Origin of the sequence: Actinomadura violacea, assembly GCF_017573465.1 — a bacterium.
GTDB classification, from domain to species: Bacteria; Actinomycetota; Actinomycetes; order Streptosporangiales; family Streptosporangiaceae; genus Spirillospora; species Spirillospora violacea.
In genome coordinates, this window is the sequence record NZ_JAGEPF010000034.1 from 1 (window position 1) to 112,151 (window position 112,151).

Genomic DNA, 112,151 nt, shown 5'->3' on the forward strand with positions numbered 1-112,151 from the left:
TCCAGAGAGGGAAGCGGATCTGACCGCTCATCAACGACCGCTGCCTCCAGACGGCCCGGTCCTCGACGGGCGTCCCGGGCTCCGTCCGAGGCAGGACCAAGCTCAACATGCTGACTTGACAGGGAAGAAGACCGCCGCGCGGACGCGGTCGCGGGCCTCGCTCAGCGCGGTGTCGGGCAGGCCGACCAGATGCAGGCCGGGGACCCCGCTGGTGAGGGCGGCCTCGACGTCCACGACGAAGCCGTCCACCCCCACCAGGGACACCGAGCGGGTCTTGGCGAGCGTCATTCAGCACACCTCCTTCAGATGATCGATCGAGAAGCCGTCGCCCCTGACGACCAGGCCGAGCACGTCCACCCGGACCTGCGCGCCGCCGACGCCGTGCGCGGCGGCCCACCGCCAGGCCAGCCGCCGTAACCGCGTGGACTTGGCCGCCGTGATCGCCTCGAGCGGATCGCCGTACAGGGCGGACCTGCGGGTCTTCACCTCGCAGACGACGTGCGCGCGGCCGTCGTGCGCGACGATGTCGAGCTCGCCCTCGGGGCAGCGCCAGTTGCGGTCGAGGACCCTCCAGCCGAGCCCGGTCAGATAGGCGGCCGCCGCGTCCTCGCCGCGCCGGCCCAGTTCGATGTGGGCGGTCATGTGCCTCACCTCCGGCCATCGACGCTGCCGGACCCCGGAACCGCCGAACAGGTGAACCGCGTTCTGTGGAAAACCGGCTGCGATTTGGGGTGATTCGGCGAAAACGGCGTCCGGTGCTTGCCTGGCCGCGGCGTCTGGCGCAGCGTGGCCCATGTGGATCTGAACGAGGCCGTGGACGAGTTCGGGCGGCACCTGCACGCCGAACGCGGCGTCTCACCGCACACGCTGCGCGCCTACCTCGGCGACCTGGCGGACCTGTGCGCGTACGCGTCCGACGTCGGGGTCACCGATCCGGCGAGCCTGGACGTGTCGCTCCTGCGCGCCTGGCTGGCCCGCCAGCACGCGCTCGGACGCGCGCGCGCCACCCTCGCCCGCCGGACGGCGGCCGTCCGGGCCTTCACCCATCACCTCCACCGGCGCGGGCTCCTGGACAGCGACCCCGGTCTGCTGCTGGGCACGCCGAAGAAGCGCCGCGACCTGCCCAGCGTGCTCACCCAGGACGACGCGGCGCGCCTGCTCGACACGTTGGACGTGGAAGGGCCGATGGGGCTGCGCGACCTGGCCGTACTAGAGGTCCTCTATGGGACGGGCGTACGCGTCAGCGAACTCTGCGGCCTCGACGTCGACGACCTGGACACCGGCCGCCGGACCATACGCGTCCTGGGCAAGGGGAACCGGGAGCGGACCGTCCCGGTGGGCGAGCCGGCCGTCCGGGCCGTGGAGGACTGGCTCAGGGCGGGCCGCCCGGCCGTGGTGACCGAGGACAGCGGCCCCGCCCTGTTCCTCGGCGCCCGCGGGGGACGCCTGCATCCGACCAGCGCCCGCCGGATCGTCCATTCCCGGATCTCCGGTGCGGGCGCGATGCCCGATCTCAGCCCCCACGGGCTCCGCCACACCGCCGCGACCCACCTGCTGGAGGGCGGCGCCGACCTCCGCAGCGTCCAGGAGATCCTCGGCCACGCGTCCCTGCAGACCACGCAGCTCTACACGCACGTATCGGCAGAACGGCTCAAGCAGGTCCACCGCCGGGCCCACCCCCGCGCCGCCAGAGACGACTAGGTGCGTTCCTGACGGCGCTGAGGGACGCGGCGCAGGCGGCGCTCATGGGCGAGGTCGATCACGCCGGGCGGAGGACGGCGAGAACGCCCGCGCGCACGAGTGCGGCGCCAGGCGAAGGACAGGGAGTAGGCCAGGACGAGCCCGGTGACAGCCCCGCCGGTGGCCGTCGTCGCGTCGCGGAGCGTCATGCTCGGAGCCGGCGGCTCGTCGGACGGGGGATGCCGTTCGTGCGCCTTCGACGATGCCTTCTGCGGTGGTGCGGCACGCGGCCACTGGGGGAGGAGCCGCACTTCCCGCCTGACCAGGCTCAGCGGGTCCAGGTAAATGTTGCCTTTGCGCAGGCCCCAGTGCAGGCATGGCGTCGAACAGTGGAGATGGCCGTCCTCAAGGACGCCGATACGGGCGCCTAAGGTCACCTGGCGTCCGGTCTTGACGCTGGGACGGACGGGCAGGTACGTCGTGCGCAGCGGCCCGTGGTCGACGGCGACGACGCCGCGTCCGGCCAGGTGCCCGGCGTAGGAGACCCGTCCGGCCCCGGCGGCGTACACCGGTTCGCCCGGCCGCGCCGCGAGATCGACACCGCGGTGGCCGGGGCCCCACGGGACGGCCGGCGGGGAGAAGGCGCGCAGGACCCGCGGGGCGGGCGGCCCGAGCGGCCACCGCCAGGCGCCGGCTCCGGGGGAGCCGACGGTGATCGCGCAGGTGAGGAGCAGTGTGAGCAAGGTCATGCCAGGAGCCTGCCGCCCGGTCGGCGGGAACGTCAGGAGGTGCGCGAACTGTGGATAACCGCTCGGGCCGTTGATTCCCGGGGGCGTCCGCGCCCTGATAATCTGTATGCGTGCCCGGAAGGACACCGGCCAGGGCCAGGCCGTCGCCGATCCGCCGTCCGGCGGGGAGGCGGGAAGCCGCTCCCGGTGAGCGGAGAGGTCACGGATCCGGGGAACGTTCCGGATCACAGCCGCCAGGGGCTGTCCCGGCGGCTGATTTCACGCGTCCGCATGCCACCGAAGACATGGTGGGGCGACGCCCCTCGGTCCGTCGCCGCGGCGACGGTGGGGCGATGCCCGGGCGCAGGACGACAACCAAATGCGGCCCGGAAGGGCCAGAGAAGGAGAACACGGGCAATGGCACCCGTCGTCACCATGCGGCAGCTCCTTGAGAGCGGCGTCCACTTCGGCCACCAGACCCGCCGGTGGAACCCGAAGATGAAGCGCTTCATCCTCACCGAGCGCAACGGCATCTACATCATCGACCTGCAGCAGTCGCTGTCCTACATCGACCGCGCCTTCGAGTTCGTCAAGGCCACGGTCGCGCACGGCGGCACGATCCTGTTCGTCGGCACCAAGAAGCAGGCGCAGGAGTCCATCGCCGAGCAGGCGACCCGCGTCGGCATGCCCTACGTCAACCAGCGCTGGCTGGGCGGCATGCTGACCAACTTCTCCACCGTCCACAAGCGGCTCACCCGGCTCAAGGAGCTGGAGGAGATCAACTACGACGACGTGGCCGGCTCCGGCATGACCAAGAAGGAGCTGCTCGGCCTGCGCCGCGAGAAGGACAAGCTGGAGCGCACCCTCGGCGGTATCCGCGACATGGCGAAGGTCCCGAGCGCCATCTGGATCGTGGACACCAAGAAGGAGCACATCGCGGTCAACGAGGCCAAGAAGCTCGGCATCCCGGTCGTGGCCATCCTCGACACCAACTGCGACCCCGACGAGGTCGACTACCCGGTCCCGGGCAACGACGACGCCATCCGCAGCGTCAGCCTGCTGACCCGCGTCGTCGCCGACTCGGTGGCCGACGGCCTCCTCGCCCGCGCGGGCGCCGCGTCCGGCGGCGACGAGAAGCCCGCCGAGGGCGCCGCCACGGGTGCCGCCGAGCCGCTGGCCGAGTGGGAGCGGGACCTGCTGGAGAACAAGCAGGCCGAGGGCGAGTCCGCCGAGGCTCCGGCCGAGGCGCCCGCCGAGGCCGCGCCGGCCGCCGAGGCCGAAGCGCCCGCCGAGGCTCCGGCCGAAGCGCCCGCCGAGGCCGAGGCCCCGGCCGAGACGCCCGCGGAGGCTCCGGCCGACGCTCCGGCGGAGACCCCTGCCGAGGGCCAGCAGGCTTGATCCCGCGGTCCCGGCGGCGTCACGTGCGACGCCGCCGGGACCGTCGCGGGTCCCACGACCAACGACGAGAGAACGAAGAGAGCGATGGCTAACTTCACCGCCGCTGACGTCAAGCGGCTTCGCGAGCTGACCGGCTCCGGCATGATGGCCGTCAAGAACGCCCTGACCGAGGCGGACGGCGACTTCGAGAAGGCCACGGAGCTGCTGCGCCTCAAGGGCGCCAAGGACGTCGGCAAGCGCGCCGAGCGCACCGCCGCCAACGGCCTGGTCGCCGAGCACTTCAACGGCACGGGCGACGGCGCGCTGCTGGAGCTGAACTGCGAGACCGACTTCGTCGCCAAGAACGCGCAGTTCATCGAGCTGGCGGACCGGCTGGTCGCGTTCGCGGCGGGCAGCGGCGCCACCGACGCGGCGGCCCTGCTGGGCGCCGAGATCGAGCCCGGCACCACCGTCCAGGCGCTGATCGAGGAGAACAGCGCCAAGATCGGCGAGAAGCTGGAGCTGCGCCGCTTCGCCCACTTCCAGGGCGGCTACGTGGCCAGCTACCTGCACAAGTCCGACCCGTCGCTGCCGCCGACCACCGGCGTGCTGGTCGAGCTGGACAAGGAGAACGCCGAGGTCGCCAAGGACGTCGCGCAGCAGATCGCGGCGATGGCGCCCAAGTACCTGAACCGCGAGGAGATCCCCGCGGAGGCGATCGAGAAGGAGCGGGCGCTCGCCGAGCAGCTCACCCGCGACGAGGGCAAGCCCGAGCAGGCCATCCCGAAGATCGTCGAGGGCCGGGTGAACGCCTACTTCCGCGACTTCGTGCTGCTCGAGCAGGCGTTCGTGAAGGACGGCAAGAAGACCATCGCCAAGGTCCTGGACGAGGCCGGCGTGAAGGTCGTGCGCTTCGCCCGGTTCAAGGTCGGGCAGGCGTAAGGGCACTCTGGAGACAGGGACCCGAGATTCAGCGACGCAACGAGGAGGCCGCCGACGTGCCGGACAAGACGACCACAAGTGCGACGGCGGCCCCGTCGTCCGGGCAGCACGCGCCGCGCGCGGGCTGGAAGCGGGTGCTGCTGAAGCTCTCGGGCGAGGCGTTCGCCGGACGCGACCCCCTCGGCATCGACCCCGAGGTCGTGCAGCATGTGGCGGAGGCCATCTCCGAGGCCGTGCGCGACGGCGTGCAGGTCGCGGTGGTGTGCGGCGGCGGGAACATGTTCCGCGGCGCCGTCATGGCCGAGCGCGGCATGGACCGCGGCCGCGCCGACTACATGGGGATGATCGGCACGGTCATCAACTGCCTCGCGCTGCAGGACTTCCTGGAGAAGCTCGGGCTCGACACCCGGGTGCAGACCGCCATCACCATGAGCCAGGTGGCCGAGCCCTACATCCCGCGGCGCGCCATCCGGCACCTGGAGAAGGGCCGCGTGGTCATCTTCGGCGCGGGGCTCGGGCAGCCGTTCTTCTCCACCGACACGACCGCGGCCCAGCGCGCGCTGGAGATCGGCGCCGAGGCCGTCCTGAAGGCGACTCAGGTCGACGGCGTGTACGACGCCGATCCTCGTAAGAGTCCAGAGGCGGTCAAGTTCGACCGTTTGGATTACGGTGAGGTTCTACAGCGGGGCCTGAAGGTCATGGACGCCACGGCCATCAGTCTCTGCATGGACAACGCGCTCCCCATCGTGGTCTTCGACCTCATGGGGCAGGGCAACATCGTCCGGGCCGTCCGGGGTGAGAAGATCGGCACGCTGGTCAGCCCGGCGCAGGGCTGACCGCGGCCCGGAACGCGGTGCCAGGGCCGACCAGATGACATGGGAGTCACAGTGATCGACGAGACCCTCCTCGAAGCCGAGGAGAAGATGGAGAAGGCGGTCGCGGTCGCCAAGGAGGACTTCCAGGCCATCCGCACCGGCCGGGTCACCCCCGCCATGTTCAACAAGATCACCGCGGAGTACTACGGCACACCGACGCCGGTCAACCAGCTGGCGTCGTTCACGCTGCCCGAGCCGCGGATGGTCATCGTGCAGGTGTTCGACAAGTCGTCCATGCAGGCGGTGGAGAAGGCGATCCGGGACAGCGACCTCGGCGTGAACCCCACCAACGACGGCAACGTCATCCGGGTGGTCTTCCCCGAGCTGTCGGAGGAGCGCCGCAGGGACTTCATCAAGGTCGCCGGCACCAAGGCCGAGGACAGCAAGATCTCCATCCGCAACATCCGGCGGCGCGCCAAGGACACCCTCGACAAGCTCGCCAAGGACGGCGAGGTCGGCGAGGACGAGGTGCGGCGTGCGGAGAAGGAGCTCGACGACACCACGCACAGGTACGTGGCGCAGATCGACGAGCTGCTCGAGCACAAGAAGGCCGAACTGCTCGAAGTTTGATGGGACTCGACGACGCCGGGGAGCCCGCGGGCTCCCCGGATGAGCCGGAGGTCGACATGCCCGGCCCACCCCCGGGAGAAGCTCTGGACTCGCCCTCCGGCGAGGCGCCGGACACCCCCGCAGGCACCTCCGCAGACGACGCGGCGCCCTCCGGCGCGACGCCGGCCACGGGCGCGCGCGCTGAATCCGGTGAGGAGCAGGCCCCGGACCCCTCCGGTGGCGGGCGCCAGAGCAAGACCGGCAGGAACCTTCCGATCGCCATCGGCGTGGGCGTCGCCCTAGGGGCGCTCGTACTGCTGTCGCTGTACACGGTCAAGTGGATCTTCCTTGCCGTGATGGTGGTCTTCCTCTTCCTCGGCATGCGGGAGCTGACGGACGCCTTCAAGTCCCGCGGCATCAGGGTGCCCTTCATCCCGGTCGCGACGGGGATGGTGGCCACTCCGGTCGTCTCCTATGTGTGGGGGCCCACCGCGGTGGTGGCGGCGGTGTCGCTCACCGTGCTCAGCATGATGCTGATCCGGATGATGGAGGGCGCGGACGGCTACGTCCGGGACGTCAGCGCGGGCGCGTTCGTCGCGGGTTACCTGGTGCTGATGGGCGGGATCGTCGCGCTCCTCATGGCCCCGGGCGACGGCGACGACCGCACGGTCATCTTCATCGCGACGACGGTCGCCAGCGACATCGGCGGCTATTTCGCCGGCACGTTCCTCGGCAAGCACAAGCTCGCCCCCACGATCAGCCCGAAGAAGACGTGGGAGGGCGTCACCGGCTCCGCGATCACCTGCATGATCGTCGGCGGGTGGCTGGTGTCGTGGCTGCTGGACGGCGGGCACGCCTGGCAGGGCGCGCTGGTCGGCCTCGCCGCCGTGGTCACCGCGACGGGCGGCGACCTGATCGAGTCGATGATCAAGCGCGATCTCGGCATCAAGGACATGGGAACGCTCCTGCCGGGCCACGGCGGGGTCATGGACCGCCTCGACTCGCTGGTCGCGACGGCCCCCGTGGTGTGGCTGCTGCTGGAACTGTTCGTCCCGAGCTAAGCCGCCGCCGGGGGGCCGTTCCGGGCCGGGGGCTAGGAGACGATCCAGGAGCGCCCCTGCTGCGCCATGCGCCGGATGAGCGCGTCCGAGCCTTCGCTCTTGGCGTAGCGGTGCTCCTCCCCGGTGATGGGGACGAGCCACAGCCAGCGCACGGGATCGCCCTGCACGGTCAGTCCGGTGAGGGCCGGGGCCTCCGGGCCTGCCAGCCGGCTGGGATCGTCCAGGAGGAGTACGCCTTCCCATGCGCTGTCGCCGCTGCCCAGGGGGAACGTACGGGACTCGTGGTACCACTTGACCACGTCGCCTGGGGCGAACCATGTCACCGACCGCCACGGGTATTGGGCGAGCCACGGGAAGATGCTTCCCGCACGCTGGCTCGGGAGGGTGCTCGCCACGGCCAGCTCTATGCGGGCGTACGGGGCGACGTCGTCCTCGTACAGCTCCACGGTGGGCATCCGCTGGCGGCTCATCCCGACGGAACTGAGCACGGTGAATTCACGGTCGCCACGTGCGGGCCGTTCCGTCACGCCCACCGTGGGCGGCGTGGACGCGTTGCGTCCCGCCAGCTGGCGCCCTACGTCGTGCCAGTAGTGGCCACCCGGGCCGAGCCGCTGCAGCAGATGGCCTAGGACGGACTGCTGGAACTCCGCCCACGAGCCGTCCGCGCGGCACATCTTCCAGTGCTCGCGTGCGCGCTCGATGCGCGGGCCGAACTCCGCGATCTCCTCTTCCATGGGGAACGCGAACGGGCTCTGCTCCTTGGCGTCGCGCGCGTAGCCGGGGATGCCGCGGCCCATGTCCGACCATCCCGGGATCACGAACAGCGGGTCGCCCGCCTCCAGCACGGCGACGCCGTCGCCCTCCTCGAACCACACGACCTCAAGGGCGGAGACGTCGACGGCCTCGCGTCCCTGTGGGTGGGCGACATGGGACTCCGGCAGGAGCGGCGCGCCCCCCGCGTCCAGCCGCGGCCGGTCCAGCGACGACGGGGCCTTGCGGTGGTTGGCGACCCAGACGGCGCCGATCACCGAGTCCCGCGCGTCCCGCAGGTAGGCGGCGGTCACGTCGCCGTCGGACTCGACGACGAGCCGGCGGCTGCCGTACGGGCTGGCCTCGGCGTGGACGACCGTGGCGGCGGGGCTCCTGGGCGAGGCGGCGGCCCTGCGCAATACCGACATGATCGAGACCTTAGCCGCAGACAAGGTCATGTGCAGCGATGTCGTAGCGCTCGCGGGAGCGGTGTTCGCGCGCGCGGACGAGGCATCGGCAGGTGTTTGCGACACTGGAAGCACCATGTCTGCCACCACCGAGCCCACCACCGCGGGCGCCGCGCCCAAGAAGACCCCGGCGAAGCTCGTCTTCGCCGCGCCGCGGCGGGGCAAGCCGCCCCGGCACCTGGCCGACCTCACGCAGGCCGAGCGCCGCGAGGCGGTCGCCGAGCTGGGCGAGAAGCCGTTCCGGGCCGACCAGCTGTCGCGGCACTACTTCGCCCGGCTCGTCGACGACCCGGCGAAGATGACCGACCTGCCGGCCGCCGTCCGCGACCGGCTGGTGTCCGAGCTGCTGCCCTCGCTGCTCACCCCGGTGCGCGAACTGGACTGCGACGGCGGCAGGACGCTGAAGACGGTCTGGAAGGCGTTCGACGGCGTCCTGTTCGAGTCGGTGCTGATGCGCTACCCGGACCGGGCGACGATGTGCGTCTCGTCTCAGGCGGGCTGCGGCATGAACTGCCCGTTCTGCGCCACGGGCCAGGCGGGCCTCACCCGCAACCTCTCCACGGCCGAGATAGTGGAGCAGGTCGCGGCCGGCGCGCGCGCGATGGCGCGCGGGCGGATCCCCGGCGGCCCCGGCCGCGTCTCCAACATCGTCTTCATGGGCATGGGGGAGCCGCTCGCGAACTACAAGGCCGTCATAGGCGCGGTGCGCCGCATCACCGACCCGGCCCCGGCCGGACTCGGCATCTCCCAGCGCTCGGTGACGGTGTCCACGGTCGGCCTCGTCCCGGCGATCGAGAAGCTGGCCGCCGAGGACATGTCGGTGCGGCTGGCGCTGTCCCTGCACGCGCCCGACGACGAGCTCCGCGACGACCTCGTCCCGATCAACAACCGGTGGAAGGTCGCCGAGGTCCTGGACGCCGCGTGGGCCTACGCAGACCGCAGCGGGCGCCGCGTGTCGATCGAGTACGCCCTCATCAAGGACGTCAACGACCAGGCCTGGCGGGCCGATCTTCTCGGCAGGCTCTTGCGCGGCCACCTCGTACACGTCAATCTGATCCCGTTGAATCCGACGCCGGGCTCCAAGTGGACCGCCTCGCGGCCGGAGGACGAGCGCGAGTTCGTCCGCCGCCTGGAGGCCCACGGGGTCCCGGTCACGGTGCGCGACACTCGGGGCAGGGAGATCGACGGGGCCTGCGGACAGCTGGCCGCGGCGACCAAGGACTGACGCGCCGGCGGCGCCCCCGGGCCCGCGGGCGCGGGGACGAGGGCTGAGGAGCACGGTGGCGCTGATGAGCACGCGGCTGCCGGTGGCGTTGCGGGGGTACGACCGGACGCAGGTGGACGGCCTGCTCGAACGGATCTCGGGCGCGCTGAACGGCGGGCCGCCGATGTCGGCCGACGAGGTGCGCACGGCGCGCTTCGACGTCGTCCTGCGCGGCTACGACCGCCGCGCGGTGGACGACCTGGTGCGCGAGTGCATCCGGGAGCTGGAGACGAAGGCGCCGATCGCCGAGCGCCCCGGCCGTCCCCGGGCGAACCCCGCCTGGCTGATCAACTGGATCCAGAACGCCCGGTTCTCCGGCTCGGGCATGCACAGCGGCTACGACGTCCGGGACGTCGACGCGTTCCTGGACCGGGTCGTCGCCGGGCTGCGCGGCTCCGCCCCGCCGGTGTCGGCGCGGGACGTCCGGGAGAGCGCGTTCCGCGTCGTCCGGCTCGGACCCGGCTACGACGAGCAGGAGGTCGACCGGTTCCTCACCCAGCTCGCCGGGGCCATCGAGGGCCGCTGACGATCACGGCCGCGAAGTTATCCACATTTTCCCCGCGGGGTGGTGACCGGCGCCGGGGCCCAGCAGGCTTCGGGGCATGGACGACTTCGACGCGCAGCGCCGGCGGCTGGGCTCCTTCCTCGGCCTGCTGTTCACCCGCGAGATCATCTCGGTCCTGCTGTCCCTGGCCCGGCCCGCGGTGCGGCTCGGTGCCGGCGGCGGGGCGCCGGTCAGGCTCGGCGGCGCCCCGCTGCTGCCCGCCGCCGCGGCGTGGCCGGTCTGGAGAGGCCGCCCGCTGGACTTCCTCGGCGCCGTCGACTTCGCCGGGCTCGCCGTCTTCGGGACGATCCCCGGCCTGCCCCGCACGGGCCGCGCGGCCTTCTACTACGCGAGCGAGACCCCGCGGCCGTGGGGCGACGCGTCCGGGCAGCGGGACGGCTGGCGCGTGTTCACAGGCGACCTGCGGCCTGTCGAGCCGCCGCCTGGAGCCCTGTCCTATCCGCCGACGGAGCTGAGCGCCGCCCCGTTCCTGTCCCTGCCGTCGCCGCAGGAGCCGGTCATGCAGCGGCTGGAGCGCCTCAACCGCGGCATTCTCGCCGAGTACGAGCAGCTGCACGCGGTCTGGTCACGGCACGTCACGCCCGACGTGCCCGCGCATCAGCTGGGAGGCTGGCCCGACCTCGTCCAGCGGCCGATCGGTCCCGACTGCCTGTACGCCTCCACGGGACGGCCGCTGGAGACCCTCGACGCGCCCGACCTGTCACCCGACGACACGGCGGCCGCCGCCGACTGGCGCCTGCTGCTCCAGCTCGACTCCGATCAGCGTCTCGGCTGGTACTGGGGCGATCCAGGACGCGTCTACTTCTGCTCCCGCCGGAGCGACCCCTTGGAACGGGCATGGCTGACCGTCCAAGCGACATGACATCCGGAGGAACCATGCGGCTCTTGCAGACTCGGCACCCTGGTTCGGTCAGTGACGCAGCCGGGCCACGAACATGTAGGCCGCGCCGACGACGGCCGACCATAGCCCCAGGTGCAGCATCAGGCCGGGGAAGTCCGCGAGGAAACGGTCCGGGCCGTCGTGCGCCGCCCGCAGCCACTCGATCATCGGCACGGAGAGCCAGGACAGCCGTCCCAGGCCCAGCAAGAGGACGACCGTAGCGCCGCCCAGCAGCGCCAGGAGCGACACCCCGGAGTCGGGGATGACGGCCCGGCTCGTCCAGGCGCCGAGCAGCGTGCCGGCGAACGCCACCGGCGCGCTCAGCGCGCACCCCGCGAGGATCGCCCGACCCGGCGCACCCACCTGCAGCGCCTGCACGAGAGGAATGGCCAGCACAATGACGCCCAGGCCCAGGTTCACGGCGTATGCGGCGATCAACCCCGCCCAGGTGGGCGTCCAACGGTGCCGCGCCGCCGTTGCCGACAACGCCCGCTGCTCGTCGGGCTGCGTGTCCAGCAGGGCCCGCGCCGTCCACGCCCAGATCGGGAACATGAACGCCGCCACATCGCCGAAGGTGCCGACGGAGAGCTGGACCCGCTCCGGCCCACCCGGCCCCTGCACGAGCACGAGCACCATCACCAGCGCGACGACGATCACCGGATGCAGAACGCGCAGCGACCGCACGTACCCCTCGACCTGGAACCGCGCGAGCGCGATCACCGCCCCCACCCCGCAACCCCACCCCGCCCCGACCTCACACGGCCGTCACGCCCCCGCCCTGGGCGCATGCGATCGTTGCCCTCGAACTCAAGCCGACGGTCCAGTACCAAGGCTCCGAGGTCCTGGCGTCTGCATCCCGAGTGGTCCTCATGCCCAGGGCTCACGTGGCCGCCCCGTCCCGCCCGGTCATCCCGTCCCAGGCTCATGCCGGCGCCACGTCTCGGCCTCGGATGGTGGTCCGCGGCCGGGCTCATGCGGGCGTCGCGTCTCGGCCTCGGACGCTCGTCCGCTGCCGGGCTCGTGGGGGCGCAGCGTTTCGGCATCGGTTGGTGGTCCTCTGCCGGGCTCGTGGGGGTGTCGCGCTTCGGTCTCGGACGCTCGTCCGCCGCCGGGCTCATGCGGGCGTCGCGTCTCCGGCTTGGACGGTCATCCCGTTCTGACCTCGCATGCTCGTCGCTGCCCGAGCCTGCCGACCATTGCCAACGTGGGCGCTTGGCCTCATCGCGAACAGTGCCCGGGTCCTCCGAGACGGCATGCCGGCCGCTGCCCGGGCATGCCTCGGACGTTGCGGGGGACGTGGTGATCATCGGTCGGGCCTCCGCACGGTGTAGCCGTCCGCGCGGAGCTTGGTCTCCACGGTGTCGGCGTCGGCTTCGGGCACCACAACCTCGAGCACCGTCAGGTTCGGGACGTCCGCCTCCTCGCCCGTGTCCAGGCGGGTCACCGTCCCGTCGGCGACCTGGACCCGGTCGATGCCCGGAAGCGACTCGATGCAGCGCTGGTGGTCGCTGATGACCACGGTGGCGCCGCTGGCGGCGAGCCCGGCGATCAGGCCAGGCAGGGCGTCGCGGGTTGCCGCGTCCAGACCGGCGAAGGGCTCGTCGAGGATGAGGAGACCCGGATCGTCCATGAGCGCCTGCGTGAGCCCGACCTTCTGCGCACTGCCTTTGGACAGCTCTGGCAACCGCACATCGAGGAGATGCTCGAAACTCAGGCGTTCGGCCCACGTCCCGATCACGTCCTTGGGCACCTGCCTGACCGCGGCCATGTGGGCGAGGTACGAGCGGACGGTGAACGGCTGGTCCACGGGAAAGCGCTCGGGCGCGTACCCGACCCGGCGCGGCCTGTCTCGCACCGAACCCCGCCGGGGAGCGCGAAGACCAGCGATGAGGCGCAGAAGCGTCGACTTTCCCGCACCGTTCCGGCCGGTCACCTCGGTGACGCTGCCCGGCGGGAGGGAGAGCGTGACGTCACTCAACACCCAGGGTCCCCTCCGGTGATAGCGGAAGGCGACATCGTCGAGCCGCATAGGACACGAAGGGTAGCGATGGAAACCTAAGGACGCCGTTAGGGCGGAGGCAGCACACGGGGAAGGGAGGTGTCCCGCATGCGCGGGTAGTGAGGTTGTCCCGCACGCACGGGTAGGGAGGTGTCCCGCATGCGCGGGTAGTGGGGTTGTCCCGCATGCACGGGTAGCGGGGTTGTCCGGCATGCACAGGTAATGGGGGTGTCCCGCATGCGCGGGTCGCGGGGACACTGCGCCGCCGCGGGTAGCGAGAGGCTGCGCGCGGGGGCGGGGGGCGGCAGAATGCCGCGCATGGCTGACTCCGCGTCCGGCAAGTCCTGCGTTTTCTGCGAGATCGTGAAGGGCGAGCGCCCCGCCCATATCGTCCTCGACACCCCGGACGTGCTCGCGTTCCTTGACGCGCGGCCGCTCTTCAAGGGGCACACGCTGCTGGTACCGCGGACGCACTACGAGACGTTGCCGGATCTGCCCGCCGAACTGCTCGGCCCGTACTTCGGGCATGCGCAGCGGCTCGCCGCGGCCATGGAGTCGGTGCTCGGCGCGGCCGGCTCCTTCGTGGCCATGAACAACCGCATCAGCCAGAGCGTCCCCCACCTGCACGTCCATGTCGTTCCGCGCAACCGCAAGGACGGCCTGCGCGGGTTCTTCTGGCCCCGCCAGAAGTACGACTCCGACGCCGAAGCCGCCGACTACGCCGCCCGCCTGGCCACCGCCCTCGCCAACACCTCCTGACTCACGTGGTCCCGCACCCCTCCGGGCCGGCGGCCGCCGCCCTGAACCCGGCGCCCCCGCGCCGAAGCCTGCCGGTCACCTTCGCGAACCTGGTGAGGGCCGCCGGCGGACCGAGCGCGGACAGCTCCGCCGAGTTCGCGGGAGACGGTGACCGAATCCGATGGCCTCTGCCATCGGATCTGGCTGTCCTCGCCACCGAACTTGGCGGCCGGATCTGATGGCGGGCTTCGCTGAGCGCGGCGGGGAGCGTCTCCGAGTCTGATGGGGATCGCTATCGATTCTGGTGGGACCGCCGTCGGGTCAGGTGGACTGCTCCGTCGAGCCCGTCGGGGTCGTTGCCGGGCCACGGGGAGATTGCCACCGGACCTGGCGGGGACCGCCGGGGGATCTGGCGGACTGCTGCGCTGAATGCGGCAGGGGCCGTCGACGGGCTTGGTGGGGGGCGGTCTTGGGACTCGTGGATCGCTTCGCTGAGTCCGGCGGAAACCGCCACTGACCCTGGCGGGGGCCTGGGGCGGAGCCGGTGGATCGCTCCGTCACGCCCGTCGGGGGTCGCTTTGAGCCGCAGCAGAGACCGCCACCTGGGTGTTCCCGGGGCGGGTGTCGGGTCTGGCGGGTGGTTTGCCGAGCCTGGCGGGGCCGTCGCCGGGCTCGGCGGAGGGGGTGTGGGTGGGTTAGGGGAGGGCTAGGAGGAGGGCTATGTAGGGTTCGGTCGCTTTGGGGTCGGGGGGTGGGTCCTGGCAGGTGGCGCGTTGGGCGGCGGCGTGTTCGTAGAGGTCGCGTTCGGCGCGGTCCAAGGCGGCGGAGAGGACGAAGTCGGAGACGGTCCAGCCGATCAGTTCGGCGGCCTTGCGGAGGACGAGGAGTTGCTCGGCGGAGGTGCTGAGGGCGATGCGGTCGTCGGTTCCGGGAGCGGGAAGGTCCGGGCGGACCGACTCAGACATGGCCGGTCTCCTTCCTTGCGGCATCTCAACGTACGCCGCGAGGGGGCGCCGGGACATCCTCATTCGGGACGAGAAACGGCGGTGGGAGAGCGGCCGCGGAAGGCGGCGCGCCGGCTCAGCGGGTGCCCCAGGAGTAGGTCTGTTTCCGCAGCTTGAGGTAGACGAAGCTTTCGGTGGAGACGACCCCCGGGACGGCGCGGATCCGGCCGAGGAGCTCCAGCAGGCCCTCGTCGTCCTCGCAGACGAGCTCGACGAGGATGTCGAACGAGCCGGCGGTGATGACGACGTAGTCGATCTCGTCGAGGGCGGAGAGCTCGTCGGCGATCGTCTCCAGGTCGCCCTCGCACTTCACGCCGATCATCATCTGCCGGGAGAAGCCGAGCATCAACGGGTCGGTGACGCCGACGATCTGCATCACGCCGGCGTCGAGGAGCTTCTGCACGCGCTGCCGGACGGCGGCCTCGGAGAGGCCGACGGCCTTGCCGATGGCGGCGTAGGAGCGGCGGCCGTCCTGCTGGAGCTGCTCGATGATCCGCTTGGCGGTCTCGTCGAGCTGCACGGCAGGCCGGGCGGACCCCCGGCGCGCGGGAGGGCGCTCCTCCGTCATCGTTGGTACTCCTAGCTGCGGCATCGAGGGTGAGAGGCGGTCGGTCCAAGTGAATTAGTCGTGAAACTGGATCGTAACAACGGAATCACTTGTATTGGGCGAGAACGTCTGTCAGGGTCGGGCCAACGGACGGTTCGGGCGGCGGCGCCCAGGAAGGATCGAGATGAGCGGCGAACGGCTGCGCAACTTTATCGGTGGCGAGTACGTGGACGCCAAGGACGGGCGGACGCTGGAGGTGGTCGACCCCAGTACCGGCGAGGCGTACGCGCAGGCGCCCGTGTCCGGCGCCGAGGACGTCGACGCCGCGTTCCGCGCCGCCGCGGAGGCGTTCCCCGCGTGGCGGGACGCGACGCCCGGCGAGCGCAGCCTCGCGATGCTGCGGTTCGCCGACGCCGTCGAGGCGCGGGGCCGCGAGCTGGTCGAGGCGGAGAGCCGCGACACCGGCAAGCCCGTGCAGCTCACCATGGAGGAGGAGCTGCCGCCGATGGTGGACAACCTCCGCTTCTTCGCGGGGGCGTCGCGGGTGCTGGAGGGCAAGGCCACCGGCGAGTACCTGGCGGACCACACCTCCTCGATCCGGCGCGAGCCCATCGGGGTGTGCGCGCAGGTCACGCCGTGGAACTACCCGATGATGATGGCGGTCTGGAAGTTCGGGCCGGCGCTCGCGACGGGAAACACCGTCGTGCTCAAGCCGTCGGAGACGACCCCGGTCAGCACGCTGATGCTGGCGGAGATCGCCGCGGAGCACCTGCCGCCCGGCGTGTTCAACGTGATCTGCGGCGACCGCGACACCGGCCGCGCGCTGGTGGAGCACCCGACGCCGCAGATGGTGTCGATCACCGGCAGCGTGCGGGCGGGCATGGAGGTCGCCGCGTCCGCCGCGAAGGACCTGAAGAAGGTGCACCTGGAGCTCGGCGGGAAGGCGCCCGTCGTGGTGTTCGACGACGCCGACGTGGCGTCGGCGGCGCAGGGCATCGCCGAGGCCGGCTACTTCAACGCCGGGCAGGACTGCACCGCCGCGACGCGGGTGCTGGTCGCCGACCGGCTGCACGACGAGTTCACCGAGGCGCTCGCCGAGGCGGCGCGCGGTACGGTCGTCGGCCCGCCGAGCAACACCGACGCCTTCTACGGCCCGGTGAACAGCGCCGCGCAGCTGGAGCGCGTGCAGGGCTTCATCGACCGGGTGCCGGGGCACGCGCGCGTGCTGGCCGGCGGGTCGCGGTCCGGCGACACCGGCTACTTCTTCGAGCCGACCGTCGTCGGCGGGCTCCGCCAGGACGACGAGATCGTGCAGAACGAGGTGTTCGGCCCGGTCATCACCGTCCAGCGCTTCTCCGACGAGGCGCAGGCGGTCGAGTGGGCGAACGGCGTCCGGTACGGGCTGGCGGCCAGCGTGTGGACGCAGAACCACGGGCGCGCGATGCGCATGAGCAAGGCACTGGACTTCGGGGCGGTGTGGGTGAACACCCACATCCCGTTCGTCTCGGAGATGCCGCACGGGGGCTTCAAGCACTCCGGCTACGGCAAGGACATGTCGATGTACGGAATCGAGGACTACACCCGCGTCAAGCACGTCATGCACTACATCGGCGCCTGAGGGGCCCGTCGCGGCGGTGCGCGGGCCGGTGCCCCGTCCACGGACGGGCGCCGGCCGGCGCGGGGGCGCCGCCGCGGTGGCCGGGCGCCACGAGCTCGTGAAGGAAACCCCTGCCCATGACCGAAACCCAGCCCGCCCCGGCGCGCGACGACCCGGGTCGCGCAGTTCCCGCCATCGAGCTCACGGGAGTCGAGAAGACCTTCCACGCCTACGGCGAGGCCGTCGCGGCCGTCGGCGGCGTGGACCTGGCGATCGGGCAGGGGGAGTTCTTCTCCCTGCTCGGCCCGTCCGGCTGCGGCAAGACCACCACGATGCGCATGATCGCCGGCTTCGAGGAGCCGACGGCCGGCGAGGTCTACCTGCACGGACGCAGCGTCACCGGCGTGCCCGCCAACCGCCGTGACGTCAACATGGTGTTCCAGTCCTACGCGCTGTTCCCGCACATGAACGTCTTCGACAACGTGGCGTTCGGGCTGCGGCGACGCGGCGTCGCCAAGGCCGAGACCAAGGCGCGGGTCGGCGAGATGCTGGAGATCGTCGACCTGACGGGGCGGGAGCGGCGCCGTCCCGCGGAGCTGTCGGGCGGCCAGCAGCAGCGGGTCGCGCTGGCCCGCGCGCTGGTGAACCGGCCGCGCGCGCTGCTGCTGGACGAACCGCTCGGCGCGCTGGACCTGAAGCTGCGGCAGGCGATGCAGGTCGAGCTGAAGCGGATCCAGCGGGAGGTCGGCATCACGTTCGTGTACGTGACGCACGACCAGGGCGAGGCGCTGACGATGTCGGACCGGATCGCGGTGATGAACGACGGGCTGATCGAGCAGCTCGGCACGCCGCGGGAGATCTACGAGCATCCGGCGACGCGGTTCGTCGCGGGGTTCATCGGGACGTCCAACCTGCTCGGCGGGGAGGTCACCGAGGTGTCCGGGGGCGGCGCGGTGATCTCCTACGGTCCGGACGGGCGGATCGAGGTGCCGGTGCGGGACGGACTGAAGGTCGCGGGGGGGGAGCGGCTAGAGCTGACGGTCCGCCCGGAGAAGATCGGCATCGGGACGGACAAGCCGGCGGGCGACCTGTGCGGCGTCCGCGGCACGGTCACCGAGGTCGTATACCTCGGGACCTCGACGAGCTACAACATCACCACCTCCACCGGCGCCGACGTGGTCGTGTTCATGCAGAACGCCACGAACGCCGACGACATCGCCGTTCGCGGGGACGGCGTCTGGCTGTCGTGGGACCCGCGCCACTCGTACGCCATAGGAGCCCCCCAGTGACGAACCTCGACCCCGCGTTCCTGCGCGGACTGACCCGCCCCCGCCTGGCACGGTCCACCGCGTCCCGCCGGGACGTCCTGCGGATGATGGGCGCGGCGGGCGCCGGCCTGGCCCTGTCGGCCTGCGGTGTGAAGGGGCAGGGCGGCAAGGAGAAGGTCACGCGGACCGACGTGGAGAAGTACTGGTCGGGCAAGTCCAAGACCGGGAAGCTCGCGTGGGCGAACTGGCCGGGCTACATGGAGGACGACCACTCGACCATCAAGGCCTTCGAGAAGGCCACCGGCATCAAGGTGGACTACAAAGAGGTCATCCAGGAGATGGGGCCCTGGTTCGGGAAGATCCAGGCGCCGCTGGCGGCAGGCCAGTCCATCGGCTTCGACCTGATGGTGATGACGAACGGGATCCAGCTGGAGCAGGCGCGGCAGCTCGGCTACCTGGCGCCGCTGGACCAGTCCCGGCTGAAGAACTTCCAGGCCAACGCCGGTGCGTCGTTCAAGAACCCGTCGTACGACCCGGGCAACGCGTTCACGATCCCGTACGAGTCGGGCATCACCGGGATCGCGTACAACACCAAGTACGTCAAGGAGGAGATCACCAGCATCGCGCAGCTGTTCGACCCGAAGTACAAGGGGCGGGTCGGCATGATGGGCGACTCGCAGGAGCTCGGGAACTTCGGGCTGTTCCTGCTGGGCATCGACCCGGAGAAGTCGACGCAGGCCGACTGGGAGAAGGCGGCGGCGAAGCTGCGCGAGCAGCGCGACAAGGGGATCGTCCGCAAGTACTACAACCAGGACTACGTCGACGCCGTCAGCAAGGGCGACGTGTGGATGACGATGGCCTGGTCGGGTGATGTGTACAGCATGACGAGTCCGGACGTGCGGTTCGCCATCCCGAAGGAGGGCGGCACCATCTGGACGGACAACATGTGCATCCCGAAGACCGCGGGCGCCCCGGTCGACGCGATCACGCTGATGGACTGGCTGTACGTGCCGGAGAACAACGCGCCGCTGACCGAGTTCGTCAACTACATCACGCCCGTGCCGGGGGTGAAGCAGGTCGTGGCGGCGGACGCGGCGAAGGCGACGGGACAGGAGAAGAAGGACCTGACCCGGCTCAGCACGAGCCCGCTGGTGTTCCCGTCGGACGCGGACATGCAGCGGCTGCGGCACTACCGGCGGCTCACGCAGGCGGAGGAGACGCAGTACCAGAAGATCTTCGAGCCGATCGCCAAGGGGTCGTGATGGCCCGCCGGCCGCGGGGCGGCGCGTTCGCGCCGTACCTGATGATCCTGCCGAGCGGGCTGTGGATGCTGGCGTTCTTCATCGTCCCGATCGTGCTGATGGTGTCGCTGTCGCTGCAGACGGGCAACCTCATCGACGGCTTCCGGCAGACGTTCCACTGGCAGAACTACACCGACAGCCTCAACACCTACGGCGACAAGGTGGTGCGGTCGCTCTGGTACGGGCTGATCGCGACCGTCCTGTGCATCGCGCTCGCCTATCCGGCGGCGTACTGGATCGCCTTCCGGGGCGGCCGGCACAAGTCGACGTACCTGTTCATGCTGCTGCTTCCGTACTTCGTGTCGTTCGTGCTGCGGACGGTGTCGTGGAAGCTGGTGCTGACCGACAACGGGCCGATCCTCGGGCCGCTGCGCAACCACGGCCTGCTGCCGAACGGTTTCCACGTGCTGGACACCGGTGTCGCGGTGGTGTCGGGGCTGACGTACAACTTCCTGCCGTTCATGGTGCTGCCGATCTACGTGGCGCTGGAGCGGATCGACGAGCGGGTCGTGGAGGCGGCGTACGACCTGTACGCGAGCCGGGCGCAGGCGTTCGCGCGGGTCGTGCTGCCGCTGTCGCTGCCGGGCGTGTTCGCGGGCGTCATCATGACGTTCGTGCCGGTGTCGTCGGACTACGTGAACGCCGAGGTGCTGGGCGGCCCGCAGAACACGATGATCGGCAACGTGATCCAGACGGAGTACTTCGACAACAGCGCCTACCCGGTCGCGTCGGCGCTGTCGTTCGCGCTGATGGCGATCCTGCTGGTCGGCATCTTCGTGTACGCGCGGTCGCTCGGCACGCAGGACGTTCTGGAGGCGGCGGGACGATGACGACGATCGCACCCACCGCGGCGCCGCGCCCGGCGCCGCCGCGCAGGCGCCGCCGGATCTCCGGCCTGCACCTGTACACGCTGCTGGTGATCGCGTGGCTGATCCTGCCGATCGCCATCATGATCCTGTTCGGGTTCAACGACACGCACAGCAAGCAGAACTTCCAGTGGCAGGGCTTCACGTTCAAGTGGTACGTCCACCTGTTCGACAAGGAGGACCTGACCACCGCGGTCGTCAACTCGCTGATGATCGCGCTGCTAAGCACCGCGATCACCACGGTCATCGGGACGTTCGCCGGGATCGCGCTCGGCCGGCACCGGTTCCGCGGCAAGGGCGCGACGAACCTGGTGCTGTTCATGGCGATCTCCTGCCCGGAGATCGTGATGGGCGCGTCGCTGCTGTCGATGTTCGTCACGTTCAACCTGCCGCGCGGCTACCTAACGATCCTGCTCGCGCACGTGATGTTCTCGATCGCGTTCGTGGCGGTGACGGTGCGCGCGCGGGTGGTCGGCCTGGACCCGGCGGTGGAGGAGGCGGCGCAGGACCTCGGGGCCGGGCCGTGGACCCGGTTCCGGCTGGTCACGCTGCCGATGATCATGCCGGGGGTGGTGGCGGGCGCGCTGCTGGCGTTCGTGCTGTCCATCGACGACTTCGTGATCACCAACTTCACCAGCGGCTCCACCATCACGTTCCCGCTGTGGATCTACGGTTCGACCAGGACCGGGACGCCGCCGCAGGTCAACGTGATGGGGACGATCATCTTCGCGGTCGGCGTGGTGATCGCGGTGGTGTCGGCGCGGCGCAGCAGCCGCGCGGCGCGCTGAGGGCGGGGACGTGCCGCAGGAGGTGTCCAAGGCGCTCGCCGACGCCGAGCCCGTGCCGTTCTGGCTCGCCGGCGCGGCACGTCCCGAGCCCGAACCGCCGCTGGCGGGCGAGCGGTCGTGCGACCTCGCCGTGGTCGGCGGCGGCTACGGCGGCCTGTGGACGGCCCTGCTCGCCAAGGAGCGCGACCCGTCCCTGGACGTGGTGGTGCTGGAGGCGGGGCGGGTGGGGTCCGCCGCGTCCGGGCGCAACGGCGGGTTCTGCTCGGCGAGCCTCACCCACGGCCTGGAGAACGGCGCGGGCCGCTGGCCGGACGAGATGCACGAGCTCGAACGGCTCGGCTGGGACAACCTGCGCGCCATCGGGACGACCCTCACCAGGTACGGGATCGACGCCGAGTGGGAGCCGACCGGCGAGATGACGGTCGCGACGCGGGAGTGGCAGGTTCCGGCGCTGGAGCGGGAGGCGGAGAAGGCGTACGAGCTGGGCTGGGAGCCGATCCTGCTCGGCCCGGACGCGGTCCGCGCGCAGGTCGCCTCGCCCACCTACCTCGCCGGCCTGTGGGACCGCGACTCCGTCGCCATGGTGCATCCCGCCAAGCTCGCCTTCGGGCTGGCCGCGGCGTGCCGGGCCCTCGGCGTCCGCATCCACGAGAACACGCGGGTGACGGGGCTGCGCGCGGACGCCCGCAGGCTCCGGCTGAGCGGCGCGCACGGGTCGGTGACGGCCCGTCGCGTCGCGCTCGCGACCGGCGCGTTCCCGCCATTGCTGCGGCGCATGCGGAATTTCCTCGTGCCCGTGTACGACTACGCGCTGGTGACCGAGCCGCTTTCCCCTGCGCAGCGCGAGGCGATCGGCTGGAAGCACCGGCAGGGGCTCGGCGACGCCGGCAATCAGTTCCACTACTACCGGCTCACCGCGGACGATCGGATCCTCTGGGGCGGATACGACGCCGTCTACCACTACGGCAATGGCATGCGCCGTGACCTGGAGAACCGTCCCGCGACCTTCGCCGCATTGGCGCGGCACTTCTTTGACACCTTCCCTCAGCTGGAAGGAGTCCGTTTCACGCATGCGTGGGGCGGCGTCATCGACACGTGCAGCCGTTTCTGCGCGTTCTATGGCACGGCGTACGACCACAGGCTCGCCTATGCGGCCGGCTACACCGGCCTTGGGGTGGGAGCCACGCGTTTCGGCGCGGACGTCGTGCTCGACCTGCTCCGCGTGGGCCTGGCACCCGGCGAGGAGACCGAGCGGACCCGGCTCGCGATGGTGCGCTCCAAGCCCGTCCCGTTCCCGCCCGAGCCGCTCAGGTACGGCGTCATCGAACTGACGCGGCGCGAGTTGGCCCGCGCTGACCGCAACGACGGCCGCCGCGGCCTGTGGCTCCGCTCCCTGGACCGCCTCGGCCTCGGCTTCGACTCCTGACGGGACCGCGGCGGGCGGGGGATCAGTCCGGGGACGAGTCGATGGTGCCGAACACGAAGGAGGAGACCTCGAGGTACAGCTGCTCGGGGTAGGGCACGAAGCGGATCCTGCGGAGCCCCTGCTTCTGCCCGGCCGACTCGATGATGAACTCGCCGTAGCCGAGCGCCCGGCCCGTGTAGGACCGCTTCAGCTCGATGTTGTCGACCTTCGCCATCGGCATCATCGCGATGTCGCGGTTGAGCACGCCGCGGATCACCATGATCCGGTGCTCGGTGACCAGGAAGAACTGCAGCGACCACGCGGCGAGGTTCCACACGAGGTAGCCCACGGTGACCAGCCACAGCAGCCAGATCCAGGCGAAGCCGACGGTCAGCTGGACGGCCGCGCACAGGATGAGGCCGGCGACCACGGAGACGATCGGCATCAGCAGGAGGGCGGGGTGCCGGCGCACGGCGATGACCCGCCCCTCGTAGGTCATCAAGTACCTGTCGACCATCCGCGTCGTCGTGTCGTCGCGGTGGACCACCATGTCCTGCAGATTCACTGCGGTTCCCCATCGTGTCCGGTGCGTCCAACGGTAGCCCAACGCGCGCCGCGGATGCAGGGAGCGCGGCGGTGAGACGGGCGCGCCCGCGCGGCGCACCGCGGCGTGCCCGCGAGGCTCGCGGGCCGAACGGCGCAACGGCCTTGTGCGGGCCGGGCGGGCGGCTGATGATGTTGGGCATGGACGGCGTTGGGGAGGCCGGGCAGCGGCCGTACGAGGGCGCCGCGGGCGCCCGGGGACCGCAGGAGGGCTTCGCCGGCGACGTCACGGGCCGTCCGATCTGGCGGCTGCTGCTGCGCGGCCTCGGCGTGTACCTGCCGGGCTGGCGGACGCCCGAGACCGTGCTGCGGGTGCCGGGCGGCGCGACCGGGTTCGGGCCGCCCGCGTTCCTCGACGGCGACGCCGGGTTCGGCCTGCAGCTCCCGGACCGGCGCAAGGGCCTGGAGCCCGACCGCGAGATCTACGTGCGGGGCCGCGAGAACCCGAGCTTCGGCATCGTCGTGGCGGGCCCGGCGGAGGCGATCGGCAGCCGCGTCGTGGACGCGGAGGTGCTGATGCGGTTCGCGCGGCGGCTCACCTTCGAGGAGCTGTTCGACACCAGCGACGCCGACTCGGTGCCGTATGCGGTGCGCGGCGCGCGCGCGGTGGAGAACGTGGTGTTCCTTGACCGCGCCGCAGGAGTCGGGCTGTGCGCGGAGGTCGAGCCGGTGACACGCGCCTTGCACTGCCCACTGTACGTGCGCATCGGCGGCCCGGCGGAACGGACGGTCCGCGCCTACGCCATGAACACCGTCCCGGACGCGGACACCTCGCAAAACGACGCGGCCTACGGCATGGACCCGTCCTACGGCGTGGACGCCCAGGCGGTGAGGTCCCACAGCTGATGGGACGGCAGGCGCCGCAGCCGCTCGGTGGCGGACGACGGGTCCCAGAACACCTCGTCGCTCTCCAGTTCCAGCGACTGCCCGGCGGTCAGCACCGCGCACAGCAGCTCGTCGCGGGTGCGGACGGCCATCAGCGGCCCGATCTGCGCCACCGCGCCAGAGCACTCCGAGAGCGTGCGCAGCAGCGCCTTGAGCGACTCCTCGTCCTCCGGCGCGCGCGCGGGCTCCACCCCGGGCGGCAGGCCCGCCTCGACGCGGGCCAGCCCGGCGCGGCGGTCGCCGCCGTTGGAGGTGAGGCCGTTCTTCGGCGCCTCGGCGCCGGCCGAGATGAGCAGCGCACTGAACGCCCCCGCGAGGTCCTCGGCGGCCTGCCCGCCGAGGAAGTAGCGGCGCCGCTCCGGCGAGTCCGGCGCCGTCCCGTCGGTGCCCTCCGCGGTGCGGAACCGGACGTGCAGCCGGCTCGCCCGCACGCACCGCTCGTACATCTCGCTGAGGATGTCCTCGAGCTGCCCGTCGCGCGTCCACAGCCGCCCCGTGGCGGTGACGGACGTCCCGCCGGGATGGTCGCGGGGGCGGCCGGTCAGCGCGGCCGTGACGGTGTCGTCCAGCTCGCCCTCGGTGTACTGGAGCAGCTCGGTGACGACGTCCTCGACGTCCTCCAGCGTGCGCGTGAGGGTGCGCTGCAGCTCGAGGATCTCCTCGCCGCCGCGCTCCAGCTCGGCGAGCCGGTCCAGCGCGCCCTCGACCTTGCCCTCGACGGCCGCGGCGCCGGCGCCGGTCACCGAGCGGACCGACGACTCGATCTCGCCGAGCTTGCGGCGCAGCGCGGCGAGGGTGATCCGCTGCTGCTCCAGGTCGTGCAGGCGGCCCGCCTGCACGCGCAGGTGCTCGTCCGCCTGGTGGACGCGCCCGGCCAGCTCCTCGACCTGCTCGTGGTTGTGCCGCAGCCTGCCGTCCAGCGCGGGCAGCACGTCCTGCTTGACCCGCGCCAGCTCGGCGGTGAGCTGCTCGCCGACCGTGACCAGCACGTTGTTCTGCTTGGTGACCTGCTCGTTCAGCTCGTCGACGCGGCGGCCGAAGGCGGTGGCCTGGTTGCGGGACTGCCGCCCCGCATAGAGCTCCAGCGCCCCGACCACGACGCACAGCACCACCAGGACGACCGTCGTCATGGCACTCCTCGGGCGGGGCGGTTCCTATCGGAATGGGTTTTGATCGCGACCATAACTTACGATCACGCGCGCCGACCGGAACTTACGTAACCGACTGATCTCAGTGACCGTCCGGTCTCATCCGCCCTTCACGCCCCGCCATTCATGCCATTGCGCATCCGCAAGGTCACGCTTCGTCACAACCCTCGAATTGGGGCACGGTGGTGGTGACTTTCAGACCCGCGGGATCGAACCATTTGTGGAGCAGCCGCGGCATGGTCCCGTCCTGGTACATCCCGGTGAGCGCCTTGTTCACCTTCTCGCAGCCGTCGATGTCGTCCTTGCGCAGGCCGATGCCGTACGGCTCGTCGGAGAACGGCGCGTTGACGATCGCCACCTTGTGGCCCTCCCGGACGGCCTTCGCCGCGAGCCCCGCCAGGATCAGGTCGTCGGTCGAGACGGCGTCGAGGCGGTTCGCGGTCAGGCCGTCCAGGCAGGCGGCGTAGCCCTCGCGCTCCCCGACGTCCGCGGGCAGCGCCGCCACGCCGATCTCGTCGTGGACGCGCGGGTACGACACCGACCCCGCGACCCGGCACAGCCGCTTCCCGGCGAGGTCGTGCACGTTCTTCACGGTGGCCGCGTCGGACCCGCGGACGAGGATGTCCTGGTGCGCGACGTAGTACGGCCCGGCGAACGCGACGTCCAGCTTGCGCTCGGGCGTGATCGAGTAGCTGGCGACCACGAGGTCGACCTTGCCCTTCTCGATCAGGCTCTCGCGGGTCTTGGACGTCACCGGCGCGAAGCGGACGTGCGAGCCGGTGACGTGGAGCCGCGCGGCGACCTCCCTGGCGACGTCGATGTCGAAGCCCGCGTAGGTGCCGCCCGTGCGCGACCCGACGCCGGGCTGGTCGGTGTTGACGCCGATCGTGAGCTCGCTCTTGTGCGCGACGGACGACTCGCCCGCGTCGGCGATCCCGCAGGCCGCCGCCGCCAGCGCCGTCGTCCCGGCGGCCAGCAGCGCCGCCGCCGCGCGCAGGGCGCTCCCGTTCCGTCGGATCCCCATGGTCCCCATCCCGCGCCTTCTCAACTCTGCCACCGGTACTCCGCCAGGCGGGGCCGCACGCCGGCGAGCGCCAGCACGATGATGACCAGGCCCGCGACGGGCAGGACCGCGTACCAGCCGCCCGTGCCGTGCTCGCCGTCCTTGACGGCCTTCTCGAACGCGCCCCAGTGCAGGCCGATCAGGGACTGCATGTCCTTGTCGTACCGGGTGAAGTCGGCGGTGGAGGCGCTGCGCGCCGCGGCGGCCTGCGCCGGCTGCCCGCCGTCGGTGAGCGTGCGCATCCGGTGGTCGTTCTGCTGGACCTTCTGGTAGTCGGCCAGCACGCGCCGCAGCGCGTCGTCGGTGTCCGCGGGCCTGTCCGGGTCCGCGGCCCGGCCGGCCTCCGTGCCGAGGAAGCCGAGGAACGGCGCGCGCCCGCCGCCGAAGGACAGGCCCTTCTGCACGGCGGTGTTGTACTCGTCGAGGTTCCCGGCCTTCAGGTAGAGGACGGTCTGCGACTTCTTCAGGTACACCTGCTCGTAGGCGTCGGAGCGGGCCGGGTCGAGCAGGAAGCGCGTCTCGTCGGCGTTCGCGCTGTTGCTGATGGCGCGCGCCCGCGACAGCGACAGGATCGGGTCGAAGCCCTGCTCCTTCGCCCTGCGCAGGTGGTCGGCCTGCCCGCCGAGCATCGCGGCGCAGCCGGCGACGAGGACGAGCGCGCCGAGCGTGGCGACCGCCAGCGCCGGGTTCAGCAGCCGCCGGAACCGGCGCGCCAGGTACGCCTGGAGCCCCAGCAGGACGGCCAGCAGCACGACCCCGGTGACGACGACCCACAGGGCGCCGGACCGGACGTCGGAGCGCTTGTCCTCGTAGGTGTGCCGGACGAGGGTGCCGTTGTCGAGCGTGAGGTTGTACGCCTTCGGCAGCAGGTCGAGCTTCATCATGTCGGTCGCCTGCCGGTACACGTCCAGGACCTGCTTCGGCGGCCGCCCGGACGTGCGCCCGGCCTGCTGGTCGAGCAGCAGCGCCTGCGCGGCGAGCCGCTCGTACCGGCCGAGGCCGTCGAGCAGCTCGCGGGCGGTGTCGTCCTCGGTGGTGCCGCGGGCCAGCTTCGCCGCCTTCAGCAGCGCCTTGCCGGCCAGCTGCCGGTCCTGGTCGTAGCGGGCGAGGGACTGGTCGCGGCCCCCGCCGGGTGCGGCGCCCGCGAGCAGCGCGTTGGCCAGCTGCGCGTCCATGTCCGACAGCTGGAAGTACATGTCGCTGGTCGCGACGACCTGCGGGCCCGCGTCCTTGCCGATCACCTTCACGCCGTGGCGGGCGTCGCCGATCGCGATCCACGCGACCACGAGCAGCGCCACGAGCACCACGGCGACCGCCCCGGTCAGCGCCCGGATCCGGCCCGCGACGGTGCGGGGGAGGGCGCGCGCGATCCCGGCGGGCTCGGCGCCGGCGGCGCGCCGCAGCCGCCCGGCCGGCGGCCGTTCGGGCGGCGCCGCGCCGGCGGCGGGGACGGCGGGCCCGGCGGCCGTCCCGGACGGTGCGCCCGGCGGTCCCGCCGGTGCCTGCTGGACGGCCGTCATGGCGCCTCGTCTCTGGTCAGCGTGATGGTGGTCCAGGCGCCGACGTGGATGCGGTCGCCGGCCGACACCGGGACCTCCTCGTTCAGCGGGATCGGCTCGGTCGAGCCGTTCAGGCAGGTCCGGTTCCGGGACCCGGGGTCGACGAGCGTCCAGGAGCCGTCCGGCTTGGCCAGCAGTACCGCGTGGACGTGCGAGACGCCCGGGTCCTCCGGCGGTTCGCGCAGGTCGATCTCCGGCGGGGACGGCTGCGCGGAGCTGCGCCGCCCGATCCGGATCTGCTGCCCGGCGAGCGGGATCCGCCGCTCCGGCGCGTACGGCGGGAACGCCAGCGTCGAGGAGTCCGGGCCCTCCTCGGCGATGACCGCGTTGTAGTACGCGCGGTCGGCGGCGACCACGGCCGTCCAGCCCGTCGCGCCCGGGAGGGGGCGTTCCGGGGGGCCCGGGTCCGGCCCGGGCGGCGGCGGGACGCTCCGGTCGGGCGTGGGCTTCCCGCCGCCGGTCGCGAAGTCGTAGCCGCAGATCTCGCAGAACCGGTCGGTGCCGGGCTCGCCGCAGTCGGGGCAGGTCCGCGTCCCGGACCCGCCGGCCGCCGCCCCCGCCGCCGCACCGGGAGAGGGCGCGGGGGCCGGCGCGGCGCCGCCGATGAGCTCGCCGCATTCGTCGCAGTAGTCCGCGGCCTGGGAGGTGTGTCCGTTGGGGCAGATCGCCATGCTCAGCCCTCGCCCCGACGCGTCGGCACGGTCTCGTCCTTGCGGGTCGGCGGCGTCCCGCCCCCGCGCGTCCGGACGGTCTTGGTGGACCGGGTGTCGAGCGTCATCTCGTCGGCCTTGTCCACGTCCCGCTTCAGCCGGACGGTCCCGGTCGCCGGGTCGACGACGTCCACCACGCGGCGCAGCAGCGCGGTGATCTCCTCGTTGCCGGCCTGGTCGGCCAGCACGACCGCCCGGCCGAGCCGCGCGGTGGCGGTGTCGACGTCGCCCTTGCCGCGCGCCTCCAGTCCCTCCTGGATCGCCTGCGCCAGCTCCGCCTGCCCGGTGTAGTCGGCGACCCGCGGGTTGATCTTGGTGGAGAGGGCCTCGTCGTCGGTCCACTGCGCGAGCACGTTCCCGGTCGCGAGCACCTGCGCCTCCTCGCCGGGGGCGCCCGGCACGACCAGCTTCACCCAGGCGGCGCGGACCTCCTTGCCGATCTCGCCCGGCGGCACCTCGACGCACACGTGGTAGTCGCGGCTCTCCGCGCCCCACGCGCCGAGCGGGTAGTCGCCCGCCTGCGGCGCCGACTCCACCCGCTTGCCGCTGAGGTCGTCCACGGACGGCATGACCTGCTTGACGAACTTCAGCGTCGCGGTCTTCGGCGTCCACACCCGCAGCGCCACGTCCGCGACGGCCTTGCCCATCGCCGCCTCGGTCATCGCCTGGAAGTCGGCCGCGAGGTCGGCGGTGTCGCGGATGAACTCGACGCTGCCGAGCAGCGCGGAGGCGATCCGGCGCAGCTCGGCGACCTCCCAGTCGGTGCCGATGCCGCGGCAGTCGCAGACGAACCGGCCCTCGCAGTGCGCGAGCGCGGCGTTCAGCTGCTCGGGCGTCTCGTGCTGGTTCTTGCCGTCGGTCAGCAGGATCGCCTGCCGGATCGCGCCGGGGCGGGCGTCGAAGATCTGGGCCGCGAGCCGCAGCCACGACCCGATCGCGGTGCCGCCGGACGCCTTCAGCCGCTTCAGCTCGTCCTTGGCCCGCCGCCTGCTGCCGTCACCGGCCCTGACCAGGCCGGGCTGCTGCGGGAAGACCATCGACGCGGTGTTGGAGCCGGAGACGATCGCGAACTCGACGCCGTCGCGCAGCGTGTCCACCGCGGTCTGCGCGGCGGCGACCGCGGCGCGCAGCTTGCTGTCCGGGTACGACATCGAGCCGGAGGTGTCGATGATGATCACCACGGCGGCGTCCACCGCGGACGGCGCGGGCAGCGCCGGGCCGGTCGCCTCGACGGACACGACGGCGTGCACCTCGCGGCCGCCCGCGGGCAGGAACTTGTTCTGGTCGACCTTGATCGTGAATTGCGGCTGCTCGCTCATCGGTGCTGCTCCGTGCTCTCGGTATGCGTGCGCGGGGGGACTGGGGGCGAGGGGAAGGGGATGACCGCGACGGTGATGTTGTCGCGCCCGCCGGCGTCGAGGGCGTGCCGGACCAGCGCCCGCGCGGCGCCGAGCGGGTCGGCGGCCGGGTCGGGCCGCTCGCCGGCGGCCGGTGCGCCCTCCGCCTCAGGGGTCTCGTTCGCGGGTGCCCCTGCGGGCCCGCCGAGGAGGGACGCCAGGTCGGCGGGGGCCGGGAAGTAGTTCCACAGGCCGTCGCTGCACACCAGCAGCGTGCCGGGGCCGGTCGGGCGGAACGTCGCGACGTGCGGCCTGACCTCGCCCGCGTCGGCGCCCAGCCAGGCGGTGATGACGTGCGCGTTCGGGTGCGCCTCCGCCTCGGCCTCGGTCAGCGCGCCCTGCGCCACCATGATCGCGGCCCACGAGTCGTCCTCGGTGAGCTGCCGGGACGCGCCCAGCTCGGCCATGTCGCCCGTGTTCGGCTCGGTGTCGCCGGTGTTCGGCTCGGTGTCGTCCGGCCCGGCGCCGTCCGGCCGCGTCGCGTCCGGCCGGGTCTCCTCGCCGCCGGTGTCGGCCGTGTCGCCCCGCTCGGCGGCCAGCCAGTAGGCCCGGCTGTCGCCGATCCAGCCGACGGTCAGCGCCCCGCCCCGCGTCACCGCCGACACGTACGTGCACGACGGCGCCTCCGCCGGGGACGCGGCGAGCGCCGCGACCGCGGCGGCCGCCTTCAGCGCCGCGGCGCGGGTCGCCTCCTCGGGGTCGCGGCCCCCGTCCAGCAGCTCCGCCAGCTCCGCGGCCGCGGTGTCGGCGGCCGCGCGGGACGCCTCGTCCGGACGCTGCGAGGAGCCGACCCCGTCCGACACGACCGCCACGACGCCGGCGGCGTGCGCGGTGAGGGCCAGCGCGTCCTCGTTGCGGCTGTAGCGCTTGCCGCGGTCGCTGGCCCCGGCGGCGAGGAGGACGCCGGGGCCGTTCGCGTCCGGGCCGTCCGGCGCGCCGGCCGCCGGGAGCCCGATCTCGACGTGGTCGCGTTCGGCGGGCTGGCGCATGCCGCACCGCTCGCAGTAGCCGTCCGCGTCGATCTCCGCGCCGCCGCACTCCGGGCACGGGCGCTCCGCGCCGGCCGCCCGCCGCCGGGCGAGCGAGGCCGAGCTCTGCCGGATGGTCGCGCCCTCCCGGGGCGCCGCGCCGGCGTCGTCCGGGCCCGCGGGCGGCGGATCGCCGAGCTTGTGCCCGCAGTTCTCGCAGAACACGTAGCCCGGGTAGACGACCTCCTTGCACACGGGGCAGGTCGGCTCGGCGGGCTTGGCCGCGGTCGTGCCGCCGGCGGTGCCGCCGGCGGTCTCGGCGGCGCGGTCGGCGGTCGGGTCGTCGGTCACAGCAGCGTCCTCGGGCGTACGGCGTTGGCGGAGTCGATCAGCAGCCGGGCCTCGCCCCGGCTGCGGGCGCGGCGCGCCATCTCCCGGTAGGTGCGCTCCAGCCGGCGCCGCAGCGGGGCCTCGGCGAGCGGCGCGCCCATGAGCGCACCGCCCCGCGCACCGTTCCCGGACCCGGACGGCAGCCAGTCGAGCGCGGCCTCCAGGATCTCGGCGGCGAGCCGGTCGTGCCGCTCGTCGTCCAGGTCCAGGGCCTCCAGCCGCTCGCCCGCCGCGACCAGGTCGGCCGCCGACAGCTCCGCGGGCGCGCGGCCGCGCACCGCCGTCGCCACGGCCGCGACCTGCGCGGGCACGTACCGGATGGAGATCTTCGGAACCGCGTCCAGCGCCTTCACCGCGGCGGCGCGGCGGCCCGCGGCCAGATGCACCCGGCCCAGGCCGAACGCCGCCGTGAGGTAGCCCTGGTCGGTCCGCCACACCAGCTCGAACAGCCGGACGGCCTCGTCCGGCGCCGACGCCTCGCGGCAGTAGGCGAGCGCCAGCTTCGGCGCGGCCTCGCCGGGCAGCAGCCCGTACAGCCGGTCGAAGCGCGGCTCGGCCTCGGCGAGCCTTCCCTCGGCGAGGAGCGCCACGGCGCGGAACCAGTCCACCCGCCAGTCGCCGGGGAGGCTCTGCTCAAGCCCGTCGAGCAGCGCCGACGCCTCGTCCGAACGGCCCGTCTCGATCTTGACGCGGGCGAGCGCGAGCAGCACCTCGGGCGTGCGCTCCGGCGCGTTCTCCAGCACCGGGCCGAGCTGCTCGTCGTCCAGCGCGGTCAGCCCCGCGAGGAACGCGGCGGCCGGGTCGGCGCCGTCCACCAGCGGCACCGGCAGCGTCGCCGCCGCGGTCGCCGCCGGGACGGGCGGCAGCGCGGACGCGGCCGCGAGGTCGCCCGCCATCCACGGGGCGAAGCGCTCCGGCCCGAACAGCGCGGACGGCGCGGGGCACGGCGCGCCCTCCTCGGCGGCCAGCACCTCCCGCAGCACGCCGGTGAGCTGCTCGGCCATCTCCGCCGCGTCCTGGAACCGCTCCGCGGGCTCCTTGTGCGCCGCCCGGCGCAGGAACCGGTCGTAGGACTCGAACTCGCGGAGCAGCGGCACCTCCTCGCGCGGCGGGATGGCCTCCGCGTACTCCCGGGTGTAGCCCCGGAACGGGAAGCTCAGCACCGCCAGCGCGCGCCCCACCGTGTAGAGGTCGGAGCCGACGGACGGGCCGACGTCGGCGATCTCCGGCGCCTGGTAGCCGATCGTGCCGTAGATGGCGCCGTCGGGGTCGTCCAGCCGCCGCACGCCGCCGAGGTCGATGAGCTTCAGCTCCTCCTCGGACTGGATGACGTTGTCCGGCTTGAAGTCGCAGTAGACCAGGCCGTTGGCGTGCAGGTAGTCGAACGCGCGCAGCACCTCGAGGCCGTAGGCGATGGCCCGGGTGAGCGGCAGGTGCTTCTCGCCGGCCGGCTGCGGCTGCTCGAGCAGGATGTCCTTGAGGGACTGGCCGCCGACGTACTGCATGACGATGTAGTCGTCGCCCTGGTGCTCGACGAAGTTGTAGATCTTGACGATGTTGGGGTGGTCGACCGCCGCGAGGTAGGCGCGCTCGGCCTCCGCCGCGATCCTCGCGTCGGCGTCGCCGGTGTCCAGCAGGCCCTTGAGCACCACCCACCGGTTGCTGACCCGCTCGTCCTGCGCCAGGTAGATCCAGCCGAGGCCGCCGTGCGCGATGCAGCCGAGCACCCGGTACTGGTTGGCGACGAGGTCGCCGGACGCGAGCTTGGGGGTGAAGGAGAACCCGGTGCCGCACTTCGGGCAGAACCCCTCGGTGCGGCCCGGACGGTCCGGGCGGCCCCGCCCGACCGGCTCGCCGCAGTTGGAGCAGTACCGCTTGCTCTCGGCGACCTGCGGGTCGCTCATCACCGCCGACGACGGGTCCCGGTACGGGACGCGCGGCACCTCGACGAGCCCGGCGCCGAGCATCCCGCGCCGTCCGGACGAGCGCGACGAGCCGGTGCGGGTGCTGCCCGTCCGGGTCGTCCCGGTGGTGCCGGTGCTGCCGGTCGCGGCGGACGGCTGGTCGGGCGGCGAGCCGCATTCGTCGCAGTATCCGTCGACGATCGTGCCGGAGCAGCCCGGCTGGCGGCACTTGCCGTCCGGCGGCGCGGAGCCGGCGGACGGGCCTGGCGGCGCCTGCGCGGCCGGCGCGGCCGGCGCGGCGGCCGCGGAGCCGCATTCGTCGCAGTATCCGTCCACGATCGTCCCGGCGCAGCCGGGCTGGGCGCAGGCGTCCGGTGCGCCCGAACCGGGCGCGGGCGAACCGGACGTGGGGGACGGGTTCGGCGCGGCGGGCGGCATGCCGCATATGACGCAGTAACCGTCCTCGATGGTTCCGCCGCAGCCCGCCACTGTGCACTGGCTCAACGTTCCGCTCCCTTCGCCCGCGAGGTGATGGCCTGCTGGTATCCCGCCAGCGTCGCGGTCGCCTCGCGCAGGTCGCACGGCGATGTCCAGAGCAGCTCGCGGGCCCGCTCGTAGATCGCGGTGAGTTCGGCGTCCTCGGACCCGCCGAGCCGGGCGGCCTTGGCCCGGTACGCCTGCAGCCGCCCGCGCAGTTCCTCGCGCCGGTCCAGCAGGCCCCGGACGACCTCGACGTCCCCGCGGGCCTGGTCCAGCGCGGTGCGCATCGCCCGTTCCAGGTCGGCGACCCGGTCGGCCAGGTCGTTCCAGCCGCCTGCACGCGCGGCCGTGCCGTGCGGGGGCCGGCCGGCGGCCGAGAGCCGGTCGGCGAGGGTCGCGGACATGTCCGGCGGGTCCGGCAGCACCGGCGAGGCGATCTTCGCGCGCACCTCGTCGCGGACGCGCCGCGCCTCCGCCTCGGTCGCGCGCAGCTCGTCGAGCACGGCTCCGAGCCCGGCGATCCGGTCGGCGAAGCCGTCGCGGAGCCGCTGCGCCTCCTCCAGGCCGCGCCGCACGTCCGCCAGCGCGGTCCGCAGCGCGTCCAGCCGGCCGGTGTCGGCGCGGCCGCCGCTCGCCAGCGCCAGCGGGTCGCCGCGCACGACCGCGGCCACGGTTCCCAGTTCGGTGGTCAGCCGTTCCAGGTCGGGGTCCGTGCCGCCGAGCGAGGCCAGCAGGACGGCGGCGGCGCGCTGCTCGGCCTCGACGTCGGCGAGCCGGGACAGCAGCGCCGACCAGACGGCGTCGAGCCCGGCGACGGTCTTCGCGACGTCCTCGTACAGCGGCGTCATGCGCGCCACGACCGCCTGCAGCGTCAGCCGCTCGCCGGACGGGACGGCCAGCAGCGTCCGGCGTTCGAGCGGGACCTCCGCGGCCGGCAGCTCGACCGACGGGCCCGCCAGCAGCCGGGTCAGCTCGGCGAGCCGCTCCCGGTCCGGCCGCGAGTGCCGGGCGCGCAGCTGCTCGGCCTCACCGAGGACGCGCCCGTAGTGGTCGAACAGCGCCCACAGCTCCGCCATGCGCGCGCGCACCTCGGCCTGTAGGCGCCGGGTCTTGCCGTCCAGCGCTGCACCGTCGAGCAGCTGGTACCCCTGGTGCCCCTCCAGTTCGAGCAGAGCGGTGCTGATGCGCTCCTTCTCGTCGCGCAGATGCGCCAGCGCCCGGTCCGCCCCGTCGCGGTCCAACGGAGGCCGGGCCGCCCATGCGTCGTTCACCGCCCGTCCACGATCATGTGTTCGCCCCCGATTCCCCCGAATAGAGCACGTTTTGGGGCACAGTGTTCCCCATGCACCGTGGGCATCTCAAGCAGGTGCGCGTTCGGAGCGCCCCGGGTCGCCCGCCGTGCGTCAGGTGACGCTTTCCGGGCGTCCCGGCCACTGCGAAATGTCAGTGTTCGAACGTATGATCGAACCATGGCGAACGTTGCGACGCACCTTCGGACCACCCCCGCGCACGGCGCGGCCGGCACCGTCCTCGACCACACCGTGCTCACCGCCGCCGAGATCGCGGCCCTCGCGCTCTCCCTCGCGCACCTCGGCGCCGGCCCGCAGGCCGCCACCGCCCGCCGCGCCCTGCGCACCCTCCTCGACCCGGCCGGCGGCGACGACGTGGTCGCCGCCACCCTGGCCACCCTCACCGCGCCCCTGGACGCCTCCACCGCCGACCGCGCGCGCGTCATCGCCGCGGCCATCACCGAGCACCGGGTCGTCCGGCTCTGCTACGGCGACGCCGGCGCGAACGTGACGATCCGCGAGGTGGAGCCCGTCACCTGCCTCGTCCACCGCGACCACTGGTACCTCGTCGGCTGGTGCCGCATGCGGCGCGGCGTGCGGGCCTTCCGGTTCGACCGCGTCCTCGCGGTCGAGTCCACCGGCCTGCCCTCGCGGCCCCGCCGCGCCGACCGCTACCTGCCCTTCCAGCGCCGCGCCGCGCACGCGGCCTGACGCGGATCCGGGCCGGCGCCTACCGCAGGACCAGGCGCCGGCCCCGGACGGCCCGGCTCAGCAGCCGCCCGGCCGAGCGGGCGACCCGGCCCGCCGGGGTGCGGGACGGGTCGTCGCGCTGCTCGGCGCGCAGCCCGTGGATGATCTCCTCGACGGACTTGCGGGCCAGGTCGCGCACCTCGGTGACCGCCCGGTCGTCGTCGGCGCGGCCGGCCCACAGGGAGGTGTCGATCGGCTCGCCGAAGCCGAAGTAGAGCCGCTGCGGGCGCGGGATCGGCGTCGGCCCGACGCCGCGCGACACCGGCATCAGCACGTCGTCGCGCCGGCCGCGCTCGCCGAGGACGGCGCGGCCGAGCAGCCGGGCCGGGGCGAGCAGCGGGCTGCCCGGGTCCAGCACGGTGGTGAACATCTCCTCCACCCCGACCGACCCGAACGGGATGATCGGGCAGCCCGCTTCCACGGCGAGGCGGGCGAAGCCCAGCCGGCCCTCCCACTGCAGCCGGTACCGGTCGGCACGGTCGCGGGTGGCCTCCCGCGCGCCCCCTGGGAACACCACGACCATCTGCCCGTCCCGCAGCAGGGCGCGGCAGTTGTCGCGCGTCCCGTCGACGGAGCCGCCCATGTCCATCACCGTGCGCCAGCCCGGGATCCGCCAGTGCGCGTGGTCGGCCAGCGACCGCACCCACACCCCGCGCCGCCGGTGGATCTCGAAGAAGATCAGCGGCGCGTCGACGACCCCGTACACCGTGTGGTTGCCGACCAGCAGCGCCGGGCCTTCCCGCGGCACGTTCTCCAGACCGTGGAAGACGGGCGAGGTGTACGCGCGCCACGGCTCCAGCGCCAGGCTCGCGGTGCGGATCAGCGCGTCGGACGGCGGGGTCCAGTCGAGAGGGGAGGCCATGGCGCCGATCGTAAGGGAGGCCGACCGGCGCTCCTGACACGAGGGTCAGCGAACGCTTACTGGGTCGGGCTCGTAGAACGAGTCGACCGCGGCCTGCCCCGTGTAGTTGGGCCCGGCCCGGTCGTCGGCGCCCAGGTAGCGGTAGGGGAGCCGCACCTCGCGCGGCCCGCGCAGCGAGATCCGGCGGCGCCGCCCGTCGTAGCGGAACCCCGCCTCGCGCAGCGCCGCCGCGACCCTCCGGCCGCCCGGCGCCCCGCCGGCGAGCCGGACGCTCGCCACCTCGAAGTTCGCCACGAGGAGGCCGTCCGGGCCGAGCCACGACGCGGCGCGGGCGAGCACGCCCAGCTTGTCGCCGACGTAGTGCAGCCCGTGCACGCAGGTGATCAGGTCGTACGACGCGTCCGGCGACCACTCCGCGACCGACGCCGTGACCAGGTGCACGGCGCTCGCCGCCGGGAGGAAGTGCCCCGCAAGGTCGACACCCGTGATCCGCGCCCCGGGCCGCCGAGCCGCGGCCTCGGCTAGCGCGCGCCCCGCGCCGCAGCACAGGTCCAGCCAGCCGCCGCCGATCTCCGCGAGCACGTCGAGCCCTAGTTCCCGCCCGTACGACGCGAGCGTCCGCTCCCGGTTCATGGCGCAGTTGGCCACCACCGGGGACATCTCCAGCGCCGCGTCGTCCAACCGCCGCTCCATCCCCGGATTCTGGCACCCATGGTCCGGCGACGGGGGACGGCCGAAGAACTAGCATTGCGGCGGTGAGCGCGCGGGACGTCCTTGAGCATCTGCAGCGGCTCGGCATGTCCGGATACGAGGCCAAGGCGTACGTGGCGCTCGTCGGGGCGGGCAGGCCGGTCAACGGGTACGAGGTGGCGAAGCGGTCCGGGGTGCCGCGCAGCACGGTGTACGAGACGCTCGGGAAGCTGGTCGCGCGGGGCGCCGCCTACGAGCTGCGGGGATCGTCCGACGCGACCGAGTACCTGCCGCTGCCGCCCGAGGCGCTGCTCGACCGGATGCGGCGCGAGTTCGACGGGTCGGTGACGGTGCTGCGGTCGGCGCTGCCCGCGGTGGCGGCGGCGCCGGAGGGCCATCTGATCCACGGCCTGAAGGACGCCGAGGCCATGCTCGACCGGGCGGAGGACGTGATCGCCGGTGCCCGGCGCGGCCTGGTCATGTCGGTGTGGCCGGAGGAGATGCGGCGGCTGCGGGAGGCCGTCGTGGACGCCGCCGAGCGGGACGTCGAGGTGTCGGTGGTCTCGTTCGGCGAGGACGCCGACCCGTTCGGCGGCGCCGGTCCGGGGGCCGTCTACCAGCACAGATACTCCGCGCCTGAGGCGGTCCTGGAGGATCTCGGCTACCGGCTCCTGGTGGTCGTCGGCGACCGGCGGGAGGCCGTCGTCGGCGGGTTCGGCGAGGGCGCGGCGTGGGGGATCTACACCGCCGACCCGGCGGTCGCGCTGATGGCGGCCGAGTACGTCCGGCAGGACATCGCCCTGCAGATCCTCGCGGACCGGGTCGGCGCCGGGGAGATCGACCGGCTGTTCGCCACCGACCCGGGCCTGCTGCGCCTGCTCGGCCGCGCCCGCTCCTGAGCGTTCAGGCGGTGGTGCGGCCGACGGCGTCGGCGACGACGGCGGTCACGTCGCGGGTGCGGGCGTAGACGGCGCGCTGCAGCTGGGCGCCGTTGCCGTGCTCCAGGAGGCCGTGCAGCAGCCGGGTGGCGGTCTCCAGGTCGCCGGCGCGGTCGAGCGCGGGGCCGAGGTGGTCCAGCAGCGCGCGGACGACGTCCTCGACGGGCGCGGCCCGGCGTGTCGCCGGGTGCACGAGGTCCTCGCGCAGCCCGGACCGTCCGGCCCGCCACATCGCCAGCCGCATCAGGTCGGCGCGGACGGGGTCGGGCGGCTCGCCGTTGTGCCACGACTCGGCGGCGGTGTCGACCATCGCGCGGACCAGGGCGGCGATCAGCACGGCGTCGTCGGCCCGCATGCACACGTCGGGGACGCGGATCTCCACGGTGGGGTAGCGGCGGGAGAGGCGCGCGTCGAAGTAGATCATCCCTTCGTCGACTAGCGCGCCGGTGGCCAGCAGGGCCTCGACGGTCGCCCGGTAGGCCTTGGCGGAGCCGAAGAGCTCGGTGGGGCCGCTGGACGGCCAGCGCCCCCACACCTGGTGCCGCCAGCTGTCGTAGCCGGTGTCGACGCCCTGCCAGAACGGGGAGTTCGCGCTGAGCGCCAGCAGCGCCGGCAGCCAGGGCCGGATCCGGTCGAGGACGGCGACGCCCTCGTCCGGGGACTCCACGCCCACGTGGACGTGGCAGCCGCAGGTGAGCTGCTCGTCCATGGTGGTCCCGTAGGTGTCGGACATGCGCCGGTAGCGGTGCGACGGGGACAGCGACGGGCGGACGGTGACGGGGGAGGTGGCGAGGGCGGCGACGGTGGTCCCGACGCCCGCCGCGGCCTGCGCCGCGGCCTGCCGGGCCGACCGGACGTGCGCGGACACCTCGTCGAGGGTGCGGCAGACCGGCGTGCAGATCTCCAGCTGCTCGCGCTGCAGCTCGCACTCCAGCGGCTGGGAGTGCCTGCCGCCGTTGAACAGCACCTCGGCGTGCCGCCGCGCGTACTGGACGACGGAGCCGGAGACGGCCTGCGGCACGCCGCTGGCGGGGTCGACGAGCAGCAGCTCCTCTTCCACCCCGAACGTGCGCATACCCGCCCAACTGCGAAGTGTCACTAGATGGTTGTGCCCTCAGTGCACTGAACTACATCCCCCGGGTGACAGCCGGGTGGCCGGAGGCGGCGCGAAGAAGGCGCCCCGGCGGGCTAGCGGTCCGCCGCGGATTCTGCTCGGGCGACGACGATGATGAACGAGGCCGTCACCATGACCGGGCCGTGCTCCAGATGATCCAGCAGCCGCCGGGCGGCGTCCCGGTCGAGGCGGCCCGCCTCGACGGCGCGGCCGGTGTTGCGGCGGATACCGAACACCTGTTCGGCCTTGGCCGGGTCGCGGAAGACCGGCGCGGCGTTCAGCACCGACAGCACCGTGAACCCCGCCGCCTCCGCCAGCCTCGGCACCTGCCGCCCCATCGCCTGGTTGCGGTTGGCGTTCTCGGCGACGAACCGGGTGAGCGCCAGGCTCGCCCCGAGATCGGGGTGGTCGATCGCGAGGGTGTGCCAGTCGGGCTCGGCGAGCGCCAGCAGCCCGCCCGGCCGCAGGACGCGGCGCAGCTCGCCGAGGGCGCGGGACGGGTCGTCCAGGTGCATCATCACCCGGTCCATCCGGGCCCGGTCCACGCTCCCGGCCTCCAGCGGGAGGGCGTGCGCGTCGGCCTGCTCCACCCGGACGCCCGGCAGGTCCGCGGTGCGGCGGCGCGCCGCGTCCGCCATGGCAGGGTCGTGGTCAACGCCGATCACCGTGCCGGACGGTCCCGCGGCCGCCGCGAGGGCGGCCAGGTCGGTGCCGGGCCCACAGCCGGCGTCGAGCACCGTGTGGCCGGGCTCCACGGCGAGGGACTCCAGCATGTGGCGCTTGTAGGCGTGCGCCTCGTCCGTCCCGGCGACCCTGTCGAGGTAGTCGATGCTCGCTGCCATGCGGCGATCAAAGCAGCCGGATGTGGAGGAAGTGTGCGCTCACGGTGCCAGCCATGTGCGCAGCAGCGCGCCCGTCTCCTCAAGCCGGTCGATGTAGAGCATGTGGCCGCATTCGATCTCGCTGATCGTCAGCGCGGGGCCGAGGGCGGCGCGGCAGTCCACCACGAACTCCGGCCGGACCAGGTCGGCGAGCGTCGCGATCACCAGGTGGGTCGGCAGGCCGGCGGGCGGCGGGACGTGCGGGCGCGCCATCTCCGAGTACGCCGCCACGATCGCGGCCCGCTCGTACCGCCAGCGGGTCCGCCCGTCCTGGCCGTGCTCCAGGTGCGCGGCGACCTCGTCGTTCACGGACTCCTCGGAGGCCCCGGCCCAGCGCGCCACCAGCGACGCCCGCGCCTCGACGGCGTCCGCGAACGACACCTCCGCCATGTACCCGCGCGCGGTCTCGGCCGCCCCGGCCGGGTCGAGCCCGATCGCCGGGTCCAGCAGGACGAGCCGCCGCACCCGGTGCGGCGCCGTCCGCGCGAGATGCACCGCGATCATCCCGCCGTAGGAGTGCCCGACGAGGTCGGCCTTCTCCAGGCCCTCGGCGTCCATGACGGCGAGGACGTCCTCGACGTGCTGCTCCACGCCCCACGGCGGCTCGTGCGGGGAGCGGCCGTGCCCGCGCAGGTCGGGCGCGAGGGTGTACCGGTCCGCGAGGTGCCGCTCGGCCGTCCGCCTCCACCGGGCCCCGTGGCCCGTGACCCCGTGCAGGGCGACCAGCGGCGCCTCCGAGGGATCTCCGTACCGATGAACATGCAACGCCGCGTCCGTCATGCTGGAAAGCGTAAACGCGGAGTAAGCCCCGGTGCCGCCGTTCGCCGATCGCCTTGCGCCGATCTCCGGCCCGCCGCGCCGGTCAGGAGCGTTCCCAGCGGACGGAGCTGAGCGCGAGCAGCGCGACGTGGAGGGACACGCACGACTCGACGTCGTCGAGGTCGGCGTCGAGGACCCGCTCGATGCGCCGCAGCCGCTCGTAGAAGGCCGGGCGCGACAGGTGGGCCTGCTGGGCCGCGACGGCCTTGTTCCGCCCGGACTCCAGGTACAGCTCCAGGATGCGGGTCAGGTCGCTGCCGCGCTGCGCGTCGTACTCCAGCAGCGGCCCGAGCTCGCGCTCCACGAACGTCTGGACGCGGGCGTCGTCGCGCAGCAGGTGCAGCAGGCCGCGCAGCCGCAGGTCGGGCAGCCGGTAGAACAGCCGGCTCCCCGCGCCGCGGGCGGCGACGTCGGCGACCTGCTCGGCCTCCAGGAACGAGCGGCGGACGTCGCGGATCGTCTCCACGACCGATCCGGCGGCCATCACGGTGTCGCCGCCGGACTGCTTGCGGATCCGGGTGGCGACCTCGGTGAGCGCGGTCTCGGCGTCGGCGCGGGCGGGCAGCGAGGCGAGCACGCCGACGCGGGCCTGCGGTCCGCCCTCGTCCAGCACGCCGACGAGGGCGGCGAGGCGGGCGTCCCGGCAGGCGGCGGCGGCCGTCTCGGCGAGCGCCGACAACTCGCCGACGGGCGGCGCGGCCCCGCGCGCGGTGTGCGCGGGGCCGCGGTGGCGCAGCACGGCGCCGAGGAGCCGCCGCCCGGACAGCGGCACGCCGAGCGCGCGGGCGCGGGCGGCGGCCTCCTGCGGGTCGGAGTAGGCGTGCGCGAGGATCCGGGCGATGATCGTGCCGTGCGCCTGCCGCTCGACGCTCTCGGCGTGCCGGTCCAGCAGCCGGCCGAGCGCGAGGGTGGTCGCGGCCCGCTCGACCAGCACGGTCTCGCGCGGCGACGGCGGCGAGCCGAGCACGATGATCAGCCGGCCCCAGTCCTCGCCGCGGGCGCCGACCGTGGTGACGAGCCAGCCGGACGCGGCGTCGTAGCCGGTGCGGGTGCGGAGCCGGACGGCGCGCGAGCGGGTCTCCCACGCCGACAGCAGCTCGGCGGGGTCGCGGCCGTCGGCGTCGGCGGCCAGCACCCGGTGCGAGAGGTTCTCCAGCACGACCGGGTGCCCGCCGATCGCGGCGACCTGCCGGACGACCTCGTCGGTGGAGGCGCCCTCCACCGACAGCTGGGTGAAGATCTCGTGCAGCTGCTCGGAGGCGCGCAGCTCAGCGAACTGCTCCTGGACGATCCGGGCGTGCACGGACTCGGTGATGTCCACGAACGCCGGCTCGTGCGCCAGCACGATGACGGGGAGGCCGAGGTCCTCGGCGGCGGCGACCAGCGCGGCGGGCGGCCGGCTGGCGTAGCGCCGGCCCAGCTCGATCATCAGGCCGCTGACGCCGACGTCGGCGAGCTCGGCGATGTAGGCGCGCAGCCGCTCCGGCTCGTCGGGCAGCGCGATGCCGGTGGTGAGGACGAGCTCGCCGCCATGCAGCAGGTGCGCGATGTCGGTGACCTCGGCGACGTGGACCCAGCGGACGAGGTTGCCGGTGCGGTCGGCGCCCGCGACGACGTGCGGCTGCCCGCGGCGGACCGCGTCGAGCTGGAGGACGTCGTCGAGTGTGGGCAGCATCGCCCGCGATGATATCCGACAGGCTGTCAACGGGAGCGCCCGTCCGGTTTACAGGATGTCGGCGCCGGGGGAGGGGTGCGGGTGCCGCGCGTTCCACTCCGTCAACCGGCGGCCCGCTGTCGTGACACTCTGCCGCTGGCCCCGCGGTCCCGCCGGAACGAGACTTGGGCCATGTCGGAACACGCGAACCTGCTCCGGCGCCACAGGGCGGTCATGCCGTCCTGGATGGCGCTCAACTACCAGGACCCCATCGAGATCGTCGGCGGCAAGGGAAACCGCGTGACCGACGCCGAGGGGGAGACCTACCTCGACTTCTTCACGGGCATCCTCACCAACATGATCGGGTACGACGTGCCCGAGGTGCGGGAGGCGGTGGAGCGCCAGCTCGCCACCGGCGTCGTGCACACCTCCACCGCCTACCTGCTGCGCGGCCAGGTCGAGCTGGCCGAGAAGATCGCCCGGCTGTCCGGCATCCCGGACGCGAAGGTGTTCTTCGCCAACTCCGGAACGGAGGCGAACGAGACCGCGCTGCTGCTCGCCGCGTACGCGCGCCGCAGCGACCAGGTCCTGGCGATGCGGCAGAGCTACCACGGCCGCTCGTTCGGCGCGACGGGCATCACCGGCAACCGCGCCTGGACGAACCTGTCCTACTCGCCGCTGAACGTGCACTTCCTGCACGGCGCCGACCGCCACCTCCCGCAGTTCGCCGGGATGTCCGACGAGGCGTACGTCGACGCGTGCGTGCAGGACCTGCGGCACGTCCTCGCGACCGCGACCGGCGGGGACGTCGCCGCGCTGATCGCCGAGCCGATCCAGGGCGTCGGCGGGTTCACCATGCCGCCGGACGGGCTGTTCGCCGCCTACAAGGAGGTCCTGGACGAGGCGGGCATCCTGTTCATCTCCGACGAGGTGCAGACCGCGTGGGGACGGACCGGGCAGGGCTTCTGGGGCATCGACAACCACGGCGTGACGCCCGACATGATGACGTTCGCCAAGGGCCTCGGGAACGGGTTCGCGGTCGGCGGCGTCGTCGCGCGCGGAGACCTGATGGACTGCCTGCACGCCGTCGGGATCTCCACGTTCGGTGGCAACCCGGTCTCGATGGCCGCGGCGAACGCGACCCTCGACTACGTCCTGGACCACGACCTGCAGGCCAACGCCGCCAAGCAGGGCGCGACCATCATCGGCGGGCTGCGGGAGGCGGCGGCGCGGTTCCCGGTCGTGAAGGACGTCCGCGGCAAGGGCCTGATGTTCGCCATCGAGCTGGCGGACCCGGAGACCGGCGAGCCGAGCCCGCCGCTGGCCGCCGCGCTGATGGAGGCGGCCCGCGAGCGGGGGCTGCTGGTCGGCAAGGGCGGCCTGTACGGCAACGTGGTGCGCATGGCACCGCCCCTCACCCTGACCGACGCGGAGGCCCTGGAGGGCCTCGGCATCCTGATCGCCTCGCTGGAGTCCGTCACCGCGGACACCGCGAAGACCGCAACCGGAAAGACCGCCTGATGACCGACAGCAAGCACATCACCCACTGGATCGGCGGCAAGCCGTTCGACGGGGACGCCGCCCGGCGCGGCGACGTCTACGAGCCCGCGACCGGACGCGTCGCCGGGCAGGTCGACTTCGCGTCCGCCGCCGAGGTGGACGCGGCCGTCGCCGCCGCGAAGGCCGCGTTCCCCGGCTGGCGGGACGCCTCGCTGTCCAAGCGGACGTCGGTGCTGTTCCGGTTCCGCGAGCTGGTGGCCGCGCATCGCGACGAGCTGGCCGCGCTGATCTCCGCCGAGCACGGCAAGGTGCTGTCGGACGCGGCGGGCGAGGTCGCGCGCGGACTGGAGGTCGTGGAGTTCGCCTGCGGCATCCCGCACCTGCTCAAGGGCGGGTTCTCGGAGAACGTGTCCACGAAGGTGGACGCGTACTCGATCCTGCAGCCGCTCGGCGTGGTCGCCGGGATCACCCCGTTCAACTTCCCGGCGATGGTGCCGATGTGGATGTTCCCCGTGGCGATCGCGTGCGGGAACACGTTCGTGCTCAAGCCGTCGGAGAAGGACCCGTCGGCGTCGGTGCGGATCGCGGAGCTGTGGGCCGAGGCGGGCCTGCCGGACGGGGTGTTCAACGTCGTCCACGGCGACAAGGCGGCGGTGGACGGGCTGCTGCACCACCCGGACGTGAAGGCCGTCAGCTTCGTCGGCTCCACGCCGATCGCCCGGTACATCTACGGGACGGCCGCGGCGAACGGCAAGCGGGTACAGGCGCTCGGCGGCGCGAAGAACCACATGCTGGTGCTGCCGGACGCCGACCTGGACCTCGCCGCGGACGCGGCGGTGTCGGCGGGCTTCGGCTCGGCGGGGGAGCGCTGCATGGCGATCTCCGTCGTGGTCGCCGTCGACCCGGTCGGTGACGAGCTGATGGCGAAGATCCGCGAGCGGGTCGCCAAGCTCAGGATCGGCCCCGGCGACCACCCCGAGTCGGAGATGGGTCCGCTGGTCACAGGGGCGCACCGCGACAAGGTCGCCTCCTACCTCGACAGCGGCGTCGCGCAGGGCGCGACCCTCGCGATCGACGGCCGCGAGACGCCCGTCCTCGGCGGCGGCGGGGACGGGTTCTGGCTCGGCCCGACCGTCCTCGACCACGTCACCCCGGAGATGGACGCCTACAAGGACGAGATCTTCGGCCCGGTGCTCGCGGTCGTGCGGGCCGGTACGTACGAGGAGGCCATGGAGCTGATCTCCGCCAACCCGTACGGGAACGGCACCGCGATCTTCACCAACGACGGCGGGGCGGCGCGCCGCTTCCAGAACGAGGTGGAGGTCGGCATGGTCGGGGTCAACGTCCCGATCCCGGTGCCGATGGCGTACTACTCGTTCGGCGGCTGGAAGGACTCGCTGTTCGGCGACAGCCACGCGCACGGCATGGAGGGCGTGCACTTCTACACGCGCACCAAGGCCGTCACGGCACGCTGGCTCGATCCTTCTCACGGCGGCGTGAACCTGGGGTTCCCCACCAACGGCTGAGGGTCTGCGCGTCCGTGCGGCCGGTGTCCTCGCCGGCCGCGCGGACGCGCAGCGCCGAGAGTCCGAGGCCCACGGCCAGGCACGCGAACGGCACGGTGGGGACGACGTAGCGGTAGTCGAAGTCGGCGCTGGCGATGGGGAACAGCAGCAGCGTCCCCGCCGACCCCCACACCATCAGGACCTCGCGGCGCCGCCCGCGCGCCCCCAGGACGGCGACGGCACCGAGCGCGAAAACGGCGCCGATCGCCGGTCCCGGCAGGAACCAGTGCCTCTGGTAGCCGATCAGGCGGTCCGCGTACGGCTGGACGACTTCGCTAGGCGCCGGCGTCCGCCCGTACCGCATCGCGTCGGCGAGCACGGTGCCCGGTGCGCCGGGCCTGACCGCGTAGGCGAGGCCGCTGGGGAACAGCTGCGGCCGGTCGGGGAAGTGGTACAGCCGCTCGGTCGTCGACGTCGGGTAGCGGTACCTGTGCGGGCTGAACGCGCGCCCTACGCCCTCGCCGACCGCCTCCAGGTAGTCGCCGGGCTGCGCGAGGATCGCCCGGATGGAGAAGTCGCGCAGCGTGCTGTTGGCCTGCGGCGACACCACGGGCTCCGGCAGCCGGCGCGGCGGGATGTCGCCGCGCCAGATCAGGTGACCGGGCGCCTCGCGCCTCTCCGCGGCGCCCGGGGCCAGGCACAGGCCCGCCTCGTCCGGCGGGGGACGCATCTTCGCGCAGTCGGCGAACCCGGCCGTCCGCCCCCACAGGTAGATGCCGTCGGACGTGGTGAGCGCGTACGTGCCGCGCTCGGCGTGGAACCACAGCGCGTACGCGGCGAGCGGGACCGCGGCGGCCGCGCCGAACGCCAGCGCCGGACGCCACCCGCCACGCCACAGCAGCAGGCAGAGCAGGACGACCGGGACCACGGGCGCGCCCGCCGACCGGACGAGCACCGCGTAGCCGAGCAGCAGGCCGGCGGCCAGGGCCGTCCACCAGGGCGGGCCCCTCCCGTCGCGGACGCGCCAGAGCAGCAGCGTCAGGGCGCCCGCGATCAGGAACATGAACAGCGTCTCGGACATCAGCAGGTGTTCGAGCTCGATCTGGTACGCGTCGTACAGCAGCGGCAGCGTGGCCAGGGCGGACGCCCAGGACGGCAGCCCGGCACGGCACAGCACCGCGTACGCCATCACGGCGATCGCCAGGCCCATGGCGTGCTGGAGGACGACGACGGCGGTCAGGCTGTGCAGCGGCTCCAGCGCGCGCAGCAGGAACGAGTATCCGAGCGTCTTGCTGGGCGCCGGCGCGGGCCGCAGCGCGTACCCGACGTAGAAGTAGGAGTCGCCGGTGAACCACAGCCCGTGCGGGTAGGCAAGCACCGCCGTCCAGCGCAGTGCGGCACCGCCCGCGAGCGCGAGAACGAACGGCGCATGGCGGAGATGCCGACGAAACGCCCAGATGGCAATAAATGGCGCAAAAAGTCGTGGCATCACGCGGGACGGCCTCCCGCTGCTCGATGTCGGAACGCGGACGGCGGCCACGCTAGCCCGGGCCGGTGACGCCCCGGTGAACGCGGGATTGCGCCCCGTGATCCGCCCCGCCCGGCCCGGTGCGAACCGGCAGGCAGGCCCCGCCGTCCGGTACTTTCCCACGGCCGTGGATTTCCGTCGTTGATTTCCGTCCGCCGCGGCCCGACGAATAATGGCTCCACCCATTGACGGGGTCTGTGGCGGGCGACACAATCGCACTGTCAATTAAAAGGGGCGAAATTAAAAGTCAGGCTCCGGAGTCAGAACGGGATCCGGCGTTTCCGGTGACCGGTGGGACGGGACGGGCAGGAGAGCCGCGCCATGACCGCTGACGACCACGCCGCGGAGGTCGACGCGCTCGGCCGGCGGTTCCCCGGCTGGACGATCTGGTTCGGGCCGTTCACCCGGCACTGGTGGGCGCTGCCGCCGCGCGAGCGCGACGTCGGCGACTTCCTGGAGGCCGACACCCCGCAGACCCTCATCGCACGGATAGAGGTGGTCAAGCACACCGCACCCAGGCGACCCCCCGCCGACGACGGCCTCCGGCCGTCCCGCGACCCCCGGCAGAGCGCGCGGCGTCCCTCGAATCTCCTCCGTCTCGAGGGCGTCACACCGCCGCCGCTGCGCCGGGCGCCGGTGATCGCGTGGCCAGGCAGCACTGCAAGGTGATCCGCTGTTCCCCAACCTCGCCACGTCCACCGGCTGCGCCGCGGCCCCGGGAAGGGCGGCAGCCCGCGCCACATTCCTCTCCAGCAACCTCCGTGTGGCGCGGACACCGGCACCCGCCGTCCTCCCGGGGCCGTGCCGTTTTCGTATACGGACCGAAAAGGCTTTACGAATGGTCCGGCATACCGGAACCGCACGGCCCCTTCAGATGAACTGCACGAGTAGCGATCTGCTGTAAGTCCGGCGCCCCGCGACACGAGTCGGAAGAGTGCCCGCCGGAAACCGGCGAATGGCTTGTGAACGACCCTCCGCACCGCCGTGAATGGCGGTGCCGCGGCGTCCCCGCCGGTGCCGCGGGCGGGGCGGGAGCCGCCCCGCCGTGCCGGAGGCGCTACGCTGCGCCGATGGGTCCGTCCGCGAGGGGGACGGCTCCGCGGAGGGGGATCGGGAGCGACATGCGGCGGAGGGCCGGCCGGCGGACGGGCGTCGGGAGGCTGGCGGCGCTGGCCGCGGCCGCGGTGCTGGCGGCGGCGGGCCTCGGCGCCTGCAGCGAGGAGAACCCCGAGCCGGTCGGCGTCGCGAAGGTGGCGAGCACCCTCGGCCCCGGCGAGGGCTCCCTGGACCTGCTGGCCATGCCCGGCTCGGTGGAGAGCGGCACCACCGACCCGCGCGTCGACTGGGTCACCCCCTTCCAGGAGCGCACCGGCTGCAAGGTGGGCGTCAAGCTGGTCAAGACCCCGCAGGAGATGTACGACCTCATGCGGGACAAGGACCGCCGCTACGACGGCGTCGCCGCGCCGCCCGAGGTCGCCGGCCGGCTCGTCGGCGAGCACCAGGTCACCGCGGTCAACACCAGCCTTGTGGACGGCTACAAGAAGCTCGAGCCGAAGCTCCGCGGCCTGCTCAAGCAGGACGGCAAGTACTACGGCGTCCCGTACGTGTGGGGCGCGAACATGCTCATGTACGACACCCGGACCGTCCAGCCGCCGTCGAGCTGGTCTGCGCTGTTCGACCCCGAGCAGGCCCGCCGCTTCTCCGGGAAGCTGGTCGTTCACGACAGCCCGCTCTCGATCGCCGAGGCGGCGCTCTACCTCAAGGGCCACGACCGCAAGCTGAAGATCGGCGACCCGTACTCGCTGACCCCGCGCCAGCTCGCCGCCGCCGGCCGCGTCCTCGCCCGGCAGCGCCCCCACGTCCTGAAGTACTGGGAGCAGCCCGCCGACGCGATCAGCGCGTTCGCCGGGGGAGCGGCCGTGCTCGGCGACGCCGGCCCCTACCAGGTGGACGTGCTGGACCGCGCGGGCAAGCCGGTCCAGGCCGCCGAGCCCGCCGAGGGCGTCACCGGCTGGGCGGACGCCTGGATGATCGGCGCCCGCGTCCAGCACCCGAACTGCATGTACCAGTGGCTGCAGTGGACCGCGTCCCCGGACGTGCAGCAGCAGGTGGCCGAGTGGACGGGCGTCGCCCCCGCCAACCCGCAGGCGTGCTCCGGCGACCGCCTGCGCGCCGGCTTCTGCAGCGCCTTCCACGTCGGCGACCGCGACTACATCGACAAGATCATGTTCGCCCACGCGCCGACCCGCGTCTGCGGCGGCAAGGCCAAGAAGACCGGCTGCACCGACTACGCCGAGTGGACGAAGACCTGGATCGAGTCCACCAAGGCCTGAAGCCCCACCCCGGACGCAACAAGAAGGCTCCACACGCGAACCGGAACCTGCGCAACGACCTCAGCCGTCCGAACGCAACAACCCCCGCCCGCACGCGAGCGCGCTATCTGACCGGTGGGGCGAAGCCGAAGGCGAGCCCCACCGGGAAGCTCGCGAAGCGAGGTCGCGCTCGCCCAAGAACGGTCGAGGGGCGAGCCGCCAGGCGAGCCCCTCGGGCCGGGCTTGAATTAAGTGGAGCGCGCCCGACCGCCCCCAGCCGGGCGCGCTCCTCGGGTGGTCCCGGGCGTCCCCCCGAAGGCCCGGGTCACCCTTCTCCCTGGAGAGACCTCCACGACGACGGCGTCGATGGCCGTCGTCCGCGCCGCGGCCGGCTCCCCGGCCGGCCGTCCGGCGTTCGTGAGCGGCTCCCGGGGGCCCCGCGGCGTGCGGGGTGCCGGCGGGGCGGGTGCGCAGTCGTCGCACGCGAACACCCCGGACGAGTCCGGCAGTCGGCCGATGCGGACGCGCGGCCGGGGCCATTTCTTGCGGCAGACGACGCAGGCGTCGCCGAGGCGCTGAGCGGTGCTCAGCGTTCCCGGGTCGAACGTCGGCTCGCCCGTCCGGTCCATGTCCCCATCCCCCTGGCGGGAGTCGAATCACGTCACTCCTTTATAGGCGTGGACGGGTGTTGTCCCTGCTAGTGAAGGTGAAAAGGGCGGCAAAGGCTCTCGTGCCGGCACCCGTTCAAGATCATCGCGAGTTAACGGCCGGGGCGGCCCGCGCGGCGATGGCCGACAATGGTCCGGTGATGTCTCCCTCTGGCGCCGCAGCGCCCACCGCACGCGAACTGGTCGTCCTCGGCTCCACCGGCTCGATCGGGACCCAGGCCCTCGACGTCGTCCGCCGCGCACCCGGCCGGTTCCGGGTGGCGGGGCTGGCGGCGGGCGGTGAGCGGGTCGGGCTGCTGGCCGAGCAGGCGCTGGAGTTCCGCCCGGAGGTCGTCGCGGTGGCGAAGGCGTCCGCCGCGCAGGAGCTGCAACTGGCCTTCTACGCCGAGGCCAAGCGGCGCGGCTACGCCTCCGGCGACTACGCCATCCCGAAGATCGTCGCGGGTCCCGAGGCGGTCGCCGAGGTGGCGGCGTGGCCGTGCGACGTGGTGCTGAACGGTGTGACGGGCGCGCTCGGCCTGGCGTCCACGCTGGCCGCGCTCGACGCGGGCCGCACCCTCGCGCTCGCCAACAAGGAGTCGCTCATCATCGGCGGGCCGCTGGTGAAGGAGCGGGCGCGGCCGGGGCAGATCGTCCCGGTCGACTCCGAGCACTCGGCGCTCGCGCAGTGCCTGCGCGGCGGCGGCGCGGACGAGGTGCGGCGGCTGGTGCTGACCGCCAGCGGCGGCCCGTTCCGCGGCCGGCCCCGCGCCGAGCTGGCCGACGTCACGCCGGAGCAGGCGATGAAGCACCCGACCTGGGACATGGGCCCGGTCATCACCATCAACTCCGCGACCCTGGTCAACAAGGGCCTGGAGGTCATCGAGGCGCACCTGCTGTTCGACGTCCCGATGGACCGGATCGACGTGGTGGTGCACCCGCAGTCGATGATCCACTCGATGGTGGAGTTCACCGACGGGTCGACGCTCGCGCAGGCGAGCCCGCCGGACATGCGGCTGCCGATCGCGCTCGGCATCGACTGGCCCGACCGCGTTCCGGGCGCCGCGGCCGCCGTCGACTGGACGCGGGCGCACACCTGGGAGTTCTTCCCGCTCGACGACGAGGCGTTCCCCGCCGTCGCGCTCGCCCGCCGCGCCGGCGAGCTCGGCGGGACGGTCCCCGCCGTTTACAACGCGGCCAACGAGGAATGTGTGGAGGCGTTCCGCGCCGGACGGCTGCCGTTCCTGGGGATAGTCGACACGATCACGCGGGTAATGGAGGAGCACGGGTCCGGCGCGTCCGGCGAGCTGACGCTGGACGACGTGCTGGCCGCCGACGGCTGGGCGCGCGCACGGACCAGGGAAGCGACCGGCCTGGGCTGAGCCCCGCGGGGCCGGCCGGGCGCGGGGGAGATCCCTCGGGCGGGACCGAACCCGGAAGGGGGATCGGATGGCCTTCGCCTTGGGCGCGGTGGCGTTCGTCGTCGCGCTGCTGGTGTCGGTGATGCTCCACGAGGGCGGGCACCTGCTCACCGCCAAGCGGTTCGGGATGAAGGCCACGCAGTACTTCGTCGGGTTCGGCCCGACGCTGTGGTCCCGTACGCGCGGCGAGACCGAGTACGGGGTCAAGGCGATCCCGCTCGGCGGCTTCGTCAAGATCATCGGGTACACGCCGCTGGAGGAGGTCGACGAGGCCGACCGGCCGCGCGCGTTCTACCGGCAGCCCGCCGGGCGGCGCGCGATCGTCATCGCCGCCGGCGTCGTGGTGAACTTCGTGTTCGCGTTCGTGCTGCTCATGGTGATGGCGATGACGGTCGGCGTCCGCCAGCCCGGCACGGTGACCACGACCGTGGACCAGGTCAGCGCGTGCGTGCCGGCCCGGCTGCAGGACGGCTGCGGCGGCGGGCGGCCGGAGTCCCCGGCGAAGGCCGCCGGGCTGCGCGCGGGCGACCGGGTCCTGTCCTTCAACGGCACGCCGGTGGCGAACTGGGACGAGTTGCGCGACGCGATCGACAAGGCCGAACCAGGGCAGACGGTGCCGGTGGTCGTGCAGCGCGCCGGGGCGCCCGCGCCGGTGCCGCTGCGGATCCATCTGGCGGCCGTCGGCGGGGAGCCGTTCGTCGGGCTGTCGGCGCGGGTCGTCGGCTCCGGCTACGAGCGGACGGGCCCGATCAACGCGGCGGTGTTCGCGAGCCGCGGCATCGGCAGGACCGTGCAGAGTATGGGCCAGATCGTGGTGGACCTGCCGTCGGCGATCCCGAAGCTGTTCACCCCCGAGCGGCAGAGCTCGCCCGGCGGCCAGGTCGGCAGCGTGGTCGGCGCGACGGAGGTGTCGGGGCAGATCTTCTCCTCGCACAGCACCGTCCGCGACAAGGTCGCCCTGTATCTGTCGCTGGTCGTTTCGGTAAACATCTTCCTAGGGGCGCTCAACGTCGTGCCTCTGCTGCCGCTGGACGGCGGGCATCTCGCGGTGGTCGCCTACGAGCGGTTGCGGGTGCGCTTCAACGGCATCCGGGGGCGCCCGGATCCGGGCACCGTCGATATGACGAAGCTCATGCCCTTGACGTATCTGGCGGTCCTGGTGCTGGTGGGGCTCGGCGTGCTGCTGATCCTCGCGGATCTGGTCAACCCGCTGCAGATGCCGCAATGAGCGCGAAGGTTTACCGTACGTAGCCGAGCGGTCACACTATTCCATGCCGGTCGCCGTCACCTCATCCATGCGGGGCGCCTAGGCTGGGCAAAGCGAGTCAGAGGAGAGGGATGAGCGTTTCACTGGGTATTCCGACGGTCCGCGGCGAGGGCGACGGACAGGAGGCGCAGAGCCTGGTCGCGACGCGCCGCAGGTCGCGCCAGATCATGGTCGGGAACGTGCCGGTCGGGGGCGACGCCCCCGTGTCGGTGCAGTCGATGACCACGACCCTCACCGCCGACGTCAACGCCACGCTGCAGCAGATCGCGGAGCTGACCGCGTCGGGCTGCCAGATCGTCCGGGTGGCGGTGCCGTCGCAGGACGACGCCGAGGCGCTGCCCGCGATCGCGAAGAAGTCCCCGATCCCGGTCATTGCCGACATCCACTTCCAGCCGAAGTACGTGTTCGCGGCGATCGACGCGGGCTGCGCGGCGGTCCGGGTCAACCCGGGCAACATCAAGAAGTTCGACGACAAGGTCGGCGAGATCGCGCGCGCCGCGCAGGACGCGGGCGTGCCGATCCGGATCGGGGTGAACGCCGGCTCGCTGGACAAGCGGCTGCTGGAGAAGTACGGCAAGGCCACCCCGGACGCGCTGGTGGAGTCGGCGCTGTGGGAGTGCTCGCTGTTCGAGGAGCACGGCTTCCGGGACATCAAGATCTCGGTGAAGCACAACGACCCGGTCGTGATGATCCAGGCGTACCGCAAGCTCGCCGCCGCGTGCGAGTACCCGCTGCACCTCGGCGTCACCGAGGCGGGGCCCGCGTTCCAGGGCACGGTGAAGTCGGCGGTGGCGTTCGGCGCGCTGCTGAGCGAGGGGATCGGCGACACGATCCGGGTGTCGCTGTCGGCGCCTCCGGTCGAGGAGGTCAAGGTCGGCACGGCGATCCTGGAGTCGCTCGGGCTGCGCCAGCGCGGCCTGGAGATCGTGTCGTGCCCGTCGTGCGGGCGCGCGCAGGTGGACGTGTACACGCTGGCCGAGCAGGTCACCGCGGGCCTGAAGGACTTCCCGGTGCCGCTGCGCGTCGCGGTGATGGGCTGCGTCGTGAACGGGCCCGGCGAGGCGCGGGAGGCCGACCTCGGCGTCGCGTCCGGCAACGGCAAGGGCCAGATCTTCGTCAAGGGCGAGGTCGTCAAGACGGTGCCGGAGGCGCAGATCGTGGAGACGCTGATCGAGGAGGCCATGCGCATCGCCGACGACATGGGCATCGAGATCGGCGAGGACGGGTCGGTGTCCGGCCCGGGCGCGCAGGTCGTGGTGAGCTGACGCATCGGCGCCGCGTCGCGCGCCGTGTCGTGCGCCGTGTCGTGCGCCGAGGGGGCGTGACGTGACGGCCGTGGCCGTGTAGGCGGTCTTGGACGGACCTAAAAGGGTCCTCGGGTGATGAGCCCGAGGGCCCTTTTTCGCGTTGTGGCCGGTCGACGCGGGTGCCGGCGCCCGCCGCCGCGCCGCCCGCCGCGCGGGCGACCGGCGGAACGCCCGGAAACGGGACGTTCGCGCTGATCACAAAGTTCCGTGGATCTTGTCACGATTCGGCATCTGCTCACGACAAGCTCTGTCGTCCGACTTGTCCGTAGGACAACAATCTTCACTTGTTTACCCAAATGTCTGACTCATCCGAGTCGACAGGTTAGGGGGATATGTGAAGAGGACTGTCGTCGTGGCCGCGGTGGCCGGGCTCGGGCTGACCGGGCTCGGCACCGCGAGCGCACAGGCCGCGGGCCCCTCCGCGGCCCGGGGTTTCGACCCCGCCGCGGTCAAGTGGCACGCCTGCCCGGCGGACTTCGTCCAGCAGGTCCACGACCTGTACGACGGGCTGTACCCGGTCTCCAAGATCGTGCAGTGCGGCGAGCTGCAGGTGCCGCTGGACTACGCGCAGCCGAACGGCAAGAAGATCACGCTGCAGCTGACCCGCACCCCGCACACCGGCACCGGCGCCGCCAAGGGCGACATGCTGGTGAACCCGGGCGGCCCGGGCGGCGGCGGCGCGCTGTTCGGCCCGCGGGTGTTCGCGCAGAACTCCGCCGCGCTGAAGGACGCCTACAACGTCATCGGGTTCGACCCGCGCGGCGTCGGCATGAGCGTCCCGGCGCTCAGCTGCGACCCGAACTACACCAACGCCCCCCGGCCCGACTACGGCACCGGTGACCGCGCCTCGGTCTCCGTCTGGCTGAAGAAGTCCAAGGGCTACACGGACGCGTGCAAGAAGGCCGACAAGATCGGCCTGATGAACCACATCAAGACGACCGACTCCGTGCGCGACATGGAGTCGATCCGCAAGGCGCTGAGCGACAAGAAGCTCGACTACTACGGCGCCTCGTACGGCACCTACCTCGGCTCGGTCTACGCGACGATGTTCCCGAAGACCGTGGGCCGGATGGTGCTGGACGGCAATGTCGGCCCGAAGGGCGTGTGGTACCAGGCCAACCTGGACCAGGACGTCCAGTTCGACAAGAACATGGACTACTACTTCGGGTGGATCGCCAAGTACGACTCGGTCTACCACCTGGGCAAGACGCAGAGCACGGTGCGCTCGTTCTTCTACAAGCTGCGCGCGACGCTCAAGACCAAGCCGGTGTACTACACCGACCCGAGCAGCGGCCAGAAGTTCGCCGTCGGCCCGGACGAGCTGACCGACGCGATCCAGAACGCCGCGTACCGCCGCAGCCAGTCGCTGTGGAACGGCTACGCGGTGGGCCTGGAGGCCTACAAGACCGGTGACGCCGCCACCTTCGTGGGCACGTTCGGCGCGCAGACGACCGGCGGTGCGGACGACAACGAGTTCGCCGTCTACAACGCCGTGCAGTGCACCGACGTCCAGTGGCCGGGCTGGCCGAAGTGGGAGCGGGACAACGTCCGGATCAACCGGAAGCACCCGTTCCTCACGTGGAGCAACGTGTGGTTCAACGCGCCGTGCCTCACCTGGCCCGCCAAGGCCGGCACGCCGGTGGACGTGGGGCGCAACCGCGACCTGCCGCGCAACATCCTGCAGTTCGAGGGCAGCGAGGACGCGGCGACGCCGCTCGCCGGCGCGCTCGACATGCACCGCCGGCTGAAGGGCTCGCAGCTGGTGATCCAGGACGGCGACCGCACGCACTGCATCGTGCACCGCGGTTCGGCGGCCGTGGACGCCATCTTCGACCGGTACTTCCTGACCGGGGAGCGTCCGGGGCAGTCCATCACGCACGTCCCGCAGCTCGGCGACCCGGTGCCGCCGGCGCAGACGTCCGCCAAGGCCAAGTCGCTGTCCACGACGGCGACGAAGGTGGCGCGGCTGACCGACGACGTCATCCGCTGAACACCGTGACCGGCTGATCCAGCCGGCCGCGGAACGTCCGGGGAGGGCCCCGGGGAGCGATCCCCGGGGCCCTCTTCGCATGCCGGCCGGGCGCCGGTGCCGCCGGCGCGGGCCAACATCACGAACATTCGTGGATCTTGTCACGATTTCGCATCTGGTCGCGAACGACTCTCCCGCCATATCGCCCAGAACCGCCACAATCTCCACGCAACTCACGCATCCGCATCATCGGCGCTGCTCCCCCCTCCGAGCCCGACCGGGGCTCCGGAGCCGCCGATCCGAGGGGGTCAAGTGAAGAGGATCGTCATCGTCACGGCCGCCGCCGCCGTGGCGGCCGGCGGCACCGTCGCCGCCGTCTCCGCGAACGCCGCCACCGGCCCGTCCGGGGCCGGCCTGGTCGCGGCGAGCGGCATCAACTGGGGCAAGTGCGAGGTCACCGGGCCGGACGACCCGATGAACAAGGCCCAGTGCGCCCAGGTCAAGGTGCCGCTCGACTACCGGCACCCGAACGGCCGCAAGATCTCCATCGCGGTGTCGCGCTACAAGCACACCGACGACAAGAACTACCAGGGCGTGCTGTTCGTCAACCCGGGCGGCCCCGGCGGCACCGGCATCGAGTACGCGCCCGCCCTGGCGCGCTGGATGGGCGGCGTCGGCCACGCCGCCACCGCCGCCAAGTACGACATCATCGGCTTCGACCCCCGCGGCGTCGGGTCCAGCCAGCCGTCGCTGAGCTGCGACAAGACCTGGTACGACCCGGTGCGGCCGGACTACGTCCCGCACTCGGCCAAGGAAGAGGCCGTCTGGAAGGCCAAGGCCAAGAAGTACGCGCAGGACTGCCAGCGCAAGTGGGGCTGGATGCTGCCGCACATGCGCACCACCGACGCCGCCCGCGACGTCGACACCATCCGCGCCGCGCTCGGCCAGCAGAAGCTCAGCTGGTACGGCTTCTCCTACGGCACCTACTACGGCGCGACCTACGCCACGCTGTTCCCGAACCGCGTGAAGCACATGGTCCTGGACGGCAACGTCAACCCGAAGACGGTCTGGTACGACGCCCAGCTCGAGCAGGACAAGGCGTTCGAGCGGAACATGAAGTCCTGGTGGGCGTGGACCGGCAAGTGGGACTCGGTCTACAACCTCGGCAAGTCCGAGAAGGCCGTCGAGGCCAAGTACTACGCGATCCGCGCCGCGGCGAAGAAGTCCCCGATCGCCGGCAAGATCGGCCCGGACGAGCTGGACGACATCGTCCTCACCGCCGGCTACAACACCGGCTACTACATCCCGTTCGCGCAGGCCCTGTCGGACTGGGCGAACAAGAAGGACGCCTCGGGCCTGCTCGACTGGCTGAACACCGGCGGCGAGGACAACGACTTCGTCACCTACAACGCCGTCCAGGCGGCCGACGCCAAGTGGCCGCACAACTGGAACAAGTGGCACAACGACGCGGCCAAGCTCTACAAGCAGGGCTACCACTTCAACACGTGGAGCAACGTCTGGTTCAACGCGCCCGCCGCGTTCTGGCCGTTCCAGGGCGGGCCCGCGCTGAAGCTGAAGGCGAGCAAGAGCCTGCCCGGCATGCTGCTGGTGCAGTCGTCGCAGGACGCCGCGACCCCGGTCGCCGGCGGCTACAACATGCACAAGGTGTTCCCGTCCTCGCGGCTCGTCCTCGAGGTCGGCGGCAAGACCCACGCCAACACGCTGAACGGCAACGCGTGCCTGGACGACAAGGTCGCCGCCTACCTCGACAACGGCGCGCTGCCGAAGAGCAGCAAGGGCGCGGACGCCTACTGCAACGCCGTCCCGGCGCTGAACGACCCGAACCCGACGGCGATGACGGCCAAGGCCGCCGGCGCCGTCCCGGGCAAGGACCTGCCGGTCGGCCGGCGGTAACGCCCCGCTTCACCGCGTGACGCTCGCGGCGTGCCCGTCCCTTGGCGGACGGGCACGCCGCGAGATCCGTTTTCGGGCGGAATCGCGCGAACCCCGCGGTTCCCGCGACGCGCGCGGGCGCGCAGGTAGAAAGCGGGGGTGCTGAACCACGCTGGAAGAAGGGCCGCCGCCGGGACGGCCGCCGCCGTCACCCTCGCCGTCGCCGGCGCCGCAGCGGCCCCCGCGTCCGCCGCCCCCGCACGGCCCGGTCCCGACCCCGCGCCCCGGCCCTCCGGGCTCGCCTGGCACGCCTGCCCCGCCAAGGACCCGGTCGAGGGCGGCCGCCTCAAGGGCCTGCAGTGCGCGACGCTGCGGGTGCCGCTCGACTACGCGCATCCCGGCGGCGAGCAGATCACCCTGGCGCTGTCCCGCGCCCGGCACACCGCGAAGAAGAGCCAGGGCGTCGTGCTGCTCAACCGCGGCGGGCCCGGCGCGCACGGCCGCGACCTCGCGGGCGTCTTCCACGCGGCGATGCCGCGGAGCGTCGCCGCGTCCTACGACTGGATCGGGTTCGACCCGCGCGGCGTGGGCGCGAGCCGGCCCGCGCTGGTGTGCGGCAAGAGCTACCAGGACCCGGGGCGCGCCCGTCCCGACAGCGTCCCGGAGAACGCCGCGGCCGAACGGGCGTGGAAGCAGCGGGCCCGCGCCTACGCCCGCGACTGCGTCAAGCGGTACCGCACGGTCCTGCCGCACATGGGGACCGCCGACTGGGTGCGCGACATGGACGCGATCCGGCGCGCGCTGCACCAGAAGAAGATCAACTACTTCGGCTACTCCTACGGCACCTACCTCGGCGCCGTGTACGCCTCGACGTATCCCGGCCGCGTCCGCCGCATGGTGCTCGACAGCGTCGTCAAGCCCAGCGGCGTCTGGTACGGCGACAACATCGACCAGAACGTCGCCTTCGAGAAGCGGATCAAGGCGTTCTTCACCTGGGTCGCCCGGCACCACGCGATCTACAAGCTCGGACGCAGCGAGGGCCAGGTCGCCGGCGCCTACGACCGCGCCCGCGCCGCGCTGAAGGCCAAGCCGATCGACGGCAGGATCGGCGCGGACGAGCTGGACGACACCTTCCTCGCCGACGGCTACGGCGACTACGGCTGGGCCGCGCACGCCGCCGCGCTGTCGGCGTACGCCGTCCGGCACGACCCGGGCCCGCTCCGCAAGGCGTGGCAGCCGCCGTCGTGGCTCGACCAGAACAACTACGCCGTCTACAGCGCCGTCCAGTGCCGCGACGCGGCCTGGCCGCGCGACTGGCAGCGCTGGCACGGCGACAGCGAACGCCTGTACCACGAGGGCTACAAGTTCGAGACCTGGAGCAACACCTGGTACAACGCGCCCTGCGCGTTCTGGGGCGTGCCCGGCGGGCCGCCGCCGCGGGTGGGGGCGGGGTCGTCGCTCGCGCCGATGCTGCTGGTGCAGGGCACCGAGGACGCCGCCACCCCGTACCCGGGCGCGCTCGAGACGCACCGCCTCTTCCCCACGTCCCGGCTGCTCGTCCAGGCCGGAGGCGGCAACCACGGGGTGACGCTGTCGGGCGACAAGTGCATCGACCGCAAGGTCGCCGCCTACCTCGGCAAGGGCGCCCTGCCGAAGGACCGGCCGGGCCCGGACGCCACCTGCAAGGCCCCGGCGCCGCCCGAGCCGAGCTCCGCCACCAAGCACGGCAGGTCCCACCACACCGCCACCCACAAGTGAAACCGCCGGTGGGGGAGCCGGTGGAGGTACGAGGCGCCGGGACGTCATAGGCTTGTCAGCGTGGTGCTGACAGTGCAGTACGCCGCGCCGGGCCGAGCCGGGCGCGGCCCGGCCTCGCCGGGGGGCCGGTAGCCGTGCGCATGCTGGGGTCGCTGCCGGTACGGGTCCTCGACGACCGGTACCGCGCGGAGGCGCTCGCGATCCTCGACGCCGACCCGGTGGCCAACGTGTTCGTCGGCTCCCGCGTGCACGCGGCCGGGCTCGACCCGCGCCGCCTCGGCGCCCAGATGTGGGGCTACCTGCGCGACGGCCGACTGTCCGCGCTGTGCTACTCGGGCGCCAACCTGATCCCGGTCGCCGCCGGGCCGGAGGCGGTCCGCGCGTTCGCCGAGCGGGCGCAGGCGCAGGGCCGCCGCTGCTCGTCGATCGTCGGGCCGGTCGGCGCGGTCGGCGACCTGTGGGAGATCCTCGCGCCGTACTGGGGACCGCCCCGGGCCGTCCGCGCGGCGCAGCCGGTGATGGCGACCTCCGCCGTCCCGGACGTGCCGGCCGACCCCGGCGTCCGCCGGGTGCGGATGGAGGAGTTCGACGTCCTCTACCCGGCCTGCGTCGCGATGTTCACCGAGGAGGTCGGCGTCTCCCCGAACAGCGGCGACGGGGGAGTGCTGTACCGGGCGCGGGTCGCCGAGCTGATCCGCGACGGCCGCGCGTTCGCCCGGATCGAGGACGGCCGGGTGATGTTCAAGGCGGAGGTCGGCGCCGTCACCCCGCGCGCGTGCCAGGTGCAGGGCGTGTGGGTGCCGCCGGACCTGCGCGGGCAGGGCCTGTCGGTGGCGGGCATGTCGGCGGTCGTGCGGGAGGCGCTGCGCGGCATCGCGCCGACGGTGTCGCTGTACGTCAACGACTACAACACGCGGGCGCGGGCCGCCTACCGCCGGGTCGGCTTCGCCGAGCACGGCTCGTTCATGTCGATCCTGTTCTAGCCGCCGGCCGTTCCCCTCGCCTTGCGGCGCCGGAGTCGCCGGACTTGTCGGTGCGTGCCGGATCTGCGCTGGATGCCTGACTCGGCGCCGGATCGGCCGGTACGATCCGGCCGTGGAGTTCGCCGTGGCGTTCCGGCAGGCCGTCCAGGCGAGCGGGCTGACCCTGGAGCGGATCCGCCACCGGCTCGGCCGGCGCGGGCTGGCCGTCAGCGTGGCCACGCTCAGCTACTGGCAGCGCGGCCGCAGCCGCCCCCGCTCCCGCGCCGCCGTCGCGCTCCTGGAAGAGGTCCTCGACGTGCCGCCCGGCACGCTGACCGGACCCTTGGACGAGGCCGCGCCCGCGCCCGTCCCGCCGCGCCCCGGAGCGACCGCGGTCGCCGCGGGCGAGCTGTGGCCCGACCCGCAGCGGTACGCCGACCTCGTCGGGCAGCTCGACCGGTCCGGGGACCACCGGCTCGAACGGCTCAGCGTCCACGACGTCTACCGGCTCGACGAGGGCGGCCCCCGCTGGGCGCTGTCGGTCCGCGCGGTGCTGCGCGCGTCCGGCGACGACGTCGACCGCGTCGTCTGCGTCCACCGGACGGGCCCGGACGAGCCGCCGGACGGCGCCCCGGCGGAGCTGTCCTCGGCCCGGTACTGCCGGCCCGGCCGGGTCCGCGCCGGCGGCGGGCTGATGGCGTTCGAGCTGGTCTTCGACCGCGTCCTCGCGGCCGGGGACACCGCGGTCATCGAGTACGAGCTGCGGCCGTCCGGCGCGGGCCCCGCCGCGCCGCCGGACGGCTACGACCGGCGCTTCTCCCGGCCCGTGCACGACTACGTCGCGGTCGTCCAGTTCGCCGCGGGGCGGCTGCCCGCCCGCTGCTACGGCTTCACCGCAGACGGGCCGCTGGCGCCGCGGCGCCGCCTCGGCGAACTGTGGATCGGCACGTCGGGGAGCGCGAACATCGCGGCCGGGCCCGTCCGGCACGGCATCGTCGGAGTCGAGTGGGAGTGGCAGTGACCGCAGCGCAGAGCGCCCCTGACGACGACCTCCTCCAGGTCCTGCGGTACGGGCCCTTCAACGTGGCGCTGCACGCCGCGATCCAGGCCCGCGGCCTCAGCCTCGACGCGCTGCGCCGTCGGCTGGAGGCGCAGGGCATCGCCGTCAGCCTGTCCACGCTCAGCTACTGGCAGCGCGGCCGGACCCGCCCCGAACGCGCCGGGTCGCTGCGCGCCGTCCGCGGCCTGGAGGTCATCCTCGAACTGCCGCGGCACTCCATGCTCACCCTGCTCAAGCCGAACGCCGAGCGCCCGGCCGGGCCGTGGCCGCCGATCGAGGAGCTGTGCCCCGAGCCCGGCGTCCGCGACCTGCTGGACGAGATCGGCGACGGCGGCGAACGCCGGCTCACCGGGCTCAGCCTGCACGACCAGCACGTCGTCGGCCGCCGCCGGGAGCTGCGCGAGGTCCGCACCCGCGCGGTGTTCCAGGCGCAGCGGCGCGGCGTCGACCGGTGGATCGCCGTCTACCACAACCCGCACGGCGCGCTGCCGACGTCGCGGACCGCGCGCGGCTGCCGGTTCGGCCGCGTCCGGATGGACGCCGCCGGCGGGCTCATCGCCGCCGAGCTGCTGTTCGACCGGGCGCTCGGCAGCGGCGAGACGTACCTGCTGGAGTACGGCTTCGGGTTCGGCGAGGGCGGCCCGCCCGCCACCGAGGAGGGCCGCGGGTTCCGCACCCCGCAGCACGAGTACCTCATCGAGGTGAGCTTCCACCCGGCCGCGCTGCCCGCCCGCTGCTACCGGACGTGGCGCCCCGACGGCCAGACCGCCCTGGAGGACGCCGCGGACCTGCGGCTGTCCAGCTACCACAACGTCCACTTCATCGAGTTCGGCATGCCGGCCGGGTACCACGGCATCCGCTGGGAGTGGTCCTAGCTCACGTGACGAGGAGGCCGAGCAGCCGGTCGAGCTCGGCCGCCGGGTCGCCGGTGAGGCCGGCGTGCACCGGGCCCGGCTGGACGATCGTGCTGCGCGGCGCCGTCAGCCACCGGAACCGCGCGCCCGGCGCCTCCTTCGCGGCCTGCCCGGCGCGCTCGCCGCCGCAGCAGATCGCGTCCACGCCCTTCAGCGCGGACCGCACGCCCTCCAGGTCCAGCGACGGGTCGAGCGCGAGCAGCCGGCGCTCGTCCAGGTGGGTGCGGCAGCCGAGGTAGTCCAGCGCGCGGCAGTACACCACCACGCCCACGTTCATGCTCTCGCCGCGCTCGACCCTGGGCACGACGCGCAGCGCCGCGTACTCGAACACGGTCGGCTCGCCGGCCGTCCGGATGTTGCTCTTCGGGACGTCGCTCACGCGGGACCGCCCAGCCAGCCCGGACGGTTCTCGCCGCGCCGCGTCCCGGTGTCCGGCCGGTGGCCGCTGACGTCCAGGTCGGGCAGCCAGTCGCGGGGCTTCCCGGCCCGCGGCAGCAGAATGTCCACGTACGCGTCGCGCACCTCCTGCGGGCCGGCGAACCCGGGCTCGTTCTCCAGCCACAGGTCGGGCACCAGCGCGGTCACCTCCCGCAGCAGACCCTCGGTGATCTGCGGAGCCAGCTCCGACTCCGCCTCCTCCAGCCGCGTCGCGAACGGCGTCAGCACATGGTCGTCCACGTCGTACGGGCCGGAGAACAGCCGCGCGGCGTTCGCCCACGCGTGGTGGAAGATGAGGCTCGCGCCGTGGTCGATCAGCCACACGTCCCCGTGCCAGACCAGCATGTTCGGGTTGCGCCAGCTCCGGTCGACGTTGCCGATGAACGCGTCCAGCCACAGCACCCGCGACGCGAACAGCCGGTCCGGCCGCCAGCCGAGCGGGTCGAACCCGAGCGAACCGGGCAGGAAGTCGACGCCGAGGTTCCAGCCGGGGCTGGCCTTCAGCAGGTCCTGCACGTCGGGGTCGGGCTCGTGCCGGCCGATCGCCGGGTCGAGGTCGATGAGCACCTGGTCGGGCACCCGGAAGCCGAGCCGCCGCGCCAGCTCGCCCGCGACCACCTCGGCGATCAGCGCCTTGCGGCCCTGCCCGGCGCCGTGGAACTTCATGACGTAGGTGCCGAGGTCGTCGGCCTCGACGACGCCCGGCAGCGACCCGCCCTCGCGCAGCGGCGTCACGTAACGGATGGCGGTCACATGTGGCAACACGCCGCAACGCTACCGGGTGCGCGCGGGCCCGGGATAATCGGCGGCATGGCCGCTGAGCTGCTCGACCTGTCCGTCCCGATCACGACCGGAATGCCGGTGTACCCGGGCGACCCCGAAGTGGAGGCGGTCCCCGCGCTCACGGTCGCGGACTCGGGCGTGAACGTCCTGCGGCTGCACATGGGATCGCAGACCGGCACCCACGTGGACGCCCCGTTCCACATCGACGACGCGCTGCCCCGCCTCGACGAGCTGCCCCTCAGCCGCTTCACCGGCCCGGCCGTCGTCATGGACGCGCGTGGCCTCGCGTCCCGTACGCCCATCACCCCGGACCTGCTCCCGGACGGCCTGGCCCCCGGCGTCGTGCTCCTCATCGCGACCGGCTGGTCGTCCCACTGGGGAACCGACGACTACCTCGCGCACCCGTACCCGTCGCCGGAGACCGCCGAGGCGATCGTCGCCGCGGGCGTCCGCACGGTCGGCATCGACGCCCTCTCCGCCGACCGGACCCCGCCGCCCGGCTCGGACGACTTCTCCCTCGCCGCCCACCGCGTCCTCTGCGGCGCCGGCGCCGTCATAGCCGAGAACCTCACCGGCCTGGGCCCGCTCGTCGCCGCACAGGCGGAGGGCCGCCCCATCGACGTCTCCCTCTTCCCGCTCCCCCTCACCGCCGCCGACGGCGCCCCAGTCCGCGCCATAGCCCACCTCGGAACGCCCTGAAAGCCCCCAGGACGAGTGGCGTCGTCATGGTGGGTCGGCGAGCTTGATGCCTGGCGGGAATGCGGTCCGCGGCGTGGCCGCGCGCCTGTCACAGAGGGCCGAGGCCCATGACCTCTTTGCGGACCTGGCCGTTGAGCAGCTCGAGCGCTGCGCCGCGCGCCGGTGCATGGGGGCTGGGAACCTCGCCTGGACGCCGGTGAGCGCGCTGGAGGTAGCCGTTCAACGCGGCGCTGATTTCGCTCGTTTCGTCCTCGGCGAGGGCGAGCAGCAGCTGCAGTGTGTCGGCCCGCGGCCTCCCGGTCCACCGGGCGGCCAGACCGCGGACGCCCTCGATCGCGCCGGTCGACGCCGCCGCGGCCGGGCACGCCGCCGTCAGCGCGGCCAGTGCGAACCGCATCGCCTCGCCCTCGCGGTCCCAGCGGCTCAGCAGCCCGGGGGCGGTCGCCTCGGTGGCGAGGCGGGCGGCGCGCTCGCCGTCCGACTCGTCCATCGACAGTCCCAGCGCGAAGCGCCGGTCGGCCTCTGCCGCGGCGGTGCGCCGGCCGGCCGTCGCCGCCGCGAACAGGCAGGCGACCGCCTCGGCGCGGTGAGCGGGATGGACGTCGTCGTGGACGGCGAGCCCGGCGAGCAGTGGGACGCCTTCCGCGGTGTGCGGGAAGCAGATCCCCTGGCGCAGCACCGATTCCTCGAGCCAGAAGCCGACGTCCCCGTCGTCGTCGAAGTCATCGTCCTCCGCGGCGCTCCATGCGGCGACGACTCCCCCCGTCAGGGCGGCGTCCCAAGGCTTCCGCGATGCCGCGGCGCTCCCGGCGAGCGGGTCCCTCCGATTCTCCAGGAGCCGCCCGGCGACGCTCCGGACGCACTCCAGCAGGGGTGGGTACTCGCGTTCCCCGCCGTCGCATTCGAGGCGTTCGGTGCCGGGCAGCCGCTCCGGTCCAGGCGGGAACCCTGCGGTCACCGAACGGCGGACGGCGTGCGCCTGCTCCTGGTCCAGTTCGCCGACCAGCCCGCCGAGGTCGAACAGTTCCGGTGCGGGCCGCTGCGAAGCCGGATCGCGCAGCGTCCCCGCCCGCAGACTCGTCCACCCCGAACCGGCGAAACCGCCGTGCCGCCTGGCCAGTGCCTCGACGGCAGCGCGCTCGTGCTCCTGCTGGATGCCCTCCGCGTAGGAGTCGGGCTCTTGCCGGGACATCTCGTCCAGCGTCTCGGCGACGGTGTACGTGAGGGGTGCGCCGGCCGGCGCCTGCTCGTCGACCAGCGAACCGGCATGCCACCAGCCGGCGAGTTCGGGCCCGGAGAACTCCCGCTCCCGGCGGATCAGATGCTCGGCCTTCGGAAGCCGGCGGAGCCGGTCAAGCGGGACCACGGTCACCCACCGGTGGCCCCGCTCCACCAGGGCTTCGGCCACGGACCGCGCTGACGTCTCGTCCGGCACGGCCACGCCGTACTGGACCATGCTCCGCGACGCCGACCATGCGGCCGTATGCGCCACCTCCTCGGCGGACTGGTCGAGGCTTGCCCTGCTGCTCGTCGAGATGTCGTTCGAGCCGTCGCTGCTCACTACGCCTCCACCTGCGACTGTCCGGATCCTCCGGACTGTATAGGCGGGGGAGCGAGGCTCTCCACCGATCAAGTCGGAAGCGCGCTACATGTGCGCAACAAGCGGGCCTCGGACGAGGCCTGGATGGTCACCGCCTTTCGCATGCCCAGAGGTTCGTCAAGCTGCCGGTTCGTGCCTGCACCGGGTATCACGTAGCCCCAGCAGGCCGAGCCCACCGGCAGCGGCCCGTTCCCAACACGGAGGGGGCCGCACATGATGGGAGGTCGAGGAGATGCGGCGGAGGGAGACCCGGTGCGGGTTGCGTGGGCGACGGATCAGGGGAGTCCCGAACGGCTCAACGAGGACTTCGTGGCGGCCGCCTCCGGGGCCGCGGTGGTGCTCGACGGCTGCGGGCTGCCGCTCGGCACCGACCTCGGCTGCGTGCACGGCACGGCCTGGTACGCGCGGTCGCTCGGGACGCGGCTGCTCGCGCGGATGCTGGAGGGTCTCGGCCCGCAGGCCGGACCGCCCGTCGCGCCGCCCGAAGGGGTGCACCGCCCGGCGCGGCGTCCGCTGGTGGCGCGGCTGGCCGGGGCGATCGCGGACGTGGCGGCGGCGCATCGGGCGACGTGCGACCTGACGGTGCCGACCACTCCGGCCGCGACGGTGCTGGCACTGCGCGTCCGGGGCGACCTGGTGGACTACCTGGTGCTCGCCGACTCGACGATCCTTCTGGAGCACACCACCGGCGCGGTAGAGGAGATCACCGGTGGTCCGTACTACGCCGGGGCGGACCCGAGCGCGGCGGAGGCGGCCATCACCGGGACGGTCCCGGTGGGGGAGTTGCGCCGCGTCCTGATGCTGACGGACGGCGCGACGCGGCTCGCCGACACCTTCGGCGCCACCGACTGGGGCGGTCTCCTGCGGCTGGCCGCGGAGCGAGGTCCGGCCGCCGTCATCGACCGGACCCGCGAGGCCGAGCGCACCGACCCGCAGGGCAAGAGGTGGCCGCGCCGCAAGATCCACGATGACGCGACCCTCGCCGTCTGCGACTTCGGCCGGCCCTGATCACGGCTTGAGCCGGGCCCAGACCCATTTGCCGCCGGACGGGTCGGGGGTGTGGCCGCACTCGGCGGCGAGGGCCGCGACGATCGGGAGGCCGCGGCCGCCGTTGTCGTCCCAGTGCTGCTCGGAGACGTCGAGAGTGTCGAGCGTGACATCGGCCATCGGACGGGCCTGCGGCTGAGCGGTGCTGCCGTCCCACACCGCGATGAGGACGTCGGCGATGTCGCGGCTGAACTGGAAGCGGATCTCCTTTCCGGGCGTGGCCGCCACGGCATTGGTGATCAGTTCCGAGGCGATCAGGAACGCGTCGTCCGAAATATGCATAAAGCCCCAGTTGTGCAGGCGTGTTTTTGCGAGGGTCCGCGCGAGGCCCGGTGCCGCTTTGGAAGCCAGCATGGGGATCAGTAGGCAGTCCGGTGTCGTCATCATCGGTCACCCGGCCCTTCCTGGAGAGATTTACGCTTCGTGCTCCCAGGATCGCGGTCGGTGATTAGAGTGGGATGTATTGGCAAACATCTCAACCCCCGGGAGATGACCATGAGCGCCGCCGACGACCTCGATCCCGCGTCCTCGCTCTATGCCTGGCTGGCCTACGACCTGCGGTTTTACCGGCAGAAGCGAGGTCTCACCGGTACCCAGGTAGGGAAGATCATCAATTGTGTCCGGTCCCATGTTTCGAACCTGGAGGCGGGGCGGGCCTGCATCGACATGGACCAGGCGAAGGCTCTGGACGCGGCATGGGACACCGGAGGGCACTTCCAGCGACTGCTGGGCTTCGCGCGCTCGCTCCACAGCCCGGACTGGTTCCGCCAGAGTGTCGAGTACGAGGCGAAGGCCAGGATCCTCCGCATTTACCAGGGACAGGTCATTCCCGTTCCGCTGCAGACCGAGGACTACGCTCGCGCCGGCCTGTCGATGGCTCGCGTCGGTGACGTCGAGAAGGCGCTCATGGCGCGCATGGCCCGCCAGGAGCTGATCATCGGCAGGGAGGACTGCCCGTTGATGATGGTCCTCCTCGGTCAGGATGCGCTGGACCGTCCAGTGGGAGGGGCCGAGGTCATGGGGGCGCAACTGCGGCGGCTGCTGGAGTTGGGGGAGCGTCCGGGCGTGAGCATCCGCGTCATCGCCCGATCGGCCGGCTGGCACCTCGGGCTGGACGGGCCGTTCCAGGTCATGAGCCTGGAGCGCAGAGACGTCGCCTACACCGGTGCGTTCCATGGCGGGCGGCTGGTCCAGGACGCTGCCGAGGTTCGCGAGATCGCCATAGACTTCGAATTGATCGGGGCGAAAGCCTCGTCCGAAGGCGAATCCCGTGCCCTGATCGAAAAGATCATGAAGGAGTTCGCATGACGATCAACTGGCGCAAGAGCTCGTACAGCGGCGGCTCCACCGACGAGATGTGCGTTGAGGTCGGCGAGCTGGTCGGCGGCGTCGCCATCAGGGACTCCAACGACCCGGACGGTGGACGGCTTGAGGTGGGGAGCGCGGAGTTCGCCATGTTGCTGGGACGGATCAAGCACGGCGCGCTCGACCGGCCCTGACACGGTGCCCGCGAACATTGGCAGGTCCGTGGCGAGGCCGTATCGCTGAGTTGTCGGAGGTGGCGGGTGAAGGCCGACTGGCGCAAGAGCTCGTACAGCGGTAACTCCACCGACGAGATGTGCGTCGAGGTTGCGGGGTTGGTCGGCGGTGTCGGCATCCGGGATTCCAAGGACCCCGGTGGCGGGCGGCTGACCGTGGGTGTCGATCAGTTCGGCGTCCTGCTTCAGCGGATCAAGGCGGGAGCGCTCGACCGGCCGTAGCGGGCCGCGCCGTAGGGGAGGCGGTGGCCGCGTCGAGAGATCCACGACGACGCGACCCTCGCCGTCCGTGCGTTTCCGCGCCGCCAGGTCAGCGGCCGGTGGTGTTGTCGATGAGTTCTCGCAGGATGTCCGCGTGGCCGGCGTGGCGGGCGGTCTCCTCGATCAGGTGGGTCAGCGTCCAGCGCCGGGACGGTGCGCGGCCGCCGGGCTTGACCGGGCGGGGGCCCGGTTCCTCCAGGTCGTCCCAGGAGGCGATCCGCTCGTTCGCCTCGGCGGTGACCGCCCGGTAGGCGGCGAGGACGGTCTCGGCGGTGTCGTCCGGGGTGAGGTGGAACGTGGCCGGCCAGTCCGCGATGTCGTGTCCGAGCAGCCAGCATCTCTCGACGTGGGTGAGATGCTTGACGAGGCCGAGCAGGTTCGTCCCTGAGGGCACGCCGGGGGCGCGGCCCTGGGCGTCGGGCACGCCTTCGGCCTTGGCCGCGACCGCGTCGCGCAGGTAGTCGAGGAAGCCGGCGAGCACCTCTTTTTCGGCGGGGCCGGTCGACGGCGGCCCGGCGTCGCGTTTGCGAGTGTTCATGGTCTCCTCACGGATCGGTCGGGTACCCACCCTCGCCCAGGGACCCCGCGGACCGCACGTGAGTTTGCCGCCGTGGCAAACTCGGGGGCCGCAGGTCACCGCGGGACGGCGCGGGCCGAGGGAGAGGAGCCCCTGTGCGGCTGGGCATCACCATGTTCGCGACGGACCTGACCATGCCGCCGCACGAGCTGGCGAGGGAGGCCGAGGAGCGCGGGTTCGCGTCGCTGTACGTCCCCGAGCACACGCACATCCCGGTGGCGAGGGAGACGCCGCCGCCGACCGGCGACCTGACGCTGGCGCCCGAGTACGCGCGGACGCTCGACCCGTTCGTGGCGCTCGCCGCGGCGGCGGCCGTGACGGAGCGGATCACGCTCGGCACCGGCATCATGCTGCCCGCGCAGCGCGAGCCGATCGTCACCGCGAAGGCCGTCGCGACGCTGGACCGGATCGCGGGCGGACGGGTCGCGCTCGGCATCGGCTACGGCTGGAACGCCGAGGAGGGCGCCGACCACGGCGTCCCGTGGAAGCGGCGCCGCGCGGTGGTGCGCGAGCACGTGCTGGCGATGCGGGAGCTGTGGACGCGGGACGAGGCGTCCTTCGCGGGCGAGTTCGTGAGCTTCGAGCCGAGCTGGTCGTGGCCGAAGCCCGCCGGGCATGTCCCGGTCCTGCTCGGCGGCGCGCCCGGGCCGACGCTGTTCGCGCACATCGCCGAGTACGGGGACGGGTGGATGCCGATCGGCGGCGCCGGCATCCGCGAGGCGCTCCCGGACCTGCGCCGGGCCTGCGCGGACGCGGGGCGCGACATGGTCCCCGTTGTCCCGTTCGGGACGGTCCCGAGCGCGGAGAAGCTGGACTACTACGCCTCGATCGGCGTCGAGGAGGTCGTGCTGCGCGTCCCGGGAGGCGGCCGGGACGCGGTGCTGCCGGTGCTGGACGGGTACGCCCGCGACCACCTGTGAGCCGCGGCTAGCGGATCATCCGGAAGCAGAAGAACGTCGGGAACCGGTAGGCCTCGCCCTTGCCGGCCTTGACCGCGCCGAGGATGAGGAACACCCACTGCCCGATCAGTGCCTCCAGGTACGGGAACAGGATCGGGATCAGGAAGGCGGGGCTCTTGGCGATGATCGCCGGCGGGACGCAGAGCGCCGCCACCGCCAGCAGGTGGATCATCAGCGTGATCTGGAAGTTCAGCGCCTGCGCCGAGTGGAACCGGATGTAGGGCGACTCGCGCTTCTTCACCAGGTAGATGATCAGTGGCGCGAGGAACGAGATCACGAGGACGCCGACGTAGGCGAAGATCGCCCAGGTGTTGTCGTCGTTGCGCGGCGGCCCGTACTGCGGGGTGCCGGGGACGCCGGGCGGCCCGTAGCCCCAGCGCGGGTCGTACTGTCCTCCGGGCGGCGGGCCCGGCGGCTGCCCGTACGGGGGGCCGTACGGCGGTGGCTGCTCGGTCACGGGGGGTTCCTTCGAGCCTGGGCGGGATCGTCGGATGAATCATAGGCGGGGCCCGGCCGCGTGATCCGCCCGCTGGGCGGGACCCGGCGCACCGGGCACCCGCCCGCGCATTTTAGAATCTCGTTCGGCTCACAAGGAGGCTGAATTGACCGGGGCGACCACCGAACGGCACATGCTCGGCGAGGACGAGGCGGCACCGCTGGCCGGGCTCGCCGCGCGGGTCCGCGAGCTGACCGAGGCGGCCGTCCTCACCGGCGTCGACGTCGGCGAGGCGCGCGCCGTCGCGGACGAGATCGCCGCGCTCACCGAGCGGCTGCGGGCCGTGCGCCGCGACGCGCCGCCGTTCCTCGTGACCGACGGGCACCGCATGGACCGGCAGGGCGGCAACCCGGTCACCGGCGTCCTCAACCCGATCGCGCCGCCCGTCGACCTCGACGTCACGGCGGACGGCATCGTCCGCGCCGAGTTCACCCTCAACGACGTCTACGAGGGGCCGCCGTCCTACGTGCACGGCGGGATGTCGGCGATGGTGCTGGACCAGGCGCTCGGCATGGCCGCCGCGCAGACGGGCGTCGGCGGGATGACCGCGACCCTGGAGCTGCGCTACCGGCGGCCGACGCCGCTCGGCGTCCCGCTGACCGTCGAGGCCAAGGCCAGCCGCGTCGAGGGCCGCAAGATCTACGCGTCCGGGACGATCGCGGGCCCCGACGGCCGCGTCACCGTCGAGGCCACCGCGATGTTCGTCACGCCGCAGCACTTCCTCGTGCACGAGCGCTGAGCGGGGACGGTCAGGTGGGGGCGCCCGCCTCCCGGACGGCCCGCGCCCGCGCCGGGTCCGGCAGCAAGGCGAGCGCGCCGAGCGTCAGCACCGACGACACGATCATCGCGACCGCGATCGCCCACCAGCCGTAGTCGTGCAGCAGCCACGTCGCCAGCAGCGGCGCCGGCCCGCCCGCGATCACCGATGCGAGCTGGTAGCCGATGCCGGCCCCGCCGTACCGCAGCCGGGTCGGGAAGCTCTCGGCGATCAGCGACGCCTGCGGCCCGTACTGCACCGCGTGCGGGATCTGCGCCACGACCACGGCGATCACCACGAGCGCCGCCGCCTTGGTGTTGACGAGCCCGAAGTACGGGAACGCGATGACGGCGATGAGCAGCGACCCGACGGCGTAGACGCGCCGCCCGCCGATCCGGTCGCCGAGATGCCCGGCCGCCGGGATCGTGAACAGCTCCAGCACCGCCGCCGCCGTCACCGCGCTGAGCGCGAGGCCCTGCCTCATCCCGAGGTCCTTGTGGATGTAGGTCAGGGCGAACGAGGTGAAGATGTAGAAGGGCATCTGCTCCGAGCAGCGCAGCAGCGCGCTGAGGATGATCTCCTTCGGGTGCTTGCGGACGACCTCGGCGACCGGGACCCGGGAGACCTCCTTCCTGGCCACGACCTCGGCGAACAGCGGCGTCTCCATCACCCGGACCCGCACGAACAGCCCGACCGCGACGAGCACCAGGCTGAACAGGAACGGCACGCGCCACGCCCAGTCGCCGAACGCCTTGTCCGCCGACAGCGCGATGGCCGTCATCATGCCGGTGCCGAGGATCAGCCCGATCGGCACGCCGATCTGCGGCAGGCTCGCCATCAGCCCGCTGCGCCGCCGGTCGCCCCACTCCATCGACAGCAGCACCGAGCCGCTCCACTCGCCGCCGACCGCGATGCCCTGCAGCACGCGCAGCAGCACCAGCAGCACCGGCGCCGCGGCGCCGATGGAGTCCGTGCCGGGCAGCACCCCGATCAGCGCGCTGGACACGCCCATCAGCACCAGCGTGACGATCAGCATCGCCTTGCGGCCGAGCCGGTCGCCCCAGTGCCCGAAGATCGCCGCGCCGACGGGCCGCGCCGCGAACCCGACCGCGTACGTCGCGAACGCCGACAGCGTCCCCGCGTAGTCGCTCGACTCGGGGAAGAACACGTCCTTGAAGACGATCGCCGCCGCGGTGTTGTAGAGGAAGAAGTCGTACCACTCGATCGAGGTGCCGATCACGCTCGACACCGCGGCCAGCCGCACCTGCCGCCGCCGCTCGTCGCCGCCCGCCGCGCGGGCCCGCGCCGCGTCCCCGGGATCCAGGGTCATGGGAGCCGTCCCTTTCCGACCGCCCCCGCCGGTCCCTGCCGTTCGTGATCTCGGGGATTCCCCGGGCGGGCCGTCCGGAAACCGCTTTCCGTCACCGGCGGCGTTGACGGCGCCACAAACAGACAATAATGTCTGAGTGATGGCGGTGCCGGGCCGTCCTGCGCGTATACCGGACGTGTACCGCCGCCTGCCATCGTGCTCGCTGAGGCTCTGTCACCGATCGGAGGACCTGATGGACGGGGCGGCGACGACGATCCCCCCGAACGACGTGGCCGGCGCGGCCGCCCGGCACGGGTTCGGCGCACTCTGCGACGTGCGGCGCGAGGTCACCGCGACGGCCGCCGTCATCACCGGCGGCGTGACCGCGGTGGTCTGCGCCCTGCTCATGTGGCTGCTCTCGCTGATCCCGGGCTCCATGGACGTCTTCTCCTGGGTCCACTCGCTGGCGTACCCGATCCACTTCGTCCTGCTGATGGGCTTCATCTGGGGCGCCGTGTACGCGATCCGCGGCCTGACCGTCGGCTCGCGGGCGACGTACCTGTTCGAGGGCGGCCTGGTCGCGCGGCGCCGCAGCGGCCCGCTGGTGATCGCCTGGGGCGACCTCGCCGCGGTGAAGGCCGTCTACAAGCGCAAGCAGGGCGACGAGGGCAAGGTCGCCGGCTACAAGGTCGAGGGCCGCCAGGGCACGACCATCCCCGTCCCGCTGCTGCTGGCCGGCGGCCGGGACGCCTTCATCGACCGCATCATCGCCGAGGCGCGCTCGCACGGCCGCCCGGTCAGCTGAGGGGAGAGCACATGACCGAGCCGCAGCCGGAGGCCGTCCAGCCTCCGCCCGCCCCCACGCCCCCGCACTACCAGCAGGCACCGCACTACCAGCAGGCACCGCACAACCAGCAGGCACCGCACAACCAGCAGGCACCGCACTACCAGCAGTCCGCCCCGCCGGCCCCGCACGAGCAGTCGGCGCCGCACTACCAGCAGGTCAGCGACGAGCAGCGGCGCATCTGGGACACCAAGGGCAAGCGCGGCATGGGCTTCGGCGCCGCCTGGTTCCTCGGCGGCCTGCTCATCACGCTGATCACCTACAGCAACGCGTCCGGGCCGAGCGGCGGCGTGTACATCGTCGCCTGGGGCCCCATGCTCTACGGCGCGTACCGCCTCATCTCCGGCTACTTCATGTTCAAGAAGAGCCAGCAGTAGGCGGCGCCGACAGGGGCGGGCGGTCCAGCACACGGACCGCCCGCCCTTTCGCGTGCGCTCCGCCCCATCCCCGCTCGCGTGTTGTGCGCAAAGTGAATGGTTATTCTGCGCAGAACGCGCAGTATGCTCCCTGGTGTCACCGGGACGCGCGGTCCCGGGAAGCGTCGTCACGGGAGTGCGCCATGCAAGTGCCGATCAAGAAGAGCCTGGAGCGGGTCCCCGGCGGGATGATGATCGTCCCGCTGCTCCTCGGCGCGGTCGTGCACACGCTGTTCCCGAGTGCGGGCGGCTACTTCGGGTCGTTCACCGGCGCGCTGTTCAGCGGGTCGCTGACGATCCTCGCGGTCTTCTACGTGTGCATGGGCGCCAGCATCGACGTGCGCGCGACGCCCTACATCGTGAAGAAGGGCGGCGCGCTGTTCGCCTCGAAGGTCGTCGCGTCGATCCTGGTCGGGCTGGTGCTCGGGCACTTCCTCGGCGAGGGCCCGGTGAGCGGCGGGTTCTTCGCCGGGATCTCGACGCTGGCGGTCGTCGCGGCGATCAACGACACCAACGGCGGGCTGTACATGGCGCTGATGGGCCAGTTCGGCAAGCCGAAGGACGTCGCGGCGTACTCGATCCTGACGATCGAGTCCGGGCCGTTCCTGACGATGGTCACGCTGGGCGTCGCCGGGCTGTCGGCGTTCCCGTGGCAGACGCTGGTGGGCGCGCTGCTGCCGCTGCTGGTCGGCGCGATCCTCGGCAACCTGGACCGCGACATGCGCGGCTGGCTCGGCGGCGCGGCCCCGGTGCTCATCCCGTTCTTCGCCTTCGCGCTCGGCGCCGGCATCGACCTCAAGAGCGTCTGGACGGCCGGGCTGCTCGGCCTCGGGCTCGGCGTCGCGGTCGTCGTCTTCAGCGGCGCGATCCTGTTCACCGCCGACAGGCTGACGGGCGGCAGCGGCGTGGCGGGCCTCGCCGCGGCGTCCACGGCGGGCAACGCCGCGGCGGTCCCGGCGATCGTGGCCGGCGCCAACCCCGCCTACAAGGACGCCGCCGCGCACGCGACCGTGCTGGTCGCGGCGGCGGTCGTGGTCACCGCGATCCTGGTGCCGATCGTGACGGCCTGGTGGGCGAGCCTGGTACGGCACCGCGAGGAGGAACGGGCGGACGGCCCGGTGCGCGACGGGGAAGGCGGCGCGGTGTGATGCGGACGGTGATCGTCGCCGACGACCTGACCGGCGCCGCCGACAGCGTGGTCGCGTTCGCGGGCGCCGCCGTCGCGCTCGACCCGGAGAACGCCTGGCCGGACGCGTGCGTGGTCGCCGCCGACACCGACAGCAGGTACGCGCCGCCGGAGGTCGCGCGGGCGCGGGTGCGGGCGGCCGTGCGGCGGGCGGAGCGGGCCGGAGCCCGGGTCGTCAAGAAGATCGACTCGACGTTGCGGGGGCACGTCGCGGCAGAGGTCGCGGCCGCCGCGGAAGCGCTCGGCGCGCGGCTCGTCGTGGTCGCGCCCGCGTTCCCGGCGACGGGACGCACCACGTTGGGCGGTGTCGTGCACGTCGACGGCCGGCCCCTGCCGGAGCGGCGGCACGGCGGGGACGTGGCGGCGCTGCTGGGCGAGGCCGGGATGCGCGTCCGGACGATGGGCCTCGCGCAACTGCGCGAACCGGGCCTCGATGCGCGTTTCGCGCAAACCGGCGGTGTGATCGTCTGCGACGGCGAGACCGACGCGGACCTCGACGCCGTCGCCGCGGCCGTCCCCGAGGGCGCGCTGCTGGTCGGGTCCGGCGGCGTCACCGCCGCGCTCGCCGGACGAGCCCGCGCGCCGCGCGCCGTCCGCGCGAAGAGCGGCCCGTCGCTCGTCGTCGTCGGCAGCTACTCCGACCTCGCGCGGTCCCAGCGGCTCGCGCTGATCGAGGCCGGCTGGACGCCGGTGACGCTGCGTCCGGACGGGCCGGGGCCCGACGAAGCGGGCAAGGCCGTCCGCGACGCGCTGACCAGGGGCGACGTCGTCCTTTCGGTCGACCCGGACGCGCCCGTCGACCGAAGCCGGGCGTTCGCCACCGCGCGGGCGCTGGCGCAGGCGGCCGCGGCCGCCGCGCCGGACGCGGCAGTACTGGCCGCGACCGGGGGAGAGACCGCGCGGGCGGTGCTGGCCGCGCTCGGCGCGTCCGAACTGCGGCCGGTGGGGGAGCCGGAACCGGGGGTGGTGGCCTCGCGCGTGCCGGGAACGGACGCGCTGTTCGTCACCAAGGCGGGCGCGTTCGGCGACCGCGAGACGCTGGCGCGCGTGCTGCGCGCCGTTTCCGATCAGGAGGAGTGAGGCAATGGAACGCCCGATCGTCGGGATCACCATGGGGGACGCGGCGGGCGTCGGGCCCGAGGTCGTCGTGCGCGCGCTGGCGGACCCGGACGTGCGGCGGGGCAGCCGGCCGCTCGTCGTCGGCGACGCCGCGCGGCTGCGCAGGGCCGTCGAGATCACCGGCACCGGCCTGGCGGTGCGGACCGTGGACGGCCCGGAGGACGCCGCCTTCGAGCCGGGGACCGTCGACGTCATCGACCTCGACTGCATCCCCGCCGACCTGCCGTTCGGCGAGCTCAGCGCGACCGCGGGGGAGGGCGCCTACCGGTTCATCGAGCGCGCCGTCCGGCTGGCCGTGGAGGGGCGCATCGACGCCATCTGCACCGCCCCGCTGAACAAGGAGGCGCTGCACGCCGCCGGGCACCGGTTCCCCGGGCACACCGAACTGCTCGCGTCGCTGACCGGTACCGACGAGGTGTCGATGATGCTGACCGCGCCGAAGCTGAAGGTCATCCACGTGACCACGCACATCGGCCTGGTCGACGCGGTCGAGCGGATCGAGCCGGGCCTGGTCGAGCGGACCGTCCGGCGGGGGCACGCGACCCTCGTCAAGGCGGGCGTCGCCGAGCCGCGGATCGCGGTGTGCGGCATCAATCCGCATGCGGGGGAGAATGGGCTGTTCGGCCACGGCGAGGAGGAGGCGAAGATCGTGCCCGCGATCGAGCGGCTCACCGCCGACGGGATCGACGCGCGCGGGCCCCTGCCCGCCGACACGGTCTTCTTCCGCGCGGTGCGCGGCGACTTCGACCTGGTCGTGGCGATGTACCACGACCAGGGGCACGGGCCGGTCAAGGTCATGGGGCTGGAAGCTGGGGTGAACATCACCGTGGGCCTGCCCGTCATCCGGACGAGCGTGGACCACGGGACCGCCTTCGACATCGCCGGGACGGGCGAGGCCGACCACGCGAGCATGCTGGAGGCGATCCGGCAGGCGGTCGAGCTGGCCCCCGCCCGGTCGGAGGGCTAACCGCCGGAGAGCCGGGAGAGGGAGGCGTGGTGAAGGCCGAGGAGCGGCGCGAGCGCATCGCGCGGCTGCTGCGGGAGCAGCCGGTGCGGGTGGAGGAGATGGCGGAGGCGTTCGCCGTCTCGCCGTCCACGATCCGGCGCGACCTGCAGGTGCTGAGCGACGAGGGCGCCGTGGTGCGCACCTATGGGGGCGCCCTGTCGGCGGCGCCGGGCGAGCAGCCGCTGCACGAGCGGGAACGGCTCGCGCTCGCGCAGAAGGCCGCGATCGCGGCGGCGGCCGAGGCGCGCGTCCGGCCGGGCGCGATGCTGCTGCTGGACGCGGGCACGACGGTCGGCGCGCTCGCGTCCCGGCTCGCGTCCTGGGCCGGCATCACCGTGGTGACCAACGGGCTGACCGCGCTGGACGCGCTGGCCGACAGCGCGGGCGTCGAGCTGGTCGCGCTCGGCGGCGCCGTCCGGCACGTCAGCCTCGGCATGATCGGGCCGCTCGCCGAGGGCGCGCTGCGCGCGATCACCGTCGACACGGTGTTCCTCGGCGCGGACGGCGTGGTGGCCGGGCGCGGCGTGTGCGAGGGGACCGCCGAGCAGGCGTCGCTGAAGCGGCTGATGGTCGAGCAGGCGCGGGAGGTGTGCGTGCTGGCCGACGCGTCCAAGCTGGGCCGGGCCGAGAGCAACTGGTGGACGCCGCTGGACCGGCCCTGGACGCTCATCACCGATTCCGGCGCGACCGGGGAGCAGCTGGCTCCGTTCCGGGCGCGCGAGGAGGTCACGGTGACCATCGCCGTCCCGTAGCGCGGTGGTCAGTACTCGTAGACCTTGACCGTGGGCGGGCGCTGGTCCCAGGTCGCCACGACCGACGAGGTGTGCGCGTCGGTGAGGAAGTCGACGCGCAGCCAGCCCGCCGCCTCCGTCACGCGCGTCTCATACCCCGGGTTCGGCGTCGCCGACACCAGCTTCACCCGCCCGCCGGTGAACGCCAGCGCCGCCTGCCCGCCGCGCGTCGCGAAACTGCGCACGTTGCCGGACGGCTTCGGCTTGGTGGGCTTCCCGGACGGCGACGGCGACGGCGACCTGCTGGGGGTCGGGCCCTGGTCCTCGCCCGCCGCCGGACTCGGCGCCGACGTCGGGGACCCGACGCTCGTCGGCGGACCCGGCAGCGTCGACGGGCTGCCGTGGATCACCGGGCCCGCGATCGGCGGCGGCGCCGACCGCTCCGACACCGCGCCGCGCACGACACCGCGCACCCCGAGCCAGGACAGCGCCACCGCCACCGCGGTCGCGACCGCCCACGGGGCAACATACGACATCGCCCGACGCATCGACACATGGTGGCATACGGTTCCGGCATGGCGAGTGTTCTGGTCATCGAGGACGACGCGAACGTCCGTACCGCCTTGATCCGCGAACTCAGCGCGCGCTCGCACGTCGTGCGCAGCGCCGGCACCGCGATGGACGCGCTCCGCGAGGTCACCCAGTCGCCGCCGGACGTGGTCATCCTCGACCTCGGGCTGCCCGACCTCGACGGCGCCGAGGTGCTGAAGATGATGCGCGGCGTGTCCGACGTCCCGGTCATCATCGCCACCGCCCGCGACGACGAGCCCGAGATCGTCCGGCTGCTCAACGCCGGCGCCGACGACTACCTCATCAAACCGTTCTCCGCCGAGCACCTCAGCGCCCGCCTCGCCGCGGTGCTGCGCCGCTCCGCGCGGTCCGGCCCCGCCGCCGAGATCAGCGTCGGCGGCCTGCACATCGACCTCGACCGCCGCGAGGCCCGCCTCGACGGCGCGCCGCTGGAGCTGACCCGCCGCGAGTTCGACCTGCTCGCCTACCTCGCCGCCCGGCCCGGCCGCGTCGTCGCCCGCCGCGAACTGCTCGCCGAGGTGTGGCGGCAGGCCTACGGCGACGACCAGACCATCGACGTCCACCTGTCCTGGCTGCGCCGCAAGCTCGGCGAGACCGCCGCGCAACCCCGCTACCTGCACACCGTCCGGGGCGTCGGGGTCCGGCTGGCCGAGCCCGGCCCCCGCGCATGAGACGCACGCTGGTCCTGGTGTCCCTCGCGGTCACCTCGATGGTCGCGCTGGCCTTCCTCATCCCGCTCGCGCTGACCGTCCGGGAGATCGCCCGGGACCGGGCCCTGACCACCGCCGAACGGCAGGCCAGCGCGCTCGGCCCCGTCCTCGTCGTCACCGAGGACCCCGCCGCCCTCGAACGCGCCGTCGCCAGCACCCAGGCCGGCGCCGCCGGGCGCATGACCGTGCACATGCCGGACGGCACGCTCGTCCCGAAGCGCAAACCCGGCGACCCCGCGGCGGGAACCGAGCAGCTCATGGAGGCGGGCCGCCGCGGCCGCTCCTACACCGCGCGCGTCTCCGGCGGGTACGCGCTGCTGCAGCCGGTGTCGCTGGACGCCGGCCGGACCGCCGTCATCGAGGTCTTCCTGCCCGATGGCGACCTCACCCGCGGGGTGTGGAAGGCGTGGCTGGTGATGACCGCCGTCGCCGCCGCGCTCGTCGCCGGGTCCGTCGGCGTCGCCGACCGGCTCGGCAACCGGATGATCCGCTCCACCCGCCGGCTCGCCGAGGCCGCCGCCGCGTTCGGCGACGGTGAGATGTCGGTCCGCATCGAACCGGACGGCCCGCCCGAGCTGATCGAGGCCGGCCTGGCGTTCAACGCGATGGCCGACCACGTCGTCCAGCTGCTGTCCGCCGAACGGGAGATGGCCGCCGACCTGTCGCACCGGCTGCGCACCCCCCTCGCCGCGCTGCGCCTCAACGCCGAGGCGCTCGGCCACGGCCCCGTCCCCGACCAGACCCGCGAGGCCGTCGACCGGCTCGAACGCGAGGTCGACCAGATCATCCGGACCGTCCGGCGCCCCACCGGGCGCGGCAGCTGCGACGCGTCCAAGGTGCTGCGCGACCGCGTCGGGTTCTGGTCCGTGCTCGCCGAGGACGAGGGCCGCTCCTGCGAGCTGATCGGCGCCGAGGGCCCGGCGCCCCTGCCGCTGCCGGGTTCGGAGCTCGCGGCCGCCGTCGACGCGCTGCTCGGCAACGTCTTCCGGCACACCGCCGAGGGAACCGGCTTCGTCGTCACCCTCCACCAGGGGCAGGGCGTCACCGGCATCCTCGTCGCCGACGGCGGCCCCGGCATCACCGACCCGGACGCCGCCCTCAAGCGCGGCAGCAGCGGCGGCGGCTCCACCGGACTCGGCCTCGACATCGCCCGCCGCGCCGCCGAGTCCACCGGCGGCTACCTGCGCATCCACCGCAGCGTCCTCGGCGGCGCGCAGGTGCAGATGTGGTTCCGCACCAAGTGGCTGCCGCCGGCCCGCCGCTCCCGCCGGCTGGTCCGGCGCCGCCATTCGCGCACCTAGTCCCGCACGTGGTCGCCCGTCGTCCCGTCGATCAGCTCCCGGACGACGTCCATGTGCCCGGTATGCCGCGCGGTCTCCTCGATCATGTGGATCAGCACCCAGCGCAGCGACACCGTCGGGCCGAACCAGGCCGTGCCGGTCGAGTCGACGTCCAGCTCGTCGATGACCGCGTCCGCACCCGCCCGCGCCCGCTTATAGAACGCGATGATTCCTTCGGCGGTCTCGTCCGCCTCGACCCGCAGGTCCATCTCCGGGTCGTCGTCGTCCAGCGGCACGGGCTCGGTCTCCCGCCCGAACGTGTGGCAGAACCAGAAGTACTCCATCGCCGCCAGGTGCTTCGTCAGCCCCAGCAGGCTCGTGCCGGACGGCGTCATCCGCCGCCGCGCCCGCTCTTCGTCGAGTCCTTCGAGCTTCCACAGCACCACGTCCCGGTGCCGGTCGAGGCTCGCCTTCAGGCTTTCCTTCTCATCGCCGAGGAACGGCACATCCTTCATCGCCGCACCGTACCAGCGCGGAGGCCGGCGCCCGCCCGGAGCACCGGCCCCCGCCACCGCGTCAGTGGCAGTCGGAGTACCCGATGTACCACTTGCCGTTCCCGTTGCCGGTCTTGTAGTCGGCGATCCAGAACTTGTCCGGGAGCCGCACCCACAGGTACCCGTCCCTGCGCTGGACGGTGTCCCAGTCCGTGGTGACCTGGCTGTCGTGCTTGAGGATGCGGACGACCCGGTACCGCACCCCCGGCCCCTCCCGCAGGTTCAGCCCGTCCGACGGGAGGACGCGGCCGTGGCACCACCGCTGCCGCAGCTCGTCGCGCACCATCAGCCGGTGCATCGCCTGCGCGGCTCCCTTGGCCCCGACCTTGATCGCCCCCGGTCCGTGCCCCTCCTCCCCGCCATGCGGCGGCTTCACCTGCGCGGGCCGCGGCGGCGGCTGCTCGCCGGCACTCGCCGCCCCGCCGGCGCCCAGCGCCGTCCCGCCGAGCACGACACCGACCAGCCCCGCGCCGACCTTGATCCCTACGTGCATCTGTACCTCCCTGCGAACCGACACGCGAACGCTACACAGAGTGACAGATAGCAACCTCAAAGTGACAGCACCGACCGCCAGGCTTCCCTTCCATGCACCGGAGATCGCCGGTCAATGTCCGCGATCTTCCAGGGGTGGGAGGTAGGGGCGGAAGTGGTCGGCGACGATGTCGGCAACGGCATCGGCATCCTGCGTGCCGTCGACCTCGATCACGCGGATGCTGAGGCGCCGGGCGGAGCGGGCGGCGTCGTCGGCGACGAGGCGGTCCCGGCCGAGCCGGTTGCGCTGGGCCCGGGCCGGGTCGCTGACGCCGTGCCCGACCGTGGCGGTCCGGGGCAGTTCGCGCAGCTGCCGCTCGCGGAACCCCTCGGTCGGCACCATGACGACCATCCGGCGGGGCGAGTCGATGATCGGCGCGACCAGCTCGGGCCGCAGCCCCCACCCTTCGGCGACGATAGGACGCCCGGAGACCAGCCCGCGCAGATCGTCCAAGGCCCATTCGAAGCGGACGGGAAACCCGGCGAGGGTCTCAGCAGCCATCTCCTGCGGATTGGTGTTCACCCACGTGGCATCAGGATCAGGCGCATCGGGCGACTGTCCAAGCCTGACCCGCCGCGCAACCCGCCGATCATCGTGACCCCGCGCGTCGTGGTAGTCGTAGTGGTAAGCGGTCAGCCCGTACCGAACGGCCAGCAGCCTGGCCACGGTGGTTTTCCCGGCCCACTGCCCACCCCCAATCCAAAGTCCCCGCCGAAGCGTCCCGAACGGATCCCACACACCGTTGTCAGTAGCGCGCACGGTCACAGATCTCCCGAAGTAGCCGTGAATAAGGGTGGCTCAGCGGTTCCCTAAGTGAGGCTTAAGGGGGTTCTGGGGTGGGCGGGGGCGGCTTAGCGTTGGGGGTGTTCACATCGGAAGACGGCGGAGGTGCACAGGCGGAGAGCAGAGCGAACGTCGACTGAGGTTCCTGATTGAGACAGGTCTCCGGCCCGCACGGCCCCGTTTACCCCGCTCTGGGGCCGTGCGGGCCGGAGGCCTTTCTCAGTCGCGGGGGAGGGCGCCGAGGAGGAGGAGGCGGAAGGCGTCGGCGGTGCCGGTGGCGGCGGTGTCGCCGGTGGCGAGGCGGCGGACGGCGAGGCCGTAGAGCATCGCGACGACCGCGGGGGCGTGGCGTTCGGCGTCGGGGATGCCGAGGGCGGTGAGGACGGCGGTGGCGAGCCGGTCGTAGGCCTCGACGGAACGGGCCGAGGTGTCGCGGATGGCGGGGTCGCGGGCCGCGTGCAGGTGCAGTTCCAGGTTGGCGATCTGCTCGGGGCCGTAGGCGAAGTCGACGACGGCCTTCTCCACCAGGTCCGCGGCGTCGACCGGGGCGATGCCCGATTCGCGGAGGTCCTCGGCGTAGGCGGTGATGCGGGCGATCTCGGCGTCGACGAAGGCGCGCAGCGCCTCGCGGAGCAGTTCGTCCTGGCTGGGGAAGTGGTAGGTGAGGGAGCCGAGGGAGACGCCGGCCGCCCGGGCGACGGCGCGGTTGGTCACGGCGCCGATGCCCTGCTCACCGATCAGGCGGAGGGTGGCGTTGAGGATCTGCTCGCGGGCGCTCATTACCGCCCAGTCTTCCGTAAACCCGGTGCGGACGCTATCGTTCGTTCGAACGAACGACACACCGGAGGTTGGCGTGGAGCTGGGTCTGGCCGGTCAGGCGGACGCGCTGCGGAAGGGCGAGGTCTCCTCCGTGGAACTGGTGGAGGCGTCGCTGGAGAGCATCCGGCGGCAGGAGTCGCTCGGCGCGTTCCGGGTCGTCCGGGAGGCCGCGGTGGAGGAGGCCCGGGAGGCCGACAAGCGGCTGGCCGAGAAGGAGCGGCTCCCGCTGCTCGGGGTGCCCGTCGCGATCAAGGACGACACGGACATCGCCGGGGAGACCACGCCGTTCGCGGTGGCCGGCGATCACCGGCCGGTGGAGCGGGACGGGGAGGTCGTGCGCAAGCTGCGGGCGGCCGGCGCGGTCATCGTGGGCAAGACGACGACGTGCGAGATCGGGTTGTGGCCGTTCAGCGAGTCGCCGGAGTACGGGGTCGCAAGGAACCCGTGGAACCCGGAGTACACGCCGGGCGGGTCGTCGGGCGGGTCGGCGGCGGCGGTGGCGGCGGGGATGGTCGCGGGCGCGGTCGGGTCCGACGGGGCCGGGTCGATCCGGATTCCGGCGGCGTGGACGGGCCTGGTCGGCATCAAGCCGCAGCGGGGGCGGGTCTCCGGCTTTCCCCATACGGATCCGTTCAACGGGATCACCGTTTGGGGACCGCTGGCGCGGAGCGTCAAGGACGCGGCGTTGATGCTGGACGTGCTCTCGGGCAGCCACCCGGAGGACGTCTACCAGGTGGGACGTCCGGTGCTGCCTTTCGTGGACGCGACGCGTAGGGAGCCGGGGCGGTTGCGCATCGCCGTTTCGTACCGGACGGCTTTCGGTGTGAGCGGGAAGCTGGACCCGGAGATCCGGGAGGCCGTCGAGCGGCTCTCGCGGCGTTTGACGGAGCTGGGGCACAAGGTCTTTCCGGCCGATCCCGATTACGGGCTGGTGGGGCTCGGGCTCGTTCCGCGGGGGACGGTCGGCGTCGCGGAATGGCTCGACTCGATGCCGAATCCGCGGCCGGAGGCGCGGACGGAGGTCGAGGCGCGGATCGGGCGGACATTGGGGAAGCGGCTGCTGCCGCTGGCCAAGAAGATGGACCCGTACCTGCGCAGGAAGGTCGGCCGCATCTTCCGGTACGCCGATGTGGTTCTGACGCCTACGACCGCGCAGCCGCCGTTGAAGGTCGGCGCGTTCGACGGCGCCGGATACCAGAAGACGCAGTCGGGCGTCGCGGCGGCGTGCCCTTATGCATGGACGTGGAATGTGCTCGGGTGGCCCGGTGTGAACGTCCCGGCGGGATTCACCAAGAACGGTCTGCCGATCGGGGCTCAGCTCCTCGGGCACGACTCCGACGAGGCGACGCTCATTTCGCTGGCGGCCCAGCTGGAGGCCGTCGAGAGGTGGACGCAGCGCCGTCCCTGAAAGGCCCGCGCCGGGCCGCCGGTGAAGGGGGTCCGATCCGTCACCGGCGGCCCGGCGCGTCTCAGTAGCCGGCGCCGGTCAGCAGGCCGCCGTCGACGAGGACCTCGCTGCCGGTGCAGTACGACGAGTCGTCCGACGCTAGGTAGACGATGAGGCCGGACACCTCCTTGGTCTTGCCCATCCGGCCGAGGGGGAGCGCCTTCATGAGCGCGTCGGCGCTGTCGGCCTTGGCGGCGATGATGTCGTCCTGCATGAACAGCGGGGTGATGATGCCGCCGGGGTGGATGGAGTTGACGCGGATCCCGTACTCGCCGAGCTCGCGGGCCGCGGACTTGGTGAGGCCGCGGACGCCGAACTTGCTGGCGCTGTAGGCGGCGAGGCCGTCCGCGCCGACGAAGCCCTCGGTGGAGGAGACGTTGATGATCGAGCCGCCGCCGGCCTCGCGCATCGCGGCCGTCACCGACTTCACGCCGAGCCACTGGCCCATCAGGTTGACGTCGATGATCTGCCGGAACTCGTCGAGGGACATGTCCTCGATGGTCTTGTAGCGGATGATGCCGGCGTTGTTCACCAGGACGTTCAGCGCGCCGAAGGTGGACGTCGCGGTGCCGACGGCGTTCGCCCAGTCGTCGGGCGACGTCACGTCCATCCGGACGAACCGGACGTCGTCCCCGAGTTCGGCGGCGAGCTTGCCGCCCTCCTCCTCCAGGACGTCGCCGAACACGACCTTCGCGCCTTCGGCGGCGAAGCGCTTCACATGGGCCTTGCCCATGCCGCGCGCACCTCCGGTGATCAGCGCCACCTTGCCGTCAAGCTGCCCCATCAACGCTCCTCGTTCCCAGCGGCGACCGCGCCCGCGGCGCGTCACCAAACTAGCGAACGCTTGGTTCGGCGAACAAGGCGGCCCCGGGGCCGGGGCGCGGGTCAGCGCGCGCGCAGGCCGTCGAACAGCAGCACCAGCATCCGGTCCGCGTACCCGGCGGGATCCCGGGTGCGCTCGGCCGCGACGCCGATCGCGTTCGTCAGCCGCAGCAGGTCGGCGGCGTCGGTGTCCGCGCGGATCGCGCCCGCCCGCTGCGCGCGCTCCAGCAGCCCGCCGACCGCGTCGCGGATCGCCTCCGCCGCTGTGCCGAGCCGCGTCGCCGACCACCGCGGCGACATCGCCTCGATGAGCACCGACGAGGTGCCGCGCGGCGACATCGCGCCGTCCAGGTAGCCGCGCAGCCAGGCCACCAGCGCCGCGTCCGGGTCCGGCTCGCGCATCGCCTCGGCGGCGTGCGCGAGCAGCCCCTCGATCCGCTCCCGCAGCACCGCGTGCAGCAGGTCGTCGCGGGTGGGGAAGTGCCGGTACAGCGTCCCGGACCCGACGCCCGCGCGCCGCGCGATGTCGTCCAGGGACGCGTTCGTGCCGTGCTCCATGAACGCGGCGCGGGCCGTGCTGATGAGCCGCTCGTAGTTGCGGCGGGCGTCGGCCCGCATCGGGCGCGGACGCATGGGCCCGGGTTGCGCGGGCCCGGGGTCCGTGGGCCGGGGGTCCGTGGGCCGTTGTTGCATGGGCGCCGTCCAGCGGTGTGCGCGGACGGCCGGGGCCGGCCGCCGCGTGTTACCGAAGAGCCTGCCATCTCACCGCGCCGACGTCGAGGAAGGCGCCGCCGCGCCCCATCAGCCTCCGAGTGCGTCGCGGGAGAGCCGGTCCGCCCTGCGAGTCGTCTCCGGAAGGCGGTACTCGGGTGTCACCGCGAGGACGTCGCGGCACGCCGAGTCGAGGTCGGTGCGGTGCCCCACCGACACGAACACCGGCTTGACGTCGTCGCGGGTCCGCAGCACCCGGCCGACCTCCTCACCGCCGTCCACCAGCGGGCTCGCGTCGCCGCGCCGCCGGCCCGGCGCGTCGTGGGTCCCGACGAACGCGGTCTTGCCCACCCCGATCGCCGGCAGGCCGGTCAGCACCCCGAGATGGCACGCCAGCCCGAACCGGCGCGGGTGCGCGACCCCGAACCCGTCGCAGACGAGCAGGTCGGGCGTGGTCTCCAGGTTCCGGAGCGCGTCCAGCAGCGTGGGCAGCTCGCGGAACGCGAACAGGCCAGGGACGTAGGGGAACGCCGCCGTCCCGACCGCGACCGACTCCTCCACGACCGCCAGGGTCGCCGCGTCCAGGACCACGACGGCGGCGGCCAGCCGGGCCCCGGTCCCGCCGCCGTCGCCCGCGTACGAGACGTCCAGGCCCGCGACCGTGCGCGGGTTCGCGGGACCGGGGACGTCCAGTTCGAGCATCGGGCGCAGCCGGTCCTGGATCGCCTCCGCCTCCTCCGGCGTGGACGGCCACGGGTGCAGGTCGCGTACCTCCATGAACCGGCACGCTACCGCCCTCACCGGCACCGGCTACGGTGAGGGAACGATCAAGGGCGGAGGACGGATGGACGGCATGACCCTCGACGGACGCACGGCCGTCGTCACCGGCGGCGCCGGCGGCATCGGCCGGGCGATCTGCGCCGACCTCGCCGCGCTCGGCGCCCGCGTCGTCGTCGCCGACCTCGACCTCCCGGCAGCCGAGGACGTCGCGGCGCAGGTCGGCGGCACCGCCGCCCGAGTCGACCTCGCCGACCCCGCGTCCATCGACGCGTTCGCCGACGGCGCCGGGCCGGTCGACGTGCTCGTCCACAACGCGGGCGTCAGCATCGTCGAGCCGTTCGTCGACAGCGACCCGGCCCACTGGGACCTGATGTGGCGCGTCAACCTGCGCGCCCCGATGCAGCTCACCCGCGCCCTGCTGCCCGGCATGACGGAACGCGGATGGGGCCGGCTCGTGTTCGTCTCGTCCGACGGCGCGCGCGCCGGATCCGGGGGAGAGGGCGCGTACGCGGCCACCAAGTCCGGCCTGTTCGGGCTCGCGAAGACCCTGGCCCGCGAGGCGGCGGGCGGCGGCGTCACGTCGAACGTCGTGTGCCCCGGCCCGACGGACACGCCGATGGTCCGGGCGGTGTCCGACCGGCACCCGGACCTGCTCGGCAAGCTCGCCAGGCAGATCCCGCTGCGCCGCATCGGCCGCCCGGACGACGTCGCCGGCCTCATCGCGTTCCTGTGCACCGACCGCGCCGGCTACATCACCGGCCAGACCGTCTCCGTCAGCGGCGGCATCACCATGCAGTGACGCCTGTTCAACCGAGCGACGCGTACACGGCCTCCGTCAGCCGGAACGCCCGCAGGTCGCCGGACAACTGCTCGCCCATCCGGTTCGGCAGGTACGCCATCGCCAGGCCGGCGTCCGGGTCGCCGAGCCCGATCGAGCCGCCCGCGCCGGTGTGGCCGAACGCCGTCTCCCGCGCCGACCTCGGGACGAAGAACGTCTGCGACGGGCGCATGAACCCGAGCCCGAACGAGCTGTCCACGATGAGCGTCCGGTCCGGGCCGGACACCCGGCGGCGGATGGCCTCGCGCAGCGTGTCCGGACGGACGATCCGGCCCGCGACCAGGTCGCGGTAGAACCCCGCGAACGCGGGCGCGGTCGCGAGCATCCCGGCGGACGGCCAGCCCGCCCGCAGCACCACCGGGTTGTTGTAGCCGCCCTTGCCCGGATGCGGGTTGTTCAGCGCCCGGTTCGTCTGGCTCTGCGGGTCGGTGTACGCCGCGGCGAGGCGCTTCAGGATGTCGCCGGCCGCGGACTTCGGGCCGTCGGCACCGCCGGCGACGCGGCCCTTCGCGGTCATCTTCGCGGCGCGTCCGATCACCTCGTCCGGCGCCCCGACCCACATGTCCAGGTCCCCGGTGAACTCCTCCTTGGCGAACGCGCCGACCGTCCTGCCGGACAGCCGCCGGACGATCTCCCCGGCCAGCCAGCCGTACGTCAGCGCGTGATACCCGTGCGTCTCGCCCGGCGTCCACTCCGGCTTCTGCGCGGCCAGCAGGTCCGCGAGCGCCTTCGGGTCCGCGGCCTCCTCCGCCGACACCGGACGGTCGAACGCGGGCAGCCCGGCCTGGTGCGACAGCAGGTGCGCCGCGGTCGCGCCGTCCTTGCCGTGCTCGCCGAACTCCGGCCACCACGCGGTGACCGGGCCGTCCACCTCGTAGGCGCCGCGCTCGGCGAGCAGCAGCGCCGCGGCCGCCGTCACCGCCTTGGTGCAGGAGAAGCCGAAGCAGGGGGTGTCGGCGGCCCACGCGCGTCCCGTCCGGTGGTCGGCGACGCCGCCCCACAGGTCCACGACCTTGCGGTCGCCCGCGTACACGGCGACGGCGGCGCCGAGCTCCCGCCCGTCGGCGAAATGCCGCTCGAACACCTCACGGACGGCGGCGAACGCCGGATCGCAGTGGCCCTGCACAGTGCTGCTCATGCCCGGTCCTCTCCACGGGGGTTTCTAGAATCATGCTCGAAGATTCCAGAAGACCGGGCATCGGCCCCCGTGTCACGCCCTCCGGGCGGTCACCAGCGGTCGCGGTGCACGACGTCCTCGAACGCCCGCCGGGCCGGGTTCCGGACGGGCTTCAGCGGACGGCCCGCCGGATACCCCAGCGCGACCAGGTAGGCGCAGAACCGGTCGCCGGGCAGGCCGAGCACGCGGCGCGCCACCCCCTGGTCCATCACCGTCGCGTGCCCGCTGCCGATCCCGAGGTCGACGGCCGCGAGCATCATGCTCACCATCGCCTGCCCCAGGTCGAACCGCGCGGTCTCCCGCTCGCCGGGGTCGCCGTAGTCGCGCATGACCAGCGCGATCGTCGCCGCCGAACCGGGGACGTGCGCCGCGTACTCGCCCGCCGCGGCCAGCTCGCCGAGCTGCTCCCGGTCCGTCACGACGACGAAGTCCCACGGCTGCCAGTTCTTCGACGACGGCGCCCGCCGTGCCGCCTCCAGGACGCGGTCGAGGTCGTCGCGCGGGATCGGCTCGTCGGTGTACTCCCGGACGTTGCGCCGGGACGTGATGGCATTCCAGGTCTCCACGCGAGAGCGCTACCCGCCGCCCACCCCGGGAAACGACGAGGTCAGCCCCGGTCCGCGCCGGGCACCTCGACCTCGGTGGCCAGCAGCCGCCCGCTTCCCGGACGCACCGGCTCCGGCTCGGTCATGCCCTGCCATTCCGCCGCCGTGACGAACAGCGTCGTCCCGCCCAGCGCGCAGGCGAACGCGCCGACGCCGACCTCGACGACGTCCAGGACCTCACCGCCCTCGGCGACGCGCACGCATCTCTCGTGCGGCACGTCGGCGTACCAGGCGGCTCCCTGCGCGTCGAGGCAGATGCCGTCCGGCGTCCCGTCGCCCAGGTCGGCCCAGACCCGCCGGTCCGAGAGCCCGCCGTCCGAACCGATCTCGAAGGCCACCAGTTCGCCGCGGTAGGAGTCGGCGACGATCAGCGTGGAACCGTCCGGGGTGACGGCCATCCCGTTGGGGAACGCGATGTCGCCCGCCACCTCCTGTACCGTCCCGCCGGCCGCCGCCAGGACCACCGAGCCCGGCTTGAACTCCCCGCCGGCCATGGGATCGAACCCGGCGCGGTTGACGTAGGCGTTGCCGCGGCCGTCCACGGCGATGTCGTTCCACCCGGGCCCGCCGAGGTCCGCGTGCACGGTCAGCGTCCCGTCGTCCTCCCGCCGCAGCAGCCGCCCGCCCGCCGAATCGGCGATCAGCAGGCCGCCGTCCGGAAGGAACGCCGTGCACAGCGGCAGCGACCTCACCCGCGCGACGACCTCGGCGCGCCCGTCCGGGTCCGCGGCGAGGACCTCGCCGGCCGACCAGTCCGAGAAGTACACGCGCCCGCCATGCCACCGCGGCGACTCCACGAGCCCCCGCCCGCCGAGCACCGTCCGAACCTCCCGCATGCCCATCACCCGAGCCTTTCGTCGAGAACACCTCACCCCCTATACGAACGACCCCCGCCGGAATCGACATCGTCGCGGCGGGGGTCGTGCGTTCAGGGCCCGAGTTAGTAGCGGCTGTAGTGGTGGGCCGGTTCGGTGACGGGCTCCTCCGGGGCGGCGGCCGGCTTCGTGCGCCCGAACTCCAGGGTCAGCAGCGCGGCCGCGATCCACACGATGTCGAACCACGAGCGGAAGACGATGCTGCGCGGCTTGTAGGCCGGGCGGAACTTCTTGTCGAACAGGTACAGCGACTCGACCGCGATCAGCGGGTCGAGCAGGTGCAGGGCCTGGTAGCCGGCCTTCTCCAGGGCGCCGCGCTCCTCGGCGTCCAGCAGCTCGCGGAAGGCCGCGAAGTTCAGCGAGACCAGCGCGTGGCCCTGCTCGCCGGCGTAGTCGATCATCTCGACGATCAGCCGCTCGTTGACGCCGTTCGGGCCGCCGGGGGCGCGGCGCATCGCGTCCAGGCTGATGCCCTCGCCCGCCGTGACGTAGCGCTGGAACGCGATCGGCTTCTTGTCCTCGTCGTAGGCGACCGCGACGACGGCGCCCGGGTGGTAACCGGTGAGCAGCTCGTCGAGGTTCATCGAGAAGCCGCGCTCGGCCGCGCCGCCCAGCGAGCCGGACGCCACCTCAAGCAGCGCGCCGCGCAGCTCGGCCGACAGCTCCCGCTCGGGCACGATCTCGGTGGTGACGCCGGCGTTGGCGGTCCGCTTCACGGCCTGCCGGACGTTGCGCATCTGCCGGCCCGACAGCGTGAACTCCTCCGGCCGGACGACGACCTCGTCGCCGAAGCCGAACGAGCGCAGCGGCCCCCACTCGGGCAGCAGGTCGGCGCTCGCGCCGAGCACCGCGGGGCGCCAGCCGGTCGTGCGGCACAGCGCCAGGAACTCCTTGATGGCCGCGGCGTGCGAGGCCGGGTCGCCGACGGGGTCGCCGCCCGCCACCGCGATGCCGAACAGCACCCGGTAGCCGATCGCGGCGCGCCCGTCCGGGCTGAACACGTACGCCTTGTCGCGGCGCAGCGCGAACGGGGCAAGGGTGTCCGAGCCCGGGTGGGCGACCAGGCCGGCGACGCGGCGCCGCTCGTCCTCGTCGCCGGGCGGCGGCGCTGGGTCCGGCGCGAGCAGCGTCATCACCAGGGCGAGCAGGCCCACCGCGCCGGCCAGGCCGAGCACGCCGGGCAGCCAGGACGCGCCGTCGATGCGCGCGCCCGTGGCGCCGAGGCCGCTCGCCACGACCCGCACCGACCGGACGGACACGCCGCCGACCACCACCGACCCGACGACGGCGCCGATCACCAGGATCGCGCCGGTCTTCACCGCGGTGCGGACGCGGTCGGGGTGCGGGCGGACGGGGAACCGGTCGCGCTCGACCCAGAGGCCGACCAGGACGGCTCCGAGCAGCGGCACCCGCCACGGCGCGTCGTCGCCCGCGACGACGGCGAGCAGGCCGAGGACGACCAGCGCGACCATGCCGTACCAGGCGGCTCGGCGGCGCAGCAGGACGCCGCGCGCGACGAGCAGGAGCACCAGGCTCAGCGACACGGCGTGCGCGGGGGCGAGCGGGGTTCCGGTCGCGACCCGCGACAGCCGGGTGAGCCAGTGCGGGGACCATGCCACGGCGGGCACGGCGATCAGGACGGCGACGACCGCGCCGACGAGCGCCGCGGGCCAGACGGGGAGCGCCTCGCCGCCGGCTCGTTCGGCCGATTTCGCTGCATGCACGAGCAGAACACCTCCGCTGAGCCCCAACCATGATCCTTTGGAACTCATTCCCCGGATCGGACGTTATCTTTGGCCGCTCATGGTCAGCGTCGTCCGGACACCTCCTATGACGCCGCTTCCGGCGCCTCCGGCGGTCCTCGTCCTCCACTACGGCCGTACCCGGCCAACGGGAGGGAAACTGGATAGTCTCGTGGGGATGAAGAGGCTCCTGGTCGTCCATCACACGCCCTCGCCGTCCGTCCAGGCGATGTACGAGGCGGTGCGCGCCGGAGCCGGCACGGACGAGATCGAGGGCGTCGAGGTCGTCTCCCGTCCGGCGCTGACCGCCTCCGCCGTGGACGTCCTCGAGGCGGACGGCTACCTCCTCGGCTCCCCTGTGAACCTCGGTTATCTCTCCGGGGCGCTCAAGCACTTCTTCGACCAGATTTATTACCCGTGCTTGGCGGAGACAATCCGCCGCCCGTTCGGGGCCTTCCTCCACGGCAACAACGACGCGACCGGGGCGCTGCGCGCGCTGGAGGCGATCACCACGGGGCTGAAGTGGCGGGCCGTGCAGCCGCCGGTGGTGGTGACGGGTGAGCCGGGCAAGGCCGACCTGGAGGCGTGCTGGGAGCTCGGTGCGGTCACCGCCGCGGAGCTCGGGACGGTTTGAGCCCGCCGCTTCTCGGTAGCGTGCCCGCATGAGCGGTTTCCGGCATGTGGCGATGTTCAGGTGGGCCGAGGGCACGACGATCGGCCAGCAGGAGGAGGCCGCGGCGCGGCTGCGCGAGCTGACCGCGGTCATCCCGCAGATCCGCGGGTACAGCGTCGGCCTGGACGCGGGCGTGGACCCGGGGACCTACGAGTTCGTCGTGGTCGCGGACTTCGCGGGCAAGGACGACTACCTGGTGTACCGCGACCATCCGACGCACCGCGCGGTGGTCCAGGAGTTCGTCGCGCCGCTCGTCGCGGAGCGGGCCGCGATCCAGTACGAGACCTGAGGGGCCGCGCCGCGGCGGTGTGCGCTGTAACACACAACGCTTACCGAGCAAGCGCTTGTGTCCGAGCACTTTTCGGGTTAGTTTCACACAACGCCCGCCGGGAACGGATCGCGCCCCGTTCCCGGCGGACGGCCTACGTGCCCCCTCAGCGCGCCGTCTCCCCGGCAGCGCCATGGGAACGGTCCGATTCCGCCGGGACCCCGAACCGTCGTACGGTTGCGCCGTCGCATCCGGGCCGGACCGGCCGCCCGGCGGACCGGGGGAGCAGGCGTGATCACAGTGCTGCTGGCCGACGACCAGTCGCTGGTACGGGCCGGTTTCCGGATGCTGCTGTCCGGCGAGGACGGCATCGAGGTCGTCGGCGAGGCCGAGGACGGCGACGCCGCGGTGGAACTGGCCCGCCGGCTGCGGCCCGACGTCGTCCTGATGGACCTGCGGATGCCCGGCACCGACGGCCTCGCCGCCACCCGCCGCATCGCCTCCGACCCCGCGCTCGACGACGTCCGCGTCCTCGCCCTCACCACCTACACCGACGACGAGCACATCTACCTCGCGCTGCGCGCCGGCGCCGCCGGGTTCCTGGTCAAGGACATGGAGCCCGCCGAACTGGTGAACGCCGTCCGGGTCGTCGCGGGCGGCGAGTCGCTGCTGGCCCCCGCCGTCACCCGCGCCGTCATCGAGGGGTTCGTCGGCGGGCGCCCCGCGCCCGCGCCCGCCGCCGTCGGCCGGCTCGAGGTCCTCACCGACCGGGAGCGGGAGGTGGTCCGGCTGGTCGGGCGGGGGCTGTCCAACACCGAGATCGCGGCCGCCCTCGCGGTCAGCCCGCTCACCGCCAAGACGCACGTCAGCCGGGCCATGGGCAAGCTCGGGGTGCGCGACCGGGCCCGGCTGGTGGTGCTCGCCTACGAGTCGGGGCTGGTCACCCCCGGGTCCGCGAGTTCATGATCTCGTCGCGGAGCCGCTGCGGCGTGGGGGCCTCCAGCAGCCGCGGCCCGTCCCGCAGCGGGACCATCGCCCACCACGAACCGGTCGCCTCGCCGAACCAGACGCGCACCCCCGGGAACTGCTCCTGCAGGCCGCGCGCCGTGGCGGCGCGGATGGCCGCGGGCGTGGGCTCGTCCCGCCCGGCGCCCTGTGGAGCCGTCATGCCGCTCTCCCCCCGAAGCTCTCCTCAGTAACAGCGTCCCCACGGGCCAAAGCGTCACCCCTACTCGGCAAATTGTGACTAAGCACACTATGGACGTTCGGCGGGCCCGGCAGTGGGATACCGCGCCGGATGTACTCCGCCGGAAGTAGCGGACCGCCCGGAAGACGCCGCCCGCCCGACGACGCGGACCGGGTGCGGACGCCACGATTCAGGGAACGACGTGTTCTCTACCCGCGGACTCCCGCGAAGGTGGTTCCCATGAAACTGGCCAGGCTCGCCCGGGTCTGCTATCGCAGGCGGTGGCTCGTCGTCGCCGCCTGGATCGTCGGCGCGCTCGCCGTCCTCGTCCTCGGCTACGGCTTCGCCGCCAAGCCGCTCAACGACTTCACCGGCGGCTCGTCCCAGTCGGCGACCGCCAAGAAGCTGCTGGACGAGCACTTCCGCGCGCGCAGCGGCGACACCATCACCCTCGCGGTCCAGGCCGACGCCGGTGTGCGCTCGCCCGCCGCGAAGGCCCGCGTCACCCGCGCGATCGACCGGCTCGGCAGGACCCCGCACGTCGCCTCCGTCAGCTCGCCCTACGCCGTCCCCGGCCAGATCTCCAAGGACGGCCGGACGGCGTTCGCCACCGCGAACCTCGCCGTCCCGTCCGACGACATGCCCGCCTCCGCCGTCACCAAGCTCATCAAGGACGTGCGCAGCGACTCCGGCCCCGTCCGGATCGAACTGGGCGGCGCCGCCGTCGACAGCGCCGAGACCGCGGGCGGCGGGTCGTCGGAGGGCATCGGCGTGCTCGCCGCCATCGTCATCCTGCTGATCGCGTTCGGCTCGGTGCTCGCGATGGGGCTGCCGATCGTCACCGCGCTGCTCGGCATCGGCTCCGGACTCGGGCTCATCGCGCTGATCGCGCACCTGCTGCCCGCGCCGTCGTTCGGCCCGATCGTCGCTGCGCTCATCGGCATCGGCGTCGGCATCGACTACGCGCTGTTCATCGTCACCCGCTACCGGGAGGAGCTGTCCGCCGGCCGGGAGCCCGAGGACGCGACCGTCACCGCCGTCACCACCGCCGGACGCGCCGTCCTGTTCGCCGGCAGCACCGTCGTCATCGCGCTGATGGGCCTGTTCATCATGCAGCAGAAGCTGTTCGACGCCGTCGCCGTCGCCGCCGGCGTCGCGGTGCTGATGACGATGCTCGCCGCCGTCACGCTGCTGCCCGCGCTGCTCGGCTTCACCGGACGGAGCATCGACCGGCTGCGCGTGCCCGGGCTCGGGCGGGCCCGCCGGCCGCTCGCCGAACGCTGGGCCCGGGTCGTCCAGCGCCACCCCGTCGTCACCGGGCTGTGCGCCGCGGTCCTGCTGCTCGTCCTCGCGGTGCCCGCGCTGTCGATGCGGCTCAGCCTGCCCGACTCCAGCACCCAGCCGCACGACACCAGCGGCTACGCCGCGAACCGGATCATGGCCGAGGGCTTCGGGCCCGGCACCGCCGCGCCGCTGGTCATCGTCACCCGCGGCGGGAACCCGGCGCCCGTCGCCGCGGCCGTCGGCGCCGCACCGGGCGTCGCGGCCGTCCAGCCGCCGCGCACCAGCCCCGACGGCGCCGTCTCGATGATCATGGCGTTCCCGGCCACCGGCGCGCAGGACGCGGCCACCCCGCGGCTCGTCCACCGGCTCCGCGACGACGTGCTGCCCGGCGCCACCCGGGGGGCGGGCGTCCGCGCCTACGTCGGCGGGCAGAACGCCGCCTCCATCGACTTCGCCGACGACGTCCAGACCCGGCTGCCGTGGCTCATCGCGGTCGTCGTCGGGCTGTCGCTGCTGCTGCTCGTCGCGCTCGTCCGCTCGCTGACCGTGGCGCTGCAGGCCGCGGTGATGAACCTGCTGTCGATCGCCGCCGCCTACGGGGTGCTGACCGCCGTCGTCCAGTGGGGCTGGGCGGGCCGCGCCCTCGGCTTCCCGACCTCGATGCCCGTCACCACCTGGGTGCCGCTGATGATGTTCCCGATCCTGTTCGGGCTGTCCATGGACTACGAGGTGTTCCTCGTCTCCCGGATCCGCGAGTCGCACGAGGCGGGCGTCCCGACCCGGGAGGCCGTCGCCCGCGGCCTCGCCGGCACCGCGCGCGTCATCACCGCCGCCGCCGCGATCATGGTGATGGTGTTCCTGTCGGTGCTGCTCGGCGCGAACGTCGCGGTCAAGCAGATCGGCCTCGGCCTCGGCGTCGCCATCCTGATCGACGCGACCGTCGTGCGGATGGTGCTCGTCCCCGCGCTGATGGAGCTGTTCGGCGAGCGGAACTGGTGGCTGCCCCGGCCGATCGCCCGGCTGCTGCCGCGCCGCCGTACCGAGCCCGCGCAGGCGCCGCCCGGCGTGCCGGTCCGCGGCTAGCCGCCCCCGGCGGAGGTCAGTGCGTGTTGATCCCGTCGAACATGACCTTGATGTAGTGCTCGCCGAGGCTCTGGGAGTCGAGCCGTCCGCCCGGCTTGAACCAGCGGACGGCCACCCAGATCGTGTCGCGGATCATCCGGTAGGTCAGCTTCGGGTCGAGGTCCGCGCGGAACAGGCCCTGCTCCTGGCCCGCCGCGATGGTCTCGACCCACATCTTCTCCACCTCGTCCTCGGACTTGGACAGGTAGGCGAAGCGGTCCATGCCCTGGAGGTAGTTCCAGTCGTTCTGCATCACCGTGATCGCGGCGCGGTGCGGCTCGAGGCTGTGGAACGCGACGCGGACGAGCCCGGCGATCGTCTCCCGCGGGTCCCGGCCCGCGTCGATCTCGGCCCGGTAGGCGGCCATGATCTCGTCGAAGAAGCCGGTCAGGATCTCGTCCACGATCGACTCCTTGGAGTCGAAGTGGTGGTAGAGGCTGCCGGACAGGATGCCGGCCTCGTCGGCGATGTTGCGGACCGTGGTGGCCTGGAAGCCCTTCTCCGCGAACAGGTCCGCGGCGAGCCTGACCAGGTGCTCGCGGCGCTCCGACGCCAGTGCCGGCGAGCCCTTGCCGCGGCGGCGCGCGCCGCCCTCGCCGGCGGCGCGGGGCCTGGCCCGCCCGGAATTCGCGCTCGTGGTCGTCACCCCCTCATTATGCCGTGCGCGCCCAACCGCTTGCTCAGTCGTGCGTCAACGGCAGTTTACGGTCTGCACAAGCGCTTGTTCCATCACCCGGGGCTACCGCGTCGCGCCGCCCCGCGACGGCGCGCACCCCGGACCGGGTCCGGGCCGGGGCGGAACGGCCGCACAGCCCCGTCCCGCATACCCTCGGATCATGCCCGATGTGATCGTCTTCGACCTGTTCGGCGTCATCGCCCGCACCCAGACCCCCGAGGCCGTGCGGGAGATCGAGGAGATCGCCGGCGTCTCCGGCGCCCCGTTCTGGGACGCGTACTGGGCGCTGCGCCCCGGCTACGACGCCGGCCAGGACAGCGCCGCGTACTGGGCGGACGTCGCCGCCGCCCTCGGCGCCGCGTTCCCCGACGTGCCCGCGCTGATCGACGCCGACCTGCGCAGCTGGACCGACGTCGACGAGCGCATGGTCGCCCTCGTCCACGAACTGGCCGACGGCGGCCACACCCTCGGGCTGCTCTCCAACATCATCGCCGACCTCGTGCCGCGCTTCGAGGCGCGCCACGAGGGCTGGCTGTCCCGCTTCGACGCGCTCACCTACTCGTGCGCCATCGGCGTCGCCAAGCCCGACCCGCGCGCCTACCGCATCTGCGCCGAACGCCTCGGCGTGAAGCCCGCCGACGTCCTGTTCATCGACGACACCGAGCGCAACGTCCTCGCCGCCCGCGAGACCGGCATGGCCGCCGAGGTCTTCACCGGCCCCGATCAGGTCCGCGCCCTGCTCGCCGGCTAGAGCCGCTCGCCGGTTAGAGGCGCACGACGAGCTTGCCGGTCGCCTCGTCCGCCTCCATGTAGCGGTGCGCGTCGGCGATCTCGTCCAGCGCGAAGACACGGTCGATGTTCGGCCGGAACCGGCCGTCCGCCACCCCGTCCACAAGCCGCCGCAGGGTCCCGGCACCCGCCGCGCCCCGCATCTCGTCGCTGTGGAAGGTGGTGAGGCGCGTCCCGCTCGAGAGGGCCTGCATCGGCTCGAACTCCGGGATCACCCATTCGCCGCTCAGGATGCCGGTCATGCACACCGTCCCGCCCTTGCGGACGAGCGCGAGCGAATCGGCGAGCGTCGCCGCGCCGACGAGTTCGAGCACGTGGTCGGGGCCGTCCGGGACGACCGCCCGCACCCCGTCCGCGATGCCGCCGTCGTCCACCACGACATGGTCGGCGCCCGCCGCCTCCAGCGCCTTCACCTTGCCGGGGTTGCGCGTCGTCGCGATCGTCCGCAGGCCCAGGCCCTTGGCGAGCGACAGCGCCGCCATCCCGACCGACGACGTCCCGCCCCGCACGAGCAGCGTCCCGCCGTCCGCCCGCAGCACGTCCAGGGACCCCTGCGCGGTCAGGTAGGTCTCGGGCAGCGCGCCGAACACCTCCCACTCCAGGTCGGTCGCGACGGGGATCAGCAGCTCGTCGGGCAGCAGCGCGTACTCGGCGTAGCCGCCGTCGAACGCCCGCCCCATCTCGCCCATGACCGCCGCGACCCGCGTCCCCGGCGCGAGCACGCCGCCTTCGGCGACCTCCCCGACGCACTCGATCCCGAGCACGCGCGGGAACCGCACGCCGGGGGAGTGCCCCTGACGGGTGAACATCTCGGACCGGTTCAGCCCGAACGCCCGGACCCTCACCAGCGTCCACCCCGGCCGCGGCTCGGGAACCGGCACCTCGCGCACCTGCAGAACGTCCGGCGGCCCCGGTCGCTCCGCGACCGCCGCCCGCATCATCATCGACCCCACGTGGACCACAACCACCGGCCCCACCGAGATCATCCCGCCGAGGCGGCGGCGACCCCTCATCCGGGTCGCCGCCGCCCTTCTCGTCAGTCGCCGTTCCAGGGGGCCGTCGGCGTGTCGATCTCCGCTCCGCCGGAGAGATAACCGACCTCGGTCCGGGTCAAGGCCCCTCGGAAGGCCCACACGTCGTCGACCGCGCCCGTCCAGTACTCGGGGTCGCTGAACGCGGAACGCCCGACCTGCAAGCCGCCGGTGGCGTCGAACCCGCCGACCCCCGCCTTCTCGGACCGATCTTGGTCCAGGTTCCCGTTCACGTACAGACGCATGGTGCGCGTGACCGCGTCGTACACGACCACGACGCGGTCCCACCAGAGCTGGGTATTGAAGTTCTCGAGGACCGTTGTCTGCGCCCCAGGCGCGTCGGCCTCGGTCATGACGAGCTGCCACTTGCCCCACGACGGGTCCTCGCTGGGCAGGTAGCGGACCGAGAGGCGATTGCCGTTGCGCCCGGGCAGGGACAGCAACGTCATGGGCTTCCCCGTCCACCGCTCGACGTTCGCCCACGCCGCGACGGTGAAGCTCTCGCCGGTGCGCATCACCGGGGCGGCGGTGTCGGCGTACGCGCCATCGCCGTTGAGCAACAGGCCGGCGGGCGACGACATGTAGAAGCCCCACTCCGGGTCGATCGCCGCGCCGCCATGGAGGGTCATCGGGTGGCCGAACGTGGTGTCGTCGGCGCCGTCGGTGTTGAACTTCCAGCGCCCGCGCACCTCGCTGGGCACCTTCGCCATCCGCGCCGCCTCGTCCGGGACGACCATGCGGTCGTGAACGCGGACCTCGTCGACGTCGCCGTGGAACGGCTGCGCACGGCCCGGCGCGCCCGCGCCGATCCGCAGCGAGCGCGCGTCCCATGCCGGACCGCCGGACGGAACGTCCGCCGCCGGGAGCCCGTTGACGTACAGCCGGAGCCTCTTCTGCGTCGCGTCGTACGACCCGACGAGGTGCGCCCAGGTGTCCTGGTACAGGGGCTGCTCGGCGACGGCCTGCACGGTCGCGGCACCCCGCGAGTCGGAGTCCGACTTCACGAAGGCCCAGTGCCCGCCGACCGACCGGAGCGCGAACGCGTCCGCGTGGCGTCCCGCCTCCGCGACGACGGTCGCGTCGCCGTCGCCGGACGGCTTGGCCCAGGCCGAGAGCGTGAAGCTCTTGGACGTGTCGACCAGCGGCTTCGTGACCGCATGGCCACCGGCGAATCGGGCGGCCGTGCCGAACTGTCCCTCGACGCCGGTGGTGACGCGTCCGACCACCCGCGTGGACAGCGGGTCCTCGCCCGTCCTGGTCTCCGCCGCGAGCGTGCGCGCGCCGGCGGACTCGTCGAGCTTCCAGTGAGCCTTCGGCGCGCTGCCCTGGTTGACCAGGAAGTCGTACTGCGTGGGCGGGCCGTTCTCGCCCTTAGGGCCGAAGGACTCGACCGTGAGGTAGTTCGGGCCGTTCCGGTACGGGGCGATCGTCACCGTGACGGGCGCGCCGTCATGCGTCGGCAGATCGAGCGGCTTCTGGTCATTGAGGCGCACCTCGTAGCGCGCCGCCTGGTCGCTCGGGTCGTCGATGGTGAAGTCCCCGTACCTCCCGACGCCGTCGTGCCAGGCGTCGTCGTCGGGGTAGTCGGCCGATGTGACGGCGGGCGCCGGCATCAGGCTCCGGGCGCCGGCCCAGGCCGATCCCGGCACTGCCGCCAGGGACGCCGGCGTCGCCACCGCGAGCGCGGCGAGCAGCGTTGCGAATCTTCGTCGTGGACGCATCCACACCTCCTGTACGCGACATGCGGCACAGCGGGGAAGGAAAGCGCCATCCATGTCTCTTCCGGACCGGTGCGACGATCTTGCCAGTGGGCACTGACGAAAGGGTGGCCTTCAAGATCACGATTGTGGCAAGAGGGAAATGGACGTACTGTCCAATAGGGGTGGGGGCGCGTCGAGGATCCCTGGGGGTGACGGCATGCGCGCTTCTCAGCAGGGCCACCACGTGCCGGTGCGGGCGGCCGTGCGGCGGTCGCGGGTACTGGTCGACCTGTGGCTCATCGCGAGGCCGGCGATCTGGCTCGTCTCGCTCGTCCCGTTCTACGTCGGGCACCTGCTCGCGACGCGGTGGCTCATCGCGGGGCAGGACGCTTGCGCGCCGATGAGCGGCCGGTGCATGGAGGCGGTCACGCCCGTGCTGACCGGGCTGGTCGTCTGGGGTCCGCTGGTGTGGCTGGCGGTGCTCGCCATCAACGACGCCTTCGACCTGGAGGGCGACCTCAAGAACCCGCGCAAGGACGACGCGCCGCTGGTCGAGGGACGGCTCAGCGTGCGCGGGGCGCTGGTCGCCGCGCACGTCACCGCGGCGGCGGCGCTGCTGGTCGCGCTGACGGTGCGTCCGGCGTTCGCGCTGGTCACGCTCGGGTTCCTGGTGCTGGGCTGGCTGTACAGCGTGCCGCCGGTCCGGCTGAAGGACCGGCCCGGGTTCGACGTGGCGACCAACGCGGCGGGCGTCGGCGGCTTCGCGCTGCTGGCCGGATGGACGGTCGTGCGTCCCATCGAAGGCTTCCCGTGGGTGATGGCGGTCGAGGGCGTCCTGGTCGCGACCGCCCTCTACGTCCCGACGACCGTCACCGACTACAAGGCCGACCTCGCCAGCGGGTACCGGACCATCGCCGTGCGGCTCGGGCCGCGCGGCGCGCACCGGATCGGGCTCGCCGCGTGGACGGCTTCGTGCGCGCTCGCGGTGGCGCTGGCCGCGACCGGGCACGTGTTCCCGCACCGGACGCTGTGGACGCAGGCCGTGTCCGCGCCGGTGCTGGTCTGGGTGTACCACCGCTTCCTCGGCCGGGCGCGCGAGCCCGGCGAGGTCCTGCACGGCATCGCCGTCGCGAGCTGGGCGTTCCTCGTCCCGTACCTGGTGTTCGCGCTGATGTACGCGCGGGTGCTCTAGGCGGGGGGCGGCAGCTCGCCGCCGGCCTCGGCGGCCTTGGCGAGCCGCTCGCGCAGCGTGCGGACGAGCGCGTCGCCCTGCTCGGTGAGCCGCTCGATCGCGGGCAGCGCCAGGTCGTCGCGGACGGTGTCGGCGAGCAGCTCGTCGTACTCGTGCGCCTTCGCCGCGAGCGACTCCAGATGGCGGTGCGCGGCCAGCGCCTCGTCGGCGGCGCGGGCGCGCTCGGCGTAGCGTTCCAGGGCCTCGATCCGGCGCGTCACCGCCTCGACGGAGACGTCGAGCTTCTCCCGGAGCGGCCGCAGCGCCGCCTCCACCTCGGGCAGCGGCGCCTCCTCCGCCATCTCCTCCTGCTCCCGGCGCAGCTTCGACTGCCGCGCGAGGACCTGCGCGATCTCCCACTCCTGGCGGGGCAGCGTGACCGCGTTGTCGACGGCGTCCAGCAGCCCCTCCCGGTTCACCTGCGAATCGCGGACGGCGTCGACCGCCACCTGCACGCGGACGAGCAGCGCGCGGCCCGGCCCGTCGAACTCCTCCGGGGTGAGGTAGCGGTGGCGGCGGCGCTCCAGCTCGCGCGCGCGCCGCAGGTCGAGCGAGACCGACGGGGTGCCGAGCGCGACCAGGACGGCGAGCATGCCGAGCCCGATCAGCCACAGCGAGCCGAGCAGCGGCGACCCGAGCAGGCCCAGCCCGAGGACGGTCAGCGGCGCCAGCCACAGCAGCGGGCGTCGGCGCCCCACGAGCGTGTCGAGCTCGGCGCGCAGCGCGGGATCGGCGACCGGGCGCGGCTCGGCCGACGGGCCGTCCCCGGGGCGGCGCGGCGGCGCGATCCGCCGCCAGTACGCGCCGACATGGGTCTCGAACGCGAAGTCGGTCGGCTCGATCTCGACCTCGGTGCCGCCCGCCGGCAGCGGCCACATGCCGACGGGGTCGCCCCCGCCGGGGCCGGTGAAGCGGACCCACCACCCGCCCCCGGCGTCGTCGCACCGGTACCGCCCCGGGGCGACGTCGATGCCGACGAAGAACGTACCTACTCCGGGGATGGACTCGTTCCACGCGCCACTGGTCACCGGCGACCTCCGACCCGACCTCTCGCCGTGCCCCTCGCCCCCCTCCGGCGAGGGCCGTCCCACCGTGCTGCGCCCGCAATAGGACGACGTCCGGGAGACGGCAACAGTTGCATTACCCACATCGTCCACGGGAAAGCGGCGTCGTGGACATCGGAACCGGTTTGGAATACTCCATGCGTGCGACCCGATTACGACCCACTCGACGACCCGCCCTGGGCGATGCAGCTGGTGGTACGGGCGGAGAAGGCCGATCCGCCCGCCCACGGAGCCGTCTGCGAGGCCGCGGCGACCGCCGTCGTCCGGCTGCTCACCGATCCGCGCGCCACCGAACCCGACGGGGAATGGCGGCAGGCGGTGCACGAATGGGAGTCGCGGCGGATCCGGAAAGTGACGCGGCGTGCACGCGGCGTGCGCTGGCCGGAGGCGCAGGCGCTGCCGGGCGTGACGGTCGAGCACGCGGGCGCGCAGGTGCGCGCGTTCCCGCCGGGCCCGGTCGCCGACGTCCCGCCCCAGCTGGCGAAGCTGCAGGTCGCCGGTCTCGACCTCGCGGACGCCGAGGACCCGCCGGCGCCGCCCGCACCGCCCTACGCCGCGCTCGCCCTGAACCCGGACGTGACGATGACGACCGGCAAGGCGGCGGCGCAGAGCGGGCACGCCGCACAGCTGCTGCTGCGGCAGGGCCGCCGCAAGGACGTCGCCGCGTGGGTCGAGGCGGGAGCGCCCGTGCACCTGGTCCGGGACGTCGCGTGGGCGCGCTGCGTCAAGGAGGCGGACGTCGCGGTCCGGGACGGCGGCTTCACCGAGGTGCCGCCGGGGACGATGACGGCCATCGCGTGGATCGTCCGCTGACGTCCAGACCCTCCCGGTGTGTCCGGGCGCGCCGAGGCGCGCCCGGTTCAGCGCCGCGGGAGCCGGTTCAGCGCGGAGAGCGCGAACTCCTGCGTCCGGGTGAGTCGCCGCGGCTCGCCCTCCCCGCCGTCGCCGCCTCCGCCGGGCGCGGGCCCGGCGGACGCGCGGACCGCCGCACCGCTGCCGACCTGCGCCTTCGCGCTCAGCCCGTACGACACGAACAGCAGCACCACGAAGCCCGCGAGGTAGGCCAGATGCTCCACGAGCCCGCCCGCCCGGCCGTCCAGCACGTCCAGGACGGCGAACACCGCGAACCCCGCCATCCAGCCCGCCAGCGCCGGGACGAACCACATGTCGCGGTGGCGGACGATCCCCGCGACCGTGACCGCGACGAGGACGGCCTCGACCGCCTTCGCCAGCAGCAGCAGCGTCCCGGCGCCGCCGGAGCCGAAGTAGCCGTCGAGTTCCTTGCGCCGGTCGCCCCACAGCAGCGCCGCGCTGGCCAGGCCCGTCACGCCGTACGCGACGAGGAACACGCCCACCGCGTAGTGCATCCGGTGCCACGTGCCGCCGGCCGGCGGAGGCGGCGGGGCGCCGCCCTCCGCCGGGCGCCGCTCGGGCAGCCGCTGGTCGGGCCGGGTCCACTCCGGGTTCGCGCCCGCGCTCGCCATCGCCATACGCCCCAACTTCCCCCTTCGAGTGCTACGCGCAAGATATCCCGGATGCCGTCGGCGGCCCCGGGGCGCCGCGCCCTTTGCGACGCTCGCGGCGGCGCCGGAGTTCGCGCCGCACCCGCACCGGGCGGCCCGAAGTGCTTGCACCCGGGCCGGGGAAGGGGAAGGGTGAGACCTCGTCGGGCCGCGCGGAGTCCATGGGGAAGACGAGGATGACGCCTGACGATACGGGAACCGCCGCGCCCGCTCGGACGCGGATCGAATATCTGGAAGAGCTCGGTGACGCGCTCGTCGCGCGCGGCCTGCGGGTGCGCCTCACGCTGCCCCGCGGCCAGTCGCCGAGCCTGCACGTGATGAATCCGGACGCCTCCGCCCTGACGGAGAACATCCTCGCGGAGCGGGGCGCCGACGGATGGTGGTACTGGTGGTCGTGGGCGGAGCGCATCGCGCCGGCCGACGACGTCGCCGCCGCGGCCGACCGGGTCGCGCTGGTCCTCGCGGTCCACTGAGCCCGCACACCGGGCGCAGGGCCTCGGGGACGAGCACCGCCGCCGGAGGCGGAACTGCCCGTCCCGGGACCGCGGCAGCGCGGTCATGCCGACGCGGGACGGGCGGGCCTCATCGGAGCAGGACGACACCGTGATCATGCGGGGGCGTCCCCGGCACGGTGCCGGGACCGCGACCGCGTGATCACGGCGTTCACCGTGCCCGCCGCAGCACCGCGCCGCCGCGTCCCCTGAGACCCGGCGCGACCCTTGCCCACACCCTTCGCCGCGCCGTGTGCGCGCGCCGCCCGGCGGTCAGGCGCGGATGGGCCGGCCGTGGGCCGGGGTGAATGTTGACCCGCCGAACATATGCCCGGCGGCGGTCGGCGGCGCGCTGACCTCCGGGTCCGCCGCCGTGATCGGCGCCGTCGGCCGTTTCCCCCGTGTTGATCTCGCGTTACGGGATTGTTACTGCGCACAACAAATCAACTTGGTGACAGGTCTGGCGTTCCGGGCGAGGCGGACATAAGTTGCGGGACACAACATTCACGCCGGTGGATGTGCGACCTCGCTCACCGGCGCTGCGAACCCCCGGCCGCGCTATGCGGCCACCCCCAAGAAAGGACCCGGGCAATGCGCAAGGGGATCCTCAGCTTCATGGCCCTCACGGCGGCCGCGGCGCTCACCCTCTCCGCGTGCGGGGACGACAACGGCGGCGACAACAAGGGCTCCGGCTCCGGTTCCGGCGCGGTGAAGGGCAAGGTCGGCGTGATCCTGCCCGACACCACCTCGTCCGTCCGCTACGAGAGCTTCGACCGCCCCTACCTCGAGCAGGCGTTCAAGACGGCCGGCGTCCAGTACGACATCCAGAACGCCGAAGGCTCCACGCAGCGGTTCCAGACGATCGCCGACCAGATGATCACCAGCGGCGTGACCGTGCTGATCGTCGACGGCATCGACTCCAACTCCGCCGGCGCCGTGCAGCGCAAGGCGCAGTCCCAGGGCGTCAAGACGATCGACTACGACCGGCTCACCCTCGGCGGCGTCTCCGACTACTACGTCTCCTTCGACAACGTGAAGGTCGGCGAGGAGCTCGGCAAGGGCCTGCAGAAGTGCCTCGGCGACAAGGCGGCCAACATCGCCTACCTGAACGGCTCGCCGACCGACAACAACGCCACGCTGTTCGCCAAGGGCGCGCACAACGTCCTCGACCAGGTGTCGAACTACAAGAAGGTCGCCGAGCAGGCCGTCCCGGACTGGAAGCCGGACAAGGCCGCGACGATCTTCGAGCAGATGTACACCGAGCAGCACGGCAAGATCGACGGTGTGCTCGCCGCCAACGACGGCCTCGGCAACGCCGCGATCTCCATCCTGAAGAAGAACCAGCAGGCCGGCAAGGTCGCGGTCACCGGGCAGGACGCCACCCTCCAGGGGCTGCAGAACATCCTGGACGGCACCCAGTGCATGACCGTGTACAAGCCGGTGAAGCAGGAGGCCGACGCGGTCGCCAAGCTCGCCGTCGCGCTCATCAAGGGCCAGAAGGGCGAGACCAACGGCACCACCAACGACCCGCAGGGCAAGCGCGACGTCCCCTCGGTGCTGCTGAACCCGATCGGCGTCTTCAAGGACAACGTCAAGCAGGTCACCGACGACCAGTTCGTCAAGGCCGCCGACCTGTGCAAGGGCGCGTACGCGGCCAAGTGCAAGAGCGCCGGCATCCAGTGACCTCCCACTGATCCCGACGAATCCGCCCGGGGGAGCGGGGGGTCGCACCCCCGGGCGGCACTGACCCTCGTGGCGGGCCCCACCCGCTGAGGACGCCCCGGGAGCCCGGAACCCCGGGACGTCCATGGGGCCCGCCACGGGCCCGCGCCAACCCCCGGAAGGAAACGGGCCCGCGCTACCCCTGGAAGGAATCACGTGGCAGAAAACGGAGACCCCGTCCTCCGCCTGACCGGGCTCAACAAGAGCTTCGGCGCCGTCCATGTGCTGCACGATGTGGACTTCTCCGTGCGGCTGGGCGAGGTGATGGCCCTCGTCGGCGACAACGGCGCGGGCAAGTCCACCCTCATCAAGTGCATCGCCGGCATCTACCCGATCGACTCGGGGACGATCGAGTTCGACGGCCGGCAGGTCACCGTCGACGGGCCGCGCGCCGCGGCCGACCTCGGCATCGAGGTCGTCTACCAGGACCTCGCGCTCGCCGACAACCTCGACATCGTGCAGAACATGTTCCTCGGCCGCGAGCGCCGCAAGGGCATCGTGCTGGACGAGGCGTCCATGGAGGAGGCGGCCCGGCAGACCCTCGCCCGGCTGTCGGTCCGCACCGTCAAGTCGGTGCGCCAGCAGGTCGCGAGCCTGTCCGGCGGGCAGCGGCAGACCGTCGCGATCGCCAAGGCCGCGCTCTGGGAGTCCAAGGTCGTCATCCTGGACGAGCCGACCGCCGCGCTCGGCGTCGCGCAGACCCGGCAGGTACTCGACCTCGTCCGGCGGCTCGCCGACACCGGGCACGCCGTCGTGCTCATCTCGCACAACATGAACGACGTGTTCGAGGTGGCCGACCGCATCACCGCGCTCTACCTTGGCCGGGTCGCCGCGGACGTGGCCCGCTCCGAGGTCACCCACGGCCAGGTCGTGGAGCTCATCACCGCCGGCCGTTCCGGTGATCTGGGCCTCGCGCCGCAGACCGCCGCCGAGAGCATCTGAAAGGGGGACCGAGGTGTCCACCGACCTCCCCGAGGGCAAGGAGACCGCCGTGAAGCTGGCGGACTCGGACTTCTCCGCCGATCGCGTCGAGCACGACGTACGCTCGGCGCTGCTGGACTACTGGGGCCGCATCCGGGCCGGTGAGCTGGGCGCGCTGCCCGCCATCCTCGGCCTGGCCGGGCTCATCGTGCTGTTCTTCGCGCTGCGGCCCAACACCTTCCTCAGCAACCAGAACATCGCGAACCTGTTCACCCAGGCGCTGCCCATCGTGATCCTCGCGATGGGCCTGGTCTTCGTCCTGCTGCTGGGCGAGATCGACCTGTCCGCCGGTGTGGCGAGCGGCGTCTGCGCCGCCGTGATGGCCAAGCTGATCGTCGACGGCGGCCAGCCCTGGTACGTCGCGGTGATCTCCGCGCTGGCGGTCGGCGTCGTCATCGGCACCGCGATCGGCTGGCTGGTCGCCGTCGTGCGGATCCCGTCGTTCGTCGTGTCGCTGGCGTTCTTCCTCGGCATCCAGGGCATCACGCTGAAGCTGATCGGCGACGGCGGCACGGTGCCCGTCCGCGACGACTTCATCGTGGCGCTGGCCAACAAGAACATGCCGGTCTGGCTCGGCTGGGCGCTCGCCGCGGTGTGCGCCGCCGGCTACGCCGCGACGCAGGTGCTGCGCTGGCGCCGCCAGCAGACCCGCAACCTGCACTCCCGGCCGGTCGAGCTGGTGATCGCCCAGTCGGTCGTGGTCGCCGCGGCGCTGCTGCTCGGCACCTACCTGCTCAGCCAGGACCGCGCCGCCAGCCCGCTGATCTTCCTCGGCGGCGTGCCGTGGGGCGTCCCGCTGGTCGGCGTGCTGCTCATCGTCTGCACGTTCGTGCTCGGCCGCACCCCGTACGGCCGGCACATCTACGCGGTCGGCGGCAACGCCGAGGCGGCCCGCCGCGCGGGCATCAACGTCACCCGGATCCGGATCTCGGTGTTCATCATCGCGTCCGGGTTCGCGGCGGTCAGCGGCGTCGTCGCCGCGTCCCGGCTGAACTCGGTCACCCCCGACGCCGGCGGCGGCAACACCCTGCTGTACGCGGTCGGCGCGGCGGTCATCGGCGGGACGAGCCTGTTCGGCGGGCGCGGCAAGGCCCGCGACGCCGTCCTCGGCGGCCTGGTCATCGCGATCATCGACAACGGTCTCGGGCTGCTCGGCACCAAGGCGTACCTGAGCTTCCTGATCACCGGTGTGGTGCTGCTGTTCGCGGCGAGCATCGACGCGCTGGCCCGGCGCCGGCGCAGCAACACCGGCCGGTGACCCCGTGCCGGCCCTGCCCCTGAAGGCGGGGACCCCGTGAACGCGGGAGACGCCCGGGAGCCGGGGGCGCGCGCCTCCGGCCCCCGGGCCCTGCCGTACGGGCCCGCCCTCCCGTCCGACCCGGCCGAGCCGTTCGATCCCACGACCCCGTTCGGCCCGGCGGACGAGCCGCGTCCGGGCGGCGCCGCGCGCGGTTCCCGGCCCGCGAAGGCGGCTGATACGCTCACTGCCCACGACCGATCGGCGCGCGGCGACGCGGCACGGTGGGAGCCCCTCGGCATGGCAGTGACGCCCGTCATCGACCTGCGCGGCATCGACAAGAGCTTCGGTTCCGTCAAGGTCCTGCACGACATCGCCTTCTCGGCGTACCCGGGCGAGGTCACCGCGCTGGTCGGCGACAACGGCGCCGGCAAGACGACGCTGGTCAAGTGCATCGGCGGCATCCACTCCCCGGACGCGGGCGAGTACCGCTTCGAGGGCCGGCCGGTGCGGCTCGGCAGCCCGCGCGACGCCGCCGCCCTCGGCATCGAGGTCGTCCACCAGGACCTCGCGCTCTGCGAGAACCTCGACATCGTCCAGAACCTGTTCCTCGGCCGCGAGCGGCGGCGCGGCATCGCGCTCGACGAGTCCGGGATGGAGGAGCTGGCCCGCAGGACGCTGTCCGGCCTGTCCGTCCGCACGATGGGCTCGGTGCGGCAGAAGATCTCGACGCTGTCGGGCGGGCAGCGGCAGACCGTCGCGATCGCCCGCGCCGTGCTGTGGGACAGCAAGCTCGTCGTGCTGGACGAGCCCGCCGCGGCGCTCGGCGTCGCGCAGACCCAGCAGGTCCTGGAGATCGTCCGGCGGCTCGCGGACAAGGGCCTCGCCGTCGTGCTCATCTCGCACAACATGAACGACGTGTTCGCGGTCTCCGACCGGATCGCCGCGCTGTACCTCGGCCGCATGGTCGCGCAGGTGCGCACCGCCGACGTCACGCACCGGCAGGTCGTCGAGCTGATCACCTCCGGCGTCAGCGGCGACCTGGGGCTGCGGCGATGATGAAGGCGGGCCCGTCACAGGAGGACATCCGGCGGCACAACCTCGGGACGCTGCTGCGCTTCGTGCACCTGCGCGGCCCCGCGTCGCGCGCGACGCTCGCCGAGTCGCTCGGCCTGAACCGCAGCACGATCATGGCGCTGACCTCCGATCTCACCGCCGCGGGGCTGGTGCGCGAGGAGCTGCCGCGCGGGCCGGGGCGGCGGGCCGGGCGCCCGTCGCTGGTCGTGCGGCCCGAGTCGACGCGGGTGTACGTGCTGGCGTTCGAGGTCGGCGTCGACCGGCTCGTCGTCGCGCGCGTCGGGCTCGGCGGCGTCATCCTGGACCGCCGTGAGGGCACCCGCGCCCGCGACTCCGACCCGTCCGACCTGCTCGGGATGCTCGTCGCCGGCGCGCGGTCGCTGGTCCGCAAGGCCGAGCGGGACGCGGTCTGCGTGGGCGCCGCCCTCGGCTTCCCGGGCACCGTCCGCCGCTCCGACGACATGATCATGTTCGGCCCGAACCTCGACGTCGGCGACCTGCGGCTCGGCGACGCCCTGTCGCGCCGGCTCGGCCTCGGCATCCCGGTCTCGGTGTGCAACGACGCCAACCTCGGCGCGCTCGCCGAGCACGAGCGCGGCGCCGGCGTGAACTGCGACAACCTCATCTACCTGCACGGCGACGTCGGCGTCGGCGGCGGCATCATCGCGCACGGCCGGCTGCTCGGCGGCGACGAGGGCTTCGGCGGCGAGATCGGCCACATGATCGTCAACCCGGGCGGCCGGCAGTGCGCCTGCGGGTCCAAGGGCTGCCTGGAGGCGGAGGTGGGGGAGCGGACGCTGCTCGCCCACGCCGGCCGCGAGGAGCCGACCGACAAGGCGGGCCGCGACGCGGTCCGCGACGTCGTGGACGCCGCCGACCGCGGCGACATCGTCGCCCGCGAGGCGCTGCACCGCGTCGGCACCTGGCTGGGCCTCGGCGTCGCGAACCTCGTCAACGTGTTCAACCCCGGCCTGGTCATCTTCGGCGGGACGCTGCGCGACATCTACCTCGGCGCCGCCGCGCAGATCCGCAGCGTCCTCGCGACCGGCGCGCTGGACGCGCCGCGCGAGAAGGTCCGGCTCCGCACCGCCGCGCTCGGCGACGACACCACCCTGGTCGGCGCCGCGGAGTTCGCGTTCGCCGAGGTCCTGTCCGACCCCGTCCAGGTGCTGGCCCGCCTCCGGACGACCGAGCCGGTCTGACCGCGCCACCCCTTCGTCCCGGCGGGTGGTGAGAGCTTAGGCGATGCCTCCGTAGGCGCCCCGG

Annotated in this window: 111 protein-coding genes and 1 pseudogene (1 of these 112 running past the window's edge); 62 read left to right on the top strand and 50 right to left on the bottom strand. The window is 72.9% G+C overall.

Annotation, left to right across the window (positions count from 1 at the left end; translation table 11 throughout):
* Window positions 1–126 precede the first annotated feature (126 nt).
* Both J4709_RS42505 and J4709_RS42510 read right to left on the bottom strand, forming a co-directional pair.
* A pseudogene (locus tag J4709_RS42505) lies at window positions 127–288 on the bottom strand (magnesium chelatase domain-containing protein); the annotation flags it as partial.
* On the bottom strand, window positions 289–642 hold the full coding sequence (locus J4709_RS42510; RefSeq protein ID WP_208250720.1) for a YraN family protein: 354 nt from the start codon (window positions 640–642) through the stop codon (window positions 289–291). It abuts the pseudogene before it with no gap.
* Window positions 643–795: 153 nt separating this feature from the next.
* Here J4709_RS42510 and J4709_RS42515 point away from each other — a divergent pair, with 153 nt between their 5' ends.
* On the top strand, window positions 796–1,701 hold the full coding sequence (locus J4709_RS42515; protein WP_307802033.1) for a tyrosine recombinase XerC: 906 nt from the start codon (window positions 796–798) through the stop codon (window positions 1,699–1,701).
* Here J4709_RS42515 and J4709_RS42520 read toward each other — a convergent pair.
* Window positions 1,698–2,429, bottom strand: a complete 732-nt coding sequence (locus tag J4709_RS42520) for a murein hydrolase activator EnvC family protein (RefSeq protein WP_208250724.1) — start codon at window positions 2,427–2,429, stop codon at window positions 1,698–1,700. The two genes, J4709_RS42515 and J4709_RS42520, sit on opposite strands and share 4 nt — an antisense overlap.
* Window positions 2,430–2,825: 396 nt before the next feature.
* Between J4709_RS42520 and rpsB the strand changes: the two genes are divergently transcribed.
* The 5 genes from rpsB (at window position 2,826) to J4709_RS42545 (ending at window position 7,212) form a co-directional block, all read left to right on the top strand.
* Entirely contained in the window at window positions 2,826–3,806 is a 981-nt protein-coding gene (gene rpsB / locus J4709_RS42525; protein ID WP_208250725.1) for a 30S ribosomal protein S2, read from the top strand.
* An 84-nt stretch (window positions 3,807–3,890) separates the two neighbouring features.
* Window positions 3,891–4,727: a translation elongation factor Ts gene (tsf, locus tag J4709_RS42530; protein ID WP_208250727.1), complete on the top strand. Its 837-nt coding sequence runs from the start codon at window positions 3,891–3,893 to the stop codon at window positions 4,725–4,727.
* Window positions 4,728–4,783: 56 nt separating this feature from the next.
* On the top strand, window positions 4,784–5,563 hold the full coding sequence (pyrH, locus tag J4709_RS42535) for a UMP kinase (protein ID WP_173099538.1): 780 nt from the start codon (window positions 4,784–4,786) through the stop codon (window positions 5,561–5,563).
* 51 nt (window positions 5,564–5,614) lie between these two features.
* Window positions 5,615–6,172, top strand: coding sequence for a ribosome recycling factor (frr, locus tag J4709_RS42540; RefSeq protein ID WP_173099539.1), 558 nt, complete (start codon window positions 5,615–5,617; stop codon window positions 6,170–6,172).
* Complete coding sequence (locus tag J4709_RS42545) at window positions 6,172–7,212, top strand: phosphatidate cytidylyltransferase (RefSeq protein ID WP_269757600.1); 1,041 nt, start codon at window positions 6,172–6,174, stop codon at window positions 7,210–7,212. The genes frr and J4709_RS42545 overlap by 1 nt, the downstream gene beginning before the upstream one ends.
* 32 nt (window positions 7,213–7,244) lie before the next feature.
* Here the strand turns inward: J4709_RS42545 and J4709_RS42550 are convergent, their stop codons facing one another.
* Window positions 7,245–8,390 carry a suppressor of fused domain protein gene (locus tag J4709_RS42550; protein ID WP_208250728.1) on the bottom strand — a complete coding sequence of 382 codons (1,146 nt, stop codon included), beginning with the start codon at window positions 8,388–8,390 and terminating at the stop codon, window positions 7,245–7,247.
* 115 nt (window positions 8,391–8,505) lie between these two features.
* Between J4709_RS42550 and rlmN the strand changes: the two genes are divergently transcribed.
* From rlmN to J4709_RS42565, 3 genes are all read left to right on the top strand, one after another.
* On the top strand, window positions 8,506–9,654 hold the full coding sequence (gene rlmN, locus J4709_RS42555) for a dual-specificity RNA methyltransferase RlmN (RefSeq protein WP_208250729.1): 1,149 nt from the start codon (window positions 8,506–8,508) through the stop codon (window positions 9,652–9,654).
* 64 nt (window positions 9,655–9,718) lie between these two features.
* Entirely contained in the window at window positions 9,719–10,219 is a 501-nt protein-coding gene (locus tag J4709_RS42560) for a DivIVA domain-containing protein (protein WP_208250733.1), read from the top strand.
* Between the two features lie 76 nt (window positions 10,220–10,295).
* Window positions 10,296–11,120: a DUF1963 domain-containing protein gene (locus tag J4709_RS42565; RefSeq protein WP_208250735.1), complete on the top strand. Its 825-nt coding sequence runs from the start codon at window positions 10,296–10,298 to the stop codon at window positions 11,118–11,120.
* 48 nt (window positions 11,121–11,168) lie between these two features.
* Here J4709_RS42565 and J4709_RS42570 read toward each other — a convergent pair whose 3' ends face one another.
* Window positions 11,169–11,858 carry a hypothetical protein gene (locus tag J4709_RS42570; protein WP_208250736.1) on the bottom strand — a complete coding sequence of 230 codons (690 nt, stop codon included), beginning with the start codon at window positions 11,856–11,858 and terminating at the stop codon, window positions 11,169–11,171.
* A 583-nt stretch (window positions 11,859–12,441) separates the two neighbouring features.
* Entirely contained in the window at window positions 12,442–13,167 is a 726-nt protein-coding gene (locus J4709_RS42575) for an ABC transporter ATP-binding protein (protein WP_208250737.1), read from the bottom strand.
* 288 nt (window positions 13,168–13,455) lie between these two features.
* On the opposite strand from J4709_RS42575, the gene J4709_RS42580 reads away from it, so the two are divergent.
* Window positions 13,456–13,896, top strand: a complete 441-nt coding sequence (locus tag J4709_RS42580) for an HIT family protein (RefSeq protein ID WP_307802034.1) — start codon at window positions 13,456–13,458, stop codon at window positions 13,894–13,896.
* A 674-nt stretch (window positions 13,897–14,570) separates the two neighbouring features.
* On the opposite strand, the gene J4709_RS42585 is transcribed toward J4709_RS42580, so the two are convergent.
* A complete protein-coding gene (locus J4709_RS42585) occupies window positions 14,571–14,840 on the bottom strand; it encodes a type II toxin -antitoxin system TacA 1-like antitoxin (protein WP_208250739.1) in 270 nt (89 codons plus the stop codon).
* 115 nt (window positions 14,841–14,955) lie between these two features.
* Entirely contained in the window at window positions 14,956–15,447 is a 492-nt protein-coding gene (locus J4709_RS42590; RefSeq protein ID WP_208250740.1) for an Lrp/AsnC family transcriptional regulator, read from the bottom strand.
* Between the two features lie 163 nt (window positions 15,448–15,610).
* On the opposite strand from J4709_RS42590, the gene J4709_RS42595 reads away from it, so the two are divergent.
* The 6 genes from J4709_RS42595 to J4709_RS42620 all read left to right on the top strand — a co-directional run bounded on the left by J4709_RS42595 (window position 15,611) and on the right by J4709_RS42620 (window position 22,672).
* A complete protein-coding gene (locus tag J4709_RS42595) occupies window positions 15,611–17,044 on the top strand; it encodes a gamma-aminobutyraldehyde dehydrogenase (RefSeq protein WP_208250741.1) in 1,434 nt (477 codons plus the stop codon).
* A 116-nt stretch (window positions 17,045–17,160) separates the two neighbouring features.
* Complete coding sequence (locus J4709_RS42600; protein ID WP_208250743.1) at window positions 17,161–18,312, top strand: ABC transporter ATP-binding protein; 1,152 nt, start codon at window positions 17,161–17,163, stop codon at window positions 18,310–18,312.
* Window positions 18,309–19,553 (top strand): polyamine ABC transporter substrate-binding protein, encoded by a 1,245-nt coding sequence (locus J4709_RS42605; protein WP_307802035.1) that lies wholly within the window; start codon window positions 18,309–18,311, stop codon window positions 19,551–19,553. Before J4709_RS42600 ends, J4709_RS42605 begins: the two co-directional genes overlap by 4 nt.
* Window positions 19,553–20,422: an ABC transporter permease gene (locus J4709_RS42610; RefSeq protein ID WP_208250745.1), complete on the top strand. Its 870-nt coding sequence runs from the start codon at window positions 19,553–19,555 to the stop codon at window positions 20,420–20,422. The genes J4709_RS42605 and J4709_RS42610 overlap by 1 nt, the downstream gene beginning before the upstream one ends.
* Window positions 20,419–21,246, top strand: coding sequence for an ABC transporter permease (locus tag J4709_RS42615; RefSeq protein ID WP_208250747.1), 828 nt, complete (start codon window positions 20,419–20,421; stop codon window positions 21,244–21,246). The genes J4709_RS42610 and J4709_RS42615 overlap by 4 nt, the downstream gene beginning before the upstream one ends.
* A 10-nt stretch (window positions 21,247–21,256) precedes the next feature.
* Window positions 21,257–22,672, top strand: coding sequence for an NAD(P)/FAD-dependent oxidoreductase (locus J4709_RS42620; RefSeq protein ID WP_307802036.1), 1,416 nt, complete (start codon window positions 21,257–21,259; stop codon window positions 22,670–22,672).
* Window positions 22,673–22,694: 22 nt separating this feature from the next.
* Here J4709_RS42620 and J4709_RS42625 read toward each other — a convergent pair whose 3' ends face one another.
* On the bottom strand, window positions 22,695–23,216 hold the full coding sequence (locus J4709_RS42625) for a PH domain-containing protein (RefSeq protein WP_307802037.1): 522 nt from the start codon (window positions 23,214–23,216) through the stop codon (window positions 22,695–22,697).
* 179 nt (window positions 23,217–23,395) lie between these two features.
* On the opposite strand from J4709_RS42625, the gene J4709_RS42630 reads away from it, so the two are divergent.
* Window positions 23,396–24,100 (top strand): hypothetical protein, encoded by a 705-nt coding sequence (locus J4709_RS42630; RefSeq protein ID WP_208250749.1) that lies wholly within the window; start codon window positions 23,396–23,398, stop codon window positions 24,098–24,100.
* On the opposite strand, the gene J4709_RS42635 is transcribed toward J4709_RS42630, so the two are convergent.
* The 8 genes from J4709_RS42635 to J4709_RS42670 form a co-directional block, all read right to left on the bottom strand.
* Complete coding sequence (locus J4709_RS42635; protein ID WP_208250751.1) at window positions 24,061–25,269, bottom strand: hypothetical protein; 1,209 nt, start codon at window positions 25,267–25,269, stop codon at window positions 24,061–24,063. The two genes, J4709_RS42630 and J4709_RS42635, sit on opposite strands and share 40 nt — an antisense overlap.
* A 166-nt stretch (window positions 25,270–25,435) precedes the next feature.
* A complete protein-coding gene (locus J4709_RS42640) occupies window positions 25,436–26,311 on the bottom strand; it encodes a glutamate ABC transporter substrate-binding protein (RefSeq protein ID WP_208250753.1) in 876 nt (291 codons plus the stop codon).
* A gap of 20 nt (window positions 26,312–26,331) precedes the next feature.
* The gene (locus tag J4709_RS42645; RefSeq protein ID WP_269757601.1) at window positions 26,332–27,870 is read right to left on the bottom strand and encodes a GlnX family signal transduction membrane protein; all 1,539 of its coding nucleotides are present in this window, start codon (window positions 27,868–27,870) and stop codon (window positions 26,332–26,334) included.
* A complete protein-coding gene (locus J4709_RS42650) occupies window positions 27,867–28,580 on the bottom strand; it encodes an FHA domain-containing protein (RefSeq protein WP_208250755.1) in 714 nt (237 codons plus the stop codon). The genes J4709_RS42645 and J4709_RS42650 overlap by 4 nt, the downstream gene beginning before the upstream one ends.
* A gap of 2 nt (window positions 28,581–28,582) precedes the next feature.
* Entirely contained in the window at window positions 28,583–29,938 is a 1,356-nt protein-coding gene (locus tag J4709_RS42655) for a vWA domain-containing protein (RefSeq protein ID WP_208250757.1), read from the bottom strand.
* Window positions 29,935–31,335: a PP2C family protein-serine/threonine phosphatase gene (locus tag J4709_RS42660; protein ID WP_307802038.1), complete on the bottom strand. Its 1,401-nt coding sequence runs from the start codon at window positions 31,333–31,335 to the stop codon at window positions 29,935–29,937. Before J4709_RS42660 ends, J4709_RS42655 begins: the two co-directional genes overlap by 4 nt.
* Window positions 31,332–33,782 (bottom strand): serine/threonine-protein kinase, encoded by a 2,451-nt coding sequence (locus J4709_RS42665; protein WP_307802039.1) that lies wholly within the window; start codon window positions 33,780–33,782, stop codon window positions 31,332–31,334. Before J4709_RS42665 ends, J4709_RS42660 begins: the two co-directional genes overlap by 4 nt.
* Window positions 33,779–35,029 (bottom strand): hypothetical protein, encoded by a 1,251-nt coding sequence (locus tag J4709_RS42670; RefSeq protein WP_208250760.1) that lies wholly within the window; start codon window positions 35,027–35,029, stop codon window positions 33,779–33,781. Before J4709_RS42670 ends, J4709_RS42665 begins: the two co-directional genes overlap by 4 nt.
* 198 nt (window positions 35,030–35,227) lie before the next feature.
* Here J4709_RS42670 and J4709_RS42675 point away from each other — a divergent pair, with 198 nt between their 5' ends.
* Complete coding sequence (locus J4709_RS42675; protein ID WP_208250765.1) at window positions 35,228–35,758, top strand: helix-turn-helix transcriptional regulator; 531 nt, start codon at window positions 35,228–35,230, stop codon at window positions 35,756–35,758.
* A gap of 19 nt (window positions 35,759–35,777) precedes the next feature.
* On the opposite strand, the gene J4709_RS42680 is transcribed toward J4709_RS42675, so the two are convergent.
* Together J4709_RS42680 and J4709_RS42685 are read right to left on the bottom strand one after the other, a co-directional pair.
* Window positions 35,778–36,659, bottom strand: coding sequence for a lysophospholipid acyltransferase family protein (locus J4709_RS42680; RefSeq protein ID WP_208250766.1), 882 nt, complete (start codon window positions 36,657–36,659; stop codon window positions 35,778–35,780).
* Between the two features lie 45 nt (window positions 36,660–36,704).
* Window positions 36,705–37,352: a class I SAM-dependent methyltransferase gene (locus J4709_RS42685; RefSeq protein WP_232384901.1), complete on the bottom strand. Its 648-nt coding sequence runs from the start codon at window positions 37,350–37,352 to the stop codon at window positions 36,705–36,707.
* 62 nt (window positions 37,353–37,414) lie between these two features.
* Between J4709_RS42685 and J4709_RS42690 the strand changes: the two genes are divergently transcribed.
* On the top strand, window positions 37,415–38,248 hold the full coding sequence (locus tag J4709_RS42690; RefSeq protein WP_307802040.1) for a TrmB family transcriptional regulator: 834 nt from the start codon (window positions 37,415–37,417) through the stop codon (window positions 38,246–38,248).
* A gap of 4 nt (window positions 38,249–38,252) precedes the next feature.
* On the opposite strand, the gene J4709_RS42695 is transcribed toward J4709_RS42690, so the two are convergent.
* The 4 genes from J4709_RS42695 to J4709_RS42710 all read right to left on the bottom strand — a co-directional run bounded on the left by J4709_RS42695 (window position 38,253) and on the right by J4709_RS42710 (window position 42,776).
* A complete protein-coding gene (locus tag J4709_RS42695; protein WP_307802041.1) occupies window positions 38,253–39,386 on the bottom strand; it encodes a carboxylate-amine ligase in 1,134 nt (377 codons plus the stop codon).
* 89 nt (window positions 39,387–39,475) lie between these two features.
* Window positions 39,476–40,243 (bottom strand): methyltransferase domain-containing protein, encoded by a 768-nt coding sequence (locus J4709_RS42700; protein WP_208250768.1) that lies wholly within the window; start codon window positions 40,241–40,243, stop codon window positions 39,476–39,478.
* A 39-nt stretch (window positions 40,244–40,282) separates the two neighbouring features.
* Window positions 40,283–41,062, bottom strand: a complete 780-nt coding sequence (locus tag J4709_RS42705) for an alpha/beta fold hydrolase (protein ID WP_208250770.1) — start codon at window positions 41,060–41,062, stop codon at window positions 40,283–40,285.
* A gap of 82 nt (window positions 41,063–41,144) precedes the next feature.
* The gene (locus tag J4709_RS42710; protein WP_208250772.1) at window positions 41,145–42,776 is read right to left on the bottom strand and encodes a PucR family transcriptional regulator; all 1,632 of its coding nucleotides are present in this window, start codon (window positions 42,774–42,776) and stop codon (window positions 41,145–41,147) included.
* 171 nt (window positions 42,777–42,947) lie between these two features.
* Between J4709_RS42710 and J4709_RS42715 the strand changes: the two genes are divergently transcribed.
* Both J4709_RS42715 and J4709_RS42720 read left to right on the top strand, forming a co-directional pair.
* The gene (locus J4709_RS42715; protein ID WP_208250773.1) at window positions 42,948–44,276 is read left to right on the top strand and encodes an aspartate aminotransferase family protein; all 1,329 of its coding nucleotides are present in this window, start codon (window positions 42,948–42,950) and stop codon (window positions 44,274–44,276) included.
* On the top strand, window positions 44,276–45,781 hold the full coding sequence (locus J4709_RS42720) for a CoA-acylating methylmalonate-semialdehyde dehydrogenase (protein WP_208250779.1): 1,506 nt from the start codon (window positions 44,276–44,278) through the stop codon (window positions 45,779–45,781). Before J4709_RS42715 ends, J4709_RS42720 begins: the two co-directional genes overlap by 1 nt.
* Here the strand turns inward: J4709_RS42720 and J4709_RS42725 are convergent.
* Window positions 45,717–47,138 carry a phospholipid carrier-dependent glycosyltransferase gene (locus J4709_RS42725; protein ID WP_208250784.1) on the bottom strand — a complete coding sequence of 474 codons (1,422 nt, stop codon included), beginning with the start codon at window positions 47,136–47,138 and terminating at the stop codon, window positions 45,717–45,719. The two genes, J4709_RS42720 and J4709_RS42725, sit on opposite strands and share 65 nt — an antisense overlap.
* 471 nt (window positions 47,139–47,609) lie before the next feature.
* On the opposite strand from J4709_RS42725, the gene J4709_RS42730 reads away from it, so the two are divergent.
* From J4709_RS42730 to J4709_RS42780, 11 genes are all read left to right on the top strand, one after another.
* Window positions 47,610–47,957: a hypothetical protein gene (locus J4709_RS42730; RefSeq protein WP_173099569.1), complete on the top strand. Its 348-nt coding sequence runs from the start codon at window positions 47,610–47,612 to the stop codon at window positions 47,955–47,957.
* Window positions 47,958–48,409: 452 nt separating this feature from the next.
* Entirely contained in the window at window positions 48,410–49,621 is a 1,212-nt protein-coding gene (locus J4709_RS42735; RefSeq protein WP_208250786.1) for an extracellular solute-binding protein, read from the top strand.
* 787 nt (window positions 49,622–50,408) lie between these two features.
* Complete coding sequence (gene dxr / locus J4709_RS42740; protein ID WP_208250864.1) at window positions 50,409–51,629, top strand: 1-deoxy-D-xylulose-5-phosphate reductoisomerase; 1,221 nt, start codon at window positions 50,409–50,411, stop codon at window positions 51,627–51,629.
* A gap of 67 nt (window positions 51,630–51,696) precedes the next feature.
* Complete coding sequence (locus J4709_RS42745) at window positions 51,697–52,896, top strand: M50 family metallopeptidase (protein ID WP_208250787.1); 1,200 nt, start codon at window positions 51,697–51,699, stop codon at window positions 52,894–52,896.
* Between the two features lie 110 nt (window positions 52,897–53,006).
* On the top strand, window positions 53,007–54,200 hold the full coding sequence (gene ispG / locus J4709_RS42750; RefSeq protein WP_269757602.1) for a flavodoxin-dependent (E)-4-hydroxy-3-methylbut-2-enyl-diphosphate synthase: 1,194 nt from the start codon (window positions 53,007–53,009) through the stop codon (window positions 54,198–54,200).
* A 376-nt stretch (window positions 54,201–54,576) separates the two neighbouring features.
* A complete protein-coding gene (locus tag J4709_RS42755; RefSeq protein ID WP_208250788.1) occupies window positions 54,577–56,232 on the top strand; it encodes an alpha/beta hydrolase in 1,656 nt (551 codons plus the stop codon).
* 291 nt (window positions 56,233–56,523) lie between these two features.
* Window positions 56,524–58,125, top strand: a complete 1,602-nt coding sequence (locus J4709_RS42760) for an alpha/beta fold hydrolase (RefSeq protein WP_307802042.1) — start codon at window positions 56,524–56,526, stop codon at window positions 58,123–58,125.
* A gap of 138 nt (window positions 58,126–58,263) precedes the next feature.
* Window positions 58,264–59,862, top strand: a complete 1,599-nt coding sequence (locus J4709_RS42765) for an alpha/beta hydrolase (RefSeq protein WP_208250789.1) — start codon at window positions 58,264–58,266, stop codon at window positions 59,860–59,862.
* A gap of 140 nt (window positions 59,863–60,002) precedes the next feature.
* Window positions 60,003–60,845 carry a GNAT family N-acetyltransferase gene (locus tag J4709_RS42770; RefSeq protein ID WP_208250867.1) on the top strand — a complete coding sequence of 281 codons (843 nt, stop codon included), beginning with the start codon at window positions 60,003–60,005 and terminating at the stop codon, window positions 60,843–60,845.
* A gap of 112 nt (window positions 60,846–60,957) precedes the next feature.
* Window positions 60,958–61,845: a helix-turn-helix domain-containing protein gene (locus J4709_RS42775; RefSeq protein WP_208250790.1), complete on the top strand. Its 888-nt coding sequence runs from the start codon at window positions 60,958–60,960 to the stop codon at window positions 61,843–61,845.
* Complete coding sequence (locus J4709_RS42780) at window positions 61,842–62,759, top strand: hypothetical protein (protein ID WP_208250791.1); 918 nt, start codon at window positions 61,842–61,844, stop codon at window positions 62,757–62,759. The genes J4709_RS42775 and J4709_RS42780 overlap by 4 nt, the downstream gene beginning before the upstream one ends.
* A gap of 1 nt (window position 62,760) precedes the next feature.
* Here the strand turns inward: J4709_RS42780 and J4709_RS42785 are convergent, their stop codons facing one another.
* Both J4709_RS42785 and J4709_RS42790 read right to left on the bottom strand, forming a co-directional pair.
* On the bottom strand, window positions 62,761–63,177 hold the full coding sequence (locus J4709_RS42785; protein WP_307802043.1) for a DUF3037 domain-containing protein: 417 nt from the start codon (window positions 63,175–63,177) through the stop codon (window positions 62,761–62,763).
* A complete protein-coding gene (locus J4709_RS42790) occupies window positions 63,174–64,001 on the bottom strand; it encodes a HipA family kinase (protein WP_208250793.1) in 828 nt (275 codons plus the stop codon). Before J4709_RS42790 ends, J4709_RS42785 begins: the two co-directional genes overlap by 4 nt.
* A gap of 45 nt (window positions 64,002–64,046) precedes the next feature.
* On the opposite strand from J4709_RS42790, the gene J4709_RS42795 reads away from it, so the two are divergent.
* Window positions 64,047–64,718 carry a cyclase family protein gene (locus tag J4709_RS42795; protein ID WP_208250794.1) on the top strand — a complete coding sequence of 224 codons (672 nt, stop codon included), beginning with the start codon at window positions 64,047–64,049 and terminating at the stop codon, window positions 64,716–64,718.
* Window positions 64,719–64,806: 88 nt separating this feature from the next.
* Here J4709_RS42795 and J4709_RS42800 read toward each other — a convergent pair whose 3' ends face one another.
* A complete protein-coding gene (locus J4709_RS42800) occupies window positions 64,807–66,279 on the bottom strand; it encodes a hypothetical protein (protein WP_208250795.1) in 1,473 nt (490 codons plus the stop codon).
* 291 nt (window positions 66,280–66,570) lie between these two features.
* On the opposite strand from J4709_RS42800, the gene J4709_RS42805 reads away from it, so the two are divergent.
* Complete coding sequence (locus J4709_RS42805) at window positions 66,571–67,326, top strand: protein phosphatase 2C domain-containing protein (RefSeq protein WP_208250796.1); 756 nt, start codon at window positions 66,571–66,573, stop codon at window positions 67,324–67,326.
* Here J4709_RS42805 and J4709_RS42810 read toward each other — a convergent pair whose 3' ends face one another.
* Window positions 67,327–67,752, bottom strand: coding sequence for an ATP-binding protein (locus J4709_RS42810; protein ID WP_208250797.1), 426 nt, complete (start codon window positions 67,750–67,752; stop codon window positions 67,327–67,329).
* A gap of 108 nt (window positions 67,753–67,860) precedes the next feature.
* Between J4709_RS42810 and J4709_RS42815 the strand changes: the two genes are divergently transcribed.
* The 3 genes from J4709_RS42815 to J4709_RS42825 all read left to right on the top strand — a co-directional run bounded on the left by J4709_RS42815 (window position 67,861) and on the right by J4709_RS42825 (window position 69,125).
* Complete coding sequence (locus J4709_RS42815; protein ID WP_208250798.1) at window positions 67,861–68,673, top strand: helix-turn-helix domain-containing protein; 813 nt, start codon at window positions 67,861–67,863, stop codon at window positions 68,671–68,673.
* The gene (locus J4709_RS42820) at window positions 68,670–68,864 is read left to right on the top strand and encodes a DUF397 domain-containing protein (RefSeq protein ID WP_208250799.1); all 195 of its coding nucleotides are present in this window, start codon (window positions 68,670–68,672) and stop codon (window positions 68,862–68,864) included. Before J4709_RS42815 ends, J4709_RS42820 begins: the two co-directional genes overlap by 4 nt.
* 66 nt (window positions 68,865–68,930) lie before the next feature.
* Window positions 68,931–69,125 carry a DUF397 domain-containing protein gene (locus tag J4709_RS42825; protein WP_208250801.1) on the top strand — a complete coding sequence of 65 codons (195 nt, stop codon included), beginning with the start codon at window positions 68,931–68,933 and terminating at the stop codon, window positions 69,123–69,125.
* 88 nt (window positions 69,126–69,213) lie between these two features.
* Here the strand turns inward: J4709_RS42825 and J4709_RS42830 are convergent, their stop codons facing one another.
* A complete protein-coding gene (locus J4709_RS42830) occupies window positions 69,214–69,702 on the bottom strand; it encodes a DinB family protein (protein ID WP_208250803.1) in 489 nt (162 codons plus the stop codon).
* 134 nt (window positions 69,703–69,836) lie between these two features.
* Between J4709_RS42830 and J4709_RS42835 the strand changes: the two genes are divergently transcribed.
* Window positions 69,837–70,661: a TIGR03619 family F420-dependent LLM class oxidoreductase gene (locus tag J4709_RS42835; protein WP_208250804.1), complete on the top strand. Its 825-nt coding sequence runs from the start codon at window positions 69,837–69,839 to the stop codon at window positions 70,659–70,661.
* Between the two features lie 7 nt (window positions 70,662–70,668).
* On the opposite strand, the gene J4709_RS54095 is transcribed toward J4709_RS42835, so the two are convergent.
* Window positions 70,669–71,157: a DUF4870 domain-containing protein gene (locus J4709_RS54095; protein WP_307802044.1), complete on the bottom strand. Its 489-nt coding sequence runs from the start codon at window positions 71,155–71,157 to the stop codon at window positions 70,669–70,671.
* Between the two features lie 145 nt (window positions 71,158–71,302).
* Between J4709_RS54095 and J4709_RS42845 the strand changes: the two genes are divergently transcribed.
* Window positions 71,303–71,935: a PaaI family thioesterase gene (locus J4709_RS42845; RefSeq protein WP_208250805.1), complete on the top strand. Its 633-nt coding sequence runs from the start codon at window positions 71,303–71,305 to the stop codon at window positions 71,933–71,935.
* Window positions 71,936–71,945: 10 nt separating this feature from the next.
* On the opposite strand, the gene J4709_RS42850 is transcribed toward J4709_RS42845, so the two are convergent.
* Window positions 71,946–73,283, bottom strand: coding sequence for an MFS transporter (locus tag J4709_RS42850; RefSeq protein WP_208250806.1), 1,338 nt, complete (start codon window positions 73,281–73,283; stop codon window positions 71,946–71,948).
* 232 nt (window positions 73,284–73,515) lie between these two features.
* Between J4709_RS42850 and J4709_RS42855 the strand changes: the two genes are divergently transcribed.
* From J4709_RS42855 to J4709_RS42880, 6 genes are all read left to right on the top strand, one after another.
* Window positions 73,516–74,067 (top strand): hypothetical protein, encoded by a 552-nt coding sequence (locus tag J4709_RS42855; protein ID WP_208250808.1) that lies wholly within the window; start codon window positions 73,516–73,518, stop codon window positions 74,065–74,067.
* A gap of 11 nt (window positions 74,068–74,078) precedes the next feature.
* Window positions 74,079–74,483: a hypothetical protein gene (locus J4709_RS42860; protein WP_208250810.1), complete on the top strand. Its 405-nt coding sequence runs from the start codon at window positions 74,079–74,081 to the stop codon at window positions 74,481–74,483.
* A gap of 182 nt (window positions 74,484–74,665) precedes the next feature.
* Window positions 74,666–75,670, top strand: coding sequence for a 2-keto-3-deoxygluconate permease (locus tag J4709_RS42865; RefSeq protein ID WP_232384902.1), 1,005 nt, complete (start codon window positions 74,666–74,668; stop codon window positions 75,668–75,670).
* Complete coding sequence (locus J4709_RS42870) at window positions 75,670–76,788, top strand: four-carbon acid sugar kinase family protein (protein WP_208250812.1); 1,119 nt, start codon at window positions 75,670–75,672, stop codon at window positions 76,786–76,788. The genes J4709_RS42865 and J4709_RS42870 overlap by 1 nt, the downstream gene beginning before the upstream one ends.
* 4 nt (window positions 76,789–76,792) lie before the next feature.
* Complete coding sequence (pdxA, locus tag J4709_RS42875) at window positions 76,793–77,794, top strand: 4-hydroxythreonine-4-phosphate dehydrogenase PdxA (protein ID WP_208250814.1); 1,002 nt, start codon at window positions 76,793–76,795, stop codon at window positions 77,792–77,794.
* A 29-nt stretch (window positions 77,795–77,823) separates the two neighbouring features.
* A complete protein-coding gene (locus J4709_RS42880) occupies window positions 77,824–78,585 on the top strand; it encodes a DeoR/GlpR family DNA-binding transcription regulator (RefSeq protein WP_208250816.1) in 762 nt (253 codons plus the stop codon).
* A gap of 8 nt (window positions 78,586–78,593) precedes the next feature.
* Here J4709_RS42880 and J4709_RS42885 read toward each other — a convergent pair whose 3' ends face one another.
* On the bottom strand, window positions 78,594–79,100 hold the full coding sequence (locus J4709_RS42885; RefSeq protein ID WP_208250817.1) for a hypothetical protein: 507 nt from the start codon (window positions 79,098–79,100) through the stop codon (window positions 78,594–78,596).
* Between the two features lie 39 nt (window positions 79,101–79,139).
* Between J4709_RS42885 and J4709_RS42890 the strand changes: the two genes are divergently transcribed.
* The gene (locus J4709_RS42890; RefSeq protein WP_173099590.1) at window positions 79,140–79,826 is read left to right on the top strand and encodes a response regulator transcription factor; all 687 of its coding nucleotides are present in this window, start codon (window positions 79,140–79,142) and stop codon (window positions 79,824–79,826) included.
* A complete protein-coding gene (locus tag J4709_RS42895; protein ID WP_208250819.1) occupies window positions 79,823–81,166 on the top strand; it encodes a sensor histidine kinase in 1,344 nt (447 codons plus the stop codon). Before J4709_RS42890 ends, J4709_RS42895 begins: the two co-directional genes overlap by 4 nt.
* Here J4709_RS42895 and J4709_RS42900 read toward each other — a convergent pair.
* The 4 genes from J4709_RS42900 to J4709_RS42915 form a co-directional block, all read right to left on the bottom strand.
* Entirely contained in the window at window positions 81,163–81,660 is a 498-nt protein-coding gene (locus tag J4709_RS42900) for a DinB family protein (protein WP_208250820.1), read from the bottom strand. The two genes, J4709_RS42895 and J4709_RS42900, sit on opposite strands and share 4 nt — an antisense overlap.
* A 61-nt stretch (window positions 81,661–81,721) precedes the next feature.
* A complete protein-coding gene (locus J4709_RS42905) occupies window positions 81,722–82,192 on the bottom strand; it encodes an SH3 domain-containing protein (RefSeq protein WP_208250821.1) in 471 nt (156 codons plus the stop codon).
* Window positions 82,193–82,303: 111 nt separating this feature from the next.
* Complete coding sequence (locus tag J4709_RS42910; protein WP_307802045.1) at window positions 82,304–82,897, bottom strand: hypothetical protein; 594 nt, start codon at window positions 82,895–82,897, stop codon at window positions 82,304–82,306.
* Window positions 82,898–83,233: 336 nt separating this feature from the next.
* A complete protein-coding gene (locus J4709_RS42915; protein ID WP_208250822.1) occupies window positions 83,234–83,794 on the bottom strand; it encodes a TetR/AcrR family transcriptional regulator in 561 nt (186 codons plus the stop codon).
* A 73-nt stretch (window positions 83,795–83,867) separates the two neighbouring features.
* On the opposite strand from J4709_RS42915, the gene J4709_RS42920 reads away from it, so the two are divergent.
* On the top strand, window positions 83,868–85,241 hold the full coding sequence (locus J4709_RS42920; RefSeq protein ID WP_307802046.1) for an amidase: 1,374 nt from the start codon (window positions 83,868–83,870) through the stop codon (window positions 85,239–85,241).
* Window positions 85,242–85,302: 61 nt separating this feature from the next.
* Here J4709_RS42920 and J4709_RS42925 read toward each other — a convergent pair whose 3' ends face one another.
* The 3 genes from J4709_RS42925 to J4709_RS42935 all read right to left on the bottom strand — a co-directional run bounded on the left by J4709_RS42925 (window position 85,303) and on the right by J4709_RS42935 (window position 87,590).
* The gene (locus J4709_RS42925) at window positions 85,303–86,064 is read right to left on the bottom strand and encodes a glucose 1-dehydrogenase (RefSeq protein ID WP_208250824.1); all 762 of its coding nucleotides are present in this window, start codon (window positions 86,062–86,064) and stop codon (window positions 85,303–85,305) included.
* A gap of 101 nt (window positions 86,065–86,165) precedes the next feature.
* Window positions 86,166–86,735 carry a TetR/AcrR family transcriptional regulator gene (locus tag J4709_RS42930; RefSeq protein ID WP_208250825.1) on the bottom strand — a complete coding sequence of 190 codons (570 nt, stop codon included), beginning with the start codon at window positions 86,733–86,735 and terminating at the stop codon, window positions 86,166–86,168.
* 168 nt (window positions 86,736–86,903) lie between these two features.
* The gene (locus J4709_RS42935; protein ID WP_208250826.1) at window positions 86,904–87,590 is read right to left on the bottom strand and encodes an endonuclease V; all 687 of its coding nucleotides are present in this window, start codon (window positions 87,588–87,590) and stop codon (window positions 86,904–86,906) included.
* A 67-nt stretch (window positions 87,591–87,657) separates the two neighbouring features.
* Here J4709_RS42935 and J4709_RS42940 point away from each other — a divergent pair, with 67 nt between their 5' ends.
* A complete protein-coding gene (locus tag J4709_RS42940; RefSeq protein ID WP_208250872.1) occupies window positions 87,658–88,392 on the top strand; it encodes an SDR family NAD(P)-dependent oxidoreductase in 735 nt (244 codons plus the stop codon).
* A 7-nt stretch (window positions 88,393–88,399) separates the two neighbouring features.
* Here J4709_RS42940 and J4709_RS42945 read toward each other — a convergent pair whose 3' ends face one another.
* The 4 genes from J4709_RS42945 to J4709_RS55950 form a co-directional block, all read right to left on the bottom strand.
* Window positions 88,400–89,569 (bottom strand): serine hydrolase domain-containing protein, encoded by a 1,170-nt coding sequence (locus J4709_RS42945; RefSeq protein WP_208250827.1) that lies wholly within the window; start codon window positions 89,567–89,569, stop codon window positions 88,400–88,402.
* A gap of 89 nt (window positions 89,570–89,658) precedes the next feature.
* A complete protein-coding gene (locus J4709_RS42950; RefSeq protein WP_208250828.1) occupies window positions 89,659–90,174 on the bottom strand; it encodes a nitroreductase family protein in 516 nt (171 codons plus the stop codon).
* 41 nt (window positions 90,175–90,215) lie between these two features.
* Window positions 90,216–91,049 carry an SMP-30/gluconolactonase/LRE family protein gene (locus J4709_RS42955; RefSeq protein WP_208250829.1) on the bottom strand — a complete coding sequence of 278 codons (834 nt, stop codon included), beginning with the start codon at window positions 91,047–91,049 and terminating at the stop codon, window positions 90,216–90,218.
* A 104-nt stretch (window positions 91,050–91,153) separates the two neighbouring features.
* Window positions 91,154–92,812 (bottom strand): bifunctional lysylphosphatidylglycerol flippase/synthetase MprF, encoded by a 1,659-nt coding sequence (locus J4709_RS55950; protein WP_208250830.1) that lies wholly within the window; start codon window positions 92,810–92,812, stop codon window positions 91,154–91,156.
* A 196-nt stretch (window positions 92,813–93,008) separates the two neighbouring features.
* Here J4709_RS55950 and J4709_RS42965 point away from each other — a divergent pair, with 196 nt between their 5' ends.
* The 3 genes from J4709_RS42965 (at window position 93,009) to J4709_RS42975 (ending at window position 94,737) form a co-directional block, all read left to right on the top strand.
* Complete coding sequence (locus tag J4709_RS42965) at window positions 93,009–93,464, top strand: flavodoxin family protein (protein WP_173099603.1); 456 nt, start codon at window positions 93,009–93,011, stop codon at window positions 93,462–93,464.
* Between the two features lie 28 nt (window positions 93,465–93,492).
* Window positions 93,493–93,792 (top strand): Dabb family protein, encoded by a 300-nt coding sequence (locus J4709_RS42970; RefSeq protein ID WP_208250831.1) that lies wholly within the window; start codon window positions 93,493–93,495, stop codon window positions 93,790–93,792.
* A 270-nt stretch (window positions 93,793–94,062) separates the two neighbouring features.
* Entirely contained in the window at window positions 94,063–94,737 is a 675-nt protein-coding gene (locus J4709_RS42975; RefSeq protein WP_208250832.1) for a response regulator, read from the top strand.
* Here the strand turns inward: J4709_RS42975 and J4709_RS42980 are convergent.
* Window positions 94,712–94,939, bottom strand: a complete 228-nt coding sequence (locus J4709_RS42980) for a hypothetical protein (protein WP_208250833.1) — start codon at window positions 94,937–94,939, stop codon at window positions 94,712–94,714. The two genes, J4709_RS42975 and J4709_RS42980, sit on opposite strands and share 26 nt — an antisense overlap.
* 258 nt (window positions 94,940–95,197) lie before the next feature.
* Between J4709_RS42980 and J4709_RS42985 the strand changes: the two genes are divergently transcribed.
* Window positions 95,198–97,324: an MMPL family transporter gene (locus J4709_RS42985; RefSeq protein ID WP_208250834.1), complete on the top strand. Its 2,127-nt coding sequence runs from the start codon at window positions 95,198–95,200 to the stop codon at window positions 97,322–97,324.
* Between the two features lie 16 nt (window positions 97,325–97,340).
* Here the strand turns inward: J4709_RS42985 and J4709_RS42990 are convergent, their stop codons facing one another.
* Window positions 97,341–98,009 carry a TetR/AcrR family transcriptional regulator gene (locus J4709_RS42990; protein ID WP_208250835.1) on the bottom strand — a complete coding sequence of 223 codons (669 nt, stop codon included), beginning with the start codon at window positions 98,007–98,009 and terminating at the stop codon, window positions 97,341–97,343.
* A gap of 190 nt (window positions 98,010–98,199) precedes the next feature.
* Between J4709_RS42990 and J4709_RS42995 the strand changes: the two genes are divergently transcribed.
* On the top strand, window positions 98,200–98,790 hold the full coding sequence (locus J4709_RS42995) for an HAD family hydrolase (protein WP_208250836.1): 591 nt from the start codon (window positions 98,200–98,202) through the stop codon (window positions 98,788–98,790).
* A gap of 13 nt (window positions 98,791–98,803) precedes the next feature.
* Here the strand turns inward: J4709_RS42995 and J4709_RS43000 are convergent, their stop codons facing one another.
* Together J4709_RS43000 and J4709_RS43005 are read right to left on the bottom strand one after the other, a co-directional pair.
* Window positions 98,804–99,805: a zinc-binding dehydrogenase gene (locus J4709_RS43000; RefSeq protein ID WP_307802047.1), complete on the bottom strand. Its 1,002-nt coding sequence runs from the start codon at window positions 99,803–99,805 to the stop codon at window positions 98,804–98,806.
* A 59-nt stretch (window positions 99,806–99,864) separates the two neighbouring features.
* Entirely contained in the window at window positions 99,865–101,580 is a 1,716-nt protein-coding gene (locus J4709_RS43005) for a LamG domain-containing protein (RefSeq protein WP_208250837.1), read from the bottom strand.
* A gap of 196 nt (window positions 101,581–101,776) precedes the next feature.
* Between J4709_RS43005 and J4709_RS43010 the strand changes: the two genes are divergently transcribed.
* The gene (locus J4709_RS43010; RefSeq protein WP_208250838.1) at window positions 101,777–102,751 is read left to right on the top strand and encodes a UbiA family prenyltransferase; all 975 of its coding nucleotides are present in this window, start codon (window positions 101,777–101,779) and stop codon (window positions 102,749–102,751) included.
* On the opposite strand, the gene J4709_RS43015 is transcribed toward J4709_RS43010, so the two are convergent.
* Window positions 102,748–103,818 (bottom strand): Rv1352/Rv1906c domain-containing protein, encoded by a 1,071-nt coding sequence (locus J4709_RS43015; RefSeq protein WP_208250839.1) that lies wholly within the window; start codon window positions 103,816–103,818, stop codon window positions 102,748–102,750. The genes J4709_RS43010 and J4709_RS43015 overlap by 4 nt on opposite strands.
* A 177-nt stretch (window positions 103,819–103,995) precedes the next feature.
* Between J4709_RS43015 and J4709_RS43020 the strand changes: the two genes are divergently transcribed.
* The gene (locus tag J4709_RS43020) at window positions 103,996–104,667 is read left to right on the top strand and encodes an aminoacyl-tRNA hydrolase (RefSeq protein ID WP_208250840.1); all 672 of its coding nucleotides are present in this window, start codon (window positions 103,996–103,998) and stop codon (window positions 104,665–104,667) included.
* A gap of 47 nt (window positions 104,668–104,714) precedes the next feature.
* Here the strand turns inward: J4709_RS43020 and J4709_RS43025 are convergent, their stop codons facing one another.
* A complete protein-coding gene (locus tag J4709_RS43025) occupies window positions 104,715–105,344 on the bottom strand; it encodes a hypothetical protein (protein WP_208250841.1) in 630 nt (209 codons plus the stop codon).
* Window positions 105,345–105,553: 209 nt separating this feature from the next.
* Here J4709_RS43025 and J4709_RS43030 point away from each other — a divergent pair, with 209 nt between their 5' ends.
* From J4709_RS43030 to J4709_RS43055, 6 genes are all read left to right on the top strand, one after another.
* Complete coding sequence (locus J4709_RS43030) at window positions 105,554–105,850, top strand: hypothetical protein (protein WP_173099615.1); 297 nt, start codon at window positions 105,554–105,556, stop codon at window positions 105,848–105,850.
* A 609-nt stretch (window positions 105,851–106,459) separates the two neighbouring features.
* Window positions 106,460–107,551: a sugar ABC transporter substrate-binding protein gene (locus J4709_RS43035; protein WP_208250842.1), complete on the top strand. Its 1,092-nt coding sequence runs from the start codon at window positions 106,460–106,462 to the stop codon at window positions 107,549–107,551.
* Window positions 107,552–107,746: 195 nt separating this feature from the next.
* Window positions 107,747–108,532, top strand: coding sequence for an ATP-binding cassette domain-containing protein (locus J4709_RS43040; RefSeq protein WP_208250843.1), 786 nt, complete (start codon window positions 107,747–107,749; stop codon window positions 108,530–108,532).
* A gap of 13 nt (window positions 108,533–108,545) precedes the next feature.
* On the top strand, window positions 108,546–109,829 hold the full coding sequence (locus J4709_RS43045; protein WP_208250844.1) for a sugar ABC transporter permease: 1,284 nt from the start codon (window positions 108,546–108,548) through the stop codon (window positions 109,827–109,829).
* A gap of 279 nt (window positions 109,830–110,108) precedes the next feature.
* A complete protein-coding gene (locus J4709_RS43050; protein WP_208250874.1) occupies window positions 110,109–110,867 on the top strand; it encodes an ATP-binding cassette domain-containing protein in 759 nt (252 codons plus the stop codon).
* Entirely contained in the window at window positions 110,867–112,087 is a 1,221-nt protein-coding gene (locus J4709_RS43055; protein ID WP_208250875.1) for an ROK family transcriptional regulator, read from the top strand. The genes J4709_RS43050 and J4709_RS43055 overlap by 1 nt, the downstream gene beginning before the upstream one ends.
* Window positions 112,088–112,123: 36 nt before the next feature.
* Here J4709_RS43055 and J4709_RS43060 read toward each other — a convergent pair whose 3' ends face one another.
* On the bottom strand, window positions 112,124–112,151 hold the final stretch of the coding sequence (locus J4709_RS43060) for a flavin reductase family protein (RefSeq protein ID WP_208250845.1). The gene runs 488 nt beyond the window's last position; 28 of the gene's 516 nt are visible here — the last part of the coding sequence; its start codon lies off the right edge, out of view; it ends in the stop codon at window positions 112,124–112,126.

Coding starts and splice junctions, on each gene's coding strand:
- J4709_RS42860 (WP_208250810.1), top strand. CDS start 74,079: ATGACCGAGCCGCAGCCGGAGGCCGTCCAGCCTCCGCCCGCCCCCACG.
- J4709_RS43030 (WP_173099615.1), top strand. CDS start 105,554: ATGACGCCTGACGATACGGGAACCGCCGCGCCCGCTCGGACGCGGATC.
- J4709_RS42955 (WP_208250829.1), bottom strand. CDS start 91,049: ATGCGGGAGGTTCGGACGGTGCTCGGCGGGCGGGGGCTCGTGGAGTCG.
- J4709_RS43010 (WP_208250838.1), top strand. CDS start 101,777: ATGCGCGCTTCTCAGCAGGGCCACCACGTGCCGGTGCGGGCGGCCGTG.
- J4709_RS43025 (WP_208250841.1), bottom strand. CDS start 105,344: ATGGCGATGGCGAGCGCGGGCGCGAACCCGGAGTGGACCCGGCCCGAC.
- J4709_RS42905 (WP_208250821.1), bottom strand. CDS start 82,192: ATGCACGTAGGGATCAAGGTCGGCGCGGGGCTGGTCGGTGTCGTGCTC.
- J4709_RS42585 (WP_208250739.1), bottom strand. CDS start 14,840: ATGTCTGAGTCGGTCCGCCCGGACCTTCCCGCTCCCGGAACCGACGAC.
- J4709_RS42575 (WP_208250737.1), bottom strand. CDS start 13,167: ATGCGGCTCGACGATGTCGCCTTCCGCTATCACCGGAGGGGACCCTGG.
- J4709_RS42935 (WP_208250826.1), bottom strand. CDS start 87,590: ATGGAGGTACGCGACCTGCACCCGTGGCCGTCCACGCCGGAGGAGGCG.
- J4709_RS42730 (WP_173099569.1), top strand. CDS start 47,610: ATGACCGCTGACGACCACGCCGCGGAGGTCGACGCGCTCGGCCGGCGG.
- rlmN (WP_208250729.1), top strand. CDS start 8,506: ATGTCTGCCACCACCGAGCCCACCACCGCGGGCGCCGCGCCCAAGAAG.
- J4709_RS42590 (WP_208250740.1), bottom strand. CDS start 15,447: ATGACGGAGGAGCGCCCTCCCGCGCGCCGGGGGTCCGCCCGGCCTGCC.
- J4709_RS42720 (WP_208250779.1), top strand. CDS start 44,276: ATGACCGACAGCAAGCACATCACCCACTGGATCGGCGGCAAGCCGTTC.
- J4709_RS42930 (WP_208250825.1), bottom strand. CDS start 86,735: ATGCGTCCGCGCCCGATGCGGGCCGACGCCCGCCGCAACTACGAGCGG.
- J4709_RS42925 (WP_208250824.1), bottom strand. CDS start 86,064: ATGGGGCAGCTTGACGGCAAGGTGGCGCTGATCACCGGAGGTGCGCGC.
- J4709_RS42985 (WP_208250834.1), top strand. CDS start 95,198: ATGAAACTGGCCAGGCTCGCCCGGGTCTGCTATCGCAGGCGGTGGCTC.
- J4709_RS42770 (WP_208250867.1), top strand. CDS start 60,003: ATGCTGGGGTCGCTGCCGGTACGGGTCCTCGACGACCGGTACCGCGCG.
- J4709_RS42685 (WP_232384901.1), bottom strand. CDS start 37,352: ATGGAGCGGCGGTTGGACGACGCGGCGCTGGAGATGTCCCCGGTGGTG.
- J4709_RS42980 (WP_208250833.1), bottom strand. CDS start 94,939: ATGACGGCTCCACAGGGCGCCGGGCGGGACGAGCCCACGCCCGCGGCC.
- J4709_RS42855 (WP_208250808.1), top strand. CDS start 73,516: ATGGACGGGGCGGCGACGACGATCCCCCCGAACGACGTGGCCGGCGCG.
- J4709_RS42615 (WP_208250747.1), top strand. CDS start 20,419: ATGACGACGATCGCACCCACCGCGGCGCCGCGCCCGGCGCCGCCGCGC.
- J4709_RS42675 (WP_208250765.1), top strand. CDS start 35,228: ATGGCGAACGTTGCGACGCACCTTCGGACCACCCCCGCGCACGGCGCG.
- J4709_RS42510 (WP_208250720.1), bottom strand. CDS start 642: ATGACCGCCCACATCGAACTGGGCCGGCGCGGCGAGGACGCGGCGGCC.
- J4709_RS42810 (WP_208250797.1), bottom strand. CDS start 67,752: ATGATGACGACACCGGACTGCCTACTGATCCCCATGCTGGCTTCCAAA.
- J4709_RS43035 (WP_208250842.1), top strand. CDS start 106,460: ATGCGCAAGGGGATCCTCAGCTTCATGGCCCTCACGGCGGCCGCGGCG.
- J4709_RS42795 (WP_208250794.1), top strand. CDS start 64,047: ATGGCCGCTGAGCTGCTCGACCTGTCCGTCCCGATCACGACCGGAATG.
- dxr (WP_208250864.1), top strand. CDS start 50,409: ATGTCTCCCTCTGGCGCCGCAGCGCCCACCGCACGCGAACTGGTCGTC.
- pdxA (WP_208250814.1), top strand. CDS start 76,793: ATGGAACGCCCGATCGTCGGGATCACCATGGGGGACGCGGCGGGCGTC.
- J4709_RS42870 (WP_208250812.1), top strand. CDS start 75,670: ATGCGGACGGTGATCGTCGCCGACGACCTGACCGGCGCCGCCGACAGC.
- J4709_RS43005 (WP_208250837.1), bottom strand. CDS start 101,580: ATGCGTCCACGACGAAGATTCGCAACGCTGCTCGCCGCGCTCGCGGTG.
- J4709_RS42970 (WP_208250831.1), top strand. CDS start 93,493: ATGAGCGGTTTCCGGCATGTGGCGATGTTCAGGTGGGCCGAGGGCACG.
- J4709_RS42640 (WP_208250753.1), bottom strand. CDS start 26,311: ATGGGGATCCGACGGAACGGGAGCGCCCTGCGCGCGGCGGCGGCGCTG.
- J4709_RS42735 (WP_208250786.1), top strand. CDS start 48,410: ATGCGGCGGAGGGCCGGCCGGCGGACGGGCGTCGGGAGGCTGGCGGCG.
- J4709_RS42945 (WP_208250827.1), bottom strand. CDS start 89,569: ATGAGCAGCACTGTGCAGGGCCACTGCGATCCGGCGTTCGCCGCCGTC.
- J4709_RS43050 (WP_208250874.1), top strand. CDS start 110,109: ATGGCAGTGACGCCCGTCATCGACCTGCGCGGCATCGACAAGAGCTTC.
- J4709_RS42815 (WP_208250798.1), top strand. CDS start 67,861: ATGAGCGCCGCCGACGACCTCGATCCCGCGTCCTCGCTCTATGCCTGG.
- J4709_RS42680 (WP_208250766.1), bottom strand. CDS start 36,659: ATGGCCTCCCCTCTCGACTGGACCCCGCCGTCCGACGCGCTGATCCGC.
- J4709_RS42565 (WP_208250735.1), top strand. CDS start 10,296: ATGGACGACTTCGACGCGCAGCGCCGGCGGCTGGGCTCCTTCCTCGGC.
- J4709_RS42940 (WP_208250872.1), top strand. CDS start 87,658: ATGGACGGCATGACCCTCGACGGACGCACGGCCGTCGTCACCGGCGGC.
- J4709_RS42700 (WP_208250768.1), bottom strand. CDS start 40,243: ATGGCAGCGAGCATCGACTACCTCGACAGGGTCGCCGGGACGGACGAG.
- J4709_RS42820 (WP_208250799.1), top strand. CDS start 68,670: ATGACGATCAACTGGCGCAAGAGCTCGTACAGCGGCGGCTCCACCGAC.
- J4709_RS42885 (WP_208250817.1), bottom strand. CDS start 79,100: ATGTCGTATGTTGCCCCGTGGGCGGTCGCGACCGCGGTGGCGGTGGCG.
- tsf (WP_208250727.1), top strand. CDS start 3,891: ATGGCTAACTTCACCGCCGCTGACGTCAAGCGGCTTCGCGAGCTGACC.
- J4709_RS42650 (WP_208250755.1), bottom strand. CDS start 28,580: ATGGCGATCTGCCCCAACGGACACACCTCCCAGGCCGCGGACTACTGC.
- J4709_RS42600 (WP_208250743.1), top strand. CDS start 17,161: ATGACCGAAACCCAGCCCGCCCCGGCGCGCGACGACCCGGGTCGCGCA.
- J4709_RS42745 (WP_208250787.1), top strand. CDS start 51,697: ATGGCCTTCGCCTTGGGCGCGGTGGCGTTCGTCGTCGCGCTGCTGGTG.
- J4709_RS42550 (WP_208250728.1), bottom strand. CDS start 8,390: ATGTCGGTATTGCGCAGGGCCGCCGCCTCGCCCAGGAGCCCCGCCGCC.
- J4709_RS42560 (WP_208250733.1), top strand. CDS start 9,719: ATGAGCACGCGGCTGCCGGTGGCGTTGCGGGGGTACGACCGGACGCAG.
- J4709_RS42865 (WP_232384902.1), top strand. CDS start 74,666: ATGCAAGTGCCGATCAAGAAGAGCCTGGAGCGGGTCCCCGGCGGGATG.
- J4709_RS42900 (WP_208250820.1), bottom strand. CDS start 81,660: ATGAAGGATGTGCCGTTCCTCGGCGATGAGAAGGAAAGCCTGAAGGCG.
- ispG (WP_269757602.1), top strand. CDS start 53,007: ATGAGCGTTTCACTGGGTATTCCGACGGTCCGCGGCGAGGGCGACGGA.
- J4709_RS42850 (WP_208250806.1), bottom strand. CDS start 73,283: ATGACCCTGGATCCCGGGGACGCGGCGCGGGCCCGCGCGGCGGGCGGC.
- J4709_RS42545 (WP_269757600.1), top strand. CDS start 6,172: ATGGGACTCGACGACGCCGGGGAGCCCGCGGGCTCCCCGGATGAGCCG.
- J4709_RS42610 (WP_208250745.1), top strand. CDS start 19,553: ATGGCCCGCCGGCCGCGGGGCGGCGCGTTCGCGCCGTACCTGATGATC.
- J4709_RS42715 (WP_208250773.1), top strand. CDS start 42,948: ATGTCGGAACACGCGAACCTGCTCCGGCGCCACAGGGCGGTCATGCCG.
- J4709_RS42705 (WP_208250770.1), bottom strand. CDS start 41,062: ATGACGGACGCGGCGTTGCATGTTCATCGGTACGGAGATCCCTCGGAG.
- J4709_RS42965 (WP_173099603.1), top strand. CDS start 93,009: ATGAAGAGGCTCCTGGTCGTCCATCACACGCCCTCGCCGTCCGTCCAG.
- rpsB (WP_208250725.1), top strand. CDS start 2,826: ATGGCACCCGTCGTCACCATGCGGCAGCTCCTTGAGAGCGGCGTCCAC.
- J4709_RS42710 (WP_208250772.1), bottom strand. CDS start 42,776: ATGCTGCCCACACTCGACGACGTCCTCCAGCTCGACGCGGTCCGCCGC.
- J4709_RS42895 (WP_208250819.1), top strand. CDS start 79,823: ATGAGACGCACGCTGGTCCTGGTGTCCCTCGCGGTCACCTCGATGGTC.
- J4709_RS42915 (WP_208250822.1), bottom strand. CDS start 83,794: ATGAGCGCCCGCGAGCAGATCCTCAACGCCACCCTCCGCCTGATCGGT.
- J4709_RS42635 (WP_208250751.1), bottom strand. CDS start 25,269: ATGACGACGGTCGTCCTGGTGGTGCTGTGCGTCGTGGTCGGGGCGCTG.
- J4709_RS43055 (WP_208250875.1), top strand. CDS start 110,867: ATGAAGGCGGGCCCGTCACAGGAGGACATCCGGCGGCACAACCTCGGG.
- J4709_RS42645 (WP_269757601.1), bottom strand. CDS start 27,870: ATGACGGCCGTCCAGCAGGCACCGGCGGGACCGCCGGGCGCACCGTCC.
- J4709_RS42830 (WP_208250803.1), bottom strand. CDS start 69,702: ATGAACACTCGCAAACGCGACGCCGGGCCGCCGTCGACCGGCCCCGCC.
- J4709_RS42655 (WP_208250757.1), bottom strand. CDS start 29,938: ATGAGCGAGCAGCCGCAATTCACGATCAAGGTCGACCAGAACAAGTTC.
- J4709_RS42580 (WP_307802034.1), top strand. CDS start 13,456: ATGGCTGACTCCGCGTCCGGCAAGTCCTGCGTTTTCTGCGAGATCGTG.
- J4709_RS42630 (WP_208250749.1), top strand. CDS start 23,396: ATGGACGGCGTTGGGGAGGCCGGGCAGCGGCCGTACGAGGGCGCCGCG.
- J4709_RS42890 (WP_173099590.1), top strand. CDS start 79,140: ATGGCGAGTGTTCTGGTCATCGAGGACGACGCGAACGTCCGTACCGCC.
- J4709_RS42995 (WP_208250836.1), top strand. CDS start 98,200: ATGCCCGATGTGATCGTCTTCGACCTGTTCGGCGTCATCGCCCGCACC.
- J4709_RS42595 (WP_208250741.1), top strand. CDS start 15,611: ATGAGCGGCGAACGGCTGCGCAACTTTATCGGTGGCGAGTACGTGGAC.
- J4709_RS42520 (WP_208250724.1), bottom strand. CDS start 2,429: ATGACCTTGCTCACACTGCTCCTCACCTGCGCGATCACCGTCGGCTCC.